Raw genomic sequence first — 114,224 nt, forward strand, 5'->3', positions numbered from 1 at the left:
GTCAGCATAAAATGTATCGTAATTCGCTCTATTTTTTATACAGATCTCTGCACGTTTACGGTCGTCTTCTGTTTGAAAACTAATGCGTAAAATCCCATTAATGTCTTCCCGCGTTTCAATAATACGGATATTCGTAATACTGATGCTCTCATTTGCTAAATGTCCTGTAATCTCCGAAATGACTCCAGGGTGATCTGGAACATCCACATAAAGGTCATAAAAAGCAGGAATGGCACCTTTTTTCCTCAGAGGAAGTCCATCACGATATTCCTTTGCCTCTTGAAAATAAGAGAACAAGCCTTCAGCGTCTTCTTGCTGTACAAAGGTCTCAATGCGATCGATCTCTTTTTTCCATTCATGGAACCGGTCTAAAATCTTGTTTTTGTTGTGCAGAAGGATATCTCGCCACATTGCAGGGTTGCTTGACGCAATACGTGTAATGTCACGAAAGCCTCCAGCAGCAAACCGTTTGACAAGTGGGAATTGTTCTTCAAAATGATGTGCTTGATGCACAAGGCTGGCTGCAACAATATGAGGGAAATGACTAATCACACTTGTTACACCATCATGTTCTTCTGGGGTCATCTCAATAAAATGAGCATTTGTACCTTTTAACAAGTCCTTCAAACGATCAACAGCCTCGCGGTTTGTTTCCTTTGCCGGCGTTAAAATGTAGAACGCATTTTCAAATAAAAAGTCTTTCGCTGCTATAACACCTGACTTGTGAGAGCCTGCCATTGGATGTCCACCAATAAATTGATAGTGCTTAGGAAGCGTTTTTTCAGCAAAATGGACAACCTTTTGCTTTGTGCTGCCAACATCGGTAATTGTGAGCTCTCTCTCAATTCCAGAGTTTGCAATATCACGAAGCATATTGACTGTTTGCTGAACTGGTGTTGCCAAAATAATAGTCGCAGATTCAGCCAAACCTGCCGCAAATGAATCAGCTGCTAAATCAATGATACCCAGCTTTGTTGCTGCAACCATTTGTTCTTTGGACACATCGTATCCAACAATTTTTTTATGAGGATACTCTTTTTTAATCGACAGTGCGATGGAACCTCCAATTAAACCAAGTCCAGCGATTAATATTGTTTCATTTGCATCATTCATGTTCATCACCTGTTTTTTCGCGAAAATTAAAAAAGCCATTTCAACAGCTTATATGTATGAGGTTGGTACAATGAAAGCCATATCCTGTAAAAGGATATGACTTTATGGTTATGCTACGCTCGAATGCCTTGCATTAAATCAGCAAGTGTACTTAGAATTTCTGCATTTTGCTCCATTGTTCCGACCGTAATACGTAAAGACGTTGGAAAACCAAGTGCTTTACCAGAACGAACAATGTAGCCTTTTTTCAATAATGCATTGAATAATTCATCTGCATCTCTTTTAAAATCAATCAGCACGAAGTTTGTTTGAGACGGATAAATAAATAGTCCAAAACGGTCAGCAAATTCTTGATATTGCTTGAGACCTGCTTCATTTTTTTGTCTGCATGATTGAATGAAGTCCTGATCTTTTATCGCTGCACGAGCTGCTGCCTGAGCGATACGACTCGTATTAAACGGCTCTCTCGCTGGTTCAATCGCAGTAATCAACTCTTCTGATGCAATGCCATAGCCTACTCGAAGCGCGGCCAGTCCATACGCTTTAGAAAACGTACGGAGTACGATAACATTTTGATAGTTGTGTAATAAAGATAAGCTGTTCGGAAAGTCTTCCGCACGAACGTATTCGACATATGCTTCATCTAGTACTACAAGCACATGAGCTGGTACTTGATCTAAAAACGCCACAAGCTCAGATTCTGACAAATGATTTCCCGTCGGGTTATTCGGGTTGCATACCCAGACGACCTTCGTGTTCTCATCAATCGCATCCAGCATGCCCTTCAGATCGTGAGCTCCTCCGTCTAAAAGCGGCACCTCTCGAATCTCTGCCCGCTCAATGATCGCATTGTGACGATATTGCGGAAAAGACGGAGCTGGGATGACGGTATTTGTATGTTGGTCAAGGAATGCCCTAGCAATAATTTGCACAAGTTCATCTGAGCCATTCCCGAATATTAATTGTTTTTCATTTACTTGAAGAAACTCAGCGAGCTCTGTTCTTAAACTTGCGCTGTATCCATCTGGATAGATCGCTAAATGTTCAAGCTCAGCTTGTATCGCCTCTCTTGCATGAGCGGAACATCCAAAAGGGTTTTCATTTGAAGCCAATTTCACAATTTTGTCTAATTGATATTCTTTTTTGACCTCTTCAATTGGTTTCCCAGGTTGATACGGTTTTAGTTGTTTTAATTGATCTTTGATTTGCAAAAGTTTCACCTCATTTGAATGAATAGAGGGGACTAAATGTTTTTGCATAGGTTTCAAACTCTCTTAAAGCGTCTTGACGAGTATCACTTGCTAACAATTGATCCTGAAGTTCTTCAATTTTTTTTACAAGTGCACTGCCTACAACGACGCCGTCACTCAGTTTATTCATTGCGTCTACCTGCTCTCTTGTTGAGATACCAAAACCGACCGCAACCGGTATGTGACTCAGCTGTTTCACTTGTTGAATAAAATCAGTAATCGATTCGTCAAAGGTTTGTCTGACACCTGTTACACCAAGAGATGAAACACAATACACAAAACCTTCTGCCTGCTCTACTATATTTACTAATCGTTCCTTACTGGTTGGTGCAACGAGCGAAATATATGAAATGTCATATGTTTGACAGTTCTTTTGCAGCTCACTGCTTTCTTCAAAAGGCAAGTCGGGTGTTAAGAGTCCCGAAATATGATTTTTGCGCAGTAAAGCGAAAAAGTATTCTGTGTCTAATTGTAACACAGGATTATAATACGTAAATAGAATTACAGGAATTTTTACACCGTTTTTTTTCATCTTCCCTGCTAATTCTATCGCTTTTACGATATTCATGCCATGATTTAGAGCTCTTTTGGAGGCTCTTTGAATGACAGGACCGTCTGCTAGCGGATCGGAATAAGGAACACCTAGCTCAATCGCATGTGCACCGGCTGCTTGAAGGGACACAGCTAAATCGATCGTGATTTCTTCTGACGGATCCCCTGCTGTAATAAATGGGATGAATAATTTCTCGTCTTGCTCTAATCGAAATGTGATCATTTGGTTTTGCCCTCACTTTCAAGCACATTCATTAATGTATGCACATCCTTATCTCCTCTTCCTGATAGGCAGACAAGGATGATTTCATCTTCACTCATTGTCCTGCTCATCTCAAACGCCTTGGCTAAAGCGTGTGCTGATTCAATCGCTGGCAGGATTCCTTCCTTTTCTGTCAGCAGCTTTAGTGCATCCAGTGCTTCTTGATCTGTAGCACTCACATATTGAACGCGTCCGCTCGCATGTAAATATGCGTGCTCTGGTCCGATCCCGGGATAATCTAGACCAGCTGAAATGGAATAGGGCTCAATAATCTGGCCAAATTCGTCTTGGATTAAATAGGTCAAAGATCCATGAATGACCCCTTTTGTCCCCTTCGTAATGGTTGCTGCATGAAGCGGCGTATCGATTCCTTTTCCAGCCGCTTCTACACCAATCAAATCAATCTCATCATCCAAAAACGCTCGGTACATTCCAATAGCATTACTTCCGCCGCCGACACAAGCAATGACTTTATGAGGGAGCCTGCCTTCTTTTTTCAGCATCTGCTCTTTTGCTTCATCACCAATCATCCGCTGGAACTCACTGACGATTTGGGGATATGGATGAGGTCCTACAACTGAACCGATCATATAGAAATGATCACTACAGTGCTGGACCCAGTAACGAATCGCTTCGTTCGTTGCATCTTTTAATGTGCCGTTTCCGCTTGTGACAGGTATGACTTCAGCGCCAAGGAGCTTCATTCGGAATACATTGAGAGATTGTCTCTCCACATCCTCTTTTCCCATAAATACCGTGCACGATAATCCAAACTTGGCGGCCACCGTTGCAGCTGCTACTCCGTGCTGTCCAGCGCCTGTTTCTGCGATGATGTTTGATTTCCCCATTTTTTTTGCAAGCAGTGCCTGACCAAGTGCATTGTTGATCTTATGAGCACCTGTATGGTTTAAATCTTCTCTTTTTAAATAGATTTTTGCGCCGCCGAGGTATGCAGATAATTGATCAGCATATGTCAGCGCAGTCGGTCTGCCTGAATAGTTTTGCAGTAGAGAAAGATATTCTTTCTTAAAGGCTGGGTCTTCTTTTAATTCGTTAAATGCTTGTTCGATTTCTTTGAGTGGCTGCATGAGCGTCTCGGGAACAAATTTCCCTCCGAATTCTCCATATCTGCCAAGCTCATTTGGATATGCGTACATCGTTTAACATCCTTTCTTCGAGCGCTTTGATCTTAGCGCTGCTTTTCTTCCCGTTTTCTTCTATGCCGCTTGAAAGATCAATCGCTTTTGGGCTATAGGCAAGAAGCTCTGGCAGTGTTTCTGGTGTTATTCCACCTGCAATGATGCATGTTTTCTCCAGTCGTTTTGCCTGCTGAATGTATACAGGTACCGCTTCCCATGTAAAAGCTGTGCCAGAACCGCCTCTCATCCCTTTTACTTTCGCATCAATGAGAAAACCATCGACAAACGGCGCAAATGCCGTCATCTGATCAAGTGTTTCTTTTATATCGGGATCGTGATGAAAGACTTTCCACACTACCGCCCCTGTTTGTTGTTTTATTTCTTTTGCATCCTCTCTTGTTTCATCTCCATGCAGCTGCACGATATCTAAAGGAATATGCTTTGTGATGTCACACACTTTTTGGATTTTTTCATTTACAAATACACCAGTAATCTTTTTCCTGCACTGCGAATCGGTGAGCCATTGTTTCACTTGATCTGGATCGACTTGCCTTTTACTTGGAGCAAAAATAAATCCGATCGCATCTGCTTGAGATTGCGCAATGCATTCTACATCTTCTAGTGAGACCGCCCCGCAATATTTTAAAAAAGGCTTCATCGTGGTCATTCTCCAAATAACGTCTGAACGGCTTTTTCTTGTGAGGGTTCTCTCATTAATGATTCACCTACAAGGACAGCACTCGCTCCATGTTTTTTGACAAAGGTCAGATCATCAAATGTCTGAATACCGCTTTCACTCACTAGCAAGACATCCTTTGGAACAAGTGGTGCAATCTCTTTTGTTTGCTCAACTGTTGTTTTAAATGTCTTTAAATTTCGGTTATTCACGCCAATGATTTCGGGGGTGAATAGGTTTAAGATATGTTCCAGTGTATCTGCTGCATGAACTTCGACAAGAATATCTAGTCCTTTTTCCTTCGCTTCAGCATAGAATTCATGCAGCTGTTGCGGTTCAAGTACTTCCCCAATTAATAAAATGGCATCTGCACCGATACGTCTTGACTCTTCTATTTGTATGGAATCGATGATAAAGTCTTTTCTTAAAATTGGACGTGCGACGTATTCTTTAATTAAGGAAAGATACTCGTTCTTCCCTTGAAAAAATGGTTCATCTGTTAAGACTGATAAGCAATCAGCATTCGATTTTTCGTAGGCTTTTGCTGTTTGCAGAGGATCAAAATTTGGCTGAATGATTCCTTTGGAAGGAGAAGCCTTTTTCACCTCAGCAATCAGCCCAATCGAGCGGTGAGGGTTCATGAGTGCTTCTTTAAATGATCGTCTTTCAAAGTGTCCATCCACAGGTAACTGCAACGTTTGGATATGTTCTTTTTTACGTGCAATGATTTGATTAAGCATAGATCTCTTCCTCTTTCGTTTTTTGTTTTAAACGAGCCAATTGTTCTTTGGCTGCTCCGTTTTTAATCGTTTCTAATGCTTTTAATGTTCCTGCCATGAGGCTTTCTGACTTGCCCGCGACATATAAAGCCGCCCCGGCATTCAGAGCTGTAATATGAAGCGGCGCCCCTCCTGTTTGATGATTCAATATATTCTGAATCAATTTCGCGCTCTCTTCCGGTGATTGGACCTGAATATCTGATAAGTATCCTTTTTCCAGTCCAAAGTCTTCTGGGTTTAGCGTATATTCTGTCATGGCACCTTTTTTGAGTTCAATCACATATGAATTGGCTGTAATCGTTAGTTCATCCAGCCCGTCTTCCCCGCATACAAACAGGACATGCTCTGGCTCTAATGGGGCAAGGGCTTCCGCCATTAATTTTGCCTTTTCCTTTGCATACACACCGATGATTTGCTTTTTGGCTTGCATCGGGTGGCAAAGCGGTCCTAATAGATTAAATACCGTCCGGAAGCCAAGCTGCTTGCGGACTGCTGCTACTTGTTTCATAGATGAATGGTACAGTGGTGCAAATAAAAAGCCCATGTTTTTCTCTTGTATTTGCCTTCTTGTTTCTTCTGGAGTAGATTGAATGTGAATCCCAAGACACTCTAGCACGTCGGCACTTCCGCTTTTTGAAGAGACTGAACGATTTCCGTGTTTTGCGATTTTAGCACCAGCGGCGGAAGCTACAATAGCAGCTGCAGTTGATATATTAAATGTGGAGAGTCCATCGCCTCCTGTGCCGCATGTGTCAACGACATCAAGCGATCTTTCCGCTGGTTCTGCTTTTTGCCGCATGGCCCTCACGAAGCCTGTCATTTCTTCAGCGGTTTCTCCTCTATGCGCTAAAATCGATAGACTTGCAGCGACTTCAGCATCTGTTAAAGAGCCGCTCATCATATCATGCATTAGTCTATGTGCTTCATTTTCTGATAGGAAGCCTCCGTTAACAAGAGCTGATAGTCGCTGATTCATCCTGCACACTCTCCTTTTCTGAGAAAATATGTTCAGCAAGCTGAATGGCCCTCAGAAGCGCTCCTGCCTTGTTACAAGTCTCTTCCCATTCATTTTCTGGCACAGAATCTGCGACAATGCCAGCGCCTGCTTGTATGGAAGCGATCTGATTTTTGACGCTCATGGTACGAATGGTAATACAAGAATCGATATTACCGTCGAACCCAATATAGGCAATACAGCCGCCATACGTTTCCCTTGGCTCAGGCTCCATTTCATTTAATAATTGCATCGCTCTTATTTTCGGTGCCCCTGTTAATGTGCCTGCTGGAAATGCGGACATGAGTGCATCAACTGGGTGTGTATCCTGCTTTAGCTTCCCTGTCACAATGGAGATGATGTGCATGACATGTGAAAAGTTCACAACTTTTGTAAAGGTCGGTACGGACACGCTGCCGTATTCTGCTACGCGACCGACATCATTTCTGGCTAGATCTACTAACATGTAATGTTCTGCTTTTTCTTTCTCATCTTCTAGCAGCTCTCTTGCCAGTGCGGCGTCCTCTTCTTTTGTTGCTCCTCTTTTTCTAGTGCCTGCAATAGGATGAATTTCTAGGTGCCTATTTTTGGCATGAATTAATCGTTCTGGTGAGCTTCCGACTAAATCACGGTCTTTTAATTTCATAAAATACATGTATGGAGATGGATTCACAATGCGAAGCACACGGTATAATTCAAATGAACTCACTGACACTGGAATATCAAAGCGCTGTGAGAGTACGCCTTGAAAAATATCACCCGCTCGAATGTATTCTTTGATTTTTTCTACGTCCTTTAGAAATTGTGTTTTTTCATAGGTTGATGTCACATGTTCAAAGGACGGTGATTCGTTCATATTCCCTGATAAAATCAGTTCTTTCATATCAATCTTTGTGTGGAGCTTGTGAATCATCTGTTCAAGCCGCTTTTGATTTTCTTTGTAAGCTCGTATTTTTTCGTCTTCTGTTTCATTTCCGGTTAGCTGGGTGTATTGGATAAAATGAACATGATTCGTTTCATGATCAAAGGCAATCATCGTTTGGCAGACAAATAGTGTACAATTGTCTGTCGTTGGTGCGCTTAGATGCGGCCTGACAGATGGTTCAATGCTTGGAATAAGATCGTAACTTAAGTACCCAACTGCCCCGCCTGTAAACGGGATGTCAACGTCTGGTGTCTTGATTTGATATTGCTCTTTCATCCAGTCTAATAAGTCTTTCAGTTCTTGTTTTTTCATGACCTCCTGCCCTGCCGCGTCACGTGCAATATATTCGTTTTGATCATCATGTAAGGTTAAAAAAGGATGTAATCCGATGAAGGAATATCTCGACCAGCTAGAAGACTCATCTTTGCTTTCTAGTAGATACACAATATCTGCCTTGAGTTTTTCGACAATTTGAATCGGTGAGAGCGTATCAACTGTAATGGTTTCAACAATCGGGATCGTTTTGTGGGACTCGCTGTCCCTTAAAAATCGGGTCAAATTTGATTGGGAATTCATAAGCACACTCCTTAAATGGGATTAAGGAGAATGAGGGGACATATAGAGGGTTTGTATGAGTATACGAAATAAGCCTAAAAGAGGGGTGCTCTTTTAGGCAGTATGATGAAATAGACGTATCGTATCTCTGCTCAACTCTACTCATCTCAACTACCCTAGTCTCATTCTCATCTTCTCTAAACTTGCAATGCCGTTTACACCTGTGTGTAAACTTCGGCTGTTCATATCGTATTATAATTCCTTGTTTTTTGTCAACTGTAAATCAGGGCGAAGCGTCACAGCTTCTTCCAAGTACACATGCTGCACATCTTCCTGCTTTGTGTCTGTTTGGACCGTCATTAACACACGAATACAATGTTTTAAACCGCCTTGAATGTCCAGCTCCTGCATACAAGTAACAGGCACATACGTCCACCCTTCAAACTGACGAAGGGCTTTTGCCGGAAAAACGGAGTGAATATCTTGTGTAGCTGAAATTAAGATCTGCACGACACGTTCTGGATCTACTTGATTTCTTGAAATAATCGCTTCTAGCAGCTGTTTCGTTTTGTTTAACACTTCTGTTTCTGTATCTTCTGTCACAGTTGTAGCCCCACGTATCCCGCGAAACATCATAGACATCCCTCCTCCCGTTTCCATTCTTCGAGCCATTGATGCAGATCATCTTTTGTGAAAGACTGCAAGACAGCATCTCCAACCTGTTTTAATAAAACAAATTGAACGGTTCCACCTCTTGCCTTTTTATCACCAATCATCCGGTCAACAAATGTTTTCGTGGAAATATCTTGAGTGACTTGTACCGGAAATCCGAGTTCTTTCATCCACTCTTTTAGTTCCGTCCGATTGAGGCTGAGTCCCAGCTTCTTTTCGCTCACATATAGCGCAAACTGCATGCCGATTGCAATAGCATCTCCGTGTGTAATAACGCCGTATCCATACTCTGCTTCAATGGCATGCCCAAGTGTATGACCTAAATTCAAAAATGCACGCACGCCTTGTTCTCTTTCGTCTTTTTGAACAATCGACGCTTTGACCTCAATCCCTTGATACAGCATATGTGCCAGCTGGCTCTTTGAACATTCCGCCAAAGAACGAATAGACATCAGCTCTGATAAAAAGTCTTCACTTGAAATGAGGGCATGTTTGATGACCTCAGCAAAGCCTGACCTCATTTCAGTTTGAGATAGTGTCTCAAGCATGCTCGTATCATAGATCACGGCTTTCGGCTGATGAAACGCACCGATTAAATTTTTACCGAGCGGGTGGTTAATCCCCGTTTTCCCGCCAACTGCACTGTCATGTGCCAGTAGTGTCGTCGGAACTTGAATAAAATCAATGCCTCTCATATAACTAGCAGCAACAAAGCCAGCCAAATCGCCAATTACGCCGCCTCCAAGCGCAATGATGCACGAGGAGCGATCCAGCTGAAACTGAATGGCCTTCGTATGAATATGCTCAAACTCAGCAAAAGATTTCGACTGCTCTCCGCTTGGCACAACCACTTTATGCACAGACCACTTCTGCTTAAGTAATCGAACCATTTCATCACCGTAAATGGCATCAACCGCTGTATCTGTCACGATTAAGAGCTTCGTATAGGAATGCCCCGTGGAAGTCATCAAGTCGACGATATTGCGTTTAATCCCATCACCGATGTATACAGGATAAGTGGCTGAAGACGTCTTAACTTCCAGTGTTTTCATTAAAATTCCCTCTGAAGCTGGCGCATTTTTTCAACATTTTCTTTAATGCGGTCAATTTGATCAAGGCCAAACTGCTCCACTACAGCATTGGCGATTTCCCAAGCCACGACTGCTTCTGCGACAACACTTGCGGCAGGAACAGCACAGCTGTCAGAACGCTCAATGCTTGCAGAGAAAGGTTCTTTTGTTTCAATGTCAACGCTTTGAAGCGGTTTGTAAAGCGTTGGGATTGGTTTCATGACCCCTCTTACGACAATTGGCATACCAGTTGACATTCCGCCTTCAAGACCACCTAAGCGATTTGTTTTTCTCGTATAGCCCTTTTCTTCATCCCAGATGATTTCATCATGGACCTCACTACCATTTTTAGAAGCCGCCTCGAAGCCGATACCAAATTCGACCCCTTTAAAAGCATTGATACTCAGAACAGCACCTGCAAGCTTGCTGTCTAATTTGCGGTCATAGTGAACATAGCTTCCGACTCCAACCGGCATTCCTTCAACGATGACTTCCACAATTCCGCCAATTGAATCACCGTTTTTCTTCGCTTCATCAATGGCATCCATCATTTTTTGACCTGCTTCACTGTCGTAGCAGCGAACAGGTGACTCTTCCGTTACCTTTTGCAAATCTTCAATTGATTCATATGCCGTTTGAGCTGCTTTCACTCCGCCAATTTCAAGAACGTGGCCAGCTACCTTGATTCCTAAATGAGCCAAGATTTGTTTAGCGACTGCGCCTGCTGCTACGCGCACGGTTGTCTCACGGGCTGATGAACGCTCTAATACATTTCGCATATCACGATGTCCATATTTAATCGCACCATTTAAATCCGCATGTCCTGGTCTAGGGCGTGAAATTTGACGCTTCATTTCACTCTCTTCTTCTTCTGTGATTGGCTCTGCCCCCATCACTTTTGTCCAATGCTTCCAGTCGTTGTTTTCAACGACAAGTGCAATAGGAGAACCTAATGTTTTCCCGTGACGAACACCACTTAACACTTTCGCTTGGTCTTTTTCAATCTGCATTCTTCTGCCGCGGCCGTGACCTTTTTGTCTTCTAGCCAATTCATAGTTGATGTCATCCTGCTCTATGTAAAGTCCCGCTGGAACGCCTTCAATAATTGTGGTCAATTGTGGACCATGTGATTCACCTGCTGTTAAGTATCTCATGACTTGATCTCCCTTCATCGCATTAACGCTTTTAAGTAAAACTATGATAACACACTTACTACTAAAAAGTCAGCTACAACCCCTTCTTTTGATAAAAGAAAGTATCAGCTGATGTGAGTCCAAACTTTTCTGGATGAAAAATTTGTTCAGTTGAACCAACAAATAATACGCCATTTGGTTTTAAACTGCTGCTCATTTTCCTGTAAATCTCTTCTTTTGCCTCTTCTGTAAAGTAGATAAGGACATTTCGGCACACGATAAGATCAAGCTGTTTTTCATAAGGGTCTGCTAAAAGGTTGTGTTTTTTAAATTGAATGTGCTTTCGCACCTCATCCTTCACAGTGTAAAATGATGAATCTTCTTTTGTGAAATATTTTTGCTTGATTTGATCTGGTACCTCTTGCAGTGATCGTTCATGATATTTTCCTTTTTGAGCTGATTGCAGCACTTTATCATCAATATCAGTTGCAATAATTTGGAAGTCCTTCACAAGCGGATGGCTTGATAGCAGCATTGAGAGTGTATACGGCTCCTCTCCTGTCGAACATGCTGCACTCCATATTTTTAGGGTCCCGCTGTTTTTCAAAAGCAGCGGAAGAATTTTTTGATCAAGCACTTCCCAGCGTTGATAGTTTCGGTAAAATTCTGACACATTGATCGTCATTCGATCCATCGTCTCGTCTAATAGTGCTCTATCCTTTTCAAGGGCAGACGCGAACGCTTCAAAATCTCTATATCCTTTTTTATCATATAGTGACGTTAATCTTCGTTTCATTTGTGCTTCTTTATATAAATTCAGATCCACCCCGGTTAGCTTTTTCCATTTTCCGACAAACACTTGATATTGATCCATCAAAGTCCTCTCCTGTCTCATCTATCTTTGTCCTAGTATAGCTGTTTTTATCGAAAATTTGTATCTTCTCATGCGAAATTTCGTGTAGAAATATTCATATAAAAAAGCCAAGGTGCTCATTTGATGAACACCTTGGCTTGAATTTTAATAAATCCAGCTTGAGATGGTTTGATCCCAGTTTGTGAGTTCTTCTTGTTTGAAGAATAAGTTGATTTCTCTTTCAGCACTTTCTGGTGAGTCTGAGCCATGGATAATGTTTTTTCCAACCGTCAATCCATAGTCTCCTCTTATTGTGCCCGGAAGCGCTTCCTTCGGGTTTGTTTTGCCGATAATCTGTCTTGTGACATCTACTACCTGCTCACCTTGCCATACCATTGCAAATACTGGTCCTGACGTAATAAAGTCAACCAATTCCCCGAAGAATGGTTTTTCTTTATGCTCTCCGTAATGTGTTTCTGCTACTTCTTTTGGAATGCTCATTAGTTTTGCACCAACAAGCTGAAGCCCTTTTTTTTCGAATCTTGACACAATTTCACCGATTAATTGTCTTTCCACACCATCAGGTTTGACCATAAGAAATGTTTTGTCCATATACGTTCTCCACCCCGTCGTTTATGTATGTATAGGCTTACATTGTTACAAAGTGATCGTATCATTTTTTTATATAATAATCAATTTTTGACAAAAAATTTCACAAAAAAACCAATCAACAATATGTTGATTAGAATTTTCGTTTTCCAATATATTTGGCAATGGAAGCGAGTGACGTTTTCGCTCGTCCTCGAGGAAGTTTGTCTAGCTGTTCGAATGCCTTTTTCAAATACATTTCACTCACTCGAATCGAGCGGTCGATCGCATCTGTTTGTTTGAGGTGTTCAATCACAGGTTTTAGCTGGGTTTCCGTTGTTTCACTATTAATCAGCTTTAATTGTCCTTCGAGTGTAGGATTCTTCAGTGCATATAAGACCGGGAGTGTGACATTTCCTTGTAAAAGGTCTCCTCCAACAGGCTTACCAAGCTCTTCTTCAGTTGATGTGAAATCAAGCACATCATCAATGATCTGATAGGACATACCGACATAGTAGCCAAACCAGTAAAGGGCTTTATGTGTTTTCTCATCTGTACCTGCTGCTATCGCACCTAACTGACAGCTGCCTGCAATGAGCAAGGCTGTTTTTCGTTTGATTCTTCTTAGATATGTACGTAGGTTTTGATCCATATTGTATTTGTCTTTCACTTGCTCGATTTCACCAAGACAGAGCTCGACGACCATCTTTGACAAAATTTCATGCGCCATTGGGTGATTGATCTTTGTCATATACTCAAGAGATCTTGCAAACATATAATCTCCTGTGTACATGGCAATTCGATTGTCCCATTTTGCCTTAATCGTTGGCTTGCCTCTTCTCAGCTCTGCATCATCAATAACATCATCGTGAACGAGCGATGCCATATGAATGAGCTCAAGCGCAACGGCAACATATTTAATTTTATTAATGTCATAGTCGCCAAACATGCCTGAAAGGAGAACAAAAACGGGGCGGATTCGTTTTCCGCCCGCTTGCAGCAAATGAAGACCCGCTTCACTTAATAATGCATAATCAGAGCGAACTGTTTGTTCAAGCTCTTTTTCAATAATATCGATATCATGATTTAAAAAAGAGATCATTGCTTTTAGTTTCATTATTTTCACCCAAATATCGTTTATTCAAAGCTTCTTTCCGATATGTGTTGCTGCTACACCGCCTGTAAATGGATGATACGAGACATCAGACAGACCCGCCTCTTCGAAAAGAGCCGCCAGTTCTTTCATGCCAGGGAACGCTTTGGCTGATTCTTGAAGCCATGAATACTCCTGATAGCTTTTGGCAAACAGTTTACCAAAGAGCGGCATGATGTATTTGAAATAGACATAGTAGCCTTGTTTAAACCCAATCATTTCAGGTTGCGATGTCTCTAGACAGACAACCATTCCACCAGGCTTCACGACTCTTGTCATTTCTTTTAGCACTGTTAAGTAATCAGGGACGTTCCGTAAGCCAAAACCGATGGTGACATAATCAAATGTGTTGTCCTCAAAAGGAAGCTCCATCGCATTGCCGTGAAGCAATTCAATTTGATTATAGCCCCCAGTCTTCACCTTCGTTTCTCCAACACTCAGCATATTTTTACTAAAATCAAGGCCTTTGACTTCGCCTTTGTCTCCAACAGCATCAGCAAGCGCAATGGTCCAATCGGCTGTTCCGCAGCATACGTCTAATGCTTTGGCTCCTTTTTGAACATTCATCAGTTTCATTGTTTTATCGCGCCACTTTTTATGCTGCTTAAAGCTGATGACGGAGTTCATTTGATCATAGTTTTTATAAATTTTTTCAAATACACCGTGTACTCGCTGTTCTTTTGATTGCTGCATGACTTACCCTTCTTCCACTTTCTGATGATACGCAGGTTCATTTTTCATATGATCCAGGCGATTTAATAGCTCTTTTTGAACGACCGGAGATGAAACAAGATGCTCCTTGATGGATCGTTTGGCCTTTTCATAGCCTTCATTCTCAAAGTTGTCAAAACATGTATAGGCGTCCGTATAGCTATCGTTCAAAAAAAGTTTTAAATGTTTGTCATCTTCTGCTTGTTTCATGAAACGCTTATAAACAAGGAAACGACTTGCAATCTCATTCCAATGCGTTAATTGAAAATGCTCAGAAACCCTTTGGAATAACGCAGACTCAACCGTTGCTACACTTTTGTAAAAGTGCGCCGCATCTTGAATGGATCGATCATACAGTCTAATTTTATGTTCATTGATTTCTTTGATCGCCGTTGCGAGCGTGCGAATCATGTAGATGTCTTTCATGTCAGAGAGAAGAGAATAATAGAGACCGCTGAAATAGTCTCCTGCCAGGATCGTCAGCTGACGATTTTTGAATTCGTCTTGTTTGATCGCTGCAGCAGTTGTGACTTCGTCATGGGTATCAAGGGCAATTTGCACAAGCATCGCCGTTAAAATATAATTTTCTTTTTTCTCTGCATCAATTTGAGCTTCATCAAACATTGCATGAAAAAGAAGGAGCTTATCTTCATCGATGAGTGGCGCACGTAAATGTTTCGCCAAATAAGGATGAGAAAGCTTTTTATTTAATTTTATATTTAGATTAGATAAAATTCCGTAGATGTCTTGCAAAGATATCACCCTTGTCCCAAAAATTACAGTTTCATATGTAGCCCTGCACATTGTATAGAGATTTATTATACCATATCAGCTCTCACTTTTATGCTATCAAGTGCACTCAAGTATTTATTTCTTTGCTTCGCTTTGAATTTCCCCGAAGCTTGTTTGAATGACAGCATCGCCTCTTACTTTGATCGCTGACGTATGCTCAGTAAATTGTGCAATGATGACTTCACCTTTATCGAGCTTTTCGGAATGGTGAAATCTTGTATCAGAGCCTCTAGTTAAGCCGATGACATTTACACCATTTTCATTGGCTTTAATCACTACAAAATCAGATGCTTTATTTTCACTCAATCTGTTCACCTTCCATCTATCTATTGAATTAGTCGTTTTTAATAAAGGAAAGTACTTCTGCTCTTGCCGCTGCATCATTTGCAAATGTACCGCGTACTGCTGAAGTCACTGTTTTTGCGCCTGGCTTTTTCACTCCGCGCATCGTCATACACATATGCTCTGCTTCAACGACAATCATCACGCCATGCGGATTGAGTGTTTCCACCATACTATCTGCAATGGTTGATGTGATGCGTTCCTGAAGCTGCGGGCGTTTGGCAACAGCCTCTACAGCTCTTGCAAGTTTGCTAAGTCCTGTCACTTTTCCGCCGCGCGGAATATAAGCGACATGCGCTTTTCCGTAAAAAGGTACAAGGTGGTGTTCACACATTGAATGGAAAGCAATATCTTTTACAAGAACGAGTTCTTCGTGGTCTTCACCAAAAATGGTTTTAAAATGTTCTTTTGGATCTTCATTTAATCCCGAGAACACTTCTTCATACATTTTTGCTACTCGTTTAGGGGTATCAAGAAGTCCTTCACGATCTGGATTTTCTCCGATGGCTTTTAATATATCGCGTACTGCGTGTTCGATTAGTTCTTTATTTATTTCACTCATGTATTATATCCTCCAAAGGCGATTACATTTCAATCAGATTCTAGCACACTTCAGATCCTAAAAGCAAAGGAGAGCGTTCTAAACGAACCTTTTGATTCAAAAGGAAAAGCCCCTTATGAAAGGGGCTTTTCTAGACCAGTGTGAAACTGTATATGTATAACTCCTGCAATAGGATCATTACACATAACGATTATTTACCTGCCACCGCGTCTTTAAGTGCTTTACCTGGTTTGAAAGCAGGTACTTTGCTTGCAGGGATTTCGATCTCTGCACCAGTTTGTGGGTTACGTCCTTTACGAGCTGAACGCTCACGTACTTCAAAGTTACCAAAACCGATAAGTTGGATTTTGTCACCATTTTTAAGTGCATCTAAAATTGTATCAAAAACAGAATCAACTGCTTTTGTCGCGTCTTTTTTAGATAACTCGCTTGCTTCAGCAACCGCGTTAATAAGTTCTGTCTTGTTCATGCCTTTCACCTCCTCCCAAAAATATGCATTCAGTAGATTGTTATCATTTCTTCACAATTCATCTTCTTTCTATACACTTTTTTCGAAAAAAAGAGCGTCTAGAAAGCGGTATACATGGCTTTTCATTAGAAAACAACTCTTTGAAGGAATGTTTGTCCAGCAAAGTGAAGATTTTCTGTAAGTAGATTAACACATATGAAATACCATATCAAGCATTTTAAAGGGAAGAATCCTTATTCGTCAAGGATTAAGGGCACTTTTACGAACGAATATTCCTAATTTCAGCCTGAATCTGACTAATCTTTATACAATTGTCTTTTTATGACTCATTCCTTACGCAAAAAAAGACCCCTGTCAATGAGAGGTCTCACATGCTATAGAATAATCGCGATCAAACCGCCTGATCCTTCGTTGATGATTCTTTCAAGTGTTTCTTTCAGTTTATATCTTGCATTTTCTGGCATCAGTGACAGCTTTGCTTGAATGCCTTCTCTGACAAGGGAGCTGAGTGAGCGCCCAAATATATCTGAATTCCAAATCGAAAGCGGATCATCTTCAAAGTCTTGCATTAAGTAGCGGACGAGCTCTTCACTTTGTTTCTCTGTTCCGATAATCGGTGCAAATTCACTTTCTACATCTACCTTAATCATATGAATAGATGGCGCAACCGCCTTTAGTCTTACGCCAAATCTCGAGCCCTGCCTAATGATTTCTGGCTCATCTAAACTCATATCTGACAAGGCCGGGGCCGCAATTCCGTATCCCGTCTGCTTCACCATTTTTAAGGCATCTGATACTTGATCATATTCTGTCTTCGCATGCGCAAAATCTTGCATGAGCTCTAGAAGATGGTCTTTCCCTCTAATTTCTACACCAACCACTTCTTTTAGAATATGATCATATAGATCATCTGGGGCGTACAGGTCAATCTCCGCAATCCCTTGACCCATTTCAATCCCTGCTAAGCCCGCTCTTTCAATAAAGTCAAATTCACTGAACTGGCCAACAACACGGTCAACATCTCTTAATCTTTTAATATCCTTTACGGTTTCCTTCACTGAGTCCTGATAGCTTTCTCTCAGCCAATGATCTTCTTTCAACACCATGACCCAGCTTGGCAGGTTCACATTCACCTCTAGGACTGGGAATTCATATAATGCTTCACGAAGCACACTAAGGACGTCTTGCTCTCTCATACTTTCTACACTCATGGAAAGTACTGGAATATCATATTTTTGGCTCAGTTCCTGCCGCAGCGCTTCTGTTTCAGGATGATAGGGTCTCACAGAGTTGATCACCATAATAAACGGCTTTCCTACCTCTTTGAGTTCATCAATCACACGTTCTTCAGATTCAATATAATCATGTCTTGGAATTTCTCCAATAGAACCATCCGTTGTAATCACAACACCGATGGTTGAATGCTCTTGAATGACCTTGCGTGTGCCAATTTCCGCTGCTTCATGGAACGGAATTGGCTCTTCATACCACGGCGTGTTGATCATTCTTGGACCATTTTCATCTTCATACCCGCGCGCACCAGGGACTGTGTATCCTACACAATCGACAAGCCTGATGTTGACATCAAGACCGTCACTCACATGAATCGATGCCGCTTGATTCGGTACAAATTTTGGCTCAGTGGTCATAATGGTTTTTCCTGCTGCGCTTTGCGGCAATTCATCCTGTGCTCTTGCACGATCTGCCTCATTATTGATATTCGGGAGCACCACGAGCTCCATAAACTTTTTAATAAACGTAGATTTCCCTGTACGAACAGCGCCAACGACTCCTAAATATATATCGCCTCCTGTTCGTTCAGCGATATCCTTGAAAATATCGACTTTTTCCAAGTGATCCCCTCCCGGACTTGCTATCCTCGTTTTCAAATAAAATACTCTATTCTTCAATCAAACTTGCTTGAAAGGTGTCTGGACAATATATGTGTATGACGTTGTCCTATTTGAATATGACACCTTTTTTTGTTTTGAGAGTATGTTTAGCCATAAAAAAACCTTTCTCCTCATTTATATGCAGAGGAAAAAGGTTCATTCTTGTTTATGACGTCTTTTTTTCTAAAAAGTCAGGCTCACCTTTTTTGTTGATGGTATATGGGACAGAAAACGCGGGTACAAACGGGGTTTCCTGCCAATAGACATCTTGAATGTTTTCACCTGGTTTCAGCTTTCGTTTCGTATTCTTCAAAATATGAGCAAAATCACTGCGGTAATCCACATAGATTTCGCCATTTGATGAAATCAGTAATGGGAGGGAATTCCCTGTCACCGGGCTCATGACCGTAGGCGGCGATTTTAAGCCTAGCTTTTTTTCATTTAACGTATATAAATTGTTTGATACTACTTTGCCGTATGGCGGATATGTATGTTCATCTTGATATATTTTGATTCTAAGCCGTAATTCACTGATAGTTTGCGTCATTTTGACATCAAGCAGTTTCACAGTTGGGTTTTTTTCGACGTCTGTGAGGACATACATATATTCCCCTCCGCCTTCAAAGGATGTAGACGGTACATCGTGTAAATATCTTGGTGACAAGCGCTTAAAGTCGATGACGTACTTTTGATAAACCGGCGTGTCTGCTTCTTTCGTTTCAATCGGCAAAAGACCATTTGTTGCTTTTTGAAATTCCTCAATCGCTGTCTGAACGCTTTGCAGCTGCTCTTCGTACGGCACACGGTTTTCAGTTTTGCGATTTTCTGGATACAGACATCCTGTTAGTAAAATAAGTGCTAACAACGTGACACTGACTTTTGCTTTGATCATCACATTCTTCCTTTTTCTTTATTCATTGACCGGCCCGCTAAATACAACTAAAAACACAATGATACCTGATATCAGCATCAAGCTGTATGCGACGGTCGAGGCTGTTATTTTAAGAAACCGGCTCTTCAGCTTAAATCGACTGAAATAAATGGTTACTACAGCTAAAAACATGAGCCCCATTGAACCAAGTGCAAACCACATCTTGATTAAAGCAAAACTCATCGTGCCTGTCCCCCTTTAAAACGAACAAATTGTAAGCGTTTATATTTCATTCTAAACCAAAAATAAGGTAAATATCAATCATTTTTCCAATCATTCAGAAAAAAGCGCATAAAAAAACTGAAGCAAAGAGGGGGACTCCGCTTCAGTCATTAGGTCGACTATTTTTCCTCATTCTGTAGAGGCAAAGCTCTATTCAAACTTCATTGCTATGTTATGCAAGTCTTCCCCTTCTTGCATCCTCTACATGCCTAAGTTCAGTCTTCCATTTATTTTGTTTGGTTTTCAAACATGTTCACAAGGTCTTCCATTTCATGTGTTTTCACACGTGCCATCAATGATTCGACCGCATCGTCGACCTTTTTCCCTTCAAACAGGACGTGGTAAAGCGCCTCTGTGATCGGCATGCTGACCTTGTATTCTTTGGAGAGCTGATAAGCGCCTTTTGTTGTACGGACGCCTTCGACGACCATCCCCATTTTTTCAAGCACTTCTTCAAGTTTATACCCTTTACCAAGCAGATTTCCGCAGCGCCAGTTACGTGAATGAACACTTGTACATGTCACGATCAAATCTCCAACGCCCGTTAAACCGGCAAATGTCAGAGGATTCCCTCCCATTTTTGTACCGAGACGTGCGATTTCAGCGAGTCCTCTAGTGATGAGCGCCGCTTTTGCATTGTCACCATATCCAAGCCCATCTGTGATCCCTGCCGCAAGAGCAATGATATTTTTCAGTGCGCCGCCAATTTCTACACCAATCACATCAGGGTTTGTATAAACTCTAAAGTTGTTGTTCATGAACAAATCTTGAACAAATTGAGCCGCTTCAATATTTTCTGATGAGACAGTGACAGTTGTCGGGTGACGCAAGCCTACTTCCTCGGCGTGGCTCGGTCCTGATAAGACGACGACAGCTTCTCTTTTCTCATCCGGGACTTCTTGTTCAATCATTTGAGATATTCTCAGAAGTGTATCTGGTTCAATTCCTTTACTTACATGGACAAACGGCACTTTCGACGTAATCAGCTCATTTGCCTGCTTCAACACTTCACGAATGGCCTTTGTTGGCACAGCGACAATAATAGCGTCTGTCCCCTCTAACGCCTGCTTCATGTCTGTCGTCGCCTGAATAGACACCGGCAGTGCGACATTTGGCAAGTAATCATGATTTTCATGTTTCTCATTGATTTGGTCAATGAGCTCTTGTCTATGTCCCCACATGTGTACATCATGATGATTATCAGCTAATACAAGAGCAAGGGCTGTTCCCCAGCTTCCTGCTCCAAGTACTGAAATTTTCTTCATTCTGCTCACCCTTTTTATTTTCTCGCTCTCGCAAATATTTTAATCGGTGTTCCTTCAAAACCAAACGCATCTCGAATGCGATTTTCTAGGAAACGTTCATAAGAAAAGTGCATAAGCTCTGGATCGTTTACAAATACAACAAAGGACGGAGGCTTAATCGCCACCTGTGTCGCATAGTAAATTTTCAGGCGCTGTCCATTATGAGTCGGCGTTGGATTCATTGCTACTGCATCCATGATGATATCGTTCAAAATATTCGTTTGAACGCGCATCGCATGATTTTCACTAGCTGTAATAATGGACGGCATTAACGTATGAATTCTCTTTTTCGTGAGAGCAGACATAAACAAGACAGGAGCATAATCTAGGAATTGAAAATGCTCACGAATGTTTTGCTCAAATTCCTTCATCGTACGCTCATCTTTTTCAACAGCGTCCCATTTGTTCACAACGATCACAACGGCTTTACCAGCTTCGTGTGCATAGCCCGCAATACGTTTATCCTGCTCAATAATGCCTTCTTCACCGTCTAGAACAACAGCGACAACATCAGAACGATCAATGGCTTTTAATGCACGAAGCACACTGTATTTCTCTGTTGTTTCGTATACTTTTCCTTTTTTTCTCATACCTGCTGTATCAACAATGACAAAATCACGCTGATTATACGTAAACATCGTATCGACAGCATCTCTTGTTGTACCAGCGATGTTGCTGACAATGACGCGGTCTTCTCCGAGCATCGCATTCACTAAAGAAGATTTCCCTACATTCGGGCGACCGATTAAGCAGAACTGGACAACTTGTTCGTCATACTGCGTATCTGGTAAGTTCTTAAAGTGTTCTGCAACAGCATCAAGTAGATCACCAAGACCTAATCCGTGCGTTCCAGAAATCGGATATGGCTCGCCAAACCCTAGTGCATAAAAGTCATACACGTCACTTCTCATTTCAGGGTTGTCCAGTTTATTGACAGCAAGTACAACTGGCTTTTTCGTGCGATATAAAATTTTTGCGACTTCTTCATCCGCTGATGTCACACCATCTCGGCCATTCACCATAAAGATAATGACATCCGCTTCATCCATTGCAATTTCTGCTTGATGGCGAATTTGCGCTAAAAATGGCTCATCTCCAATATCAATTCCACCAGTATCTATTAAGTTAAAGTCATAATTTAACCATTCAGCAGAGCTATAAATACGATCTCTTGTTACACCAGGTGTGTCTTCTACAATCGATATTCTTTCGCCTGCGATTCGATTAAAAATTGTAGATTTTCCAACGTTGGGCCTTCCAACAATGGCTACGACAGGTTTACCCATAGTACCCTTCCTTTCAATCCAGCCGCGATTCAATATGTTCATCATCATGTTTCAACCGGGATTTAAAATTTTCATTCAGTTTTATGAAATAAACCCTTCAAACATGAAGGGTTCAACTTATATATTATATCAATTTTTAATCAGACCACAATGAATAACTTAAAAATGTTTGACAATCAAGTAAAGATCTTCTCCAATTCCGTGTGCAATTCCATCTAAAATGGCCTCTAAATTCATGGCGTACATGTCGAGTTCTTCTTTATTTTCACAGAAAAAAACGGCTGTTCCGCCCATGACCCGCTCTTTATTTGTTGTAGCCACAGCGAGTATAAATTGTTCAATAGTGTTCGCCATGCCCTATTACCTCACTTTCTTTTTTATGAACTCTGTCGGCATTCTGATGGCATTTTCTAAAATGGGTACTTCTTCTAATACACGGACAGCAAGATCTTCACGATACCATTGCGGTAAAATGAACACGCCAAGTGTGCCGTTATTCAAATCACGCTTTGCGAGCGGACAGAGTGATGGTTCACCAGAGTCGCGATACACACCAAGTACATTGGATAAATCAAATAAAATAGCTTGCCGCTGCCCAAGGTTGGCAATCGTTGTGGCTGCGTTGAAATTTTTCGGTGTCAAAATAAAGCCCATCCCATGCTCTAATATGAGCTTTTGCTTTTCGGGCAGTCCGATATTCATGATGTAAATATCGTTCACATAAAGCCCTGCCCCATCAAAGCGAAGCTCTCCTTTTTGTATGTTGACAATATCCTTTAATTGGCTGCCAGACATTAATAGCTTTGCCAAGAAAAAACAAAGAATACCGACCACTGTCCCAATAACGAGCGAGAAGAAAATACAGGCTGTCGTCGTAATCAGTGCCGTGAGAATCGCAATATAATTTCGGCTTTCAAAGGCGATAGCAATGCCTTCTATATATGTACTGCCTCTTGAGACTAGCTCATATGAATCCATTTGAGTTAACGTATTTCTTTCCATATTGCGGACATCTCGGAATTGCGTGGCCGCCAGCGTGAGAAAGGTAATCGCCGTAAATTCCTCCTGAATGAGTGCAGGCATAATGATCGCACCAAGTCCTGAAGCGATAAAACCAAGCGCAATGTGAATCACTTGTCCATGAATATACGTAGGGTATTGCCGGTAATCTGTTCTTAACATATAAAGCCTGGCCGCCATCCCAAAGATGACACCAATAATCACAGGAAACGTATAATCCGTCATGTTGATTTTGCAGCCCCTTTTACTGGTTTTCTTGATGAACGGGCGTTCAAGAGCTTTTCAAGCTGATCGACACCTAATAGGAAGATGGACCCTTGAACAACAAGGGATAGAAAAGAGAGATCTCCTATGACAATCGATGATGTCAGGCGGTGAATTGTGAGCGCATAAAGGGCTTCGCCAAGACATACAGCCATCATCCATAAGGTGACTCGTTCTGTGAAATGATGTCCATATGTCAAAGACATCAAGATCAGCAAGGCAAATACGACCCAATCCACTTTTATTAGCGTGAACCAAACCGGATCATATAATGCAAAAATCATAAAAAAGGCATATGCGCTCACCATAGAACCTAATTGTATGATTCTCATTATTTGATGCCCAGACCGGAATATAACGAAACCCGCACATGCATATAAAAAGGTCATCAAGTACCCCGCATTCAGGCTCATATCAAATATGGATATCATGAAATGACTACATATAATATGGACAAGGACAAAGACGCCTAGCACATTGCGCCATGAGCTTTTTTCCATAATAAATGTCACGATAATCCAAACGAACCATATGGACCAATAATAGTACAAAGCCTCCAACGTCTCATCACCTCAATTACATTATGGGAAAATCACCAATTTTTAAACGTAAGAGATCGCTTTGGGCATTGTATGAAATAAACAAGAGGTGACACCCTAATGGTTGAGGAGGGATGTATGATGGGAAAAGATAGACAGGAAAAACGCTTAAAGGCATCAAAAAGAGTGGAATCTGACCGTGATCAATCCATTCATTATAAAGGGGCAACAGCATTAGAAGGTCCAGATAGTGCGCGAAAAAGAAATCAATAAAAAAAAGCATGTGATGACCACATGCCTTAGATGTTTAAGGGCTAAACTTGCTTTTAGTCCTTTTTCTTATTTGATCTTAAACTATAGTACGTTGTGTCGATGCCTCTTTCTTTGAGCCAATGACTTGTTTCACCTGAAATGACAAGTTGGGTTTGTCTCAGCTCTTCAATGGTCTTCACGCCAAGGACTGTCATCATCATCTTCACATCTTCTTGAAGATCTATGATATTCGCGATGAGACCGCTCTCCCCTCCGTCAGTCAGTGATTTTAATAAAAAGCCAGCTAGACCAGCAGCGGATGCGCCAAGTGCGATTGATTTTGTTACATCAAGGGCGTCTTGTATACCTCCCGAGGCTAAAATCGTTTGATCTGGAAAACTTGTATGTACTTCAGCAAGACTCGCTGCAGTTGGAATCCCCCATTGATCAAAATAATGAAGTGCTTTTTGGCGGCGAAGATTTTCGATCTTAGAAAAGTTCGTACCACCAAATCCGCCTACATCAACGGCCGCAACCCCAGCATGAAATAACTTTTTGGCCGTTTCCTTGCTCATGCCAAATCCAACTTCTTTTACGACAACAGGCACACCAACTGATTCATTGATGGCTGCGATGCGCTCAAGTGCCCCCCTGAAATCACGGTCTCCTTCAGGCATGACAATCTCTTGAATCACATTTAAATGAATCTGGAGAATATTGGCCTCCAGCATCTCAACGGCTTCCTTCGCTTGCTTCATCGTTGCCTCACTGCCTAAGTTCGCAAAGACAATTCCATCTGGATTCACTTTACGAACAACTTCATACGTACGTCTTTCTTCTTTATCTTTCAGTGCAGCCATTTGCGATCCAACTGCCACCGGAATATTGGTTTCCTTCGCTGCGATCGATAAAGAGCGATTAATCTCATAGGTCGATTTTCCGCCTCCGCCAGTCATTGCATTGATAAAAATTGGCGAACCGAAAGTCAGTCCGCCAATTGTTGAATGTGTATCAATTTGTGATGTTGCAAGATCTGGTAAACTGGCGTGAACGAAGGAAACATCTTTTAAACCTGTTGCTGCATGCTGTCCAGTGGACAAGGCATGTTCAATATGCTGCTTCTTTCTTTCTGCTCGCGTCAATTTTGATCACCAAATTATTTTAATTTATTGAGCTTATCTCCGATCAGGTCACCAAGCTGGAATCCACTTGTGTTTTCTTCTTTCGCCTGATATTGACGATAATTCTCTTCGATTTGTTTTTCAGGATTTTCTTCTAAATCACGGATGCTTAGTGAAATGCGTTCTTCATCTTCATTCACATCAAGCACTTTTACTTTCACAGTCTGCCCTTCTTCAAGGACTTCATGCGGCGTACCGATATGTTTATGAGAGATTTGAGAAATATGCACAAGTCCTTCGACGCCTGGCAGAATTTCAACAAATGCACCAAAGCTTACTAGACGTTGGACAGTTCCTTCAAGCACATCACCTTGTTTTACCTTTTCACCAATCTGGCTCCAAGGTCCTGGTAATGTTTCTTTAATAGATAGTGAGATACGTTCGTTATCACGATCAACAGCAAGTACTTTGACCTGGACTTCCTGGCCTTCTTCCACTACGTCAGATGGCTTTTCAACATGCGCATGGGATAGTTGAGAAATGTGAACCAATCCATCAATGCCGCCAATGTCTACAAATGCACCAAAATCAGTAAGGCGTTGCACTTTACCATCAATCACACTGCCTACTTCAAGTTTTTGCAAGAAGTCTTGCTTTTTGTCTAATTGCTCTTGCTCCACTACTGCACGGTGCGAGAGAATCACACGATTTTTTTCGCGGTCAAGTTCGACCACGACAAGTGAGAGTGTTTTACCTTTGTAGTCTGAAAAGTCCTCAACATAGTGCGCTTCTACAAGAGATGCAGGAATAAATCCACGCACACCAATGTCTACGACAAGACCACCTTTTACAACGTCTTTTACTTCAGCTTCAAATACTTCTTTTGTTTCAAACTTTTTCTCTAGGTCTTCCCAAGCGCGGTCTGCATCAACAGCACGTTTCGATAAAATCAAAGCATCGTCTTCGACTTTTGTTACTTTAAGCTCTAATTCGTCGCCATCTTTCACGACATCTGATGCTTTTTCAACGTGAAGACTTGATAATTCACTGATTGGGATGATCCCAGGTTGTTTCACATTGACGATATCTACATTGACATGCTTGTCCTCAACTTTAGAAACAATCCCTTTCACTACATCTCCAACCTCTGGTACCTGAACATCGATTTGATTCATTTCCTCTGTCATTTCGATAACCTCCTTGGTCCAAACCTACACAGCTTAGTTAAAACGACTGGGTGAATATGTGTCTTAAGCATGATGATTGCCAGCCGAGTATGTATTATAGAAACATTCAAATCAACAGAATTGCTTGAATGATCAATAAAAATAGTATTAGTATAAACTTCTAATAAAAGACCTTGTTTGTCAAGAGATAAACCTCTAACTTATAAAAGTTTTCTAAAATTTCTTACAGTTTCTCCACACGGTCTGCTGCATCTAAAATTTTACCTGCTACCTCTTGAATGGTAAGAGAAGTTGTGTCAATCTCAATGGCGTCATCCGCTTTCTTAAGCGGTGAAACTTCGCGCTCAGAGTCAAGCTTGTCACGTCTTGCAATCTCTTCGATCAGCTGATCGTAATTGACATCGTAGCCTTTTTTCTGATTCTCTTCAAAGCGGCGTTTTGCTCTTTCTTCTACAGATGCAAGCAAGAAAATTTTCACTTCGGCATCTGGAAGAACGTGAGTACCTATGTCTCTTCCGTCCATCACGACACCGCCTTTTTTACCAAGCTCTTGCTGCCTGCGGACCATTTCTTCCCGAACAGCTCTGTGCTTTGCGACAACCGATACTTGGTTGCTCACGCGGTCTGTGCGAATCTCTTCTGTCACATCGGTATTGTCTAGATGCACTTTTTGACCCTCGCCTGTTGAGACAAGTTCAATCACCGTTTTCTTTAGTAGTGCATCAAGCGCCTGCTCGTCTTCAAGATCTACACCATGGTGAAGTGCCGCAAGCGTAATCGCGCGGTACATGGCACCTGTATCGATATAAATATATGATTTTTTTGCTGCGACAATTTTTGCCACAGTGCTTTTTCCTGCTGCTGCAGGACCGTCAATTGCGATAGATAATTTCTTTTTCATAATACCTCTCCTTGATTGAATCTCCCTTATGAATTGTAACACGATCACCGGTCAAACGGGGGAATTTTCTATCAATCCTTCTGCTTAAACGTCTCGATCCAATCTTCAATGCTCATGCTATTTACACCCTCGTATTGCACGACTTTTGACAAAAATAGTTCTCCTTTTGTCAAATGAAGTGTGATCTGAACGGCTAATAATAAGACAAGCTGAATGAGCACCGCTTTAAATAACCATCTTTCCATTGTTTTCATACAAAAAGCCTCCACGCTAGATTCTATTACCTCTAGTATGGAAGCTTTTAACATCCTTTATTCTTATGCTTTTTTCACACGTGTTAAAAGCTGCTGCTGGAAGCAGTACTTCATAATGTGCTGCTGCTGATCATTTGTGATCTCAGAAAACTCCATGATCGCTCTTGTTTTGCCAGTCTGCTCATCTTGATAAACTCGGCTCATCTCTGCAACCGCTTTAATTTTAACAGGCTCTTTCAGCGGAAGTTCAAACTCTGTGATCACTTCTCCGTATTCTTTCAATGAGACACCTTCAGGAACAGCAATTGCTAAGCCGCCAGCACTCATATTGACAATAAACGTGTCAAAGGATTCTTCACCCGTTTGCGTGATCGCGGTTTTGACCATTGTATCGACTCTCAGGTATTCTCTACGCTGAAGCCGAATCATTTCTTCTTTTGGCGGAATGGAAATGACGATCATCGGAATATCTTCTTTCCTCTTGCCGATGACTTCGCTTGTGCATTTGTATGGAATTTGATTTTCATCGAAAAAGAAAACGGTGATTTCTGTTTGCTGGTTTAAATAGATCGTGCGTCCCGTTTCTTTATCAGCTGGATAATTAATGCAAATATCATCGTTATTATTTTCCAAAACTTTCGATTTTGCAGTTTTCACTTCTTTGTTCTCATTGACATATTCAATTGTGATTGCATCCCCTATTTGTAACATTCCTCATCACTCTTTTCATCTGTGAAATCATATCCTCTCCTATATTAAACCATGTATAAAACAAAAGGAAAAGGCTTATTCGCCTTTTCCTCGTTTCCTTTTTTATAGGTCTTTATATATAGGTTCTGCGTTTTTTAGTTTATCTACTCGTTCTTCTTTTCCAGTATCCGCATTAATGAACATTCGGTACGTATCATTTTTTATCGTTCCTAGGAACTCATAGCATAAAACTTCCTCTGACATATCGTTTTGAACAATCGCTACATGAGTATCTTCGATTTTCACATGCTGATTGAGCGTTTTCTTCGCTTCTTTTTGCGAGATTTTAGGTGCTTTGATGTCTCTTGTTTTATGATTCGTTAAATAGTCTTTCGCTGAAAATCCAACCACTTCACCATCGTCTAGTGCGACCTTCATGCGTATACTATCTGGATACAGCAGTACATTTTTTTGAAGAGGTACATAGGTAAATACACCGATATTATCAAATTGCGCACTTTCATCTAAATGGAATGACTCAGCATCAAATCCTTGCTTCTTTAAGAAGCTGAGTGCTTTTTCTGATGCTTGGTTTAAACTGATTTTCTGTTTTTTCACGTCTCGATTTTGAAGAAGGTAGACTGGATGTCCTCCTTTTTCAGTCAAGTCTAAATAGAAATTCGCTTTACTATCAGGATCTGACATCGATAAGCTGTACACATCTCGATTGGTTTTGCTTCCGCTTTTTCTCACCTTAAAATGTTGATTATGATCAGGTGCGAATTGCTGGGCAATGCGTATCGCTTCTTTCTTTGAAATCTTTTTACCCTTTAAATGATTGTAGCCGCGTGTTTCTTCTTCTGTGGACACATTTGTCGGTCCGAGATCGACATCTGCAAATGCATCTGCATTTCTCTCGACTGTTTTCAACCCGTCAATGATGGTGTTATCATTTTTTCGGTCACCATCAGCAAGTGCCATTTCAACATCCATCCATTTTAAATTTTTATTGAGGACGAGGTGCTGCACTTGTCTCAGTTCGTTTTGGATATCAGATGCTTGCTGATATAAGGACGTAATGGTTTTGTGCGTATTTTTGTTTAATGGTTCATCTGATAAGGATTTAACTGATGATTTGTAGCTAAAGTCTCCGACATTCGCCAAAAATTCTTCCGTTTTGTTAAAAGGCATTAATGTGAGCGGAAGCTGACTCACATTGTTATGTGCTTCTGATGACATTCTCCATACATCTGCAAGTGCCGGTGAAATCGACGATTGGCTGTTCATCGCAAGCGTTGCCCCAAGTTTGTCGTGCAGCTGATCCACTTGGTACGTTAAATCGTGGAAGGCCCTCTGATAGTTGTTCTCTGCGTGCAGCAGCACTGCGTCTTTTTCTTGATGCTCTTTATAGCCCCAATAACCTGTTGAGATGACAGCAATTCCTAAAATGGCAATCAATATTCCTCTGATCATTTATTTACACCTCTTTCTATTCGCAGAAAATATGTTTCCCAATTCGTTTAATTTGTGGTCTTCCCCAAATCCATGGACTTGTTGCTGTATCAGGGTTAAAGTAATAGACGGCGCTCTCAGACGGGTCCCAGCCGTTAATGGCATCAAACACAGCCTTTTTTGCAGTGTCATTTGGTGACATATAAAATTGACCATCCGCCACAGCTGTAAACGCAAGCGGTTCAAAAATAACTCCTGCGATTGTATTTGGAAAAGTCGGGTTGTTCAAACGGTTTAAGATGACGGCAGCGATCGCCACCTGTCCTTCATACGGCTCGCCCCTTGCTTCACTATAAACCGCTTGTGATAAGAGCTGAATATCATTACTAGAAAAACCACCTGGCATGTTGGCTGCCGTTTGTTTCGGTGTTTGATTTGCTTGCTGATTGCCTGACTGTTTCGCAGACTTTCCAGGTGCTCCGCTTTGACTTTTTTGATTCTCTTTCGCACCTTGAGCAGTCTTTTTTTGTGAGCTTCTTTTCGCAGGAGCTTTTGTTTGCTGATCAAGAGGTTTCCCGCCATAATGGGTAAACTCATTCCCCTTTTGCAGCTGCTGCTGAACAAAGTCTTTATAGTATTTTGTCTTTTGAACTAATAGGCTTTTTGTTTGTTTACCTACAAGTCCGTCGACCTTCTTTACACCATATTGGCTTTGAAAGTTGCGAACGGCCCAGTACGTCCCCCAGCCATATACACCATCAATTTTGCCATTGTAAAAGCCATTGTATTGGAGCCGTGCTTGCAGCTCGACTACATCTTCTCCTGTCGCACCTCGCTGGATGACTTGACTGGTGAAGGCTTCACTTTTTTCAGTTGTCATCAGTGATGTTGCGAGTAGAACGATTGAGAAGATAAGGACGATTTGTTTCATGAAACGAGCTTTGTCCATATTTGATCCTCCTGTACTTTTGATGTTTGAATATATATTTCTTCCAATCCCTATTTTTATACATTCATCACAGGAGAGAAATGGATGAAAAGACAAAAAAACGCCCTATCAACTGATAAGACGTTTTCTACATTAAATTTTGCACCATTTTCACTGAACGAGCTTTTTTTGCTTTTCGCAGGCCAAACCACCATAAAAAAATCATGAATGGCAGCATGATATATCCCCAATTTTTCATTCCTAACAATATGAAATCATATAGGCCGTGAAAAAGCACAGGAAGCGTTAGAGAAAGGATCAGCCATTTGCGCTGCTCCTTTTTATCAGAGAAGCGGGCTTTGCCGATATAAAATCCCATCACAACACCGAATAAAGCATGACTTGAGACGGGTAATAAAGCACGGGTGAATGCATATTCAACCCCGTGACCGACCAAATAAAGAATATTTTCAAGTGTTGCGAAACCAAGTGAGACACTGGTTCCATATACAATTCCATCATAGTGTTCGTCAAATTGGGCATGCGCATAGACGCTGACCATTAAAATAAACCATTTTAAAGATTCCTCTAAGAAGCCCGACGTCACAAATGAAATCAAGATAGGGTTCGTTGCGATATGCTCCTCTTGAAGGACATATTGAATAAACATGGTTGGAAACACAAGTATAACACCTAGCATAAAAGATCTGATGACCATGTGTACCGGCTCATTGTCGTACTGATCTTTCAAATAAAAATAACTTAAAAGTGCGATGCCGGGAGCTAAACCTGCTGAGATGATTGCGATCATAACCAGACCTCTTTCCCTACATTATCCTTCATTATCGTACCATGATTTACCCTTTTTTTATATGACTCGAGCCCATTTTTATGAAAATATTCTTCTATATAATCCCATTTTATATCAAAAAGAACCGAATCCCTTGGAAGGATCCAGTTCTTTTTTTATGCGTTCATTCTTTTGTTAATTTCTTCTGCAATTAGCCCCCCATGAAATCTCCCGTTTTCAATGAAAATTTCATTGGCATTATTTCCAGCTGCAATCACTCCTGCGATGAAAATACCTTCTACGTTTGTCTCCATCGTCTGTTCATCAAATGCTGGGCGGCCTGATTCTTGATCAATTGTCACACCCATTTTTTCTAAGAAAGAATGATCTGGATGATAGCCTGTCATGGCAAAAACATAATCACTTTTCACTCGCTCCGTTTGCTCTTGCTGGTTTGTAAAAATCACTTCTTCTTCTGTAATTTCCTTCACCTGTGCTCCAAACTCCATTCGAATCGTTCCATTTCGCACAAGTGCTTCAAACTCTGGCAAAATCCAAGGTTTGATGCTAGATGAATATTCAGTTCCTCGATAAAGTACAGTGACTCTGCTTCCGCATTTCACAAGTTCTAGCGCAGCATCGACACTTGAGTTTTTCCCGCCGATCACCGTTACATCTTTATCAAAGTATGGGTGTCCTTCTTTAAAATAATGATACACATGTGGAAGGTCTTCCCCTTTGACATTCATATAGTTTGGATGGTCATAGTAGCCAGTAGCAATCACGACATAATCACATGAATAGTCGTCTTTTGATGTGCTCACGGTAAAATGGCCATCTTTTTTCGTCACAGCGGTTACTTTTTCAAAGGCATGCACACGCAGGTTTTTTCGTCTGACTACTTCTCGGTAATAAGAAAGCGCCTGGATACGAACGGGCTTGCGATTTTCAGTAATAAAAGCGACATCACCAATCTCAAGCTTTTCACTTGTACTGAAAAAGGTTTGATGTGTTGGGTAATGATAAATACTGTTAACGACATTCCCCTTTTCAATGACTAGTGCATCAATTCCGATTTGCTGGAATGCGATGGCAGCTGATAATCCGCAAGGGCCGCCTCCTATTATGATCGCTTTTTCTTGTTTCATTTGTTCCACTCCTGTCGTTTCAATGCAATAACAATTGCTAGCTGTTGATGATTTGTTCCCATTCCATAAAAAAATCTCCTATATAAGGATAGGAGATTTTTGGGTGCGATGCAAATAAGCCGCTTAAATCCAGCCTCTGAATCGAGAAGCTTCAGCCATTTTACGTACGCCGACCATATATGCAGCAAGACGCATATCGATGCGGCGGTTTTGCGCCATTTCATAAATATTATTAAATGATTTCACCATCATATCTTCTAAACGAGTTTCGACTTCCTCTTCAGTCCAGTAGAACCCTTGGTTATTCTGCACCCATTCAAAGTAAGAAACCGTTACACCACCCGCACTCGCAAGTACGTCTGGGACAAGCAGTACTCCACGATCTGAAAGAATTTTTGTTCCTTCAAGTGTCGTTGGACCATTCGCTGCTTCTACGACAATTTTAGCTTTAATGTTTGCCGCATTATCTTCAGTGATTTGGTTCTCAATGGCTGCAGGTACTAAGATATCACAATCGAGCTCAAGCAGCTCTTGGTTTGTGATGGTATCGTTAAATAATTTAGTAACGGTTCCAAAGCTGTCACGTCTGTCAAGCAAGTAGTCAATATCAAGACCATCTTCATCGTATAACCCGCCGTAAGCATCTGAAATCCCTACGATTTTCGCTCCGGCATCATACATGAATTTAGCCAAGTAGCTTCCTGCATTTCCGAATCCCTGTACGACAACACGTGCCCCGTTAATGTCAATTCCTTTTTTCTTCGCCGCTTCTTTGATGCAGATCGTCACACCTTTTGCTGTTGCAGTATCACGTCCGTGTGATCCTCCAAGAACAATTGGTTTTCCGGTAATAAATCCTGGCGAGTTAAATTCATCCATTCTAGAATATTCGTCCATCATCCATGCCATAATTTGAGAGTTTGTAAACACATCTGGAGCTGGTACATCTTTTGTTGGACCAACGATTTGACTGATTGCGCGAACATAGCCGCGGCTTAGTTTTTCAAGCTCTCTAAATGACATTTCTCTTGGATCACAGATAATACCGCCTTTTCCTCCGCCATAAGGAAGATCCACAATACCACATTTTAAACTCATCCAAATTGAAAGCGCTTTTACTTCTTTTTCAGTAACGTTCGGGTGGAAACGAATACCGCCTTTTGTCGGTCCAACAGCATCATTGTGCTGCGCGCGGTAACCAGTGAAAATTTTCACTGATCCATCATCCATTCGTACTGGAATTTTCACAGTTAATAGACGAATTGGCTCCTTCAGCAATTCATACACTTCTTGCGGATACCCTAATTTGTCTAGCGCTTTATGTATGACGGTTTGAGTTGACTTTAAAACATCTAGCTTATCTTCTGCGTTATGAGCGGCGTTTTGATCGGCTGCCATTAAAATAAACCCCCTAGAAATCTTTCATGATCTACTGCTCCCTTTCAAGCAATAGTATACACCTTCGTACTGGTAAAGCAAAGGTAAAAAACGTTTTTTATTAAAATAAAATATCAGCGTTTATAAATATAAAAAGGATATAAAAAAATACTGTTGTTTCATCACAACAGTATTAAATATAATAGAAAAAAGTGATTAAAAATACATTTGAATCGTTTTCACTGCATCATCTTGCATGATCACTTTTCCGTATTCTTTTAGCCGATGGATCGTTAATGTCGTTGGTGAACCGAACTCCGCTAAAATGGAAATGACGGTATCAGCTGATAGTTCTTCAAAATCATCTAGGCTGAGAAAATATTGACCTTCATAATGGTAAACTGTACCCCCTAAAAGTCCAATACGACTTAAACTATGGGACAGTTGAATCACATCTTCAAACGAGGCAAATTGATAGAGCACATGATGACTCTCGTCGAGCTTGACTTGCATCTCAATGTAATCTTCATCAAACTCATCATCATCAGCATCATCCTGCTGACTCTTTGTGACAATGACGACCATCCCCTGCGCCTGAAGTGAAAATACTTCAACAGCAATCGGTCCACTCGCTTCAAAACCGAGCTCCTGATTCGCTTCGTTCATCATGTCTTTAAACAGCTGATGGACTTTGAACGAATCTTTCCAAAGGTCTTCTTTCGTAAGACCCCGGTCTGTCAGGTCATCTAGTGTGAGAAAAATTTTGATTTTATTATAATTCAGACGCTCCAGTCGCATAACGTTCCCTCCTGCCTCTTCTAAACACACATCATACTGTAGTATATGAGATGATGAGTCATAGGTTCTTAATTTTGTATTCAGTTTACACTGTGTCAAGACGGAAGACAAGCATGAAGCTATGCTTACGGTGACTTTTATGGAAAATATTGAGGGCGCAGCCAGTCATCGCGTTTTTACAGGCATTAAATAGATCAGATGCGTTTCCGGTTCTGCCCCGAGACGCATTGGAATCTTTGTTGTTCCATAGCCATTACTAATGAGAAAAAATGCGCCTTTGACCTGACCTGTTCTTCCTTTTTCATACGGACCAAATTTCCCAATTCGAATCTGACCTCCATGTGTATGACCGCTCAAAACAAGGTCGATCCCCTCATCTTCACTCATTAAATGATGTACATCTGGGTTGTGTGATAAGAGAATATTTACGTCATCTTTCACAAACTCAGGTCGTATCGCTTCATAATCCGCCTTTTCAAGCCGAATATCATCGATGCCTCCAATTTTGATTGACTGGCCTTCGAAACCCCACACAGCTGTTTCATTTTGCAGGGTCGTCACATCGTAAGCATGAAGAATCTCTTTAAGCTTTTGCTGGTGCAGCTCGTGATCATTATTTCCCCAAACAAAATAAACGGGCGCAATTCTTGATAAACGTTTCACATTTTCTTCAATTCTGGCGTAGGGTACACCTTTTTCTGCTAAGTCCCCGCCTATCATAATGACATCCGGTTTTTCTTGTGTGACCTCAGCTAATAATGAATCACTAATCAGCCGCCGGTGTGTATCAGAAATAAAGAAAATCACTGCTGGTCGATCTGATTGAAGTGCTTCTATTGTAAAGTAATGCTTTTTGATGTTGTTTTGTTTTGCCGTTTTCACCATTTTTGCCGTTACACACACACCTGTTGTAACAGCCGCAATGGCGGCAGTAAATCCGATGGCATATTTCATCATAAATGGCTCCCTTGCATATGTGTCGTTCATAAGACGCTTGAATGAAAAAAGACGTTTCAACTATTAAAACGTCTTTTTACACATTTATTTACTTTCATAATAGAGATTAATGTCATATTGCTGCTGCATATAGCGAAAAACCGCTTCACGCTCTTTCCACTGGTCTGATTGCGGCCATAAGTCTGTGCTTTTTTGTATAATCTCACATCTAAGGCGATGATATTCATCCTCAGCCTTTTCTTCTTTTTTCTTATAATAATAAGATGCATAAAAAGCAAACACCTCAGCCATTATCCAAAATAGAAAGACCTCATGACTGAGCAGCGTTGCAATCATCGCTTCCGGCTGAAGCGAGCCTCCCTTATTTGCCGTTATCACAAAATAAAACAAAAGAATCGCCAGTGACAAAAGGGCTGTCCATTGCCACCTTCTACACTGCTTGGCAAAGCCCTCATATTTGTGCTTTCTTTTGATCAACGTTTCCATCATTTTCTGTGTCGGCTGATCCATATAGCGGCTGATTGCGTGCAAAGTCATCACATACACCCTGTCCCTTTTTTCTACATATGTATGTGCTTTTTCATTCGTTCATGTCAGGTAATTAGTTTTCCAATGGAATATTGAGTACTTGACCACTGTATACACTGTTCCCATTTAAATGATTGTAGGCTTTTATTTTCTCTTCACCTGATCGGCTTTTGTAATATTTCATCGAGATTCGATACAGGTTTTCCTCTGGGCCAACAGTGTGCTGGACGACACGAACTGGCTTTTCTTCCTGCTTCTTTTTCTCTTCGACTTCTTTTCGTTTTTTCTCTTCTTGCTGTTTTTGGAGGGCGAGCTGCTGCTGTTCACGCTTTTTCGCAGCTGCCGCTTTTTCACGCTCTTCTTTCTCTTTAGCAGCTTTTTCTTTTTTCTTTTGCTCTGCTTTTTCTTTTGATCGCTGCTTTTCTTTTTCTTCATCTTTCTTTTTCTTCTCTTCATCAGACGCATCCGCTTTATCAGCTTTTGCGCCATTTTTTGTTTCGGCTAGTGCTGACGGAACTGGGTCTGTGTCAGCACTTGAGGTTTTATCAATGTAGACACCCTGATTGTTATTATCGTTGATTTCCTTTGAAGTGTAGTAGATCAATAGAAAGAAAACAGTGATGACGATGATAGGAAAGATAATAGCCAATGTCGTAAACAAAGGATTGCGCACTTTTTTCGTACGCTGCTTCTTATATTCATGAAAGTCTTCTCGTGTAGGAAAGTGAGAGTCATCAGAAGGATGTACTTTTTCTTCAAGAATTTCCTCTACATTGTCGTCATGGTTGTTTGTGAGCTGCTCCTTCTTTCTCTGCATTCTCGACATTTCTTCCATGTTCATCCCTCCCCTTATATTTCAAACGAATTTGACAAGCAAAGACTAAGTCAATGACAAAATGTGTCATGACAGGAACAAATAAATTCCCCGTCCACTCGTATAAAAGTCCTAAAAAAATACTAATGGAAACCACGAGGATAAACAAGAGTATTTTTGATAAATAGCGAAAATGAAGAAGCGCAAACACGATGCTGGCAATCTCAAGCCCAAATTGCTGTTGAACAATTCCGCGAAATAGTATTTCCTCTGAAAAGGCAATGAGAAGTGCTAACCAAACAATATGCGGGATGCTTCGGTTTTTGAACATCTTTTCATTTAAACCGCCATCATCATACATATGAGCAGGAAACACCTTCATGACAATTGCATCTATAATAATGACGAGCAATGCACCGCCAATTCCATATGTTAGAATGCGCATATCATGAATCTGCCAAAGGGCTGTAAAATCCGTCCATTGATCGAACATAAATATGCCTAGTAAAAAAGAAACGATAAGCATGAGCAGCTGCGTGAAATACAGCTGTTCTACGACTTGTCGATCGGTTAATTTTTCAATGATTCGGCGATGTTGTTCAATCAATGCTGCGCCTCTTTTGTCAGATGAAACATACGATCCAGCACAGTCTTCCAGTGTTTCATTTCATTCAGCTCCAATGATTGTTCTTTTTTTTCATAATCAGACAGGTTCAGTCCGCAAGAAGAGCAGCAATGCTTAGAGGACGCGCGCTCTGTTTGATCAAGCTGTTCGTGAAAATATGATAACAGAGATTGTCTAAAGCAGTCATGATCCATGATCCGCTCTTTAAATTGCCACACTTTTTTTAGCTTTTCTGTTTGTCTGTCCTGCAATATTTCTTTTAGATTCATCAGAATTGCCGGGCGCTGTTCGGACTCATGCATCATGTAATAGTGCGTCAGCATTCTTGCACGCGTCTCCTGAAGCCCTGTTTCCATCAATCGTTCACGTAATTTTTTTTCATCATTTGTCTGCATTTGAGTCAGTTGTGATAAGTAGAAATCAATTTCTGGTTCGTCAAATCCTTCTGCTTGGATCAAGTGTAGCTGAATATCTGCATCCTCTTCTGTATATAAAAGAATGCTCACACTGTTTTTCCCGTCCCTTCCCGCTCTTCCAATCTCTTGCATAAATGCTTCAATCGATTGCGGAGGGCTCATATGAATGACAAACCGGATATTTGCTTTATCGATTCCCATGCCAAAAGCACTCGTACAGCAAATGAGATCAAGCTGACCGCTGATAAATTGCTGCTGAATGAGCATACGATCTCCTGCGTCCATTCCGCCATGATAAAACTCAACACGCTGATTGGTTTTTTGTTTCATACAGAGAGCAAGCTCTTCTGTCATTTGCCGGGTTGGGCAATAAATAATGCCTGGTCCTTGCAAAAAATCCGCAAGCTCAATGGCCCGTTTCTCTTTTGCTTCTTTCGATTCGTGCACTTCTTTGACTAAGGCAATGTTCGGGCGGTTGACGGAATGAATATGAAAGTCTGGATGCTGCAACCTTAGCGTTTGCACAGTATCTTTTAGCGTTTGTTTCGTTGCTGTAGCTGTAAGAGCTAAAGCCACAGGATGACCTAACGCTTCTCTCCATTCTCCGAGCTTCGAATATTCAGGACGGAAATCATGCCCCCATTCTGATATACAATGCGCTTCATCGACGACAAACAGACCAATACGCATCGATTTGAGCTGTTCAAGCAGCACTTCTGACATTAATGCCTCAGGTGCGACGAATAGAAATTTATATGATGGCAAATGCCGAATGATATGTCGCCTCTCCTGAAAAGACAATGTGCTATTAAGCGCCGCCACTCGTTTTTCTCCGCGCATTTTCATTCGTTCGACTTGGTCCTCCATAAGCGATAAAAGCGGCGAAATAATCAGAACCAGCCCGTCTGTCATATAACCGGGAATTTGATAGCAAAGTGACTTTCCTCCACCCGTAGGCAGCATGGCAACCGTATCTTTTTGATGCAGTACACTTCGAATAATGTCCTCTTGACCTGCTTTAAATGTGTCGTGGCCAAAGTATCGCATGAGCGTCTGATGAAGCTTATCCATTTGCTTTCACCATCCTTGTCAGTGCCAATCGTATTTGAAAATAAGTAAATGGATGCTCGAGCTTTTCTTTAATCAGCTTCATTTTATTTGTTTGCAGCTCTCTGGCTACAGCAAGGATCTCCCGCTGCTCTTTTATACTCACATAGGGATCTATTGAAAAGCTTGGCTCATGTATCGACAGCTCCACGATATGATCTTCAATCGTTGCCTTTTTTAATGAACGAATGTGAGCAATTTGTTCAATATCAAATCCTTTTTGGACAAGCTCAAGTGTTTTGTGAGTAGAAGTTGTTAACACGCGTTTAAATTCAAGGTCACCTACGAGCTTCTGCAAAGTCGGCGCCTCACCTTTTTGGGCAGCTTGAATAAAATAATGTAGTACATTCCAAAAAAGCAAGTACACATACCACACATCTTCTTTCATCCACTCCGCCATTTGCTGATACGTACGCCCGATTCGTTCATGTGAGGTCAATGAGTAAACAAAAATCAGTGCCTCTTGATCACTTAGGTTCATTAGGAGTTTTTCTAGTTCATGATGCAGCTCTTCTGAAAGCTTGCTTTTCTGCTGATGCTGTTTCAAAAAAGATTTCGTCCAGCTTTGAACTGAGACATCTCTTTGTATTGGAACATATTGATGTGATCCAGCCATATGGTGAGAAAGCACTTGTACAAGTAAAGAGAGCCTCATCCATAGCATCTTTGCTTTATCGTGGTATTTGGCACCATGAAAATAAGCAGGCATCGGTTTTTCAGAGAAATGCTGGTGTAGCATTTGCTGCCCTGCTTCAGTGATACTCAGTGTCTCATCGTTTTTTCTAAAATAGTGCTTCTCTTCAAGCTTTAAAGCAGAACGATTCAGCTGATCCCTCGTAAACCCCGGGTAACAGCCGAAGTACCTGGAAAGCTCAAACAAGCTGGCATCCTGTATGGTTTGAGATGATTTTTTTCCTTTAAAAAGATGGTAGACAGCACTAATGGAGCGTTCGCCGTTCAATTTATATACGCTGTCCATTAACATGACATCCAAATAATGAAGAGTCATTCATCAAAGCACCTGTCTTCCTGACAAAATTCGAATATTTTCTCCCTTTATTTTAACAGATTTCATACAAGAAGAAATGTTTAAACTCAATTTATGGGGGAAAGTTATGAACAAACCCTTATGTGATAAGCATTCTCAATCACTTTACAGTTGAAATGTGAATTTAAAATCATTACAATAAGGTTTGAGGAAATTGTTTTTTATCGGTGAAACTAAAAAGGTTAAACCATGTGTTCCATCGAACTATTTGGGAGGTATTTTTTTAACATGGCAAAATATACAATTGTAGACAAAGACACATGTATTGCTTGCGGCGCATGCGGTGCAGCTGCTCCAGACATTTATGATTATGATGATGAAGGCATTGCATTTGTTACGCTTGACGACAACCAAGGGACTGTAGAAGTTCCAGAAGTACTTGAAGAAGATATGCTTGATGCATTTGAAGGATGTCCAACTGACTCAATCAAAGTTGCGGACGAATCTTTCGAGGGTGACCCACTTAAGCATGAATAGTATAAAAGCCCCTTATGCAGGGGCTTTTTTTATATTAACTATTTTGAAGTCGGCGTTTATTTTCAAACCATGGACGCATTTTCACAAAAATGAAGCTAAATACGATGGTAATGATGATTCCTTTAATAAAGTTAAAAGGTAAAATCCCTGCTGTAATGGTCGTCTTGAGCGCATGATCTGATAGTTCAGGTGCGTTTAAAAACCATGTGTAAGCTGGCAGGAATAAGAAGTAATTTAAAATGCTCATCATCACAGTCATAAGTAATGTACCCATGATCATTGACCAAGCCATTCCTTTTGCTGATTTAATTTTTTTGAACATAAAGGCGACTGGTAAGATGAATAGTGTGCCTGCAATGAAGTTCGCGACTTGCCCAACTGGAACGCCGGACATACTGCCTTGAATGAGATAATGCAGAACATTTTTTAATGCCTCAACGGCAATTCCTGCACCTGGCCCATAAATTAAAATCGCAATAATCGCTGGGATATCGCTGAAATCAATTTTCAAATACGCTGGAAGCCCTGGGAAAGGGAAATCCAATAAGATTAACACGAACGAAATACTGCTAAGCATACTGGTGACGACTAAACGTTTTACTTTACTTTGATTCAATATTCTCTCTCCTTTTCGATCAAATCTTTCAAAAAGAGGATTGTTCAATTTCAGCCACAAAAAAACCGCTCATGAAAACAGGAGCGGGGAATTTAGGCTAGACAAATAAACGTGTGAAAAACCAAGTTTTCAACGTTTACGAACCTCCATCTTCTCCCATCCAGACTATACTGTCGGCTTCGGAATCACACCGAATCCTGCCAAAAAAGGCTCGCGGGCTTAGAGACTATGCTCATCACCGCCGGTAGGGAATTGCACCCTGCCCCGAAGATTGATCATTATTCAATTCGACATCATTATATATGATATATGAGCATTTGTACAGATAAAAATCCTGAGCAATTTCATCAGTTTTAAGAAATCGCAAAAAACTTAAAAATTATAATGACAAATACGAAAAAATTGGTTATCTTTTGTTTAAAGGTGTCCATTCTTTATAAAGACACCAGGAAATGTTCGTGTTTTCTTTTTCGCTTTACTGCTTTAATTTGATTGACACAGCGAAAAGGAATATGGTAAATTATCAGATATTTATGACGTTTATTTTAGGAGGAAATCTTACGATGTTTCGAGTATTAGTCTCAGATAAGATGAGCAATGATGGTCTTTTACCACTTTTAGAATCAGATTTTGTTGAAATTGTCCAAAAAAATGTAACAGAAGCAGAAGATGAATTACACACATTTGATGCCTTACTTGTCAGAAGTGCGACGAAAGTGACCAAAGAGCTTTATGAAAAAATGACTTCATTAAAAATTGTCGGCCGTGCCGGTGTGGGAGTAGACAATATTGATATTGATGAAGCAACCAAGCATGGCGTCATTGTGATCAATGCACCAAACGGTAATACGATCTCCACAGCTGAGCATACATTTGCGATGATCTCTTCACTCATGCGTCATATTCCACAAGCCAACATTTCTGTGAAATCAAAAGAATGGAACAGAGGTGCCTATGTTGGTGCAGAGCTTTATGGAAAATCTCTTGGGATTGTTGGACTTGGCAGAATCGGAAGCGAAATTGCCCAGCGTGCAAGAGCATTTGGCATGACAGTCAACGTATTTGACCCGTTTCTGACAAAGGAACGCGCAGAAAAAATCGGTGTCAATGCCAAGTCACTTGATGAAGTACTCGAAGTATCAGATATCATCACTGTACATACCCCGTTAACAAAAGAAACAAGAGGACTTCTCAATAAAGAAACAATTGCAAAAACGAAAAAAGGCGTTCGCCTAGTGAACTGTGCACGCGGTGGTATTATTGACGAGCGTGACCTTCTTGAAGCGCTTGAAAGCGGCCATGTTGCAGGAGCTGCACTTGATGTATTTGAGGTAGAACCTCCTACTGATAATCCGCTTGTAGACCATCCGCTCGTCATTGCGACTCCGCATCTTGGCGCATCGACGAAGGAAGCACAATTAAATGTAGCGGCGCAAGTATCTGAAGAAGTACTTCAATTTGCAAAAGGACTCCCTGTTATGTCATCTATTAACCTACCAGCGATGACAAAAGACGAGTTCAAAAAAATTCAGCCTTATCATCAGTTTGCAGGAAAGCTCGGACGTCTTGTCTCTCAATCAATGAGAGAACCTGTAAAAGAAGTAGGCATCTCTTACGAAGGCTCTATTTCAAAACTCGAAACATCCTTTATTACAAAAAGTCTTCTGTCAGGCTTTTTAAAAGAGCGTGTTGATTCGACTGTAAATGAAGTCAATGCTGGAATGGTGGCAAAAGAACGCGGCATTAGCTTCAGTGAAAAGATTTCTTCCAGTGAATCTGGTTACGAAAACAGCATTTCTATTGAAGTCAAAGGCGACCTTTCAACCTTTACTCTAAAAGCAACCTATATCCCGCATTTAGGAGAACGCGTTGTTTCCATTAATGGATTTAATATTGATTTTTATCCAGATGGACACCTTGTCTACATCCAGCATACTGATGCACCTGGTGTAATTGGAAAGGTTGGACAAATTTTAGGCGACCATGATGTCAACATTGCGACAATGCAGGTAGGACGTAAAGAAAAAGGCGGCGAAGCCATCATGATGCTTTCTTTCGATAAGCATCTTGAGGACGAAATTGTCAAAGAATTAACTGAAGTGCACGATATACTTTCTGTCCGTCTGATCGACCTATAAAAAATCATGATAAACCTCATGCACATGCATGAGGTTTATTTTTTTGAAACCATTAAACGATCTCCCGTTCGGATGAGATGAGTGGTCAGCTCATTGATCTGTTTCAATTGTTCCACAGTCATCTCATGCGCCTTTGCAATCGACCAAAGGGTATCTCCTTGTTTAATGAGATATGTATTGTTCTCTTGTCCGTTGACATGTAGGGCCGGCTCTTGGAAGCGATCCATTGCAATGATTGTGAGTGGATCTACCGCATCTTCTTTGCTGACTGACCAATGCCCCCTGTGCACCTCAAAATGCAAATGAGTGCCTCTAGACGCCCCTGTGTTGCCGATAATGCCGATCGGCTGTCCTGCTTCTATATGGTCACCCTTTTTAACAAAACGCTCGTGTAAATGTGCATAGACGGTTTCATATCCATTTGGATGCTGGATAAACACAACCTCACCATATGTAGCAGATACATACGAACGCGAGACCTCACCTTCACTTGCAGCAAAGATGGATTCTCCTTCTGGCGCAGCTATATCTAATCCCATGTGCGAGCCGCCTCTTGTCCCAAACAAATCTGTGACTTCTCCTTTTATCGGCTCCACCCATTCGCTTGTTTCCTGTGCATGAGCAACAGGCGAAAAGATCATCAAAAAACAGCTGGCACATATGAAGCAATACCTTTTCATTAGTGACTCCCCTTCTTTGAGGTTCTTTTTATGACAGCTTAGTATACAGCAAGGAAGCTATTTTCTATACATCAAAAAAGAACGCAATTTCTCGCGTCCTTTAACGGTCTTTTATGACAACTGGATTCGGCAGAGCCGGCACCTCTATCGGTTCTTCTAATTCATACGGACCAACTTGATCTGTTCCCGCCTGTTGAATGGTGACCTCTGTAAAACCAAAATCTTTCGCTGAGAGCAGCAGACCTTCAATGAGTAAAATATGATCATTTGAGTCCGATAATTGCGCGGATGCTCCAAACGTAATGGTCACATGTTTTCCTTTAGACGTCACTTCTTTAATCGGTTCGTCTTTAATTAATGGATCAAGTCCTGCATCGCTTGTACGCTTCATAGCTTCTACCGCATCTTCATACGATGAATAATGCGTTTTTGAAGGCACCAAAAAAGTCCCGCTCTTATTCTCTAAAACATAATAAGCGTGCTTTGTTTGTTTTTCAATCGATATTGTTCCAACGCTTCCATTTGCCCCTAGTTGAAGGTGAGAACCTTTGGCTGTCTTGACTTGCACCTGCTCATATTTGCTCCATTTTAGCGTTTCTTTTACCATATCTTTAAACCTGCTGGCTTCTTTTAACGTATCAAGGGACAAATCACTTTTTAATTGAAAAACAAGTGTATCTCCTTTTTCACGAAGGTCCACCATATCCATATAAGATTGAAGAGGCTTTGTCATTTCAGGCAGCTGCACCTGTTCATATGTGTTCACCATATCCTGCAAATGATCATACTCATCCTCTTTTTCAATGCTAATCGGAACCACTTGAGAGGTCGATTCATCTATGTATGCTATGGTCATAAACTTTTGCTGCTGCTTACGAGACACAACGTGTGAGGGGCCATTAGTCTGTTTGACCGCCTCTAATGTGGCGTTTACCTGACTTTTGTCAGCACTTGAGTCCATTTTCATTTGCTGATGATGATCTTGAGCAGCCGGCTGAAATAAATGAGGAGAAATTAAAAACGCCATAAATAACACCACAACGGTTGCGACCGCTGGACCGATCCATTTGGCACTTTTCTTTTTCTGCCCGCTTGCCATCAGCATCTGCTGGTATATCTGCTTAGATGAACGGTTGTCCTCCACCTTTGGAAGCTGACTTAGTAACACCTTGATTCGTTCTTCGCTCCAATCGGACCTGTTCGTTTTCATTCACTAGCTCCTCCTTCAAAAGCTCCATATGTTTTCGGAGCACTTTCAGGCCTCGGTGCTGCGTTGTTTTGACTTTGCTTTCCGAGAACTTTAGCGCCTTTGCCGTCTCCATGATTGAGTAGCCCTGGATAAATCTTAAAATGATGACAGCTCGTTGATCAATCGTGCACTGATCAAGTGCGGCATAGATTTCTTTCACATTTTCATCCTGTACAGCCAGTTCGTCTGGGAGCAAGTCTGGGTCCTTTACATCCTGCTTATCCCAATCAAACGTGCCGAGTACCCGTTGTCTAATGGTTTGCTGTTTGCGAAACCAATCAATTGCCACATGCCTCGCAATTGAAAACAGCCATGTTTTCTCGCTGCTTCTTCCTTCAAAAGTTTTATATGAGTGAAGTACCCGGATGTAAACCTCCTGAACGAGATCCTCTGCCTGATTTTTATCTTTAACCATATAAAATAAAAACTGGTACAAATCTTGATGGTACGAATCATATATTTTTTGAAAGGTTTCATGCATAGGAAACCCCTCCGTTCACTTATTTTTGTCGAGTGACTCTTACAAAACGTTACATTACAACTTTATGACAAATATATTACAAGTTCGACAATTTGGGAAGGGCTTTTTGTTTAACTTCTCCTTAAAAATATGAAAATAAAAAAACACTTCTTTTTCTTTCGAAAAGAAGTGTTAGATTGTTGACAAAGTGCTAAAATGATGTTTATTTTAGCACTTTGTCTTCTTTTCAGCGTGATAGAAAACCTTTGAAGTCTAGGAAGGGCGAGCACTGGCGCGGAGCGAATTGAACATTCGTGAGCACCAGCGCGCAGACCTGACAACGAATGCGAGGGTTTGTCTACACGCTGACACTTCTTTTTCTTTCGAAAAGAAGTGTTTCTCATGTAACAAGATTCTTCGTCAGGATTAGACGAGTTCCTGCTTTTTTCTCGGAATATAAAATGTAAAGTGTGTACCAGTACCCGCTTTGCTATGTGCATGAATGGAGCCTTGATGTGCTTCTACGATATTCTTCACAATCGCAAGACCAAGTCCAGTACCAGAACGCCCTCTTGTTCTTGCCTTATCCGCTTTATAGAAACGTTCGAAAATAAATGGCAGATCCTCTTCAGGGATTCCGCTTCCTGAATCTTTCACATCCATTTTCAGACCGCTTTCCACCGATTGAACCGAGAAGTGAACCTCTCCGCCTTCTGGTGTATGACGAATGGCGTTATCAATAAGATTCGTAAACACCTGTTCAATCTTATCCGGATCGAGTACAAAGTACGGTTCATCCACTTGAATGTCATATGTGAGATCAACTTGCTTTTCTTTTGCTATACCAAGAAACTTGCGGTAAATCTTCTCGGTCAGCTCTTCTGTATCTGTTGATTCAAGATTCAGTGTAATATGGCCAGCTTCCATTCTCGCTAGGTCTAGAAGATCGTTCACAAGACGCCCCATTCGAAGTGATTCGTCGTAAATAATTTGCGCAATCTCTTTCTTTTCCTCTTCTGAGCCAGCAATATCATCTACAATCGCCTCACTATATCCTTGCAGCATAGCAATTGGAGTACGAAGTTCATGACTGACATTGGCAATGAAGTCTTTTCTCAGCTTATCAAGTCTTCGTTCCTCTGTCATATCACGAAGGACCGCAACTGCTCCCCTAACGTCCTGCTGATTATAAAGCGGAGACATGAGAAGAACCCAAGTACGTCCTTGCAGTGTGACTTCAATCATTTGCTCTTTTTCCGTGCTGACGGCTGTATGAAACAATTCTCGCGCTTCTGGAGGCAGTTCATCTCCATCTTTGATCTTCATATTTTGCTCGTAATACCATGCCTGCAAGAATCGTTCTGCAGGAGGATTCGTCATGAGGATCGTTCCATCAATATTGATGGTGATGACACCATCAGCCATACTGCTTAAAATATTGGACAAATGCTCTTTTTCTTGATTTAAAGCTGTGATATGAAATTTAAGCTGCTTGCCCATTTGGTTAAAGGCGATGGCCAGTTCTCCAATTTCGTCTTGCGTTAATATAGGAATCTTTGTATCAAATTTCCCTTTCGCCAGATCCTGCGCTCCCTCTTTCATCTTTCTAAGAGGATAGGTGACACGTGTTGATAAGAAGAACGCGAAAATAGTGGTCAGAACAATGGCAATTCCTGCTGCTAGGAAGATATAACGCGTCGTATGTTTTGTTGTTTGCTCTACCGCAAGTAATGATTGAGAAAGAAAGACCATGCCTTTTTTTCCGTTTGCCTCAAATGGAACACCGACGACTATTCGTTCATCTTTATGATCGCCTGCATTTGGTTCTGCACGTTTACTGATTTTTTTACGATCTTTTAGTGCTTGATTCAAATCACCGTCTGCTTCAATTTGTTTCTTTGTAATCGCAGGAAGCTTCCCGTCTTTTTCAGACGAATACCACTCTAGCCCGTCCTCTTGGATAATCGCAATACTCGTCAATTTGTCAGCAAGCTCTGATGTAATCGACCTTGCGAGCGATTGATCGTCGTGGCTTTCTAAAATGACCGCCACTTTATTTGCCATTTGCGTTAAATCTGACTTTGCTTCTTCTACATGGTAATTTTCAATGAATTCTAAAAGAAGCACGGTTAAAATAGATAAAACGATGAGGACGAGGAAGAGAATGGTTAACCATAGCTTTCCAACGACACTTTTCCACAGTTTCATTCAGCGCCGACCTCAAATTTGTACCCGACACCCCATACCGTCACGATTTTTTTCGCAGCTTCTGGTGACACTTTATTCAGCTTTTCGCGAAGTCGTTTGACGTGGGTATCGACTGTTCTCAAGTCTCCAAAGAATTCATACTGCCATACTTCTTTTAACAGCTTCTCTCTGTCATAAACCTTATCCGGTGTTTTCGCAAGGAAATATAAAAGCTCATATTCCTTCGGCGTGAGACTGACTTCTTTGCCATCAGCTGTCACTCTATGCGCATCGTGGTCAATTGAAAGATGAGAAAACACAAGTACATCTTTTGTTGTTGTCCCAGTATTGAGATAAGACGTTTGAGAAGATCTTCTGAGCAATGCCTTCACACGTAAAACAACTTCACGCGGGCTAAAAGGTTTGACGATGTAGTCATCCGTACCTGCTTCAAACCCTTGCACGCGGTTGGCTTCTTCTCCTTTTGCCGTCAGCATAATGATTGGAGTCGCTTTTTTGTCTCGAATTTGATTACACACTTCGATCCCATCTGTACCAGGCATCATTAAATCGAGCAAAATGAGGTCATAATCTGTTTGGAGTCCCTTTTGAATGGCCTCATCTCCATTTTCAGCTTCATCGATTTCATAATTTTCACGTTCTAAATACATTTTTAAAAGGCGGCGAATTCTTGCCTCATCATCTACGACTAATATTTTCGTTTGAGTTGTGTGTTCCATTAGACAATCCTCCTGCTTTCTCCGTTGTTACATTCATTTTAACAAAAAGCCGAATCGATTCATAAAAAGTTGGCCTTTTTTATGTGATTACGCGTAAGAATGAAGCCCTGCAATCACAAGATTGACAAAGATGAGATTAAACATAATGATGGCGAATCCGATGACAGCTAACCAAGCGGACTTTTCGCCATGCCAGCCCCTGGATAAGCGAAGATGAAGGTAGGCTGCATAAAAGAGAAACGTAATTAATGCCCATACTTCCTTCGGGTCCCAGCCCCAGAACCGAGTCCATGCAATTTGCGCCCAGATCATTGCAAAAATGAGCCCGCCTAACGCAAATACAGGGAAACCAATGGAAACAGCTCTGTATCCAATTTCATCGACTAAATCTAGGTTCACCTGTTTCACGAGCGGTTGAAGCAGAGCACTCAGTCGTTTGCGAATGATCAAGCGAATCAGTCCATACAAAATCAGCCCCGTGCCGAATGACCATAACACCGTATTGACCTTTCTTCCTGAAAAAACAGGCGGCAAATCAACAAACGGTTCCAAACGATCTTGCGTCACAAGCTCTCCTTTATGAGGTCCAACTAGAGCTGGCAGCTCATAGACCATCACACTTTCCTCTTTATTTTTATCGACCCAATTAAATTTCGCTTCGTATCCTGTCATTCTAAAGATGGACGTGACTGCGATAAATGCAAGTGTCACAACAATCATAAACATGACGAGCTCCAAACCAAATGTCTTCTTCCCTGGCTTTGTTTGATCGACATGCTTTAATAAGAAGATGACACCTGCCACAAAGCTGATCGCTAAAATGGCTTGCCCTAGTGCTGCTGTTGTCACGTGAATATAAAGCCAATTACTTTGTAATGAAGGAATTAGCGGTGATATATCAGATGGGAACATACTTGCATAGGCAATAATCAATAAAGCGATTGGAAGTGTAAATAAACCAAGTACCGACACTTGATACACAAAATATAAAATGATGAATGCGAGCACAAGCATCATGCCAAAAGCCGTTGTGAATTCAAACAAATTACTGACTGGTGCATGACCAGACGCCATCCACCTTGAAATAAAGTAGCCAAATTGACTTAAAAAACCGATGATGGTGAGCGTAATGCCGATAAGTGCCGCCTTATTTCTGCGCGGTCCATCAACTTTCTTTTTTCCTTTAATGGCACCACCAAAAAAAGGAACTGCCGCTAAATACAATAGAAAAGCTGCAAATAACAGGTTTTCACTGACTGCTGCCATCTAATCCTTCCCCCTTGCTTTTGCTGATACTTGTTGTATCAGGCAGTTCTTTTTGATCAATTGGCTGTTTGATGCCACTGTCACTTAGGATCACGCCAAGATCAGACTTTAACCCAAACCAGTTTTTGTTTGTGTGTCCTGCCACAAATACTTTTCCATCCTTTGCAGACAGCCAAATTCTTCTATGCTGCCAATACATCCCCTGCACGACACCAATCATGAAGATGATCCCGCCTACGATGAGCACCCCAAGAGTTAAATCTTTTCTCACCGTCAATCCCGTGACGTTTTTCGTTTCCACTCGATCAAATTTCATTTTATATAGGTTGTTATCAGAACCCTCTACTGTCTCTTGAATCGCCACAAAGCTTTTTTCACCTTTAGGCTTTTCAGGAGAAACCATTTCAAACACGAAAGCAGGATTATTCGGATTCCTTGTTTTCGTACTCGGCGTTCCATCATCGTCAAAATAAAAATCAGGGAGATAGCTCATCACTTTGACTTTGTAACCGCTACCAAGATCATATTCTGACTTAGGCTCCAGCAGATTAATCTTCACTGTTCCGAAAGATTTTTCAGTATCTTTACGAATCAGCTGAAAGACCATTTGATCGAGTTCATTTTGTTTAAAATCCACTTGATATAATGAGTAATGATCAAACTTGAGCGGTTCGTTCACTTTAATATCATGTTCTGATACCTGCTTCAGCTTGGGCTTTTCACCAAACACAACTTCCCCTTCACGTTTGTATAAAGTGGCATCGGTTTTATAACTTTTCACTACTTGACCGTCGCCAGCTCTTTCAATCGCATTCTCAAACACTTCTTTTTCATTTCCAGTTTCATAGCGGTCAATTGAAAACGCATTATTTTTCAAAAAATATTGACCATCTGTGCCTGGAATTGGGGCAGTTTCACCCTCTCTAACCCACAGCGTTTCATCCACATACATGCCTGGGACAAACCGGAGCATCGATCCAATGAGAAAGATGATTAATCCAATGTGATTGACGTAAGGGCCCCAGCGTGAAAAGCGGCCTTTTTCCGCTAAAATATGTCCGTTTTCTTCTCGCACGCGGTAACGCTTTTGTTTCATTGCTTTCTTGATGCCTTCATATGTATGCTGATCTAACGTTTTGTCTGTCTCACTGAACAGACGCTGTCTTCTCATAAAGCCTTCTTTTTTAATAACCCCTTGGTTTTTGAGTGCTCGATAAAGAGGAATAACCCGGTCGAGACTGCAAATGACAAGGGAGATTCCGATGGATGCAACTAAAGCTAAAAACCACCAAGAATTATAAAGATCATGGAATCCAAGTGTGTAATACAGCTTGCCAAACGACCCATATTGCTCTTCATAATAGGTGGAAGCAGATGCACCTGGCGGAATAAATCGCTCCTGCGGAAAAATCGTTCCTAATGAGGAAGCAAGCAGTGTGATGACAATCAGCCACACACCCACCTTAACGGAAGAAAAAAAGTTCCATACTTTATCAACAATCGTTTTGTTGTATGTTTGCGAGCGTCTCGCACTGCCGTCATATCTCATATCAAGCAGCTTTGAAGAGTTTTTCTCTTTAGCCGCAATAGGATTCCCGCAGGATTCACATAAAACAGTACCGATTGGATTAATATGTCCACACTCGCATTTTACCTCTTTCATTCTATGACCCCTTTGGTTTAATCAAATTCATATAATCATAGACATTACGTTCTGTCATGGTTCCCTTTATGACTTTGATTACCTTGCCTTCAGGATTAATTAAAAATGTGGTTGGCAGCGGCGTAATATCATATGCCTCTGTCACTTGACGATCCTTGTCCATGGCAACAGGAAAATTCACGCCATAGGACCCCATAAAATTCTTCACGGCAATATTGGATTCCCCAACATTCACTGCAACAATTTCCACACCACGATCCTTGAACACTTCATATTGATTTGCCATGTAAGGGAATTCTTGTTTACACGGACCACACCAGGTCCCCCAAAAATTAAGAAAGACGCCTTTGCCTTTTAAGTCCTTTAATTCAATCCGTTCCCCATCCACAGATTGAAGGACAAAGTTTGGCGCAATAGATCCTTCTTTGACCCGATCCTGTTTGGCAAATACTGAGTTATACATGGTATAACATAGTGCAGCAAGCATCACGAGGAGAATGCCCGTCCGTATGAAAAACCGTCTTTTTTTCATCTGAAGTACCCCTTCCCCATAGACATTCAGGTAAATTATAGCATTCTCCTTCTTTTGATGCTTCTTCATTTTTTGAAGTTTATGTGAAAATTAAAAAGCGCTTTTCCCGTGATCTGCAATTGCTCTCAGGCGCTTTACTTCATGCGGTGTTAATTCTCTGCGGTCTCCTGGTCTCATGCCTTCAATATGAAGGAACGCATATTGCTCTCTTTTTAGCTTTAACACATCATGACCGATCGCTTCAAACATGCGGCGCACTTGTCTGTTTCTGCCTTCATGAATGGTTAATTGAACGATAGATGTCTGCTTTCGTTTATCGATAGAAAGCATCTTGGCACGAGCACGTGCAGTCTTTTTATGATCTAACATAATCCCTTTTTCTAGCTTTCTAAGCAATTCCTTTGATGGGATGCCTTTTAGCTTCGCTGCATATGTTTTATCAATTTCGTATTTCGGATGCATGAGCTTATGGGCAAATTCCCCGTCATTTGTAATTAAAATCAAACCGCTCGTATCATAATCTAAGCGGCCGATTGGATAAAGGCGCTGCGGGACGTCATCAAAGAAATCTGTGACAACCTTACGTCCTTTATCATCCTCGGCAGCTGAAATGACGCCGCGCGGTTTATAAAGCATAAAGTAAACCGGTTCTTCTCTTTCAAGCTTTAATCCGTTGACTTCAATTTTATCTGAAGAGCCCACTTTTACTCCGAGCTCTGTCACTGTTTGACCATTAACGGTAACTCGTCCTTCTTTAATTAATTCTTCTGCCTTTCGTCTAGAAGCGACGCCGGCATGTGCAATTACTTTCTGTAAACGTTCCATTTTGTCTTTCACCTCATGTACTATCTTACTTGCTTGACTTAAAACAAACAAGCATTCGTGGAAAAATAAGCGATTCGTCTGTTTAATTTCAGCTAAAAAGCAATTTTCCATCCATTGAAAGACAAAAAAGCGCCTCATTAGGCGCCGCTAAATAACAAACTGACGATGATGACAGATGCAATGATGCCAATGAGGTCCGCTAACAGACCTACTTTCAGCGCATCTCCCATTTTTTTTATACCGACTGCCCCAAAATAGACTGTTAAAATGTAGAGAGTGGTATCAGTTGACCCTTGCATGACAGCTGCGAGCTGTCCGATAAAAGAATCTGGTCCATATGTCGCAATGAGGTCTGATGTCATCCCGAGTGCAGCTGTGCCAGATATTGGACGAATAAACGCAAGCGGCACTACTTCTGCCGGGAAGCCGATCGCTGTAAACACGGGTTTTAACAGTCCCATGACAAAATCAAGCGCACCAGACGCGCGGAATATCGTAATGGCCACGAGCATGCCGACTAAATAAGGAATGATTGAAAAGGCAATTTGAATACCTTCTTTCCCGCCCTCGACAAATGTTTCATAGGTCGGTACTTTTTTAATGGTTCCCGCAATTAAAATTCCTGCGATGATCAGTGGGATCAAAGCAAGTGACAGCCAGTTAATAAATGACACGAGATCACCCCCGCCTGCTTCTGCGATAGTGGAAATAGCGATCAATGAGAATGGCACCAATGCCTGAAATGAGTGTCGCCAAAATGGTTGGCCCTACAATGTCTGTTGGCTGATCTGCACCATAGGTCATTCTAATTGCAATGACGGTTGTTGGCACGAGTGTGATAGAGGATGTGTTGACCGCTAAAAATGTAATCATGGACCGGCTTGCTTCATTTTTCCCGCCGTTTAATGCTTTCATCTGCTCCATTGCCTTAATCCCAAGCGGTGTAGCGGCATTCCCGAGACCAAAGAAATTCGCCATCAGATTGGACAAAATATATCCCATCGCAGGATGGTTAGGCGGAATATCCGGAAATAACTTTGAAATAAAGGGACGGCACAATTTACTAAAGAAATGTAACAAGCCTGCCTCTTCTGCAATCTTCATCAGCCCGAGCCAAAAAACGAGGACACTAATCAGACCAATTGAAATGGTCACTGCTTCCTTTGATCCCTTAAATACAGCTTCGTTTACTTCCTCCATCGTTCCGTTGAACATCGCGTACACAAGACCGATGACAGTGAGGAATACCCAAATTAGATTGACCATGAAGATCCGCCTATAGATGTCTGAAAGACAGACTTAAACATTTCTTGGAAGCTTTTTTGAGGCATTCGATTTCGTTTATTTTCATAAAAAATCGGTACTTGCTCGATCACCTGTCCATCTAATAAAAACGTCATTTTCCCTACAACATCAGGGATGGCCTCGGCGTTTTTTTTCCACTTCTTTTGAGGAGTAAGCATTTCCGTTTCAATTTCTACTAGCTTTTTCTCATCTTCATTTAAAAAATAGTCCACATCACGTTTGATAAATGCTTTTTTTTCGTAAAAAGTTCCTTTTAATGAAGCGAGTCTTCCTTTTTCAGCAAGTACGTACGTTTTATAATGATCAAATGCATATTCAAACATAGAGATATGATCCTTCCAATCATCTGGCGCATTAATGGTCACAGCGATCAGTGCCGCATCCCCTTTGGCAGCTGTAGAGACAAGTGTGCGTTTTGCAAGCTTCGTATATCCCGTTTTCCCACCAGTTGAATATTTGTATAATCCGGTGACCAGCTTGTTTTTATTTTTCCAATAGCCTTCCATCGTTTTTGCTTTATAGAAAGTCGTGCCTGCAATTTTTTGATATTGTTTATGCCCCGTGGCGTATTTTGTTAAGATGGCCATGTCATAGGCTGATGAATAATGATGTTTATGATCATCGAGTCCATGCGGATTTTGAAAATTCGTATTCTCCATTCCTAGTTCAGACGCTTTTTGATTCATCATAAAAATAAATCCTTCTAAGCTACCGCCCACATGCTCTGCAATGGCAACAGCTGCATCATTTCCAGAACGCAGCATAAGCCCGTATGTCAAGTCTTCTAGGCTCACCTTCTGCCCTTCTTTTAAATAAATCGATGAGCCCTCTGCTTGTATCGCGCGCTTTGATACTTTGACGGTGTCTTTCATTTTTCCTGATTCAATGGCTAATACTGCCGTCATAATTTTCGTAATACTGGCGATTCTTCTTTTTTCATGCTCGTCCTTTCCAAATAGGACTCTGCCTGACTGTCCATCTATTAAAATGGCGCTTCTTGCACTCACCGATAATGACATATCTGCTTTGGCATGTGAGGAAAAAGGCAGTAAGAGTGTAAATAGAAGAAGGACTGCTGTTCCAATTTTTAAATAGGGCATGTTCATTCACGTCCTTGTCCGTTTTGTACAAGTGTATGCGCGGCTGAAAAAGTTATGATGCCTCGTCCATAAAAAAAAGCGTCTCTATATGTAGAGACGCTCAGATTGTCGACAAAGGGCTAAAATGAACTTTATTTTAGCCCTTTGTCTTCTTTTCAGCGTGATAGAAAACCTTTGCAGTCTAGGAAGGACGAGTACTGGCGCGGAGCGAATTTGCATTCGTGAGCACCAGCACGCAGGACTGACAACGAATGCGAGGGTTTGTCTACACGCTGAGCGTCTCTATATGTAGAGACGCTCCTTCCTCTTGCTTATACCATTTTCATTTGCTGATGAGATGTCGTATATTCTAGCTCTTCTCTCATCGCTAAAAAATCTTTTTCTAATGAAGAAAATAATCGTTTGATCTCAGCGGATACTTCATGGTGGAAAACAATGCTGCTCTTTCCTGTATATGCGGAACGGCTGTCTTCATACCATGTATCCTTTTTCGGCGTGAAAAACTCTTCAATACATTGATGATAAATACGGTGAAGCGTCTGCTGCGCGGCTTGCTGCGGGAATGTCTGCTGCTGGCTGATTTTCCTGCAAACTGCCGCTGCATCCTCGCTGTACACTGCAAGCTTCCGTAATGTATTCAATATGTCACAATAATAGGCTTCCGCTTCAGGGTTTAATCGTTTCATACTTGATAAGGTAGCTTCGTTCAGAAAACCATTCATTTCAGTTGCAACCTTTGATAAAAAGACGCCTGCTTGATCAACTTGAGCCTTTACATTCATATGTGCCATTTGTTTTGTGTTTACCTTCCCCTCATGGCTTTATGACCATTTTATCTGACATCAATAGATGTTAGACGTAAAATCTTTTTTATATTTTATCATACATTTTTCATTCTTTTGAACTATTTTATCTCTTCAAATGTTTGATTGAAGTTTTCAAAAAATAGATCAGCTTCTTCTTGTACACCATCTGCTTCCACATTCTCTGGAAGTGGCGGTAATTCATCCAATGCCTTTAAGCCAAACTGCTCTAAAAAGGTAGGTGTTGTCCCATAAAGAATTGCTCGCCCAGGGCCATCGGCACGTCCAACTTCACAGAGCAGCGCTTTGGCTACTAAACTATGGAGCACCCGCTCTGATTTGACTCCTCTGATTTCTTCTACCTCACTGCGTGTGATCGGCTGTTTATAAGAAACGATTGCGAGTACTTCAAGCGCTGCCTGAGACAAACCTTTGGATGGGGTCTCGACTAATTTTTTCAAATAAATGCTGTATTCCTTTTTCGTCAGCAGCATATATGAATCTGCATATTCAATGAGCTCAATTCCTCGTTCTTGTTTTTGATACTCTTCCTTTACGGCAGACATCATATCGAGTAACGCTGCCTCTTCTACTTCAAGAACAGACATGAGCTGTTTTTTTGTTAAGCCTTCGTCACCTGCTGCATAAAGCAGCGCTTCTATGATGGCTTTCCAATTCACGATATCAAGCGTCATGAATCGTTTCACTCCCTATAATATAAATGTCTTCAAAGTTTCCTTCCTGCTCTAACATGATTTGATGACCTTTCATCAATTCAAGAACAGCAAGAAACGTCACGACAAGGTGCTCCTTTTGATCATGTTGAAATAGAGTCATGAAATTGGTCCGCTTTTTCGTTTTTCTTAAATGGTTCATAATCTCATTCATTTTGTCTTCAATCGGGATTTCTTGTCTTGTAATCCTAGATGGTGCTGGTTTCGTTATTTTCTTTCGGTTCAATACCTTTTGGAACGCACCTAACATATCATACACCGTGACATGCAGGTTTGTGTCCTTCGCTTCCGATTCTTTTGCAAATTCGCTTAAATCACTCGGAGGTTTTGTAAAGGCATTTTGCCTTTCTTCCTCGCGTTCCTTTAGTTCTTGTGCTGCATCTTTATACTTTCGGTATTCAATCAGTTTGCCAATCAGCTCTTCTCGAGGGTCCTCTTCCTCTTCAAGCAGGTCTTCATCAAATAGCTCTTCCTCTTGTTTCGGAAGGAGCATTCTGCTTTTAATACTCAGGAGGGTTGCAGCCATCACCAAATATTCACTTGCCACATCAAGTTCAAGCTCCCTCATGGTATGGACATATAATAAATACTGCTCCGTAATTTTAGCAACGGGAATATCATAAATATCAATTTCCAACCGGTTGATTAAATGTAAAAGTAAGTCCAATGGACCTTCAAACGAATCTATTTTCACCTGATATTCCAGCATTTTTTCTCACCATTTCTACTGTCTTCTAAGTACCGTTTCACCGGCTAACCTTTAGTATAAGACAGGATAAAGCTCTCGTCCAATATAATTTCGACCATGATGTCCTAGGCAAAATAAGAAAAACAGTGGTTTCGCCCATACCACTCAGGGCATTTATACATAGAATACCATTGTAAACAGAACTGATGAAAAAGGAGGCCGTATCATTATGGGAGATGGCTATAACTTTGGCGGAGGTTTCGCGCTTATTGTCGTGCTTTTCATCTTGCTGATCATCGTTGGCGCGGCTTGGGTTTATTAAAGAAACAGAGCGTCCTTTCACGAAGGGCGCTCTTTCTTCTTTTCTTTTCAATATGTTAGACTGAGAGTGGAAAAGGAGATGACCACTGTGTATCCTGAAGCGTACGTGGCTTTTTTACATGAATTTCATACGACAAGAGATTATTTTGAGTGTCATGAAATTCTTGAGGAATATTGGAAGGAAGACCCGCCTGAGCAGCGCAAAGAATATTGGGTTGGCTTCATTCAGCTTGCCGTTGCTTTGTATCATCAAAGACGGGGAAATGGAAAAGGTGCAAAACGGCTCATTTCAAATAGCCTCCACTTGCTGGAAGCAAACCGGCCCGTATTATCGAACCTCGGTCTGGATGATGAGGCGTTTCTCAAACTTCTGAGAACGCTGAAGAAGAAAATGGCTGAAGACATGCCCTACGAAAGTGTGATGCTCCCGATTAAAGATGAAGCGCTCCTGTCTCTATGCCAAGAAATGGCTCAAAAAGACGGACTGATCTTTGGCCAGGAGAGCAACTTATCCCACACATTTTTGATCGAAAAACATAGACTGCGTGACCGGACAGATGTATTGCTTGAACGAAAAAAGCAAATCGAACGTAAAAAAAGCAGAGGACTGTAGCCTCTGCTTTTACATGTGTGATATTTAATTTGTTTCACTGTGACACCTATGAAAGAAGCCTTGCGTTAATTCATTTGGAATGAGTGTTTTGGTTTTGAATACCTCTTCCACGGCTAAAACCATTTCCTTGCCGATTCCTTGATCTCGATGGGATGGATTCACACTAATATGCTCGATTTGTACTTGGTCGTCTGTTTTCAACACACCAATAGCACCTACGATATCCTCGCCATCTTTCCAAAGGAACAGCTGCCGATTTTCATCCATTTCATATGACTTCATCGTCTGCTGAAGCTGTTTGACGTCTTTCTCACCCGGCATGAAGGAGAGTAGCCCCATGGCAATTTTTTCAAAAGACCTCTTATAACGAATTAACATATATACCCCTCAATATTCAAATTATCCTTATGTCCAGCAAATGTCTCACGAATCATTTGCTCATCACACATTATAAACATTTTTATACCGTTTTTAAACTCTTTTTCACTAAATTAACGAAAGGTACGGTTGAGATTCGCCATTTCAATGGCAGCTGCAGCCGATTCGCTGCCTTTATTTCCAGCTTTTGTACCGGCTCTTTCGATAGCTTGTTCAATGGATTCTGTTGTTAGTACACCAAAGATAATCGGTATCCCTGTTGACATGGCACTTTGAGCAATTCCTTTAGCGGCTTCATTACAAACATAATCGTAGTGAGTTGTTGCGCCCCTGATTACAGTTCCAAGTGTAATGACAGCATCATATTTCTCTGTTTCAGCTAGTTTTTTTGCCATGTACGGAATTTCAAAAGCACCCGGTACCCACACGACATCAATATCGTCACCGTTTGCTCCGTGTCTGAGCAATGTATCTTCTGCTCCGTCAAGCAGTTTACTTGTAATAAAGTCATTAAATCTCGCGACGACAATTGCAAATTTTAGTCCTTCTGCTACTACATGCCCTTGTATTGTATTCATATGTTGATCATCCTTTTTTGTGATTTTTTATTTTGTTTCGATAGCTGCTGTTTCTTTATTATTTAAATAGGTTTGCAATGCTTCTATTGTCAGCATCTTTAAACCGTGCTGTTTTTGGATTTCTTTTAGTTCTGGAACACGCGCCATTGAGCCATCTACATTCATGATTTCACAAATGACACCCGCTGGCTCTGAACCTGCCAGTTTCGCAAGATCTACCGCCGCCTCTGTATGACCTGGTCTTTCTAGTACGCCGCCTTCTTTTGCAATGAGCGGAAATACATGACCTGGGCGGGCAAATTCTTCTGGAGTTGCGTCTTTATTTAACATGGCAAGCATGGTCGTAGAGCGCTCAAAAGCACTAATACCAGTCGTCGTTGTCACATGATCGATGCTCACTGTAAAAGCTGTATGGTGTGCATCTGTATTTTGTTCTACCATTGGATGCAGGTTCAGGTGTTTGGCAATCGACGCATGGACCGGTGTACAAATGAGACCTCTTCCATGTAAAGCCATAAAGTTAATCACTTCAGGCGTGGCATGCTCAGCAAGTGCCACAAAATCTCCTTCGTTTTCTCTGTCTTCATCATCCACTACGATAATGATTTCTCCTTCTTTCAGAGCATTTACTGCTTCTTCTACTAAATGATACATACAATCGCCTCCTAGAATCCGTGCTCTTTTAAAAATGATGGGGTCAATCGGGATGGCTGCTTTCCGCCTTGTTCTTTTGTTAAAAAGCGATAGATGTATTTACCGATCATGTCACACTCTATATTCACGATCTCTCCCATAGATTTAGTCGGGAAAATAGTTCCTTCAAGCGTATGAGGAATAATAGAGACTGTGACGTGTGAATCTTGCAAATCGAAAATGGTTAAGCTGACACCATCTATTGCGATCGAACCCTTTTGCGCAAGCATATCTGTGAGGGTCTTGTCCATCTCTAAATCATAGTAAATGGCATTACTTTTCTTTTCTATTCGGGTAATGACTGCCGTCCCGTCAACATGGCCTGAGACAAAATGACCGCCGAATCGTCCATTCGAGGACATGGCCCGCTCTAAATTCACTGGACTGCCTGATGTCAGCTGATCCAGTGATGTCGCTTTGACCGTTTCTGGCATCACATCTGCTGCGAACTGTGCTTTTGTAAAGCTTGTGACTGTAAGACATACACCATTGATCGCAATACTGTCTCCGAGGTGAACATCTTCTAGCACACGGCTGCACTGAATGACAATTTCTATGGCATCTGCTGACTTTTTCCTTAATGACTGAACTGCGCCTACTTCTTCAATTATCCCCGTAAACATGTGATCCTCCCTTTCTTTTCATTTGTATTTCTCACTTTTTAAAAAAGCGATGTTAGGGACATGTGATCGATTGAGCACCTTCGTCGCTTTTTATGGTCCATACAAGGTAGATGAGGGATCACCTAATAAACACTGCATGCCGGTCTATTCACTACATGAACATACAGAAAGCCCCGGAAAAAATTCCGGGGCTGTGGCTTTTTTGCATCAGAAATAAAACTATGATCGATAAATATTTTTCGTTCATAGCTTTCTTTATCCTTCTCCCATCCAGACTTTCACTGTCGGCTTCAGCTTTTCACTGAATCAACCGTTAATAAATTAACGGGTCACGGGCTGTAAAGCATTTGCTTTATTACCGTCGGTCGGGATTTTCACCCTGCCCCGAAGGATACAATCGATATTTAGCTGTCCTTAGGGGCTATTATAGCGATCCTTGTTGTCAAATGCAACAATCAAGATTTCTCACAAAAAAAGCCTCCTTATAGGAAAGGAGACTTGTTAATTAACGACTTTTACTACTTTTATAAGACCATCTATTCTCTTTTCATTACTAAAGTAGGCTTTAATACGATCACCTTTCTTCAAGTCGGCCACATCATCTTCGAATTTCTTTCCACTAAAAATGATTTTTGTGCCGTTTTTTGCTTGACCGTAATATTCATCTCCGTCAATTTTCGTAATGGTATATTCATAGATGGTATAATCTTTATCATTATTTGTTAAGCTTTCACCAATGGCTGTTGGCACATCTTCAATTTTCATGCCATTCATGTATAAATAACCTGCGCCTAAACAAAGCAGTAAAACAAATAAGATGGCCATTTTCAATTTAATTTTCCCCATATTTAGAACCTCCATCATCTGCACTTCGCCTATTTGTATGTTTTATTCCTTCTTTTGATGAAATAAAACCAAAAAGCTGTTTTCCATTAATGGTTACTTATATAACGATTGAGATGGACCCTTGGTTCCACTTTTTCATCATTACATATGATACGAATATGCGTTCTTTATTAAGGGGGTCTCTTTCCTCTTTATCAGTTAGCAAGGCGCACATGATTGATGATCATCTTTTTTCGAGTGCAAATAAATCTTCCTCTAACAATTGCGATCTCTGAACAGCGATGTTCCGGCTGTCACGAACCCCTTGATTATAATAGTAGCTTCCAAGGTTTTTTGTGATAAATTCTAGTATATTGATGGCTGCTAATTCACCAATTTCTTCTTCTCGTTCTTCGGCAAAGTAACGCTGAATGGCAATCATCATTTGATTTTTTTCTTCTTTTGTTAATGGTTTCAAATTATCTCCTGCTTTCTTTCAGCATGACCACGCTTTTTAGATTTGTACTGACAATGTGGCGACACCCACAAATACGAATGTTTGTTCTCTTATCATATCACAAAATCGAATTTTGTCCACCACTGTCCTAAAAGAAAAAGCGTATTTTGATATTTAGTTCAAAATACGCTATCACTCTTATTGAAGGAGGATGCCATAGCATGTTGTCATTATTTTAATATGGAAAGTATCGTCGCTACAGAATGATCTAAAAATGAACGTTCTGGACGAGATTTCATGAGGACGGTCAGTCCTATGAAAGAAACGACCAGTGTTTGTGCTAAAGCTTTCGCATTCAGGCTACTTTTGAGCTCACCCGAGCGAATACCTTGAACAATTCTTTCTTCGAAAATGACGGAAAGATACATCTGATGCTCTCTTGTCAGAATTTCAAATTTCTCTTCGTGTGGCGCAAGTTCCACTATTGTATTGATGCAAAAACACCCTTTACTCGGACCATCTCTATATTCCTCTTCTACTAAATCTGCAAATAATGTATGAAATGCTTCCTTGACAGAAAGTTTGTTTTGAAGTTTTGTTCGAATATGGGCAGCATGCTGCTTTGTGTATTTGCGTAATGCGGCCTCAAATAATTCCTCTTTATCTCCAAACGCTGAGTATAAACTTGGCCGCTGTATTCCCATTTTTTCAGTCAAATCGCTTAATGTAGTGGCCCTATACCCCTTTTCCCAAAAAAGCACCATTGCCTCATCCAACGCTTTTTCCTTGTCAAATTCCCGTTGTCGAACCATCAGCAATTCCTCATTTCAACATTAAAATTTCTTCACAAAGTCAGGTATCTATTTTTTGATATTATTGTCTATTTGATTACCAATCGGTACATTATAATTTTATTTTATCGACGTATGATTGTCAAATTTCCTTCCTCTTTCAAGATGAAAGTGTTGACTTTAAAATGTTTTGTTGGTTATCCTTAACAGGAATCATAATATACCGATCAGTATATTATACTTTTTAGTACAAAAGGAGACGACGACATGCATGGTGAAAGAAAAAATCATTTCCATAGAACATCTTGATTTGGAAACGGCTCATTTACAAAACAAACCGAAGCAAGCGATGACTCGCTATATGGCTCTGCTTTTTGCGTCAGCCTGCGGGATGGCAGTTGCAAACATATACTTTGCACAACCGTTATTAGACTCCCTCGCATCCGAGTTTGGCATCACCTATTCATCCATTGGCATTGTCATTACGATTACTCAGCTTTGTTATGCACTAGGACTGCTACTGATCGTACCACTTGGTGATCTGTTCAATCAAAGGCGGCTCATCATGGCTCAGATGCTAGTATCCGTGTTATCTCTGATTCTAGTCGGCATCGCCCCTACTGCCACCGTCCTGTTTATAGGGCTGGCTTCCGTCGGCATGCTTGCTGTGGTCACTCAGGTACTCGTAGCGTTCGCAGCGACATGGGCTGCTCCTGAAGAACGAGGCCGTATCGTGGGCTTGGTTCAAAGTGGCATTGTGATTGGTATTCTTCTCGCACGAACGTTTGCTGGTGTACTAACCGATCTCGCCGGCTGGAGGTCAGTCTATCTCGTGTCTGCCGTTATGATGCTCATCATAACCGCCGTGTTATACCGGTATCTCCCGCGGGCTGACAGCGAGAGAGCGTCAATATCCTATATGAAGCTGCTTGCTTCAATGTTTACATTGTTCAGACAAGAACAAATTCTGCGCATCCGAGGCATACTGGGTTTTCTGATCTTTATCGTGTTTGGTACGTTGTGGACTTCGCTCGTGCTGCCTCTCAGCAGCTCGCCACACAATCTTTCACATACGGCGATCGGTGCATTTGGTCTTGCTGGAGTTGCCGGAGCATTAGGCGCTACTCGGGCTGGAAGCCTTGCTGATCGAGGCTTAGGACAATTAACAACTTGTATAGCCCTTGTCCTATTATTCGTTTCATGGTTTTTTATTTTTTTCACTGAATATTCACTCATTTTATTAATCATAGGTATTATTATTCTTGACCTATCTGTGCAGGCCGTACATGTGACCAACCAAAGTATGATTTTCACAGTGCTGCCTGAGGCGAGAAGCCGGCTCACTGCTGCTTATATGATTTTTTACTCCATCGGCAGTGCGACTGGTTCCATTGCTTCCACTAGCATATACGCAAACAATGGCTGGAGCGGAGTATGTTTATTTGGCGCCTCTGTTAGCGCTATTGCCCTTTTATATTGGTTCATCACCTACCGCCTCACGGAACAAATAACCGTAAAATCAGATTGATAATAAAAAAACACCGCGTTTAAACGGTGTTTTGGATTAAGCATCGAAAACTTCGACTTTTTCCATTCCTTGGCCTTGTTCCATATCTAGAACAGCCTCGATACCAGATGTTACTTTGCCAAAAACAGTGTGAACACCGTTTAAGTGCGGCTGCGGGTCATGGACGATAAAGAATTGGCTGCCGCCCGTGTCTTTTCCAGCATGCGCCATTGATAATGAACCTCTTTCGTGTTGATGTGGATTCCCTTCTGTTTCACATTTAATTGTGTAACCAGGACCGCCTGTTCCATTACCGTTTGGATCGCCACCTTGGCTTACGAAGCCTGGGATGACGCGGTGGAATTTCAATCCATCGTAGAAGCCTTCATTCGCTAATTTTTCAAAGTTTGCTACTGTACCTGGAGCAGCCTCTGGGTATAGTTCAAACTCAAGTTTCTTACCATTCGTTAGTTTTATGTATCCTTTTTTTGCCATTTTTCACATTCTCCTTTCAGGTTAAACAACGCTCATTATAGCACATTTTCGGTCATGTTAAACATCCCCTGCTCTTTGATTGTGATTTACCTCTTTTCTTAGGATTGATACAATAGAAGAGCTTGATCCTTTTTTCCTATTAAATTGATAACAGAATGAGCAACAGGTCTTTATTTATTGGAAAAGGAAAACATCTTAAAAAGAAAATTGAAACGTCGAATCGATTTGTTACGTCTATATGATGGAGTACATTTCTTTACGTGTACTCAAAAGATGAGTTTCTCTTGAAAGAGGAACCCTTTCGACTTGAAGGAGGTCAACATGTTTAAAAAATCAATGCTTAGTATGATGGCAGCGCTCCTTTTCCTCATTGGTGCGCCAAAAGTCAGCTTAGCGGATGCAGCTGTCGGCGATGTCATCGTCACACTTGGGCAAGACTTAACTCAGGCTGATCGCCAAAAGGTGCTTGACGAGTTGAATCCACCTGAAAATGCGACAAAAATTGAAGTAACCAATAAAGAAGAGCATGAATATTTAGGAAAGTATATCCCCCGTTCTTCTATCGGGACGAGAGCATTATCATCTTCATCTATCACCATTGAAAAATCAGGTACTGGTCTGACTGTGGATACACATAACATCAAGACCATTACAGATGAGATGTATTTAAATGCATTAATGACAGCCGGTGTCAAGGATGCCAAGGTTGTTGTGACTGCACCGTTTGAAGTTTCTGGTACAGCCGCACTGACGGGTTTATTAAAGGCCTATGAAGTGTCTAGCGACAAAGCCATTCCAGAAGATGTGAAGCAGGTAGCAAACGAAGAGCTTGTGACAACGTCTAAATTGGGTGACTCCATCGGGAAAGACAATGCTTCTGCCCTTATTGCAAAAATCAAGGATGACATTGCGAAAAATGGTGTCCCTAAAACAACAAAAGAAGTAGAAGAAAAAGTGGATCAGGCTGCTTCTGATTTAAACTTAAATCTAACGCAAGATCAAAAGGATCAGCTTATTTCTCTATTCGATAAAATGAAGAACATCAATATCGATTGGAACCAGGTAGGATCTCAAATCGATAAAGCAAAAGACAAGATTACGAAATTCATAGAATCAGATGAAGGGAAAAACCTACTTCAAAAGATTTGGGATTTCTTTGTCTCCATTTGGAACGCGATCGTCTCTGTATTTACTGGAGGTAAATAAGTCATTATAAAAAGCTGCCTGATGTACAGGCAGCTTTTTTACGTAGATGATTTCACTTTTGATTGATAAGGTAAATCAAGTTTGACAATGTCCGCATATGTTTCACGTTCAACCACAAGCTGCGCTTCCCCGTCTTCTACAAATACAACAGCCGGGCGCGGGATGCGGTTATAGTTATTTGACATACTGTAGCCGTAAGCTCCGGTACAAAAGACAGCTAATAAATCTCCTTGTGATAACTCTGGCAGATCGATATCCCAAATAAGCATATCTCCGCTTTCACAGCATTTCCCTGCAATAGAAACTGTTTGATTGTGCGATTGGCTCATTTTGTTGGCACTTGCTGCTTCATATTTCGCTTGATATAATGCTGGACGAATGTTGTCACTCATTCCCCCATCTACCGCAACATAATCGCGAATGCCAGGTACGTGTTTTGATGAGCCGATCGTATAAAGCGTTGTCCCAGCATCTCCAACAAGAGAGCGGCCTGGCTCAATCCAAATCTCCGGCATATCAAACTCATAGCGTGTCACGTTCTCTTTTACAGCTTGGATAATTTTCTCGACGTATTCTGTCGCAGGAAGTGGTTCATCTTCTTCTGTATAACGGATGCCAAAGCCGCCGCCTAAGTTTAACACGGCCGAAATAAAACCAAATGATTCTCTCCATTCATCCAGCTTCAAAAAGATCTTGTCTGCTGCAAGGACAAAACCAGCTGTATCAAATATTTGTGATCCGATATGGCAATGAACGCCTAACAGCTCGATCACTTCTGATCCAAGCACTTGTTTCACCGCTTCATCTGCTTGTCCATTGTGAAGGTCAAAGCCAAATTTGGAATCCTCTTGGCCTGTTGTAATGTAATCATGCGTATGCGCTTCGACACCTGGTGTGATACGGAGCAGCACTTTCACCTGTTTTGACAGCTCTTGACCAAGCTCTTCAATGAGCTTCATTTCGTAGAAATTATCTACAACGATACAGCCGATCTCGTGCTCTAACGCCATTTTTAATTCATCTCTACTTTTATTGTTGCCATGGAAATGAATTTTTTCTACCGGAAACCCAGCGCAAATGGCTGTGTGAAGCTCCCCGCCTGATACGACATCAAGAGATAATCCTTCTTCCTTGGCAAGCTGAAACATCGCGATGGAGGAAAATGCTTTACTCGCATATGCTACCTGCGCTTTTAACTCTTCTTCTATAAATGCTTTTTGAAAGCTTTTTGCACGCTCCCGTATTAAAGCCACATCATATACATAAAGTGGTGTCCCATACGTTTCAGCTAAAGAAACGGCATCAACACCACCAATTTCTAAATGACCGAGTTCATTTTGTCTGCAAGTGCCGTGTAAATACAATGTCATTCCCTCTTTCTCCGCCTCGGCTGAAAAAAGACAGCTGCGTGAGCTGCCTTTTTGCCGTTTCTCAAAGTTAAAAATACAATATCACAATCTTCAGCCACTTTCAATGAGCGTTAAGAATTTGGCGGAATTTTTGATCTGTTTTGAGGGTGAACAATGCTTGGCCTTACTTTTGAGCCAGGAACAGACGTCCGAATCAGCACTTGCCACAAAGCCTTCCCGTTAAAAGGAAGAAATGGCCACATATAAGGCGTCTGCAATGAACGAATGGATGTTAAGTAGATGAGTAACAACGTAAAACCAATGATGAGTCCATTCAGCTTAAAGATCGCCACGAGCGCTAATATGATGAGTCGTACAATCTTATTGGCAACACTCAGCTCATAGCTTGGGGTTGTAAATGTACCGATTGCCGCTAGTGAGACGTATAAAATGACCTCTGGTGTAAATAAACCGACATCAATGGCAATTTGCCCAATTAAAACAGCCGCAATCAGCCCCATGGCGGTCGACAATGCAGTTGGCGTATGAATCGCAGCCATCCTTAAAAATTCCACCCCAAAATCAGCTAGAAATACTTGTAAAATCACTGGGATATGGGACGGTTTGTTAAAGCCAATATAGCTTAAATTATCTGGCAGAAGACTTGGTTCAAGGATAAACAGAAACCAAATTGGTAAAAGAAACGTTGAACATAAAATGCCTAAAAAGCGTACCCATCTTAGGAACGTACCAACTGCAGGTGCTTGGCGGTATTCTTCTGCATGTTGAACGTGGTGAAAAATGGTGGTTGGCGTAATGATGACACTAGGAGATGTATCCGTAATAATGATGACATGCCCTTCTAGTATATGGTTAGCGGCGACATCTGGACGCTCGGTGTAACGTACAAGGGGAAAGGGATTGTATCCTTGTTTAATAATGAATTCTTCAATCGTTTTATCAGACATCGTCAGCCCATCGACTTTGATTCCTGACACTTCTTTCTCTATGATATCGACAAGATCTGGGTCCGCAATATCTTCAATGTAGCAAACACATACATCCGCTTTCGAACGTTCGCCTACTTTGAGCATTTTGTATCTCAGTTTTTCATCTCGCACCCGTCTTCGTATAAGTGCTGTATTGACAATAATGTTTTCAACAAAACCGTCTCTTGCGCCCCGGACAACCTTTTCTGTATCCGGCTCCTCTGGCATTCTGCCAGGATAGCTTCTGACATCAATGATAAATGCGTAGTTTTCACCTTCAACTACAACTGCCACAAGGCCCGACAGCACTTGGTCTACCGCTTCATCAAGTGTTTCAACCTTTGAGACCTGCTGATTGACAAGACGATTCTCAATCACACGGGCCATGTCATCTGATTCAGGTTCGTTGTCATTGATTTCAACTAGCTCTTTTAATAAGTAGATGACATACTGTGTATCACACAGTCCATTTACATAGTAAAGTTGGATTTCCTGATCGTGTATATAAATTTTCCGCACGCCAAGGTCAAAGCTGAGACCCATTCCGACATTTTCTTTAAAGTAATCTTCATTTTTCTTCGGATCTCGGTACACGTTTACCTTGTCTTTCTTCATGGAAACCACTCCTTTCTAAAATTAATTCAACTGCTTTCATTGTGATCGGAGATCCTTTGCTCAGATCATCTTTCCGTCCCATTTTGCCAATATCTCCAATTCCAACAACAAACGGCAGATCGAGCGAGTCAAGACAATACACGGTATCTCCGCTCATTTTATGAGGCTCCATTTCGGGAAGACCATGCTTGTCGACACCGTATTCTGTCAGTTCACCCTCCCGGTCAATGGAAACATGAACCTTTGTCCATTCAGCTTGATGCGTTTTGGATGCAACGGCGATCGCCCCAATGACTTCAATTTCAGGATGACGCGCCACATGCTTCATCGCTATCTCCCCTGTTCCTTCACCTGTCAGGCCAGAATCATCAAACATGACAAACACTGGATCATTCGGCGTTTTTAAAATCATCTGCACAAGTTCAGGTCCTGTTCGTTTGCTTGGATTTCCTTTTGAGCTGGAAATACATCGCCCACCGACATTTTTAGCAGCAAGCTCAATGGTTTTGGCAGCATATATATCTCCGTCTGTCACTAAAATGACTTTTCGTCTTTGCCCCATATTAGGTTATCCTTTCGGTTTAAAGATAAGAGCGATAATAAATGAGAATAAAATCGCAGCTGAAATTCCAGCAGAAGTTAATTCAAAAATACCGATCCCGATTCCGATGAACCCGTGTACATCTGCCTGATGCATCGCTCCATGAAGCAAGCTATGACCAAAGCTGACGATTGGTACGGTTGCGCCCGCACCCGCAAATTCAATAAATTTATCATAAATACCGAATCCGTCTAAGATGGTGCCCGCCACAACAAAGGTGGTCATGACATGTGCAGGCGTAAGTTTGAGTATGTCTAGTAAAAGCTGACCAATGACGCAAATAAGTCCGCCTGCAACAAAAGCGATAAGATAATCCATTAGCTCTCTCCTCCTGCACGCTCAAATACGACACCGTGCGCAATGGTTGGAATGGTCTCTTTTTGCTGGACCATCATTGGACTTAGAAGCGCTCCGGTTGCCACAACGAGTACTCTTTGCAGATTTCCTGCTTTCATTTCTTGAAAAATGTGACTAAATGTCACAACAGCTGAACAAGCACAGCCGCTCCCACCAGCGAATACATTTTGATCGGGTGTATAGATGATTAAACCGCAATCATCATGCTTTCTCCCAAGCTGAATGCCTTCTTCCTTCAGAAGATCCTTTAAGATTGGTGAACCAATACCAGATAAATCCCCTGTTAAAATCAGATCGTAATCGTCCACCGTTCTTCCGAGGTCTTCTAAATGCTGCTTGATGGTATCTGCCGCTGCCGGAGCCATAGCCGATCCCATGTCAAATGGATCTGTAATTCCAAGATCCATCACCCTGCCTACTGTAGCGCTTGTAATTTGAATTGGAGAGGTCTCCTGGCTAATAATAACGGCTCCGCTCCCAGTGACGGTACTTGTGGCTGTATCTGGCTTTTGTCCGCCGTATTCTGTTGGATTACGAAATTGGCGTTCTGCCGTTGCATTATGACTGCTTGTCGCTGCAATGGCTCTATTGGCAAAACCGCCATCAATGAGTGCTGACGCAATGGCGACCGATTCCATTGAGGTTGAGCATGCCCCAAACAAACATAGAAACGGGATTTTTAGTTCTCTCGCCACATAGTTTGCTGTGACGTTTTGATTAAGTAAATCTCCTGCCAGCAATAGATCAATATCGCTTTTTTGCAAATTTGCTTTTGATAAAGCACTGGATATCGCATCTTCCATCAGTTTTCTTTCAGCCATTTCCCAGTTCTTTTGATCACAATGCATTTCGTCATACGTTTTATCAATTAAATGACCAATCGGTCCTTCTTTTTCTTTCGGCCCTGCAGCTGTTCCCTCTGCATTGACGTAAAGCTTATGCTCAAAAACCCAAGATTGTTTACCTGTTAGTTTCACGTTTCATTCCTCCTACGAAAACATCTTTTCCAAGACGTATCGAATGATCCCTACGACATATGCCGAGACGACACCAAATACAATGACGTTCCCAGCGAGCTTAAACATATTTGTGGCAACCCCTAAAACAAGCCCTTCACTTCTATGCTCAAGGGCAGCACTTGTCATACTGTTTGCAAATCCTGTCACCGGAACAGCCGATCCCGCTCCGGCAAACTGGCCGATTCTATCGTAAATACCGATACCAGTTAATATAGAAGAAATTAAAATGAGGGTCGCCACTGTTGGGTTCCCTGCTGTTTTTTCATTAAAATCAAAAAAGTGAATATAGAAATGTTGCAGCCCCTCGCCTATGGCACAGATCAATCCACCAACAAGAAAAGCCTTGATGCAGTTGAGGACATAAGGAGGTTTAGGCTGATACGTTTTCACCTTAGATGGATAGTTCTCTTTTAAACTCGACACGGTTGTTCCCTCCAAATTTTTAAATATAAATCAGCCAATGGAATAGTGAACCAAATACTTTGCCTAAGACAATGGCCATGAGAAGCAAAACAATTTTCCCGTCCATTCCAATTCTTTTCGTTAATATAGGAAGTACATTTAATACTTCAGTCAGCGCAGCTGCAAGCATGCCGACGAAAATGCCTGCTAAAAGACCGATCGGGAGCGCCAGCCATTTGGATAAATGCAAATGCACCTCGCTCAAGGTTGCCCAGCCGCCAACGACCGCCCCGGTGATGACAGCTGCCTCGTATCCTTGTATGAAGCGCTGCGTTTTCGTTAATTGCATTAAACGAGGGATGATGCCAAGCACTGTGAGAAATGCCACAAACCCTGCTCCTACCGTTAAACCGCCGCCAAGTCCAACTAACGCGACAAAAAGCCACTTACCGATCATGGATATCTTTCATTGTCTCTTTATTTTCTTTAAGGGCGACATAATGATCGAGATCGAGCTGATATTTAAACATCTCCACTTCGAGCGGGCTTGGTTCTTCATTTAAACGCTTTTTAAATACATGATTGAAAAATAAAATCATGCCAAAGCCTAGTCCGAAGCTATATGGAATTTGCAATAAATAAGGATGCTCAACCGTTTTTCCTGTGATCATTTCATATAGGCGGATATGAACGAGCCGCATACTGACATCCTCGTGGAAATTCATAATGGCAAGCGCCGCTCCGACAAATAATAGGAGCCACACGAACACAAATAAAATCGGAGAAAGCTGGCGTTTGCCTGTATCAATTTCAACAATGGCTTCAGCGCCTCCGACGGTTTGAATGTCGATGTCTGGCCATGTTTTTTTGATCGTTTTGACCACATGCATGATATCAAGAACGGCGATGTGACGATCCTTTTTACTGACATGATATATCGGCATCTTGCTAAGCTTTTGTACAGCAAACTCATCACCAGTGATTTGGGCGATATCTTCTAAATAAATGAGCTGATCATTACCGGTCTTAATGCGATGGCGCAGCCGAAGAAAGATTTGTCCGTCCATCCAAGTCACTTCCTATACGATGGGTTAAAAATAGTATGTGGTGAAAAATGGTTCTCATACCGAGAGAACTTGATTTACCGGTAATTACCACACGAAAAAAGCCAGCCGAATTGGCTAGCTCTCTTTTTGATCCATTTGCATTTGGATTTGTTTTAAAATTTTCTTTTCGAGCCGCGAGACTTGTACTTGTGAAATGCCGAGTCTCTCCGCTACCTCAGATTGTGTTTGGTCTTTATAATATCTTAAGTACACAATGAGTTTTTCTCGTTCTTCTAATTCCTTGATCGCTTCTTTCAGCGCGATTTTATCAAACCATCTTTCTTCTGAATGATCGGCAATTTGATCAAGTAATGTAATCGGATCCCCGTCATTTTCATACACCGTTTCATGAATCGACGACGGCGTTCGGACCGCTTCTTGGGCGAGGACGACATCCTCTGGTGTGATATCAAGATATTCGGCTATTTCCTGGACGGTCGGCATTCTTCCGTGAGACTTAGACAATTCATCTCTTGCCCGCCGGATTTTATTACCAAGTTCCTTTAGTGACCGGCTGACTTTGACTGTTCCATCATCTCGAATGAATCGCTGGATTTCACCAATGATCATTGGGACAGCATAGGTCGAAAACTTCACATCATATGACAAATCAAATTTATCAACAGATTTTAGCAGTCCAATACAGCCAATTTGAAACAAATCATCTGGTTCATATCCTCTATTTAAAAAGCGCTGAACAACGGACCAAACAAGACGCATGTTTTTTTCTACGAGGAGGTCTCTTGCTTGCTGATCACCGTCTTGGCTTTTTTTGATGAGCTCTTTGACTTCATCATTTGACAGCTGGGCTTTTTTTGCTTGCTTTTTTACCTCCACATCCATATGAGCAGCTCCTTTAATTACAAAGCGCTTTGCTTTTTGATAGATGCTTTGTTAAACGGATGGTTGTGCCCATTTCTGGAGATGAGTCTATCATGACATCATCCATAAAATTCTCCATAATGGTAAAGCCCATTCCAGAGCGTTCTAAGTCTGGTTTTGTCGTGAAAAGCGGCTGTCTTGCTTCCTCAAGATCTGTAATGCCCATCCCTTCGTCACGGATGGTGAGGTACACAACATGGTCATCAAGTGTGACTTCGATATGCACCTTGCCATCTGGATTCCCATCATAGCCATGGATAATGGAGTTTGTCACCGCCTCTGACACAACGGTTTTGATTTCTGTTAATTCATCTAATGTCGGATCAAGCTGGGCGATAAACGCCGCGACTGTTACCCTCGCAAAGGATTCATTTTGACTTAAAGCAGAGAAGGTCAGGTTCATTTCATTCCTCATGATGCCACCCCCAATGTTTGCAATGCCGTTTGCTCTGAAGGCTCCATACGGATGATTTTAAATAAGCCAGACATATCAAATAACCGGTTCACTGCTGGCGAAATAGCACAGACGACCATTTCTCCGCCAAGCTGTTTAATTTCTTTATATCTTCCTAAAATCACTCCGAGACCTGAGCTGTCCATAAACGTTAAATCAGCCAAATTCAGCACAATGTGGCGAATGTCCTCTGTTTCCAAATAATTCGTCACCTTTTGTCTCAATGTTTCTGCGGAGTGATGATCGAGCTCTCCTGTTAATCGAATGCAAAGTACGCTCTCTTTTACTTGAAAATGAATATCAAGGCTCATCTTTTTATTCCTCCTTGCTCTAATTTTCGGATAAAGATTGTTTCTCTTTTTTATCAAGTAAATCCTTCACCATGACAAAACTAGTGACCATTCGTCACATTTAGATGTTCTTTTCTTCTTCCTCATAGCAAAAAGACTGCCTGTTTCAGCAGTCTTTCACATTTTATTTCCATTTCACAAATTCAGCCATCGCTCGTTTGAAGAATGTCCAAACGCCCGCTTTTTCCATTCCTTCTTTGGCTTGTACAGGGCTTTCATGCAGCACTTTTCCGTCTTTTTTCAAGACAATGGTTCCAAGTTCCTTTCCTTTTGAGAATGGAGCCGTAACATCCTGAGACAATTTGATTTCTTTTTTAATCTGATCCACATTTTCGCCTTTTTTCGTTAAAAGGGAGATTGGTTCAGAGGTGACAAGCTGAATTTTTTTCTTTGTCCCTTTGCTTACCTTGATTTCAGCTACATCTTGTCCTCGTTTGTAAAGTGGGTGTGTGGTGTATTGACTAAATGCATAGTCTAACATTTTGACCACTTGAGCGTTTCTGTCTTTCGGTGTACTTGCGCCGAAGACAACTGCAATGACGCGCATGTTTCCTTTTTTAGCGGTTGCGGTCAAACAGTATTTGGCTTCGCCTGTAAAACCTGTTTTCAACCCATCGACACCTGGATAAAATTTAATCAATCGGTTCGTATTCACAAGCCAGAATTTTTTATCGGTGTTTTGACGGAGATAGTCTTCGTAGACCCCTGTGAATTTGGTGATTTGTTCATATTTCAACAGCTCTTTTGCCATTTTTGCCATATCATGAGCTGAACTGTAATGGTCTTTTTCAGGAAGTCCTGTTGGGTTTTGAAAGACCGTAGAGGTGAGGCCGAGTTCTTTTGCCTTTTTGTTCATTTGCTCCACAAACTGTTCTTCAGATCCTGCAATATGCTCTGCCATGGCAACTGAAGCATCATTTCCAGACGCAATCGCAATGCCTTTCAGCATTTCTTTCACGGTCATTTCTTCTCCAGGTTCAAGGAAGATTTGTGACCCTCCCATTGAAGCTGCATAGTCGCTTGTTCTTACCTTGTCAGTCATTTTCAGCTTTCCTTGATCAATGGCTTCCATGATGAGAAGCATCGTCATGATTTTGGTCATACTTGCGGGTGCCAGCTTTTCATCGCTGTTTTTGTTGTAAAGCACTTTTCCCGTGTCACGTTCTATTAAGATGGCTGATTTGGCTTCGTGCACCAATTCTGATGTTTGTTTTTCTTCTGGTTTTTCAATCTTTTCTTTTGCTATCGCTGATGGTGAAACCATTGAGATAAGGATCATTAAAATAAACAATGCACATATATGACGTTTCAAGTGGCAGACCTCCATTATCGTAATCCTTTCTATTTTTTCCTCATCGAGGCTGTTTTATTCAGAGATCGTATGATTGCCATAAAAAAAGCCTTCTGTCGATAAACAGAAGGCTTCTTAAAACATGCTATGAGAGTTGTTTGACAATGTCTTTTACTAAATCAAGGAAACTCGCTTTCACTTTTTCCGTTACTTCAATGACTTCATCATGAGACAGCGGCTGATCTAAAATACCTGATGCCGCATTAGAAATGCATGAAATACCTAGCACTTTAATTCCTGCATGACGCGCAACAATCACCTCTGGGACCGTCGACATGCCTACAGCATCTGCGCCAAGTGTTCTGAGGAAACGAACTTCAGCCGGTGTTTCATATGAAGGACCTGTCATCCCTGCATAAACACCTTGCTGTACAGATATGCCTAACCGCTGAGCTGTTTCTTCTGCAAGTGCCAGCAAATCTTTATCGTATGGGGCAGACATATCAGGGAAACGAACGCCTTGACTGTCATTTGGTCCAATTAATGGATTGGTCCCCATCATATTGATATGATCTGTAATCAGCATGAGATCGCCTGGATGGAATGAAGTATTCACACCGCCGGCTGCATTTGTCACGATGCATGTCTCAATGCCAATTTCTTTCATCACACGGACTGGAAACGTCACTTGCTTCATATCATATCCTTCATAGAAGTGAAAACGTCCTTGCATCGCACATACGACAGTGCCTTTCAGCGTCCCGATGACGAGCTGTCCTGCATGACCCTCTACTGTTGACACAGGGAATCCAGGAATATCTTCATATTTCAATTTGATTGGATTTTCAATCTCATCTGCTAAAATGCCAAGCCCTGAACCTAAGATCAATCCAACTGTTGGTACGTATGTCGATGCTTGTTTAATGTATGCCGCCGCTTCTGAAAACTGTGCTCCCACGAGATTTCCCCCCCTATTTGAGTTTAGATAAAAAGCTTGTGCCGTATTTTGGCATCGTTGTCTTGAAATTGTCTGCGACCGTTGCTCCAAGATCAGCAAAGGTTTTTGGAGTTGGCAGTTCATTTGCTCCTTGATGCTTTTTGCTGTAAGCAATGAGCGGAACGTATTCTCTTGTATGATCTGTTCCGTGATGAACCGGGTCATTTCCATGATCTGCTGTAATGACAAGAAGATCATCCTCTTTTAACAGGTCAAACACTTCAGGAAGACGGGCGTCAAATTCCTCTAGTGCTTTTCCGTAACCCTCTGGATCTCTTCTATGTCCGTAAAGGGCGTCAAAATCAACAAGGTTTAAAAAGCTGAGTCCCGTAAAGTCTGTTTTAAGTGTATCAACCAGCTTGTCCATTCCGTCCATGTTCGATTTTGTTCTGAGAGAAGAGGTGATTCCTTCTCCATCATAAATATCAGAGATTTTGCCAATCGCAATCACATCAAGCCCATCATCTTTCAGCTCATTCATCACTGTTCGGTCAAATGGTTTTAAAGCATAGTCATGACGGTTCGGTGTTCTGACAAACGCACCAGGCTCCCCGACAAATGGACGAGCGATAATGCGTCCAACCATATATTTTTCATCTAATGTGAGCTCACGTGCAATTTCACAAATGCGATAAAGTTCATCTAATGGCACCACTTCTTCGTGCGCAGCAATTTGCAGCACAGAATCCGCAGATGTATAAACGATTAGATCGCCTGTTTTCATGTGCTCTTCGCCAAGCTCGTCTAAAATTTCAGTACCAGACGCAGGTTTATTTCCAATAATGCCTCTGCCTGTTTTTTCTTTTAGTTCATTTAGTAGTTCATCTGGGAATCCGTCTGGAAAAACTCTAAACGGTGTGTCTATGTAAAGACCCATGATTTCCCAGTGTCCAGTCATTGTATCTTTCCCATTTGATGCCTCTTGCATTTTTCCATAATACGCAAGTGGTTTCTCATCCGCTGGAATTCCTTTGATTTCTTTAATATGACTCAGCCCAAGCTTCGCCATATTTGGCATATGAAGCCCGTTCATTTTTTCAGCAATATGTCCTAGTGTATCTGCACCTACATCATTAAATTCAGCAGCATCAGGTGCTTCCCCAATTCCTACTGAATCCATTACGACGAGGAAAATGCGTTTATACTGATAATCAGGCATTAAAAAGCGCCTCCTTCAATATTCTTGTCTTTTAACCTTTCAAAAAGAGAGGTCTGACATCTCAAGTATAAACCGTTTACAAGCCGGTTGACAACCATAAACGGTGCAAACATGAAAAAGCATGACACACGTTCACCGTGTCATGCTTTACTTATGCCCTTGGATGGAATTTGTGATACACATCTTTCAGTCTTGTTTTCGTCACATGTGTATAAATTTGTGTTGTCGAGATATCGGCATGTCCGAGCATCTCCTGCACAGCTCTTAGGTCTGCACCGTTTTCAAGCAGATGCGTGGCAAATGAATGCCTGAGTGTATGGGGTGTGAGTTCCTTTTGAATCCCTGCTTCGAGAGCTCTTTTTTTCAGATTCTTCCAGAAACCTTGCCGCGACATTTTTTTCCCGTGATGATTGAGAAATAAGGCATCTGCCGGCTGTTTTTTTAACAGCTTGCTTCTTCCCTTTTCGAGATATTCTTCAATCGCACTTGCAGCTGCTTCACCAATTGGCACAATCCGCTCTTTTCTTCCTTTACCGAAACAACGGATAAAGCCCATTGTGAGGTGAACATCGGCAAGGGTCAGATCCAGCATTTCACTGACGCGAATGCCTGTCGCATATAAGAGCTCGAGCATCGCTTTGTCACGGTAGTCAAATGGAGTGTGCTGATTTGGTGTATCAAGCAGCTTTTCAACTTCCCCTAGCGAGAGAACTTTCGGTAATTTCCGCTCTGTTTTTTGCGTTTCAATGTTCCATGACGGATCATCTGTTGTCACTTTTTCCCGGAGCAGAAATTGGTGGAAGGACCGGATCGAGGAGAGATGCCGCACTGACGTTTTGCTCGATTTCCCTTCCTCTTTTAGCTTTTTTAAATAATGAATGATATGCAGGCGTGTGACATCTTTTATATCCGTCAGCTGCTCATGTGTCATTAAAAAAGACAAGTAGTTCTGTAAATCTCGTTTATAAGAAACAATGGTATTTTCAGAGAGTCCTCTCTCTACTGTCATAAAATGAATAAAGTCGGATAATTGATCGTTCAATGATTTCTACTCCCCGTTTTGATAAAAATAAATCAATCGGTCTTGCCAGTTGTCTTGATTCGGCTGATCCATTTCCATCACTTTAATTGCTGCACCCTCTGGTTTATCATAACGATGGTAGCTTTCATATTCTGAATTTATCCATATCATAGCATAATAGAACAGGACGGTAAAACCAGTGAACAAGATAAATACCTTCATCACTTCACCTGTTGTTTTGAGCCATTTTCGCATGATTCTCATGTCCTTTCTCGAGCTTCTCATTACTTCAGCATATGCCAGGTGGGACAAGGAATATACAGCGAAAATGCAAAAAACCTCTTCATCTTAAATGAAAAGGTTCCAATTCGGATTATTTGCCGGATTCATCATCATGACACCGGTGGCAAATACCATGGAATGTCAATCTATGATCCTTAATTTTAAATTTCCAGTCACGTTCAATAATCTCTTCAACATCTTCTAATAAATCATCTTCTATCTCATCGACTGTCCCGCATTCCATGCAGACAAGATGATGATGGAAGTGAGCGGCTCCTTCTTTGCGAAGATCATATCGCGAAACGCCGTCTCCAAAGTTAATTTTATCAACAACTTTCAGTTCAGTTAGCAATTCTAACGTTCGATAAACAGTAGCAAGACCAATTTCAGGAGACTTCTCTTTTACGAGGAGGTATACATCTTCTGCACTTAAATGGTCTTCTTCATTCTCAAGCAGTACTCTTACTGTTGCTTCACGCTGTGGCGTGAGCTTATAGCTGGAAGAATGAAGCTGTTTCTTAATTCGATCAATCCGATTTTCCATTGACTTTCCCTCCTACGCCACATTACTTGATCATTATATCAAATGATGTGCTGGGAGCCAACTATAATCATTTTAAATTGATAAATAAATTGATTATTATTTAATAACAATTATAAAATCATGAGAAAAGAACACCTGCCAGCTTTTTCATGAGCATGAAGGAGACGTACGATTCAAAAAAGGACGAAAGTGCAGCAAGTGCTAAAATCATCAGTAGAACAGATGCATACCGGGCGAACCACTGCACAGGTGCTTGACTGATGGTTTTTTTCATGAACAGCTGCCCAATGAGACGGATGGAAAACGCAATCGCACATGTCCCAATCACTAAATAGGCTGGAATAAGTAATATGTTTTGCGGAAGAACCGATACGAACGAAAGGAAAAAACCACTCAGCCCCATTTGATTTACTAGAAAACCAACTGTAAACCCAACGACAATTCCCTTTAAAAAGATCATGAGAAAGATGAGCGGCAGGCCAATGATAGATATCCCTAGTATCCACATAAGACCTAAATATTTCATATGATGCAAAAAGCTTTGCAAAAACATTTCTTTTGACTCTGCTGCTTTCTCATTTGTCAGCTGACCAAAAAATTGATTTAAATAATAGAATAAATCCTCTTTCTGACTAATTGTCATACTATTGACGATGATGGCCCCAAAAATCACGCCCATTAAAAAGAGTACAGAGACAAACAAATAAATCGATAGATGGTCTTTTACGTGCTGAAGAAGATGTTCCTTCCAAGACTTTTTCCGCATGCGTCTTCCTCCCAAATAGTAAAGGTTACTAGATTCTATGAGAGAGATTACGAAACATGACAGTTTTATTGAAAGAAAAAAGAGAAAGCAGCCTAAACACTGCTCTCTCTTCTCATTTATCGTGCCGCTTTTTGTACGTTCACAAGCCCGGCACCATAGTAAAAAGGATCTCCAAGCTGTGTAGCCGTTTTTGAAAGTCTCTCGCGCACTTCATCGTTTGTCAGATTCGGATGTTTTGATAGAATGACAGCCGCAGCTCCTGCTACATGCGGTGATGCCATGGATGTCCCGCTCTTGTAGCCATATTCATTATGGGGAATGGTACTGAGCGTTGAAACGCCTGGTGCTGAAACTTCCACTTCTTCGCCTACAGATGAATCAAAAGCTCTTTGTTTTCTTTGGTCAACAGAAGCAACCGCTATCACTGAGCTGTATTTAGCTGGATAGTCAACTGTGTTGAGAGAGCCATAACTTCCTTCATTCCCAGCAGAAGCCACAATGAGAATACCCTTGTCATATGCTCGATCTACCGCTTCTTTCAGCGCTTCAGATTCACTTGCTCCTCCCATACTAATATTGATGACATCTATGTCATTCTCAATGGCCCATTCAATTCCTTTAATGATCCAGCTATAGTAGCCATCACCATTTTCATCTGCCACCTTGACCGCATAGATTGAAGCTTTTGGCGCAACACCAACGACACCTACCTTATTATCTAACGCTGCAATTGTGCCCGCCACATGCGTCCCGTGTTCATGCGGGTCAACAAGCGGATCTGACTCTGTTGGAACAAAGCTGAATCCCCCGGTGACATGTAGATCTTCATGTTTGCCATCAATGCCGCTGTCAAGAACGGCTACTTTGACATTTTGTCCAGCGTATCCCCGTTTATGTACCTTTTGTGCTTTGATGCTTTTGATGCCATATGGGATCGTTTGACCGCTTGTTTTTGCCTTTTGGTCCTCCTCAATGAAGGTCACTTCTTTTGCCTGATTTAGTTTCTTTTTCGATGCCTCATTCAAGGAAACTTTCATCATATCTATCTGCTCTATGGATTCTTTTACATGCCCACCAGCTTCTTCAACAAGCTGTTTTTGTGTATGATCTTGAACGGAAGAAGAAAAGCCGATCATGTACTCTTTTTTCGCTTGCTCCTTTGCAGAAATATGTGAGGCGCCGAACGTGACCGATGCCAGCATCATACTTGCCATACAAAGCCCTGCTCCAATTGACTTGATGTTCACAATACTCACTCTCCCTTTCATCTTTTTGTCATTTAACTACATTTTTAGACAAAAAGAAACGACCGTTTGTCCTATTTTTTAAAATTTTTCCATTTATTTGAATTAGTTGTCACAAAAAAGCAAAATAAAAATGCTTATGATCCTCTTGATAGTGATCATAAGCATTCCTTCTTTTATGTTTTTTCATCATGTGCTGCAAGGCTTCTTGTTTTGTTTTTGTTTTTCTTTCATGTGTACTAAAGTGCGGCATGTTTCCTCTCGACAGTTCCGGGTTTCGACTGTGCTGCCTTTCAATATGTTCTCGTTTTTTCTTTGCATTGCTTTTTCCCATTTGGCAAAACCCCTTTCGTTGACGTTATGATACACGATGTGACATAAAAAAGATAGACGTATACACGCCTATCTTTCTGTTTTCACCATATCAAGATGGGGAATTCCATCTTCATCATAACAATCTGAAACGGCCTTAAAACCAAAGGATTCGTAAAACGACTTCAGGTAGGCCTGCGCCTGAATTTTGACACTTGCTTCACCTAATTCACTCAGCTTTTCCAAAGCCTTGCTAAGTAGCATTTTTCCATAGCCTTTTTTTCGACCTGCCTCTGTCACAAGAACGCGGCCAATGGACGCCTCTTCGTACATGATTCCGCTTTGAAAAATTCGGCAATAAGCCACAATCGTGCCGTTCTCTTTTGCCATCAGATGAAGCGCTTCTTGGTCCCGGTGATCAATTTCAGGGTAAGGGCATGTTTGTTCAACAACAAACACATTGACTCTTTCCATTAAAATCAGGTAAAGATCCTCTTTTGTCAATTGTTCAAACGTTTCACATGTCCAGTTAACTTGATTCATGATTGATATCCACCTTACCGTATACTCCGCCCCCGCCAGCGATCAGTTCGACTTCACCTTTTCTTGCTTTGATGATGTAATTGGCTGTTTTTTCTGGCAGGACAGCTTTTAGTTCTTGTTCTGTTGCTTGATGAAGGATATTCATCTCTGTGTGAAACACGGCTTTTAGCTTCTCCAGCGTTTTGGCTCCAACACCCGGAATAAATTGAAGTGGAAGCTGATGAACATAAGGAGGTCTTGTTCCATTGTCACTTTCTTGGTCAGCAAGCTCCTTTAAACGCTCGCTCACTCCTTTTGTCATCCGGGTATGTCCGCATGCTTGGCACTTTTCTTGATCTAGCGCGCGAGGTCTTACTCCGCACTTCTCGCAGGTTGTATGATAGTACTTCCCAAGACGCGGGGCGAGCCCATAATTTCCTGTGATGGCTCTCCCTTCTTTCCCTTCAAGGGCTAGTTTGAATTCGGCAAAAGAGGCATGGTCCATGCGGATTTTTGTATATTCTCGCGCGATTTTCCCTAAAGAATGAGCGTCTGAATTCGTTAAAAAGGGATAACGGTTCAGTTCGCTTAACTGGGATGCCATTGACGTATCGCAGCTAAGTCCTAGTTCAACAGCATCAATGAGGTCCGGATCGAATACTTCCGTTAAAGACGTGCTGACTCCTTTGCCAAATAAGCTTTTATGAGGAGTGAAAATATGAGCAGGAATAAATAAGCCTCCTAGCTCCTTGACCTTATGCTGAAGTGTTTTCCCATCCACATAGAGGCGCTGTGAACTTAAATGCACATTTTTCATATGAAGCGCGAGCCATGCGGAGAACTCAGTCATTTTGCGCAGTGTGGGCATAAATGCAAGCACGTGAATCGGACCTTTTGATTGGTTATCGTTAATTTCTAATTCACTGCCTAAAAGCAGCACGGTCTGTTCAAATGATAGACCGCCATCACTTAGTTCAGTGTACTTGCCTTCTTCTACACCCTCTATTAATTCTTCTAGGACTTCTGGAGATTGTGCATCAATCACACCAATCATCCCCATCCCTTTACTTTGCGTTGCTTCAATGAAAATTTGGTCAATTGTCAGTGACCTTGCACCTGTAATTTTAACAGCTCTGCCTGTTCTTGTTCTGCCGATATGAATATGGATGTCTGCAAAAAACTCCCTCATTTTGTTGACTTAAGTACCTCTTGCAGTTGTAAGTACTGTATGGCATAGGCTGTTTTTGCATCATAAATATGCTGCTTTTCAATGAGGTGCAAGGCTTCTTCTAATGAAACTTCCATCACTTCAACAAATTCATCTTCATCCAGCTCTCTTTTTTCTTCAAGCTGAACTAGCTGATCTGCAAGATACATGTGGACGATTTCATCTGCAAAACCTGGTGATGTATAAAAGGCTGTCAGCTTTTGAAGCTTCTGAGTGGTGTATCCTGTTTCTTCTTCTAATTCTCGTAGTGCTGTATGTGCCGGCTCTTCCCCTGGCTCTAATTTACCAGCCGGAATTTCAACGATGGCTCTCTCTAGTGCTTTACGGTATTGCTTGACCAAGATGATTTTATTTTCGTCTGTCCGAGCAATGACGGCTACTGCACCAGGATGTTTGATGATTTCGCGTTTGCCTTGTTTTCCATTTGGCAATTGTACATCTTCAAGAACCAAATCAATGATTTTTCCGTTGTATAATTCTTTAGTCGATAATGTTTTTTCTTCAAAGTCCTTCAATTTTGTCAGCTCCTCGTTCTACTTTCACTTTTTACTTCATTCATTTTAACATAGATGATTTAAGAGAAGCGAAATGCGGACGCTTGCTTCAATGCGCCACTTGAAGTCACCTAGCTTGAATTCCAGATTTTTTTCACTTAATGTGAAGGAATAGGAGTGTGATGGAATTGAAAAAAAGACGAATTGGTACAACGGATCTTTTGGTGAGCGAAGCGGCTCTAGGATGTATGTCCCTAGGAACAGAAAAAGGAAAAGCGCTCTCTTTATTAGATGAAGCCATTGATCTTGGAATTAATTATTTGGATACAGCCGATTTATATGATTTTGGGAAAAATGAGGAAATTGTCGGGGAAGCGATTAAAAACAGGCGGCAAGATTTAATTTTGGCCACAAAAGGCGGCAACCGCTTTGAAAAAGGCAAATCTGGCTGGGACTGGGACCCTTCAAAGGCATACATAAAAGAAGCCGTAAAACAAAGCCTCAAGCGGCTGCAAACAGATTATATTGATTTATACCAACTGCACGGAGGCACGATCGATGACCCTATCGATGAGACGATTGAGGCTTTTGAAGAATTAGTGGAAGAAGGCGTTATTCGCTATTATGGCATCTCTTCTATCCGTCCAAACGTCATTAAAGAATACGCCAAAAAATCAAACATCGTCAGCGTCATGATGCAATATAGTTTACTCGACCGCCGTCCAGAGGAATGGTTCTCTCTTCTTGAAGAACAAGGCATTAGTGTTGTGGCAAGAGGACCTTTAGCAAAAGGGCTTTTAACCGAAAAACCACTTTCACAAGCAAGTGCAGCGATTCAAAAAAACGGCTATCTTCAATATTCATTTGACGAGCTACAGCAGATCATTCCTTCTTTAAAGAAAGTCGCTTATGACCTATCACTCACAGAGCTCTCCATTCAATATTTGCTTCAGCATTCTGCGGTCAGTTCCGTTGTATTTGGCGCAAGCTCGGTGGAACAATTAAAAGAAAATGCGGCAGCGGCCAATGCACGTTCTTTAAGTGACCAAGAAGTAAAAGCATTGACTTACTATACAAAATCATCTATGTACGACGCGCACCGGTTTAAATGAGATAAAAAGAGATCATCTGATGTGATCTCTTTTTCATATTCGACAGACAAAAGCAAAGAGGGGCTAAAGGCCCCGTTGTCTTATCTTGCACTTTCGTAATATGCATAATTTCCAGATTTGCCTTTAAGATAAAATGTCGTACCAAAACGACTGAAACTATTTGCAAAAGAACCATTATCCGAATACATACATAATCGATTACTTGCGCCTTTAAAAGGAGTTACAGAACAATCTACAATTGAAGTAGCCTTTGTACGCAAATCCGCATTCGTTAATTCATTTGTAGCAAGAGCTTGTCCAGAAACAGGTAAAAGCAATCCTAAAGATAAAGCGACTCCAGCCATTGTTTTTCTCATTTTCATGTAAATCATCTCCGTTCCCAAATATTGTAATACACCTTCATTATAAGTAGTACGACCTTCTATCAAAAGGGTCTTAAATACTATATTTGTTATAAAAAGGGATTTAAATGAAGGAGGAATCGAAGGAACCGGAAGCACTTGCGTGTTGATCAACCTCAATGATGACATAAAAAAAGAAGCATCAGTGCTCCCTTTTTTAGCTTTTATATTTTCTCCAGTCCAAATGACTTTCATCTAGCAGCTCGGAGAAGCTTTTGTTTTTTTCTTTTTCTTTCTGCTGCCGAAGGAGGTCTTGTCGTTTTTGTTCTTCTCTTTTTTCTGTCTCGGCGGCCAGATTCTGCTTCATTTGAAGAAGCTGCTGTTTGAGATTTTCGTTTATGCCGTCCTTTAATTTCGCTTGATCATTGTTCTTTTTCATTGTGCCTCTCTCCTTTTGCCTCTAAGTGTATCATCCGTTTTATTTCCTGAGCAAGAGTCACGCCAATCTCCCAACATGTGGTATGATCGTCATAGGAAAAACCTCGGAAAGGAAGAATCAGCTAGATGAAAAAATGGATCGCTATACTTGCCTTCATATTATGTCCGCTCGTTGCAATCGGCATTTTTTTCACCAACAAAATGATGTATATTCGAAAATTAACAGATGAAGAGCTCATCAAACGAGAATCAGATGAAGGGCATTATCATCATGAAGAGTTTCAACATCTTAACAAAGAGAAAGTGTGTATTCCTTCAGCATTTGGTTATGATCTTCATGGCTATTTTGTGCCGCATCCGCATACAACACGCACCATTGTACTTTGTCATGGCGTCACAGTCAGTTTAATAAATTCCGTTAAGTATATGAAATTATTCCAAAAGCTTGGATGGAATGTGATGCTTTATGATCATAGACGACATGGAATGAGTGGCGGGAAAACCACGAGTTATGGATACTACGAAAAAGAAGATTTAGCGAAGGTCGTGAAGTGGCTTAGACAAAAACTTGGGGAAAATGCCATTATCGGAATACATGGAGAATCTATGGGGGCAGTCACGACTTTGTTATATGCCGCAAAGCCGGAAGCAAGCGCCAATTTTTACATAGCTGACTGTCCTTTTGCTTCTTTTGAGGATCAGCTTCTCTATCGATTAAAAACAGATTTTCGTCTTTCAGGTCAATGGATTCTTCCACTAAGTGATCGAGTGTTAAAATGGCGGGATGGATACAGCATTCGGCAAGTGTCACCGCTGGATGTGATCGATCAGGTGAGAGAACCTGTGCTTTTTATCCATAGTCTTCATGATGACTATATTCCATGCGAGCAGAGTCAGCAGCTATATGCTCGAAAAAAAGGTGATAAACAACTATTTATAGCGCCGCACGGGGCACACGCGATGTCTTTTAGTGAAAATAAAGAAGCTTACGAACAAGAAGTTCAACTATTCCTTCAACCATTTGAATCAAATGAAGATAAAAGAGGAGAATGAACAGTGGTTCGTCTCCTCTTTTTGAGCTAACTTATGCGATAGTCACTACTGTTGTATGGTGTCTGCCCGCCAGTTCCATATGACTCTCTTCCGATTGCTGCTGACTCATGACCGATAATCCTGCAGTTGCTGCCAATAAAAGAACTATCAAACTCGTTTTCATATAAATGACCCCCATTTTGAATTTTTGATATGGCTTGAATCTTCCGTTCGTAAAACCGTGTCGATGCTTCATACAGTCCAAGCTCATTGTAATAATGAGCCGCATCAAGTGCCAATTCCTCAATGTCTGGGTATAAGCGCTTGTCCTCGAGCAGGTCTAATGTATCGTCTATGATCGTTATTTCTGCATCAACGTATAATGCTTTTAAGAACTGAAATTTGCAGATGTAAATTTCATCTTCTAATTCACAGGCTTTCATAATACCTTTTTGATAGAGGGTTAACGACTCTTCTATTTGTTTTTGTTTAAACAGGATTTGGGTGAGCATAAATAGTGGGTCTAGAGAGCGATTAAGATGGGTTAAATTCTCCTTTTCAAACACTTCAAGAGAGTCTTTCAGATAACGGCTTGCTTCCGCAAGATCGTTCATTTGGTAATAACAGTTACCTAAGTTGAAAAGGGCCGAACCTATGACTCGAGGGTTTCCAATCGATCGTGCTCGATTTAGAGCATTTTTAAAGTAGGGCAATGCATGTTCATAGCATTTCAAATCATCATAGTTTGCACCGATGACAAATTCACAGTGGATGATTCTCAGCGTGTACGTTCTGTAGGCAGAGTACGTATTTAACGCTTGCAAGGCATAGTGCATCGAAAAGTGGGTTTGTTTCATGTGGTAGTATATTTCAGCTAATTTAAAGTAAAATTCTGCTCTTTCTATATCATCTGATATGAGATTGAGCTTTTTTTCTGCTGAACGGTAATAGGCAATGGCACTTAAATAGTTTTGCTGTTCAAACTCAAACATTCCTGTGAAAAAATGAACATAGTATTCAAGCATGTCCGTTAATTTCGTTTGCGAATGTTCGATCGTTTCTAGCAGGTTTTTAATTTCTTCATCATTTGAGGCTTTCTTTGCCGGTTCAAAATATTCAAGCATCACCTTATGGCGAAAATCCATCAGCTGGTAAAACAGCAACAAGTTTTGATCTTGCTCCATCTCCAGAATTTCCTGCTCGATCTCGGCCTTCAGCTTCTCTGCTTTCATGACATGAAATCCGCAAATCTGCCTATACCATTCGTTTATTTTGATTCCAACCTGAGGCGATGACAGCTTGAGCTTCAATTCACTTTAGCACCTCCCTTCTCATATACGATACATGTTGTATTCTATCATATTTCCTCGAATGGAAGAAATATGAAATGTCATTTTTCGCAAAGTTTTCGGTATCCCGCAATAACCGCTTCCATTGCCTATTTTTCGGCATTTATATCCACGATTTTTTCATGTCTATTTTTCTCGTTTTGTCGAATTGGTTGTTATAAAACAGTTTTTTTGCGTTGCAAAAGATCATTTTTCAGATTAGACGTTCCCAGTTGTTTAATGAGATGATGAAGACACGAAAAAAACCCTTTTGTCAAAAAGGGCTTTTATAATACATCTGTTACCTGTTCCATATTCTCTTTGATCCAATTGACAGCTAATTCGAGCGTTGGGAATTCTTCCGTTTCAAATGTGACTTCATCCTGAAGAAGCCAAACATCCTTTTTCACCGAATCCATTCCACCTATTGACCAGTGCAAAAGGGTATAGGGATGATTGTTATTTAAAAACGACACCCATGTTTTATTTTGTGCCGTGTTTTGTATCACTCTAAGCTTCTGATCCACTACGTTTCCACCTTACTTTACAAGTATGCCCATTCTTGGACTGAGTATTTGCTGAGGACTTTTCAGCATCAATGTATTGGCTTTTTCATTAAAATCGATGGTCATTTCCTCATCAAAGAATACCTTCTGTGCAATGTGTATATATAGTTTTAAATGTTGGCTATTTTTAAGTTGTTCCCATTCACCTGTTCTTTCACTTGTTAACCAAAGCATTGGTACGCCACTCACTGCACAGCCACAACCTTCTGAATCGTAGCGAAGCAGTAATTCCTTAGTTTCGTTTCCTGTTTGCTGTTTTTCTATATATGTTTTAGCCTGTTCTGTGATGTGAATATACATGGCGAACATCCTTTTTAAATTGATGCTTACATTGTAACACATAAAACACCATAAAACATGACACACGACTAAATCCGAAAGTCATATTCTTTGAAATACACGCTCTTCTCACTATGATTATATCTATCTATTGGCTCTTTTTGCTTCTTGTTTTTTAGAATTATACTTATGACGCTACCAATTTTAAAAGAATAAACAGGAGGTTTTAGATCGTGAAAAAAAGATTATCTCTCTGCTTCATCGGGGCACTGATATTGATGTTGAGTTTCGCTGTGCCAAACATGAAAGCGGCATCTGTCCTTGATGAAGTACGAGAAAGCTATGCAACTTATACGGGATCTGGTTACTCAGGGGGCGCCGCATTATTAGATCCTATTCCATCTGACATGAAAATTACGGCTTTAAATCCCCATGACTATAACTATAAAGGGATAAATGCGGCACTTGCAGGGGCTTACCTTGAAGTAAAGGGTCCAAAAGGAAAAACCGTTGTGTATGTAACCGATAAATATCCAGAAGGAGCGAAAGGAGCTCTTGATCTTTCTCATAATGCCTTTGCCAAAATCGGCAATATGGCAGATGGGAAAATCCCAATTAGTTGGAAAATTGTAAAAGCACCGATTAGCGGAAATGTAGTTTACAGAATAAAAGAAGGTAGCAGTAAGTGGTGGGCTGCGATTCAAGTGCGCAATCATAAATATCCGATTATGAAAATGGAATATTACAAAGATGGACAATGGGTGAACATGGAAAAGACAGACTACAACCATTTCCTTGGATTTAATATGGGGTCTAAATCTCTTCCTGTTCGAATCACAGATATCCGCGGGGTCATCGTAAAGGATAAATTACCCGCTCTTCCATCTACTGCTGCTTCACAGGCCTATACTGTAAAAGGCAATGTTCAGCTTCCTAATTAACGAGGAAAAGAGGTAGCTTATTTAAGAGCTTCCTCTCCTCCTTTTCTATCCCAGCGATATGCCTCATTTTCTATTACTTTTATGATTTCATTCTTTCCTGCCATATAGCTTTGTATATCTTCCCGATACTGATTTGCTAATTGTTCCTTGACAGACGCATACGCTACAGCTCGTTCTGGATGGGCCCTTAAGTAATCTCGAAACAATAAATGCCTTTTCACATCAGGATGATTTCTCTCATAAATATGGACATGATGCGTACGATTCAAGCCACCCTTTTGAAAAAAACGTCTCCCTTTTATGCCATTTTCACCGAGCGCTTGATATCCAAGATGTTCAAATCTCTCTCTTTTTCTATCGATCTCTTTTATATGACTTACTTCTATTAAGATATCAATAATGGGTTTGGCAACAAGTCCTTCAACTGACGTACTACCAATATGATGTCCTTCTATCCAGCTCTTTTGAATGATTTGCTTGAGTCGCTGCTTTTCTTGATGGAATTCTTCATGCCATTCTTTTTTGAATTCGACAACCTCAACCTTTCGCCTCGGTGTCCATTTCATTTTTGATAAGGTGAGCTCTTTTGCAACATGAATCACATTTGTTTCAACAAATCCTAACTTTTCGTATAGCCTTTTTGCAGGGGTGTTTTTTTGCCCAGTGGTCAGTTCTATAGGGACATTTTTCTCCATAATTGTAGACATAAGTCTTGTTCCAATACCCTGCTTTAGCGCTTTGGGATGCACAGCCAATCGACTAATGATCAAATAATCTTTCTGCTCTTCATAAGAGGCAACACCTAGTAAGATTCCCTTTTGCTCAAAACCAATAAATTGCTCTTTTGCTTTCATTACATCTTGAATGGTCTCTTTTAATGGCGGAAGATCGGCATAGCCAATTTGTTCAGCTTCTTGTTGGTATGCAGCTAGTTGAATATGTAAGATCTGCTTTGCTACATCTCCTATTGTTTGATCTAAATTGACAATCATGACATCGCCTCTAACTTTTTCACAAATAAAACACGGTCTTCATTTATTCCTTCATATTCTGAAAACACGGAGATTCCTTCTACAGTTTTATCCCCTTTTTCAATTTGAAAGCCCAATTTTGCATGATAGGCAATTGATACTTTATTTACAGGTGCTGTTACCACTTTAATGGTTGTTCTTCCTTCCTGTTTTGCCACATCATAAAAGGCTTGATACAGCATTTTTCCGATCTTTAATTTCCGGTGATCTGGATGTACCCCAACAAAGTGAATATACGCTTCATCTGAACGAGATTGCGATAAAAAACCGACTAAAAAGCCAATCAGTTCACCTTTTTCAACGACGACAAAACTTGTTTGCTGAAAATGTTCAAAAAATAGCTTCGGCAATGTTGCGCGCAAATCTTTACCTCCCCACCAGCTTTGGATGACGGATGTGACGGCGTAAAAATCTGACGGCTTCACTTGACGTATCATGATGACCTCGCCCCTTTTCATTTTTGGCTTACCGCTCTCTTTTTTTACAAAAAACTGTTGTTTCAATAGTCTACCTGTCCGATTTATTGTTTGTAAAGATTACGTGGCAGCCTTTTTTCCTTTCAGCTTTGTTGATTTCGTTCTTTCGCCGTCATCTCCTTGTAAATCTTCACACTTATTTCAAAAAGTTCACTTTTTGTGCGAAAGTTTCATTCTTTTGGTATGTTAAGATGGTTCATATAGGAAATGTAACAAATGTTTATTGGAGATGATGATATTGGTTTGGATTGTTACTTCACTTGTTGTGTTTAGTCTTTTAAAGCTTCTTGTCACTTCGCTGCCTTCTGGTGTTGTGGAACGCCTTTTTAGTCGTTATGCAGTGCATGCAAAAGTAACAAGTGATCAAACAACGATCATGTTTGAAGATCGTCCGCTCAATGATCAACAAACATCTGAAATTATTCAACATTTTAATGATGCGATCTTTATTGAACGCTATTATATTTATCCTGGTGATGAAGAGCGCTTTCTTCATCCGCAGGAAGGGCCGGCGCCTCTTACCATGCAAACAAAGCTTGGCAAGCATGATGTGACCCTTTATCTGTATCATTACGATGACCACGTGGATGTGGTGCGGCAGTTTACACATAAGCCTAAGAAAAAACTGATGGCCTATCGTTTGCGTTCTGAGCCGCTCCAAACATCCCACAACTTGGCACATGCTTAAAATATGTTGCATCAAATGAGACGAAGTGTCTTCCACTTCGTCTTTTTTTGTATGGATTTATACTCTTTTCTTTGAATGATTTACCAGTATCAATTTCGCCTCCTGACGGTTAAAATAGAAACAGAACATACGTTCTAAGAGGTGAAAATAATGAATGAACGAGCCATTCTGCTTGTGGATATGCAATCGTTTTATGCGTCAGTCGAAAAAGTGGAGGCTCCCCACTTGAAGGATGTGCCGCTCATCGTCTCTGGAGATCCTGAGCGGCGGAGCGGAGTCGTACTTGCCGCCTGCCCGCTCGCTAAAAAACGGGGCGTCCAAAATGCATCCAGATTATGGGAAGCACAGGAGAAATGCCCTGAAGCTGTCGTCGTACGCCCTCGTATGCAGCGCTATCTTGATATCTCTGTCATGATCACAGAGCTGCTTGAACAATACACAGATCTTGTCGAACCATATTCAATTGATGAACAATTTCTCGATATTACAGGCAGCCTGACACTACTCGGTTCTCCCCGTGAGATCGCTCAAAATATACAAACAACCATTATGAATCAGACGGGTATTTACGCACGTGTTGGCATCGGTCCTAATAAAGTGCTCGCTAAAATGGCCTGTGACCATTTTGCTAAAAAAAACACATCTGGCATTTATGAACTTCGCGCAGACAGTGTTGCGGCTGATTTATGGCCGCTTCCGATTGGAAAATTATTTGGCGTTGGTAAACGAATGGAGCACCATTTAAAACGAATGGGCATCAGTACCATTGGGACGCTTGCTGCTTATCCGTTAGACCGGCTTAAAAAACGCTGGGGAATCAACGGAGAGCTTTTGCAGCGAACAGCTTTAGGGCATGATCCCTCTCCGGTCACCGTTCACACACATAATGAGCAAAAAGCGGTGGGACATCATATGACTCTCCCACATGATTATGCGTCTTTTGAGGATATCAAAGTCGCTCTTCTTGAATTGAGCGAAGAGGTGGCAAGACGTGCACGCTTTAAGCATTATCTTGGGCAAACAGTGTCTGTTGGCGTGAGAGGCGCTGATTTTTCTCACCCGACCGGATTTCATAGACAAATCAAGCTTCATTCACCTACACAGTACGGGACAGATATTGCAGAGGCAGCCATTCAGCTATGCCAGCAGCACTGGGATGGTCAGCCCATTCGCAGTGTCGGTATTACTCTCTCACAGCTGCAGTCTGACAGCCAGTATCAGCTAACTTTATTTGATCATCATGTTCAAAAAGACAAACTCAGCAAAGTATTTGATGCGATCCACATAAAGTATGGACCTGCTGCCCTGCTGCACGCTTCGTCACTGACAAGCGCAGGGCAGGCGTATCACCGCGCCGAAAAAATTGGCGGACATTACAAATAACGGAGGCGAACAGCCATGAATCCCAATAAATTAACACCTGGATACAACCTCATGTGGGAATCAAGCCGAATGATGCTTCCAGAGCACCGGGAGCAGCTGCTTGCTCAAAAACGGCAGAAAAAAAAATACACCCCTCCCCCGCTGAGCACCGATCAACTGGAAGAAATGAATTTTTTGATCACACAGTCGATTACTGAGGATCAAGCGATTTGCGTGACATATGCCGCAGCAGGTAGAAAAGAGCAGTTTTGGGGCTGGGTCAAAGCCATTCATTATGAAACGCAGCGCATAAAAATCGTCAATGATGAAGATGTTCTCAACCTGTCCTTGCAGCAAATCGTCGCGATCGACCTTGATTAAATGGGGTCAAATGACCGCGCGAATCAGTGGCATAAAAGCACCAGCAGAAAAAAGCACGCGTCTCCAAATACGAGCCAATCAAACTTCTCTGCCATATGGCGGATGTCCCCTCCATCAAATTGTGTATTTAATTTGCACAATTTTTCATGTATGATTGGAACATCTTACAAACTCAGGGGAGAAACAGCATGAAAAATAACTTACGTACGCTACATCCGCTTAGTTGGACGATCATCATCGGCACCATATTTGGCCGAATGGCGACGTCCATGAGCATTCCTTTTTTGGCCGTTTATTTAACACAAGTCAAAGGCGCCTCAGCTTCTTCTGCTGGATTAATCATTGCCGTTAGCTCTCTGATTGGGATCGTTGCGAGTTTTTACGGTGGATATATTTCTGATCGTATCGGAAGAAAAAAGGTCATGCTTCTATCAATCTTCGGTTGGACACTTGTCTTTGTTGGTTTTGCATTTGCAGACGCCATTTGGGTCTTCTTTATCATGAACGCTTTAAACGGACTGTGCCGGGCACTGTTTGAACCAACATCTAAGGCGCTCTTATCTGATGTCACCCCGTCAAGTATTCGGTTGTTTGTGTTTAATTTACGATATACAGCCATTAACATAGGGGTCATCTTCGGTCCGCTGCTTGGCTTATATCTCGGGTCATCGAAAACAACCTTTCCATTTCTCGTCGCTGCCTTCATTTATTTGTTATACGGATTAACGCTGGCCTGGCAATTTCAGAAACATCCAGTTGCTGCTCCAGAAAACACGAAACAAATTGGGGTCAAAAAAGCCCTTTCCATTATCCAAAAAGATACGGTCTTTAGCATTATCCTCATCGGCGTTACCTTATGTTCGTTCGGGTATTCGCATTTGAGCTCAACGCTGCCTCAATATTTATCCGCTTCGCCTATGATTGAGGATGGTCCGAAACTGTTTGGATACCTTTTATCTTTAAATGCAGTTGTTGTCATTGTCGTACAATATCCGCTCATCATGATCGCCAAACGCTACTCCACCATTTTGTCGCTCACCACTGGGAATATTCTTCTTGCGGGCAGTTTGTTTGCCATTGCTTTTTCACAGAGTCTCGGCATGCTTGCTTTCATCATTGTCGTGTTTACAATTGGGGAGGTTCTGCTGTTTGCGATGATGGATCTATTTGTAGACAATGTGGCAAAGCCAGAAGTCAAGGGGTCGTACTTTGGCGCGATGGGATTTTCTCAGCTCGGCAGCGTCATCGGACCATTTGTCGGCGGACTGTGCATTGACTATTTTGGCGCAGCCCATCCCTTCTCCATTTTTTCAGTCTTGTCGATCATCACCATCGCAGGTGTTCCGTTCCTACTCATTGGATACTACCGCCTGAAAAAGCGATCCGCAGCTGCCATCGCTGTGAAAGTCAGTGGAGATCATTAAAAAAACCGCTCACGTTTGAGCGGTTTTTCTTTATACTCGGCGGATAGCAATCTCTTCCACCTTATGCTGATCACCTTTTTTCAAAATGAGATCAGCTCGATATTTTGTCGGTAAAATATTTTGATATAAATTAGGGCGATTGACGGTATTCCAAATTGTGCTTGCCATGTGATCTGCCTCTTCATCCGTCAAATCTTTGTATTGATGAAAGAAGGATTCAGGATCTTGGAAAGCTGTTTCCCTCAGCAAACGGAACCGTTCTTTATACCATGATTGAATTTGCGTTTCAGCAGCATCTACATAAATCGAAAAATCAAAGAAATCTGATACAAACACACGCGGTTCATCCTTCAGATCATCCAGCGCTGGGGATTGCAGCACATTGATTCCTTCAATAATAACAATATCGGCATCCTCCACCGTTTCATACACACCATCAAGCCGGTCATAGGTCAGATGCGAATATACCGGGGCATGCACAGTTTGTTTCCCTGATTTTAATTCGTTTAAAAAAGACAACAAGGCTTTGACATCATAGCTTTCTGGGAAGCCTTTCTTTTCCATGAGTCCTCGATCCTTTAATTCTTTTTGAGGATACAAAAAGCCATCTGTTGTCACAAGACTCACTTTCAGTCCATCTCCAAGCCTCGATAAAAGCGTTTCGATGATACGGGCCGTTGTGCTTTTCCCGACAGCCACACTTCCAGCAATCCCAATTAAAAAAGGAATTTTCGCATGGTGTGGGTAGTTTAAAAAGGCATTCACATGCTGATTTTTTTGTTTTTCTGCAAAGACATGCAATGTCAGAAAACGAATAAGTGGTATGTAAATATCCTGAACTTCTTCAAGCGATAAATAGTCATTTAATCCTTGAAGTGCTCTTGCTTCCTCTTCTGAAACAGATACCGGCATATATTCTCCAAGAGCAGACCAAGCCTCTCTTGTATGACGTGTATATAAAGTATTAAAATCTAGTCGCGTGTCACTCAAAGTCTTTCCCACCAATCTTCACTAAACTCGTAACCAAAAAGACGATAATCCGATTGTAGCTTAAAATGAAGGCGCTGTCTTTATTTTTCCACTAAAGTTTGCTTCTTTTGCGAAAAAAAGCATTAAAAAAAGGAAAATGAGGGTAAATAAGAGTATTCAGTTCGATAGATAGAAGGGAGCACACCAAATGAAATATGTGATCATTGGCGGAGATGCAGCAGGAATGAGCTGTGCTATGCAAATATATCGAGAGGATCCAGATGCACATATTGTCGCTTTTGAAAAAGGAGAGATTTTCTCATATGGACAGTGCGGCCTCCCCTACTTGATCGGCGGTCTCATTGATCACCACAGCAAGCTGATTGCACGCAGCGCTGAAACATTTCGCGACAAATACGGAATTGATGCTCGATGCTTACACGAAGTGACCTCCATTGACCCAAAGCAAAAAACGGTGTCAGGTCATCATACGAAAACAAAAGAACCCTTTACCGAAAGCTATGACCGCCTCTTAATTGCGACAGGAGCAAGTCCCGTCACACTGAATTTAAATAATCAGCCGCTAGAAGGCGTACACGTATTAAAAACCATTCCGCATGCGCTGTCCATTTTAGACCACTTAAAACAAGATATCACACATGTCACGATCATTGGCGGTGGATATATCGGCTTAGAGATGGCTGAAAATTTAAAGGAACTAGGAAAAAATGTACATATTATTCAGCGGGGTTCAACACTTGGTCCGGGCTTTGACCCCGATATGGCAAAGAACCTGAAAGAAGAGGCGGATGCCCAAGGCATTCACGTAACTCTCGGGGAAACCGTGCAGACATTAGAGGGCGAGTCACGTGTCACAGCTGTTCAAACAGACAAACAAACCATAAAAACAGATATGGTTATCATGGCCATCGGCGTCACCCCGCAAACCTCTTTTTTAGACAAAACAGGAATCAAACGACTTTCAAATGGTGCCATTGTTGTAAACGAATACATGCAAACCAATGTAAAAGACATCTATGCTGCCGGGGATTGCGCAGCCACTTATCACCGCATCAAACAATCACTCGATTATATTCCGCTCGGTACAACGGCGAATAAACAAGGAAGAATCGCTGGTTTTCATATGACGGGAACAAACCGGGCGTTTCAAGGCGTGACTGGAACTGCCGTCATGAAATTTATGAGCATGACAGCGGGACGAACGGGCTTATCTGAAAAGGAGGCACAAGCAGCTGACATTCCTTTTTCCTCCATCACCATTGACAGTACGGATCACGCTGGATATTATCCAGATGCGCAGAAAATGAAAATCAAACTGATTTACAGAAGTGATGACTACACCTTGCTCGGTGCCCAAATCATCGGAAGAAACGGTGTAGATAAACGGATCGATGTGATGGCAACTGCTCTTTACCAACAGCTAACCATAACAGATCTTGAAGATTTAGATATTAGCTATGCACCGCCTTTTAACAGTGTGTGGGACCCGCTTCAGCAAGCAGCAAGGCGGAGATAAAAAAACGGTCACAATGGCAGCTTACTTCAAAAAAAGAAACCAGTTCACAACTGGTTTCTTTTTTGTTATTTTTTCATCATCGCTTTTCGTGCTACTTTTTCAAATAAAAATGGGAATAATTGATACAATTTACTGCCAGCGTTCATCCATCCAGGCAGATTAATCTCTCTTTTTTTCGTCATCATAGCGGATACGACCTTCCCAGCCACCTTGTCCGCACTAAGCATCATGAATTCAACATTCTTCACATATTCACCGCTGCGATCGGCGATGGTAAAGAAGTCAGTGGCAATCGGTCCTGGATTCACTGTGGTGACGTGAATGCCGATGTCTGACAGCTCCATTCTGAGGCTGTTTGAAAAACCAAGGACGGCATGCTTGGATGCAGAATAAATGGCTGATTTCGGGGTGGCAATCTTTCCTGCCTGAGAGGCAATATTGATAATATGTCCGTGTCCTCTTTGTTTCATCTCTGGAATGACCTTTTTCGTGCAGGCGATTAAACCAAACACGTTTACTTCAAACATCGACACCATTTCCTCAATGGACGCATCTTCAACGAGATCGAACGCACCGAAACCGGCATTGTTAACCAAAATATCAACAGCCCCCACTTCTTCATATGCGCGATCAATGTCCTCAAGGTGACTGACATCTAGCTCCACGATGTGACACACTCCGCCAGCACTCATAATCTTTTCTTTTACACCCGTCAGCTTTTCAATTCGTCTTGCTGAAATCATGATCTCTGCGCCTTCTTCTGCTGCCAAATACGCCATTTTTTCACCAATGCCACCAGATGCGCCAGTAATCCATATTCTCTTTCCTGTTAATCGCCCCATGCGTTTCACTCCTTAGTTTGCCCTGTAATAGAGAATTCCATCTTTTTGCACTTCTTCAATTTGTCCAGCTTCTAAGAGGACATCCAGCTGCCCTACTGTCTCTGACATCGTTAAAAATAAGGCCTCTTCGTACAGCACTGGAAATAGCTTGCGGCAAAGATGAAAGGCAGTCATTTCTTTTCGTTTGAGTAGCTGATACATCGTATTTGCCCGTTTTTCTTGTTTCTTAAATCTTTCTTTGATTAATTCATGATGAGACGTGATGAGCAGCCCGTGTCCTGGATAAATCGTCTTGATCGGCAGATGAAGTAATCGATTGAGTGATGCTTTATATTGAAGCAGCGATTTTTGGCGTTCCTCCCCTTCATACGGCGCTTCCATTAACGGGTTTGAGGAAATAGTCGTTAAAAGAAGGTCTCCACCAATGAAGTGGCCCGTTGTTTCATCTAGAAAGGAAAGATGAGATTGTGCATGTCCCGGTGTTTCCATCACAAAGAAGTGTTCATGTCCTTTCAATCGATCGCCTTCTTTGATGACGTCATCTACATGTGCAGTACAGGAATATGTATAAGATTGCTTCACGATTCTTTCACATTCACCTCGGCGAAGCGGCACACCTAACTGCTGAAAAAATCGTTCCATAAAAGCAATTTGACGCTCTTTAAACACAGGGTCCTGGCTAATATACGGCTCATTTAACTCATGTCCGATCACACGGACATGAGGTTTCATCAGATTTAAAAGACCGACATGATCTGCATGATGATGGGTCAACACCACTTGATCAATATCGTCTATTGATAAACGATGCTCCTGTAATTGCGTGACAAAGGCGTGCTCCGCCTCTTCTGTCATCGGCCCGCAGTCTACTAAGGTCACAGCTTCTCCTTTTAAAATATATGCATGTACATCTCCAACAGCAAATGGTGTCGGGATGGATAATTGAATGATGTCTTCTTTCACTTTTTTATGTCATCTCCTGCTTTTTGACTCATGGTTCATTGTAACTCCGTCTTCTTTATTCATTGTATCCTGCAAAGGGCAGACTGTCATGCGGTTTAGGCGGTCAATTTTTTTATCTGTCCCTATTGACACAAACTTGTCCATCGTTGCATAATGAACAACAAATATAAAATGCGTGATGACAAGGATTAGTAAGCAAAATAATGATGCAAGAGAGTGAGGTCCGCCGGCTGTAAGACCTCACCATCCTCTTATTTGCTGAACCTGCCCTTTGAGCTGTTAGGCAAACCTAAACGTTTCCCGCGTTAAGGGACTAGAGCTGAGTATGCATATTTGCATGCTAATTGAGGGTGGTACCGCGAAAAACCTTTCGTCCTTTTCAGGCGAGAGGTTTTTTTATTTTCTACAAGGAGGAGCGGCTTATGAGTAAAATTGGATTTATTGGTGCAGGCTCAATGGCAGAGTCGATGATGAAAGGTTTATTAAAAAGCGGCATCATGTCAAACGAAGATATTATTGTCACAAACAAAACGAATGAAAAACGTCTAGAAGAATTAAAGGTGCGTTATGGGGTCAAAACGGATTTCTCTCGTTCTTTTATTTATGAAGAAGCGGATATTCTCGTATTTGCTTTAAAACCGAAAGATGCTGAAAGCGGGATATCTGAAGTTCGGCCTCATTTACAAGGGCAGCTGATCATTTCGATTTTAGCGGGCATCTCTATTGAAACGATCCAACACTATGCTGGCGAGAAGACTGCGGTGGTTCGCGCGATGCCAAATACATCAGCCGCCATTCAGCAATCAGCAACAGGCATTTCTGTCAGTCAAGAAGTGACAGAGGATCAAAAGAATAAAGCAATCGAGCTGTTTGAAACGATCGGTCATGTGACGGTATTAGATGAATCACAGCTAAATGCTGTTACAGCTATTGCAGGAAGCGGTCCAGCCTTCATTTATCATTTGATTGAAGGAATGGAGCGAGGCGCTTCGGAACTTGGGATGGACCAAGCAACAGCGAAGCTGCTCATCTGCCAAATGATTGCGGGCGCCGCAAACATGCTTCAAAGCAGCGGTAAAGAACCTGCTGAACTGCGCAAAGAAATCACAAGTGAAGGCGGAACGACAGAAGCCGGCCTGAACACACTTGCTGCCTATCAATTTGAAGAAGCCGTTGTCGATTGTGTCAAAACCGCAACAAAACGTGCAGCAGAATTAAACGAAATGTTTTCAGCAAGCACGTATAAATGATAGAGAAAAGTACCTGTTTTGATGACAGGTGCTTTTTATTTTTATCTAATGAGTGATTTTTCACAAATAATTAACAAATATTAACAAAGAATATATTACCTTATGTAGAATTACTTATATGTACCACAAAATGAGGAAGAGGAGTGTTTTAAATGAAATTAGTTAAGGTTCTTACTGGATCCGCATTGTCACTCGCTTTACTTTTTTCCGCAGCACCTGCATTTGCTACAAGTGCACATTCTAACGCAGAGGATGTCCACGTTACAAGTGATTTTAAAGCTCAACTTTACACATGGGATATTACCAACAATACTGGTATTTTTGCCAATTCGTTCGAACAAGATGGGATTAAATGGTATCTAAAAGGCATCACTAAAAATTCTGATGGAACTTGGACAGCTCATTATGAGGGTAGACGAGTATAATCCTAATTGGGAGCCTATGGCTCCCTTTATCTATTTTAAAGTAATGAAACATTCTCTCCACTTCTTCTTTCCTCATTAACCTTCATTTACTCTACATCCTCGACTCAAAAGCACATAAGCTTTCAAAGGCTCTAGAGATCTCATACATAAACAAGACTTACTTTTTCTCTAACAAAGCATGAATCGCTGATTCTAGTAATTCTGGCAAAATGCCGAATGAGAACGGGATGTGCAGCCGCTCTGTCCATTTGTGCGGGTCCTTTCCTAATGGACCCACGTTAATAACTGGAACGTAAAGTGCTCCCTTTTCTCCTTCTGGTAAAGAATAGCCTTTTTGATAAAGCGGCATATTGGTCGTGTAATGACCTACTTCCTGTTTTTCGAGCTGTAAGTAACTTAAATCAGATAATCCCGGGAAATATTTCACTTCTTCTATTTCAAGTCCATAACTCTTCTTTGCCTCTATTTGAATCCTCTTTAAGGTTGCTTGGATATGCGGATCTTCCGTTGAGGAAACCGCTGGATAAAATGGTGGACTATAAAATAGAACAATGAGCGGCCCATCTTCCTTACAAAGCGTCGTCAGCTCAGAGACGATTTTGGTTGAAAAATCACGATCTCCAAGCTCACCTCGATTGGCGAACGCATAGTTTACAATGCGTTCAACCTCCTGTTTACCTGAGCGTTCAGCAGCTTTTTGATACAGCTCATGATACGTGAGAACGGTAATCCTCGTATCAATCGGTGTAAAAGGTTTAAAGCGCTGAAATTCTGCTGTTTTTTGTTTAATATCAGCTTCGATTTGGTCTGCTGCTTGTTTCGCCGTGTCATAAAGAAGCCCATGCAGTTCTTCACTTGAACGATTCATCATCAGCACATTAAATAAAGAAACAGCTGTGTGAGGTGTTTGAACGGAATAGGCTTCTTTTAAATCCTTTTGCATTAAGTTGGTTGGGGGCGGCGTGACTTCACCATCTACTTCCTCACAATAATCACTATTCAGCTCTAACAGCCGATTTAATGCAGATACCATAAAATTCGCATTTAAGCCTGAGAACGGCTCTCCTACATGTGTTTCAATTCCTTTGCAGAAAAATCCGGCCAGCACCTTCCCTATACTGCCTGTATACATATAATAATGTTCATCACCTGGATACTTTTCAAACATAGGCTCACTGTTTAAGCACGCGGTATAGTCAAGGTCATGCCTTTCCTTAAGCTCCTTTAGTTTTGGAACAGCTTCAAGCATTCCTTGAGAATTCACTTCTTCATCCGGGACTGTGACGAGTAGGACATTTCCATCAAATGTCTCTGTCATCGCTCTTTCAAGCATAGACAGCTGTACAGTAAGACCTGCCTTCATATCCATGGCACCTCTTCCAAATAACCAGTCACCTGAAGCTAGATCTTCTCTTGCTCTTTTTGGGAGAAGCGCACTTTTTTGAGAAAATGACGCCATTAACTCCTCTGGCTTGCATGCCATGTTTTGAAATTCACCGTAATCTTCTGTATCGACGACATCGAAATGACTAAGCAGCAAAACGGTACGAGAAAGCGAACTGCGCTTTACAAGCGCCGTTAAATAATACCGGCCATCTTTCATCGGATGCAAAGCCAAATGATCAGGGTTCTGCTTGTAATAAGGCCGCTCCCTCAGTAAATAATATAAATATTCAGCTAACGCCACTTCCCCAGTTGTACCCGATATGCTTTCATACTGCATAAGAGCTGTGAGCAGTTCCTTTCGTTCACTCTCTGTTTGCCATTTCATTCGTTCTCCCCCTTTGCTTTCTCTATTTCTCCATTATACAAAAACGTGCATAAAAGCTATATTCTTTGAGCACCTTTTATGACGAAAGTTTGAATGGCTGTTATAATCGGCTATACAATTCTATGAGGAGGCGAAGGTATTTGGAAACAAAGCTCTTTTCACCTTGGACATTAAAAGGTGTTACGCTGAAAAACCGCATCGTAATGTCCCCGATGTGTATGTATTCATCCTATGATCGTGATGGGAAATTACAGCCTTTCCACTTTACACATTATATTTCCCGTGCCCAAGGTCAAGCTGGCCTGATCATGGTGGAGGCAAGTGCCGTTTCCCCCGAGGGAAGAATTAGTGATCAAGACCTCGGGATTTGGAGTGATGAGCACATTGAAGGCTTCGCTTCATTAAACGAACAAATCAAAGCATACGGAACCAAGACAGCCATCCAGCTGGCTCATGCAGGACGTAAAGCTGAACTAGATGGTGACATCCTGGCACCATCTAGCCTTCCATTTGATGAACAGTCTAAAATCCCTGCCCAGATGTCCGTCGATCAAATCAAAGATACCGTTCAGGCGTTTCAGGATGCAGCTGTCCGGGCAAAAAAAGCCGGCTTTGACATCATTGAAATTCATGGGGCGCATGGCTATTTGATTAATGAATTTCTTTCACCGCTGGCAAATCACCGAACAGATGATTATGGCGGTTCACCAGAGAACCGTTATCGTTTCTTAAGAGAAGTCGTCGATGCAGTCAATGAAGTATGGAACGGACCATTATTTGTCCGTGTGTCTGCCTCTGACTACACGACAAAAGGACTTGATATTGCCGATTACATTGGCATTGCTACATGGCTGAAGGAACAAGGTGTCGACTTAATCGATGTCAGCTCAGGCGCTGTCGTACAGGCAAAAATCAGCACATTCCCTGGCTACCAAGTCACCTTCGCAGAAAAAATCAAAGCAGGTGCCGGTATCCAAACAGGTGCTGTCGGTCTGATCACATCTGGTGTACAGGCAGAGGAGATTTTACGAAATCAGCGTGCAGACTTAATTTTTATAGGCAGAGAATTTTTACGGGATCCATACTTTCCAAAAACAGCTGCCCAAGAGCTTCGTACATCCATCGAAGGCCCGCGTCAATATGACCGCGCTTGGTAAAAATGCATAGGAAAAAGGTGTCTATTTTTTGAAATAGGCATCTTTTTTGTTTTTAAGAGAAACATATCTGCCTTTTGTGCCGTCTTTTAGCTAAAGAACCACTTAGAGGAGATGGAAGAATGAACTCGGCAATGATTGAAAGAATGTATCATATAGATGGACATCATTTTTATACAAAACATCGTCAGGGCAAAAGGCAAGCCACCATTATCTTTGAAGCAGGCTACGGCATTTCGGGTGATACGTGGTCGAATATGGCCCGTGATATTGATCCTGAGCTTGGGGTTTTCTTATATGATCGATTAGGAAATGGAAAAAGCAGTGACAGTAGTGAAGGAAGAACATTGCATGATCTTGCAGATGATTTAGATGCACTGCTAGAAGAAGCCAATATTCAGCCGCCCTTTCTCATTGTGGCTCACTCATTTGGCTCTCTTGTCAGCCGGTTATGGGCAAGCCGCAGAGGAGATGAGGTCATTGGCATGGTGCTGTTAGACCCGGCAAGTGAGGAGCAAGAACAGGTCATCCTCCCTCTTTTATCAAAAGAAGAACGCACCTCATATATGGCGCAATTTACAGCAGAATGTACGCATGAGGACTTTCAGCAAATGCTCAGCACAATAAAAGAGGAACAAACCCATTATGGGATGATGCCGCTTCTTGTCATTTCATCAGGTAAGAGCCGATTGTTTCATCCAGCGCACGAGGCTTGGCTCAGACTTCATAAACGGATGCTGTCGTTGTCATCCCAAAGCGGATGGATTCAAGCGCAGAACAGCTCGCACTATATTCATCATGATGAACCGCATATTGTGCAGCTTGCAATCTATGATGTATGGTGCGCAGCGAAGCAACCTGTTTCCTATTATCAAACAGCCAATTAAAAACAAAAACTCCTTGACTAGTTTTGCGTCAAGGAGTTTTTTCTTTATGCCGTTGGAGCTGACTGGCTTTTTTTAGACAGCAGCTTTTCAATGCTGACAAGCTGAACACATAATGTAAAGATGTCAATCGCTTGCTCTAGTTCTTCAAGTGATGGGAACGTTGGCGCAATGCGAATGTTACGATCAAGCGGGTCTTTTCCATAAGGATAAGTCGCGCCTGCACCTGTCATGGTCACACCAGCTTCTTTTGCCTTTTGCACAACAGCTTTTGCACAATGATCAAGCGTATTTAAACTAATAAAATATCCGCCATTTGGCTTGTGCCATTCTGCAATGTCCTTCCCGCCAAGTGTTTCATCAAGAATGGAAAGAACGAGGTCAAACTTTGGCTTAATGATCGCAGCATGTTTTCTCATATGTTCCTTCAAGCCTTCTGGATTCTTGAAGAAACGAAGGTGTCTTAATTGATTGATTTTGTCTGGTCCAATCGTTTGAATCGATAATTGTTTTTGAGTAAAGCTCACATTATCCGGGCTAGATGCCATGAGTGCAATACCTGAGCCTGGGAATGTAATTTTAGAAGTAGACGCAAACATAAACACACGATTTGGGTGCCCTGCTTCCTCTACTGCTTGAAAAATATCTTTTAACGTATCAGGCGTATCAGTTAGGTGATGAACTGCGTATGCATCATCCCAAAAAATGCGGAAGTCGTCTGCTTTTGTTTTCATCGAAGCAAGGCGGTCAACCACCTCATCTGAATACGTAATGCCATCTGGGTTGCTATATTTTGGTACACACCAAATGCCTTTAATCGCTTCATCCTCTGCGACCAATTTTTCGACCTGATCCATATCAGGTCCATCAGCTTTCATATCTACCGTGATCATCTCTATGTTAAATAGCTCACAAATGGAAAAGTGACGATCATATCCTGGGCTTGGTGCAAGGAATTTTACCTTTGGCAGCTTTCCCCAAGGTGTTTTGCTTTCATATACGCCGTGGGTCATGGCACGGGCAATGGTATCATGCATCATATTAAGGCTGGAATTACCGCCGATGATGATTTGTTCTGGTTTCAGATTGAGCACATCTGCAAAAAATGTCTTCGTTTCAGGAAGACCTGTCAAACCGCCATAGTTACGCACATCTGTGCCATCTTCAGCCGTCATCGCATCCTTTGATGTCACAACATCGAGCATGCCCATAGACAAATCGAGCTGTTTTGGTGAAGGTTTTCCTCTAGACATGTCTAAGTGTAAGTTTTTACTTTTATACGTTTCGTACTCATTTTGTAGTGCTGCATATAGGTCATTTAATTCTGCTTCACTTAACGCTGTAAAACCGCTCATCTTTGATTGTGCCTCCCGTATTCTTCATAGTTTCATTCGTCATTTGTTTTTTCTTCACCATTTTACCACTACCTGAAAAAGAGAGTCATTATAAATATCAAAAAAATCACACAACTTTTTTTGACGATTCATCCAATTTTTACAGGGTGCGGTCAATGGAATAAGAAGAGAAATCCTGCGCAGCTTCTGTCAGCGGGAATATATCGCGGGCCTCTTTCAATAGTTGTTTTAGTGCCTCTTCTCCTTGGTAACGTGCACTAATATGGGTCAAAATTAATCTTTTTGCGCTTGCTTCCTGCGCTGTTTTCGCTGCTTGTTCTGTTGTGCTGTGATAATAATTGTAGGCTAGATCAGCATCTTCTTTACCGAATGTTGCTTCATGGACTAACACATCCGCATCCTTGGCAAGCCTTGTTATATTCTCGCATAAACGGGTATCTCCTGAAAATGCAACGATTCTCCCTTTTTTAGGGGGTTCCAAATAATCGGTTCCATCAATGATTCTTCCATCTTCGAGTGTCACGGTTTCCCCATTTTTTAACTTCTGATACAAAGGTCCAGGTTTTACACCGATTTCTTTTAGGTCTTCGGCTTTTAATGCACCTGGTACATCTTTTTCCACTACCCGATAGCCGTAAGCTGGAATACCGTGAGATACTCGTCTTGCTTCTACTTGAAAGGTATCATCTTCAAATACGATCCCTTCATCTATCTCTATAATATGCAGCGGATATGTCAAATGCGTTTGTGTAGCTGAAAGTGTTGCGCTCACAAACGCTTTGATGCCCTTAGGTCCATAGATCGTTAGTTCATCCTCTCCGCCTTGGAAGGATCTGCTGCCGAGCAGTCCTGGGAGACCGTATACATGATCACCATGCATATGAGTGATAAATATTTTCTCAATTTTTCTCGGTTTAATCGTTGTATGTAATATTTGATGCTGCGTCGCTTCTCCGCAATCAAAAAGCCACACTGCTTTTCTTTCTTCTAAAAGCTTTAGCGCAGTGCAAGTGACGTTTCTAGTTTTCGCAGGAATGCCTGCACCAGTTCCTAAAAAGAGCAGTTCCATTACTTTTCCTCCTAAAGCCGGTATACAATATCTTTATTCATATAGAATACATGAAGACAAGGTAAATGTGAATTCAGCGGAATTTTCGAAAAAAGTCAAACGAGAGCAGAAAAAGTCGAATCAAATGTTTGCTTTACGAACAATGAACCTTTAAAATAAAGAAAATGTACATACATTCTCGGTTATTACAACAATGCTACGAATAAAGTGAGGTACTTTTCGTGAATACAGAAACTAACAATCCAAAAGCAGTCATTGTCATTTTTGGCGCAACAGGAGATCTTGCCAAACGCAAGCTCTACCCTTCTATACATAGACTTTATCATAGCGGAAAACTTGGCGATCAATTCGCCGTGGTCGGTGTTGGACGCCGTCCGTGGTCTCATGAGGATCTAAGAGCTGTGGTGAAAGAATCTGTTTCTTCTGATGATGCAGAAGCGAAAATAGAGGAATTCAGTTCACATTTTTATTATCACGACTTTGACGTATCAAGCCCTGCTTCCTATCAATCGCTTAACACACTTCTAGCAGGCCTTGAAGATACGTACAGTATCCCAAACAACCGGATGTTCTATTTAGCGATGGCACCGGAATTCTTCGGAACGATTGCAAAGTTCCTAAAAAGTGAAGGTGTATCAAAAACAACTGGCTGGTCAAGACTTGTCATCGAAAAACCATTTGGCCATGACTTGCCAAGTGCGAAAAAGTTAAATGAAGAAATTCGAGATGCATTCTCTGAAGATCAAATTTATCGTATTGACCACTATCTCGGTAAACAAATGGTTCAAAACATTGAGGTCATCCGTTTTGCAAATGCCATCTTTGAACCACTTTGGACAAACCGATATATCTCAAACATTCAAATTACATCTAGTGAATCATTAGGGGTTGAAGACCGGGCCCGCTATTACGAAAGTTCAGGTGCACTAAGAGACATGGTCCAAAACCATATGCTTCAAATGGTTGCACTTTTAGCAATGGAGCCGCCAATTAAGCTGAATACCGAGGAAATCCGTAGTGAAAAACGGAAAGCATTACGCGCTCTTCGTCCTTTCTCTAAAGATGAGGTCGATCAATTCTTTGTCCGCGGACAGTATGATGCTGGTACGGTTGATGGCGGCATGGTTCCTTCGTATCTTGAAGAGCAAAATGTTGACCCGAACTCAAACACGGAAACATTCGTTGCAGGGAAACTGCTCATTGATAACTTTAGATGGGCCGGCGTGCCATTTTACATTCGTACTGGAAAACGTTTAGAAAAGAAATCTACTCAAATTGTTGTTCAATTTAAAGACATTCCAATGAACCTGTACTATGGTAACGGAAATTCCATGCATCCAAACTTACTCGTCATTCACATTCAGCCAGATGAAGGCATTACCCTTCACCTGAACGCTCGCAAGCTTGATGGCGGTACATTTGCAAAGCCGATTAAGCTCGACTACCAAACAAACTATAACGACATCATGAACACACCAGAAGCCTATGAAAAGCTGATTCACGACTGCTTGCTAGGCGATGCTACGAACTTTGCTCACTGGGATGAAGTGGCGCTTTCTTGGAACTTTGTGGATCCGATTTCTGAGAAATGGGCAGAAAACAAAACATTAAAACCAAATTATCCTGCTGGTTCTATGGGACCGAAAGAAGCCGATCAGCTTCTAGAAAAAGATGGGTATCATTGGTGGAATATATAAAATAATATAAAAAAGAGCAGTCTCCCTTGGGGGTTCTGCTCTTTTTTTAACGTCCTGTTTTCGTAAGTTCAACTGTTGAAAAGTCGAACTTATCATAGCGGTGATGACTAAAGGAGTACTCAAACGGCCGGCCTGTGTTTAAATAAGCAACCTGTTCGACCTCTAGCACAGGATCCGTTGGGTCACAGCCTAAATATTGCTGGTCAAGCTCATCTGATTTAGCCGCTCTAATTTTCTTATGCGCTCCTGCCACTTTTAAATTCAAATCATTTGATATGTAGCCATAGATTGATCCCAATAGAACCTCTTCATCTATTCCCTTAATAAGATTGACGGGCATAAACGTTTTTTCTAATACGTATGGCTCCTCGTCCACAAGACGGAGACGGATGATGTCATAAATGGGTGTGGTGGAGTCTATGGATAGGTGGGCTGCCACCTCTTTGCTTGGAAAATGGACATCAAAGTGAATGATTTGAGTCGTGACGTTTTTATCCGCCATGACTTTTGTGAACCCTTTATTTTCATGGCCAGATACATTAATAGCCCCTTGATTGAGCGCTGCCTTCACAATAAATGTACCGTGACCTCTTTTTCTAAAGAGCAGACCTTCTGCTACGAGAAGATCGAGCGCACGCTTCATCGTCATTCGGCTGCATTGAAATTCAGCGGCAAGCGAGTTTTCATCTGGAATGGGTTGATCTTCTGGATAATATGCTGTTCCTATTCGTTTTCTGATTTCTTCTGAAATGAGTTCGTACTTTTTCATCTCACACCACCAACTGACTTGTTTTTTCATAGCTTCCTCTCATTCTACACTAAGCCTAGTTAGCTTAAAAGGTACCAGCCATTTTTGTTTCATCCACTTACCGTCACATAAGAAAAATACTTGCCCTTTTCAAGGAAAGAGCAAGTATCTTGATTAAAAACCGTTATTCTCTGATACCGATTGAAACCAGTATCCGCTTTTCTTAATTGTACGTTTTCCGTCTTCTTGAAGATCAACTGAGACAAATCCATAGCGATTCTTATAGGCATTCGACCATGACCAGTTATCCATAAACGTCCACAGATGATAGCCTTTTACATGACTTCCTTCTTGAATGGCTTGATGCACCCATTTAAGATGCTCAGAGATAAAGTCAATGCGGTAATCGTCATGAATCATTCCTTCTTCATCCTTAAACCGCTCTTCTCCTTCGACACCCATTCCATTTTCAGAAATAAAGCATTCAATATTATCATAGTCTGTTTGGACTTTTTTCAATATATCATAAATGCCTTTTTCATAGATTTCCCACCCGCGATACACATTCATTTTTCTTCCCGGCATGTCAAACGCATCAAAATAATGATTTGGCATAAATGGTGCATTTGGATGCGGCATATGCTCTTTCGCCTTCACTCTTCTTGGCTGATAATAGTTGATTCCAAGGAGGTCGACGGTATTCTCTCGAATGAGCTCAAGGTCTCCTTCTTCCATACTCGGCATAAAGCCTTCTTTCTTTAAGACCTCTACTAGTTTCTCTGGGAAATGTCCCTTCACCGCAGGATCTAGGAATGACCGGTTAAAGAAGGCATCCGCCATCTCAGCTGCTTCTACATCGCGCGGATTCTGGCTTCTCGGATAAGATGGGGTAAGATTGAGGATGATGCCAATCTTACCGCCTTGCTGCAGGCTTTTATAAGCCGCAATCGCCTTCGCATTTGATAAAAGTTCATGATAACCGACCTGCACAGCCTTTTGGAAATCGACTTCGTTTGGATAATGGAAGCTATACATATACCCGCCCTCTACAGGCACGATCGGTTCATTATGGGTAAACCATTTTTTCACCCGGTCGCCAAATAATTGAAAGCACAATTCTGCATAGCTCACATAATCATCTACTACCTGTCTGTTGACCCAGCCGCCTTTTTCCTGCAGCGCCATTGGCATATCGAAATGGTACAGGTTCACAAACGGCTCAATATCATGTGCAATCAGTTCATTGATCACATCATTGTAAAAAGATACTGCTTCTTCATTGACCGCACCTGTCCCTTCAGGCAAAAGACGTGACCATGAAATGGACAACCGGAATGAATTGTGCCCAATTTCTTTCATCAGACGAATATCCTCTTTATATTTTCGGTAAAATTGAGATGTCACGTTCGGTCCTACGCCATCAAAAAAACGAGTCGGCTCTTGCTCAAACCAATGATCCCAAATATTCGGTCCTTTTCCATCACCAGGGACGCTGCCTTCTGTTTGCGTGGCAGAGGCAGAAGATCCCCACCAGAAACCTTCTGGGAATGTATATGATTGCTTGTTATTTTCCATCGACATGTATTGAGTCTCCTTCACCTTTGATGTTGGTTGTCTTCGTTTTTTCCGTTGTGGTTATTTTTTCATTTTTCACATTCATACGGTCAATAAACTTCAGGAACGGGAACCAAATGACAAACACGATCATCAGATTAAACAGCTGAAGCAGACCACCCGCCAGTGAATTGGTTGCCATTATTCCGCTTATAAAGATCGGCACGGTCCAGGGAATATTCACGCCAGTCGGCGGTGGTACAATGCCTGATGCCATCGCAAAATAAGAAATACACGTAATAACCATTGGCGCCAAAATCCATGGAATGAGAATAAGCGGGTTCATGACAATCGGTAAACCGAAGATAATCGGTTCATTGACGTTAAATAATCCTGGTCCTAGGCCGAGCTTTGCTACCTGTTTTAATTGCTTACTTTTCAGGAAAATTAAAATCGTAAACACAACTGCTAGCGTCATACCGGTTCCGCCCATGCCAACCGTATAAATTTCGATAAACTGCTTGCTGATGATATTTGGAACCTCACCAGTTTTTGTATAGCTCTCTAGGTTTTGAATGGACAACGTATTCCAAATGGGGTCCATGACAGAGTTGATAATAATTTGGCCGTGAAGCCCAAAGAACCAAAGAATTTGTATAAAGAAAACAGCGATCAAGGTCGGAATGATACCGCTTCCAAGTCCGACAAGCGGTGCCTGAATCGCATGATAAATCAGGTCATGCATATTTGTTTTGAAGCCTTGTGTAATGATGATATTGATCAGTAAAAAGGTTGTGAGTGTCAAAGTAGCCGGGATCAGTGCAGCAAAAGACTTAGCAACAGCTGGCGGAACCCCCTGCGGCATATTGATGACAAATTTCTTTTGGACAAAATAACGATAAATTTCAGCAGACAAAAAGCCTGTGATCATGCCAAGGAACATCCCCTTTGCTCCTAAACGATCGACTGGAATCACGCCTGCAATAGATGCACCGCCTTCTTGTTCTAGTAAAAATGGTGTCAGAAGTAGGAAAGAGGCTAATGCAATCACTCCGCCAAATACTGCTTCCACATCATAGCTTTTCGATAAATAGTAGCCAATCCCAAATACAACAAACACACTCATAATGCTGATGGTCGCACTTGGCGCGATATTCAGTGCAGACTGGACGCCTTCCAGTGCGGTTTGACTCATGATTTTATCTAAAAATGGCAAATTCATTAGCACAACCATAATGGAACCAAAAATAGTAAGCGGGAACGCAAGCATAAAGGCATCCCGTAATACACCTAAATAGCGGTTGTTGTTCAGTCTCCCAGCAATTGGAACCAAAATAGCACTTATTTTATCAAACATTGGTTTCCCCCCTTGTTTACACCCTTTATTGTTTAAGTGATTGGAAAATCGGCAGGAGCTCTCCCACAAGCTCCTTGATCGTCATAGTCGACATTAAGTGGTCTTCGGCATGCATGAGCAATAAGGAGAAAGGCGTTTTCTCCCCGCCTGCCTCTTGCTGCACGAGTTGAAAATGGATGCCATGTGCATGACGTAAATCTTCTTCTGCTTCTTTCATAAGACCAAATGCCTCATCTTCTTGACCTTCTCGAAATTGTTTAAGAGATTGAAGCAATTTGCTGCGTGCATTACCGCTGTGTAAGATCAATTGAAAACTGACTTGTTCCTCCGTGAGCCCTTCAAGTGTTTTCTTTTCCATTCTTTACGATTCCTCCATCAATGTAACGGCTTGTTCATACGCTTTTTGTCCATCGGCAAGCCCGTACGCCTGCATATCGATGACCTCTACTGCAATCCCGTATTTTGTTGCTTCTTTTTGAAGATCCCCTTTTAAAAAGCTCATTTGCGGTCCAATTAACACAACATCCGCATTCGCCATTTCTTTTTTCGCTTGATCTTGCCCAACTGCCCAAATTTCTGCCTCGTCCCCTATTGAGTCGGCATGAGCCTTCATCTTTGTAACTAGTAAACTTGTAGACATTCCTGAACTGCATGCTAATAAAATACGTTTCATTTCTCTCACCCCATTGTTGTAATAAAAGCGCTTCCAGTTAATATTATATATTTTTATTTTTAAATGTCTAGACATTTAGATCTATTTGTCTGTATTTTATAAAAAAAAAGAGCGTATGTGTGTGTACGCTCTTTTTGTTTCTTCTTATCCTTTTCCTGCTTGGAAGCCAGGATATTTTGTCATGCCGCCGTCCACATAGAGT

129 protein-coding genes, 1 pseudogene, 2 riboswitches and 1 other annotated feature (2 of these 133 running past the window's edge) are annotated in these 114,224 nt (G+C 41.5%); of the genes and pseudogenes, 20 read left to right on the forward strand and 110 right to left on the reverse strand.

The window, feature by feature from the left end; all coding sequences use genetic code 11:
• The 27 genes from MKZ05_RS10280 to MKZ05_RS10410 all read right to left on the reverse strand — a co-directional run.
• Window positions 1-1,113: the 5' portion of a prephenate dehydrogenase gene (locus tag MKZ05_RS10280; RefSeq protein ID WP_137055041.1), read on the reverse strand. Its footprint begins 3 nt before the window's first position; 1,113 of the gene's 1,116 nt are visible here — the first part of the coding sequence; it begins with the start codon at window positions 1,111-1,113; the stop codon falls past the left edge of the window.
• Between the two features lie 113 nt (window positions 1,114-1,226).
• On the reverse strand, window positions 1,227-2,324 hold the full coding sequence (hisC, locus tag MKZ05_RS10285; protein WP_003215818.1) for a histidinol-phosphate transaminase: 1,098 nt from the start codon (window positions 2,322-2,324) through the stop codon (window positions 1,227-1,229).
• Between the two features lie 10 nt (window positions 2,325-2,334).
• A complete protein-coding gene (gene trpA, locus MKZ05_RS10290) occupies window positions 2,335-3,138 on the reverse strand; it encodes a tryptophan synthase subunit alpha (RefSeq protein WP_050943849.1) in 804 nt (267 codons plus the stop codon).
• Complete coding sequence (trpB, locus tag MKZ05_RS10295) at window positions 3,135-4,334, reverse strand: tryptophan synthase subunit beta (RefSeq protein WP_335365607.1); 1,200 nt, start codon at window positions 4,332-4,334, stop codon at window positions 3,135-3,137. The genes trpA and trpB overlap by 4 nt, the downstream gene beginning before the upstream one ends.
• Window positions 4,315-4,974, reverse strand: a complete 660-nt coding sequence (locus MKZ05_RS10300) for a phosphoribosylanthranilate isomerase (protein WP_339160012.1) — start codon at window positions 4,972-4,974, stop codon at window positions 4,315-4,317. Before MKZ05_RS10300 ends, trpB begins: the two co-directional genes overlap by 20 nt.
• Window positions 4,975-4,979: 5 nt before the next feature.
• A complete protein-coding gene (gene trpC, locus MKZ05_RS10305; RefSeq protein ID WP_339160015.1) occupies window positions 4,980-5,732 on the reverse strand; it encodes an indole-3-glycerol phosphate synthase TrpC in 753 nt (250 codons plus the stop codon).
• Window positions 5,725-6,747 (reverse strand): anthranilate phosphoribosyltransferase, encoded by a 1,023-nt coding sequence (trpD, locus tag MKZ05_RS10310; RefSeq protein ID WP_003215742.1) that lies wholly within the window; start codon window positions 6,745-6,747, stop codon window positions 5,725-5,727. Before trpD ends, trpC begins: the two co-directional genes overlap by 8 nt.
• Window positions 6,719-8,266, reverse strand: a complete 1,548-nt coding sequence (gene trpE, locus MKZ05_RS10315; protein ID WP_050943844.1) for an anthranilate synthase component I — start codon at window positions 8,264-8,266, stop codon at window positions 6,719-6,721. The genes trpD and trpE overlap by 29 nt, the downstream gene beginning before the upstream one ends.
• Before the next feature lie 231 nt (window positions 8,267-8,497).
• Complete coding sequence (gene aroH, locus MKZ05_RS10320) at window positions 8,498-8,881, reverse strand: chorismate mutase (protein ID WP_034661065.1); 384 nt, start codon at window positions 8,879-8,881, stop codon at window positions 8,498-8,500.
• Window positions 8,878-9,969, reverse strand: coding sequence for a 3-dehydroquinate synthase (gene aroB / locus MKZ05_RS10325; protein ID WP_251190373.1), 1,092 nt, complete (start codon window positions 9,967-9,969; stop codon window positions 8,878-8,880). The genes aroH and aroB overlap by 4 nt, the downstream gene beginning before the upstream one ends.
• Window positions 9,969-11,141, reverse strand: coding sequence for a chorismate synthase (gene aroC, locus MKZ05_RS10330; RefSeq protein WP_088000992.1), 1,173 nt, complete (start codon window positions 11,139-11,141; stop codon window positions 9,969-9,971). Before aroC ends, aroB begins: the two co-directional genes overlap by 1 nt.
• A 73-nt stretch (window positions 11,142-11,214) precedes the next feature.
• Window positions 11,215-11,994 carry a protein-glutamate O-methyltransferase CheR gene (locus MKZ05_RS10335; RefSeq protein ID WP_050943841.1) on the reverse strand — a complete coding sequence of 260 codons (780 nt, stop codon included), beginning with the start codon at window positions 11,992-11,994 and terminating at the stop codon, window positions 11,215-11,217.
• 144 nt (window positions 11,995-12,138) lie between these two features.
• The gene (gene ndk / locus MKZ05_RS10340; protein WP_003216015.1) at window positions 12,139-12,585 is read right to left on the reverse strand and encodes a nucleoside-diphosphate kinase; all 447 of its coding nucleotides are present in this window, start codon (window positions 12,583-12,585) and stop codon (window positions 12,139-12,141) included.
• 130 nt (window positions 12,586-12,715) lie between these two features.
• Window positions 12,716-13,678 carry a heptaprenyl diphosphate synthase component II gene (hepT, locus tag MKZ05_RS10345; RefSeq protein ID WP_003215649.1) on the reverse strand — a complete coding sequence of 321 codons (963 nt, stop codon included), beginning with the start codon at window positions 13,676-13,678 and terminating at the stop codon, window positions 12,716-12,718.
• 24 nt (window positions 13,679-13,702) lie between these two features.
• Complete coding sequence (locus MKZ05_RS10350) at window positions 13,703-14,407, reverse strand: demethylmenaquinone methyltransferase (protein ID WP_003215527.1); 705 nt, start codon at window positions 14,405-14,407, stop codon at window positions 13,703-13,705.
• 3 nt (window positions 14,408-14,410) lie between these two features.
• Window positions 14,411-15,178 carry a heptaprenyl diphosphate synthase component 1 gene (locus MKZ05_RS10355; RefSeq protein WP_003215666.1) on the reverse strand — a complete coding sequence of 256 codons (768 nt, stop codon included), beginning with the start codon at window positions 15,176-15,178 and terminating at the stop codon, window positions 14,411-14,413.
• Between the two features lie 114 nt (window positions 15,179-15,292).
• Entirely contained in the window at window positions 15,293-15,523 is a 231-nt protein-coding gene (mtrB, locus tag MKZ05_RS10360; protein WP_003216082.1) for a trp RNA-binding attenuation protein MtrB, read from the reverse strand.
• A 28-nt stretch (window positions 15,524-15,551) separates the two neighbouring features.
• The gene (gene folE / locus MKZ05_RS10365) at window positions 15,552-16,121 is read right to left on the reverse strand and encodes a GTP cyclohydrolase I FolE (RefSeq protein ID WP_281236225.1); all 570 of its coding nucleotides are present in this window, start codon (window positions 16,119-16,121) and stop codon (window positions 15,552-15,554) included.
• Window positions 16,122-16,311: 190 nt separating this feature from the next.
• Window positions 16,312-16,590, reverse strand: coding sequence for a non-specific DNA-binding protein Hbs (gene hbs, locus MKZ05_RS10370; protein ID WP_003215863.1), 279 nt, complete (start codon window positions 16,588-16,590; stop codon window positions 16,312-16,314).
• 374 nt (window positions 16,591-16,964) lie between these two features.
• On the reverse strand, window positions 16,965-18,443 hold the full coding sequence (gene spoIVA / locus MKZ05_RS10375; protein ID WP_003215616.1) for a stage IV sporulation protein A: 1,479 nt from the start codon (window positions 18,441-18,443) through the stop codon (window positions 16,965-16,967).
• Between the two features lie 205 nt (window positions 18,444-18,648).
• A complete protein-coding gene (locus MKZ05_RS10380) occupies window positions 18,649-19,374 on the reverse strand; it encodes a hypothetical protein (protein ID WP_003215852.1) in 726 nt (241 codons plus the stop codon).
• A gap of 18 nt (window positions 19,375-19,392) precedes the next feature.
• Complete coding sequence (locus tag MKZ05_RS10385; protein ID WP_034318888.1) at window positions 19,393-19,596, reverse strand: DUF2768 domain-containing protein; 204 nt, start codon at window positions 19,594-19,596, stop codon at window positions 19,393-19,395.
• A 266-nt stretch (window positions 19,597-19,862) separates the two neighbouring features.
• Window positions 19,863-20,900, reverse strand: a complete 1,038-nt coding sequence (locus tag MKZ05_RS10390; protein ID WP_044141099.1) for an NAD(P)H-dependent glycerol-3-phosphate dehydrogenase — start codon at window positions 20,898-20,900, stop codon at window positions 19,863-19,865.
• A 14-nt stretch (window positions 20,901-20,914) separates the two neighbouring features.
• A complete protein-coding gene (gene der / locus MKZ05_RS10395; RefSeq protein WP_003215663.1) occupies window positions 20,915-22,225 on the reverse strand; it encodes a ribosome biogenesis GTPase Der in 1,311 nt (436 codons plus the stop codon).
• Window positions 22,226-22,384: 159 nt separating this feature from the next.
• Window positions 22,385-22,579 (reverse strand): hypothetical protein, encoded by a 195-nt coding sequence (locus MKZ05_RS10400; RefSeq protein WP_003215794.1) that lies wholly within the window; start codon window positions 22,577-22,579, stop codon window positions 22,385-22,387.
• Between the two features lie 6 nt (window positions 22,580-22,585).
• A complete protein-coding gene (locus MKZ05_RS10405; RefSeq protein WP_003215905.1) occupies window positions 22,586-23,470 on the reverse strand; it encodes a YIEGIA family protein in 885 nt (294 codons plus the stop codon).
• Window positions 23,467-23,841, reverse strand: coding sequence for a hypothetical protein (locus tag MKZ05_RS10410; protein ID WP_223251245.1), 375 nt, complete (start codon window positions 23,839-23,841; stop codon window positions 23,467-23,469). Before MKZ05_RS10410 ends, MKZ05_RS10405 begins: the two co-directional genes overlap by 4 nt.
• 348 nt (window positions 23,842-24,189) lie before the next feature.
• Here MKZ05_RS10410 and MKZ05_RS10415 point away from each other — a divergent pair, with 348 nt between their 5' ends.
• Window positions 24,190-24,321: a YpzI family protein gene (locus MKZ05_RS10415; RefSeq protein ID WP_003215762.1), complete on the forward strand. Its 132-nt coding sequence runs from the start codon at window positions 24,190-24,192 to the stop codon at window positions 24,319-24,321.
• A gap of 53 nt (window positions 24,322-24,374) precedes the next feature.
• On the opposite strand, the gene fni is transcribed toward MKZ05_RS10415, so the two are convergent.
• The 17 genes from fni to MKZ05_RS10500 form a co-directional block, all read right to left on the reverse strand.
• Window positions 24,375-25,442: a type 2 isopentenyl-diphosphate Delta-isomerase gene (fni, locus tag MKZ05_RS10420; RefSeq protein WP_339160025.1), complete on the reverse strand. Its 1,068-nt coding sequence runs from the start codon at window positions 25,440-25,442 to the stop codon at window positions 24,375-24,377.
• Between the two features lie 14 nt (window positions 25,443-25,456).
• Window positions 25,457-26,608, reverse strand: coding sequence for a 30S ribosomal protein S1 (gene rpsA / locus MKZ05_RS10425; protein ID WP_003215529.1), 1,152 nt, complete (start codon window positions 26,606-26,608; stop codon window positions 25,457-25,459).
• A 223-nt stretch (window positions 26,609-26,831) separates the two neighbouring features.
• Window positions 26,832-27,509 (reverse strand): (d)CMP kinase, encoded by a 678-nt coding sequence (gene cmk / locus MKZ05_RS10430; RefSeq protein ID WP_003216003.1) that lies wholly within the window; start codon window positions 27,507-27,509, stop codon window positions 26,832-26,834.
• Between the two features lie 71 nt (window positions 27,510-27,580).
• Window positions 27,581-27,763: a DUF5359 family protein gene (locus MKZ05_RS10435; RefSeq protein ID WP_339160028.1), complete on the reverse strand. Its 183-nt coding sequence runs from the start codon at window positions 27,761-27,763 to the stop codon at window positions 27,581-27,583.
• Between the two features lie 63 nt (window positions 27,764-27,826).
• Window positions 27,827-28,474: a flagellar brake domain-containing protein gene (locus tag MKZ05_RS10440; RefSeq protein WP_268458326.1), complete on the reverse strand. Its 648-nt coding sequence runs from the start codon at window positions 28,472-28,474 to the stop codon at window positions 27,827-27,829.
• A gap of 102 nt (window positions 28,475-28,576) precedes the next feature.
• On the reverse strand, window positions 28,577-29,926 hold the full coding sequence (gene ypeB / locus MKZ05_RS10445) for a germination protein YpeB (protein ID WP_339160032.1): 1,350 nt from the start codon (window positions 29,924-29,926) through the stop codon (window positions 28,577-28,579).
• Window positions 29,927-29,942: 16 nt separating this feature from the next.
• Window positions 29,943-30,854: a spore cortex-lytic enzyme gene (sleB, locus tag MKZ05_RS10450; protein ID WP_106028756.1), complete on the reverse strand. Its 912-nt coding sequence runs from the start codon at window positions 30,852-30,854 to the stop codon at window positions 29,943-29,945.
• Between the two features lie 127 nt (window positions 30,855-30,981).
• A complete protein-coding gene (prsW, locus tag MKZ05_RS10455; RefSeq protein ID WP_003215795.1) occupies window positions 30,982-31,644 on the reverse strand; it encodes a glutamic-type intramembrane protease PrsW in 663 nt (220 codons plus the stop codon).
• A 155-nt stretch (window positions 31,645-31,799) separates the two neighbouring features.
• On the reverse strand, window positions 31,800-32,771 hold the full coding sequence (locus MKZ05_RS10460) for a YpdA family putative bacillithiol disulfide reductase (protein WP_003215846.1): 972 nt from the start codon (window positions 32,769-32,771) through the stop codon (window positions 31,800-31,802).
• A gap of 123 nt (window positions 32,772-32,894) precedes the next feature.
• Complete coding sequence (locus tag MKZ05_RS10465) at window positions 32,895-34,169, reverse strand: Glu/Leu/Phe/Val dehydrogenase (RefSeq protein ID WP_003215501.1); 1,275 nt, start codon at window positions 34,167-34,169, stop codon at window positions 32,895-32,897.
• 195 nt (window positions 34,170-34,364) lie between these two features.
• On the reverse strand, window positions 34,365-34,946 hold the full coding sequence (locus MKZ05_RS10470) for a genetic competence negative regulator (protein ID WP_003215601.1): 582 nt from the start codon (window positions 34,944-34,946) through the stop codon (window positions 34,365-34,367).
• Window positions 34,947-35,111: 165 nt separating this feature from the next.
• Entirely contained in the window at window positions 35,112-35,900 is a 789-nt protein-coding gene (locus tag MKZ05_RS10475) for a metallophosphoesterase (protein ID WP_212045952.1), read from the reverse strand.
• 87 nt (window positions 35,901-35,987) lie between these two features.
• Window positions 35,988-36,440: a DUF2663 family protein gene (locus MKZ05_RS10480; RefSeq protein ID WP_050943835.1), complete on the reverse strand. Its 453-nt coding sequence runs from the start codon at window positions 36,438-36,440 to the stop codon at window positions 35,988-35,990.
• 64 nt (window positions 36,441-36,504) lie between these two features.
• On the reverse strand, window positions 36,505-37,266 hold the full coding sequence (locus tag MKZ05_RS10485) for a LysM peptidoglycan-binding domain-containing protein (protein WP_339160039.1): 762 nt from the start codon (window positions 37,264-37,266) through the stop codon (window positions 36,505-36,507).
• Window positions 37,211-37,852 carry a CPBP family intramembrane glutamic endopeptidase gene (locus tag MKZ05_RS10490; RefSeq protein WP_137055032.1) on the reverse strand — a complete coding sequence of 214 codons (642 nt, stop codon included), beginning with the start codon at window positions 37,850-37,852 and terminating at the stop codon, window positions 37,211-37,213. Before MKZ05_RS10490 ends, MKZ05_RS10485 begins: the two co-directional genes overlap by 56 nt.
• Window positions 37,849-39,357: an ATP-dependent DNA helicase RecQ gene (locus MKZ05_RS10495; protein ID WP_339160042.1), complete on the reverse strand. Its 1,509-nt coding sequence runs from the start codon at window positions 39,355-39,357 to the stop codon at window positions 37,849-37,851. The genes MKZ05_RS10490 and MKZ05_RS10495 overlap by 4 nt, the downstream gene beginning before the upstream one ends.
• Complete coding sequence (locus MKZ05_RS10500; RefSeq protein WP_339160045.1) at window positions 39,350-40,402, reverse strand: helix-turn-helix domain-containing protein; 1,053 nt, start codon at window positions 40,400-40,402, stop codon at window positions 39,350-39,352. The genes MKZ05_RS10495 and MKZ05_RS10500 overlap by 8 nt, the downstream gene beginning before the upstream one ends.
• A 267-nt stretch (window positions 40,403-40,669) precedes the next feature.
• On the opposite strand from MKZ05_RS10500, the gene MKZ05_RS10505 reads away from it, so the two are divergent.
• Entirely contained in the window at window positions 40,670-40,918 is a 249-nt protein-coding gene (locus MKZ05_RS10505; protein ID WP_003215700.1) for a ferredoxin, read from the forward strand.
• A 34-nt stretch (window positions 40,919-40,952) separates the two neighbouring features.
• Here MKZ05_RS10505 and MKZ05_RS10510 read toward each other — a convergent pair whose 3' ends face one another.
• Entirely contained in the window at window positions 40,953-41,534 is a 582-nt protein-coding gene (locus MKZ05_RS10510) for an ECF transporter S component (protein WP_012010414.1), read from the reverse strand.
• 144 nt (window positions 41,535-41,678) lie between these two features.
• Window positions 41,679-41,810, reverse strand: a riboswitch (FMN riboswitch).
• Window positions 41,811-42,097: 287 nt separating this feature from the next.
• Here MKZ05_RS10510 and serA point away from each other — a divergent pair.
• Entirely contained in the window at window positions 42,098-43,672 is a 1,575-nt protein-coding gene (gene serA, locus MKZ05_RS10515) for a phosphoglycerate dehydrogenase (RefSeq protein WP_012010415.1), read from the forward strand.
• Between the two features lie 35 nt (window positions 43,673-43,707).
• Here serA and MKZ05_RS10520 read toward each other — a convergent pair whose 3' ends face one another.
• The 15 genes from MKZ05_RS10520 to MKZ05_RS10590 all read right to left on the reverse strand — a co-directional run bounded on the left by MKZ05_RS10520 (window position 43,708) and on the right by MKZ05_RS10590 (window position 57,925).
• Window positions 43,708-44,352 (reverse strand): M23 family metallopeptidase, encoded by a 645-nt coding sequence (locus MKZ05_RS10520; protein ID WP_226803640.1) that lies wholly within the window; start codon window positions 44,350-44,352, stop codon window positions 43,708-43,710.
• 100 nt (window positions 44,353-44,452) lie between these two features.
• Window positions 44,453-45,562 carry a sigma X negative regulator gene (locus MKZ05_RS10525; RefSeq protein WP_212045946.1) on the reverse strand — a complete coding sequence of 370 codons (1,110 nt, stop codon included), beginning with the start codon at window positions 45,560-45,562 and terminating at the stop codon, window positions 44,453-44,455.
• On the reverse strand, window positions 45,474-46,082 hold the full coding sequence (gene sigX, locus MKZ05_RS10530) for an RNA polymerase sigma factor SigX (RefSeq protein WP_003215976.1): 609 nt from the start codon (window positions 46,080-46,082) through the stop codon (window positions 45,474-45,476). The genes MKZ05_RS10525 and sigX overlap by 89 nt, the downstream gene beginning before the upstream one ends.
• Window positions 46,083-46,487: 405 nt before the next feature.
• The gene (locus tag MKZ05_RS10535) at window positions 46,488-48,269 is read right to left on the reverse strand and encodes an ATP-binding protein (RefSeq protein ID WP_339160050.1); all 1,782 of its coding nucleotides are present in this window, start codon (window positions 48,267-48,269) and stop codon (window positions 46,488-46,490) included.
• Window positions 48,266-48,988: a response regulator transcription factor gene (locus MKZ05_RS10540; RefSeq protein WP_003215596.1), complete on the reverse strand. Its 723-nt coding sequence runs from the start codon at window positions 48,986-48,988 to the stop codon at window positions 48,266-48,268. Before MKZ05_RS10540 ends, MKZ05_RS10535 begins: the two co-directional genes overlap by 4 nt.
• Before the next feature lie 87 nt (window positions 48,989-49,075).
• Entirely contained in the window at window positions 49,076-50,254 is a 1,179-nt protein-coding gene (gene ccsB, locus MKZ05_RS10545; RefSeq protein WP_050943828.1) for a c-type cytochrome biogenesis protein CcsB, read from the reverse strand.
• Entirely contained in the window at window positions 50,238-51,917 is a 1,680-nt protein-coding gene (locus tag MKZ05_RS10550) for a cytochrome c biogenesis protein ResB (protein ID WP_339160053.1), read from the reverse strand. Before MKZ05_RS10550 ends, ccsB begins: the two co-directional genes overlap by 17 nt.
• Before the next feature lies 1 nt (window position 51,918).
• On the reverse strand, window positions 51,919-52,449 hold the full coding sequence (locus MKZ05_RS10555) for a thiol-disulfide oxidoreductase ResA (RefSeq protein ID WP_253622460.1): 531 nt from the start codon (window positions 52,447-52,449) through the stop codon (window positions 51,919-51,921).
• 90 nt (window positions 52,450-52,539) lie between these two features.
• Window positions 52,540-53,274, reverse strand: coding sequence for a 23S rRNA pseudouridine(2605) synthase RluB (gene rluB, locus MKZ05_RS10560; protein ID WP_034620508.1), 735 nt, complete (start codon window positions 53,272-53,274; stop codon window positions 52,540-52,542).
• Between the two features lie 137 nt (window positions 53,275-53,411).
• Complete coding sequence (locus MKZ05_RS10565) at window positions 53,412-53,948, reverse strand: spore maturation protein (RefSeq protein ID WP_003216139.1); 537 nt, start codon at window positions 53,946-53,948, stop codon at window positions 53,412-53,414.
• A 4-nt stretch (window positions 53,949-53,952) separates the two neighbouring features.
• On the reverse strand, window positions 53,953-54,540 hold the full coding sequence (locus tag MKZ05_RS10570; RefSeq protein WP_003215919.1) for a nucleoside recognition domain-containing protein: 588 nt from the start codon (window positions 54,538-54,540) through the stop codon (window positions 53,953-53,955).
• Window positions 54,528-55,679 (reverse strand): D-alanyl-D-alanine carboxypeptidase family protein, encoded by a 1,152-nt coding sequence (locus tag MKZ05_RS10575; protein WP_321999313.1) that lies wholly within the window; start codon window positions 55,677-55,679, stop codon window positions 54,528-54,530. Before MKZ05_RS10575 ends, MKZ05_RS10570 begins: the two co-directional genes overlap by 13 nt.
• Window positions 55,680-55,990: 311 nt before the next feature.
• Window positions 55,991-56,470 carry a YpuI family protein gene (locus MKZ05_RS10580; RefSeq protein ID WP_003215803.1) on the reverse strand — a complete coding sequence of 160 codons (480 nt, stop codon included), beginning with the start codon at window positions 56,468-56,470 and terminating at the stop codon, window positions 55,991-55,993.
• A gap of 113 nt (window positions 56,471-56,583) precedes the next feature.
• On the reverse strand, window positions 56,584-57,177 hold the full coding sequence (scpB, locus tag MKZ05_RS10585) for an SMC-Scp complex subunit ScpB (RefSeq protein WP_034661126.1): 594 nt from the start codon (window positions 57,175-57,177) through the stop codon (window positions 56,584-56,586).
• Complete coding sequence (locus tag MKZ05_RS10590; protein WP_050943826.1) at window positions 57,167-57,925, reverse strand: segregation/condensation protein A; 759 nt, start codon at window positions 57,923-57,925, stop codon at window positions 57,167-57,169. Before MKZ05_RS10590 ends, scpB begins: the two co-directional genes overlap by 11 nt.
• Before the next feature lie 208 nt (window positions 57,926-58,133).
• Here MKZ05_RS10590 and MKZ05_RS10595 point away from each other — a divergent pair, with 208 nt between their 5' ends.
• Window positions 58,134-58,226 carry a YjcZ family sporulation protein gene (locus tag MKZ05_RS10595; RefSeq protein ID WP_012010430.1) on the forward strand — a complete coding sequence of 31 codons (93 nt, stop codon included), beginning with the start codon at window positions 58,134-58,136 and terminating at the stop codon, window positions 58,224-58,226.
• A gap of 87 nt (window positions 58,227-58,313) precedes the next feature.
• Window positions 58,314-58,838, forward strand: coding sequence for a DUF309 domain-containing protein (locus MKZ05_RS10600; RefSeq protein WP_212045943.1), 525 nt, complete (start codon window positions 58,314-58,316; stop codon window positions 58,836-58,838).
• Between the two features lie 24 nt (window positions 58,839-58,862).
• Here the strand turns inward: MKZ05_RS10600 and MKZ05_RS10605 are convergent, their stop codons facing one another.
• The 7 genes and pseudogenes from MKZ05_RS10605 to MKZ05_RS10635 all read right to left on the reverse strand — a co-directional run bounded on the left by MKZ05_RS10605 (window position 58,863) and on the right by MKZ05_RS10635 (window position 63,204).
• Window positions 58,863-59,216 (reverse strand): GNAT family N-acetyltransferase, encoded by a 354-nt coding sequence (locus MKZ05_RS10605; protein WP_106028745.1) that lies wholly within the window; start codon window positions 59,214-59,216, stop codon window positions 58,863-58,865.
• Between the two features lie 113 nt (window positions 59,217-59,329).
• Complete coding sequence (ribE, locus tag MKZ05_RS10610) at window positions 59,330-59,794, reverse strand: 6,7-dimethyl-8-ribityllumazine synthase (RefSeq protein ID WP_106028744.1); 465 nt, start codon at window positions 59,792-59,794, stop codon at window positions 59,330-59,332.
• Between the two features lie 75 nt (window positions 59,795-59,869).
• A pseudogene (gene ribB, locus MKZ05_RS10615) lies at window positions 59,870-60,448 on the reverse strand (3,4-dihydroxy-2-butanone-4-phosphate synthase); the annotation flags it as partial.
• 11 nt (window positions 60,449-60,459) lie between these two features.
• Window positions 60,460-61,110 (reverse strand): riboflavin synthase, encoded by a 651-nt coding sequence (gene ribE, locus MKZ05_RS10620; protein ID WP_339160058.1) that lies wholly within the window; start codon window positions 61,108-61,110, stop codon window positions 60,460-60,462.
• Window positions 61,111-61,364: 254 nt separating this feature from the next.
• A riboswitch (FMN riboswitch) is annotated at window positions 61,365-61,506 on the reverse strand.
• Window positions 61,507-61,611: 105 nt separating this feature from the next.
• Window positions 61,612-61,956, reverse strand: coding sequence for a hypothetical protein (locus MKZ05_RS10625; protein ID WP_003215701.1), 345 nt, complete (start codon window positions 61,954-61,956; stop codon window positions 61,612-61,614).
• A 223-nt stretch (window positions 61,957-62,179) separates the two neighbouring features.
• Window positions 62,180-62,413 carry a DUF2164 domain-containing protein gene (locus MKZ05_RS10630; RefSeq protein ID WP_003215556.1) on the reverse strand — a complete coding sequence of 78 codons (234 nt, stop codon included), beginning with the start codon at window positions 62,411-62,413 and terminating at the stop codon, window positions 62,180-62,182.
• A 209-nt stretch (window positions 62,414-62,622) separates the two neighbouring features.
• Window positions 62,623-63,204 (reverse strand): TetR/AcrR family transcriptional regulator, encoded by a 582-nt coding sequence (locus MKZ05_RS10635; RefSeq protein WP_339160059.1) that lies wholly within the window; start codon window positions 63,202-63,204, stop codon window positions 62,623-62,625.
• Between the two features lie 250 nt (window positions 63,205-63,454).
• On the opposite strand from MKZ05_RS10635, the gene MKZ05_RS10640 reads away from it, so the two are divergent.
• Window positions 63,455-64,711: an MFS transporter gene (locus MKZ05_RS10640; protein WP_339160062.1), complete on the forward strand. Its 1,257-nt coding sequence runs from the start codon at window positions 63,455-63,457 to the stop codon at window positions 64,709-64,711.
• A gap of 36 nt (window positions 64,712-64,747) precedes the next feature.
• On the opposite strand, the gene MKZ05_RS10645 is transcribed toward MKZ05_RS10640, so the two are convergent.
• Window positions 64,748-65,185: a peptidylprolyl isomerase gene (locus MKZ05_RS10645; RefSeq protein ID WP_339160064.1), complete on the reverse strand. Its 438-nt coding sequence runs from the start codon at window positions 65,183-65,185 to the stop codon at window positions 64,748-64,750.
• A gap of 321 nt (window positions 65,186-65,506) precedes the next feature.
• Here MKZ05_RS10645 and MKZ05_RS10650 point away from each other — a divergent pair, with 321 nt between their 5' ends.
• The gene (locus MKZ05_RS10650; RefSeq protein WP_339160066.1) at window positions 65,507-66,391 is read left to right on the forward strand and encodes a DUF1002 domain-containing protein; all 885 of its coding nucleotides are present in this window, start codon (window positions 65,507-65,509) and stop codon (window positions 66,389-66,391) included.
• A 38-nt stretch (window positions 66,392-66,429) separates the two neighbouring features.
• Here MKZ05_RS10650 and lysA read toward each other — a convergent pair whose 3' ends face one another.
• From lysA to MKZ05_RS10765, 23 genes are all read right to left on the reverse strand, one after another.
• A complete protein-coding gene (gene lysA / locus MKZ05_RS10655) occupies window positions 66,430-67,755 on the reverse strand; it encodes a diaminopimelate decarboxylase (protein WP_339162405.1) in 1,326 nt (441 codons plus the stop codon).
• Window positions 67,756-67,871: 116 nt separating this feature from the next.
• Window positions 67,872-69,353 carry a spore germination protein gene (locus tag MKZ05_RS10660; protein ID WP_106918382.1) on the reverse strand — a complete coding sequence of 494 codons (1,482 nt, stop codon included), beginning with the start codon at window positions 69,351-69,353 and terminating at the stop codon, window positions 67,872-67,874.
• Window positions 69,298-69,906: a stage V sporulation protein AE gene (locus tag MKZ05_RS10665; RefSeq protein WP_003216039.1), complete on the reverse strand. Its 609-nt coding sequence runs from the start codon at window positions 69,904-69,906 to the stop codon at window positions 69,298-69,300. The genes MKZ05_RS10660 and MKZ05_RS10665 overlap by 56 nt, the downstream gene beginning before the upstream one ends.
• Window positions 69,907-69,912: 6 nt before the next feature.
• Complete coding sequence (gene spoVAE, locus MKZ05_RS10670) at window positions 69,913-70,263, reverse strand: stage V sporulation protein AE (protein WP_003215479.1); 351 nt, start codon at window positions 70,261-70,263, stop codon at window positions 69,913-69,915.
• The gene (gene spoVAD, locus MKZ05_RS10675; protein WP_003215736.1) at window positions 70,263-71,279 is read right to left on the reverse strand and encodes a stage V sporulation protein AD; all 1,017 of its coding nucleotides are present in this window, start codon (window positions 71,277-71,279) and stop codon (window positions 70,263-70,265) included. The genes spoVAE and spoVAD overlap by 1 nt, the downstream gene beginning before the upstream one ends.
• Before the next feature lie 12 nt (window positions 71,280-71,291).
• The gene (gene spoVAC, locus MKZ05_RS10680) at window positions 71,292-71,744 is read right to left on the reverse strand and encodes a stage V sporulation protein AC (RefSeq protein WP_003215687.1); all 453 of its coding nucleotides are present in this window, start codon (window positions 71,742-71,744) and stop codon (window positions 71,292-71,294) included.
• Between the two features lie 19 nt (window positions 71,745-71,763).
• Complete coding sequence (locus MKZ05_RS10685) at window positions 71,764-72,180, reverse strand: stage V sporulation protein AB (protein ID WP_044141069.1); 417 nt, start codon at window positions 72,178-72,180, stop codon at window positions 71,764-71,766.
• Window positions 72,170-72,790, reverse strand: a complete 621-nt coding sequence (locus MKZ05_RS10690) for a stage V sporulation protein AA (protein WP_003215534.1) — start codon at window positions 72,788-72,790, stop codon at window positions 72,170-72,172. The genes MKZ05_RS10685 and MKZ05_RS10690 overlap by 11 nt, the downstream gene beginning before the upstream one ends.
• A gap of 114 nt (window positions 72,791-72,904) precedes the next feature.
• Window positions 72,905-73,672 carry an RNA polymerase sporulation sigma factor SigF gene (gene sigF, locus MKZ05_RS10695; protein ID WP_003215778.1) on the reverse strand — a complete coding sequence of 256 codons (768 nt, stop codon included), beginning with the start codon at window positions 73,670-73,672 and terminating at the stop codon, window positions 72,905-72,907.
• A gap of 13 nt (window positions 73,673-73,685) precedes the next feature.
• Window positions 73,686-74,126, reverse strand: coding sequence for an anti-sigma F factor (gene spoIIAB / locus MKZ05_RS10700; protein ID WP_012010447.1), 441 nt, complete (start codon window positions 74,124-74,126; stop codon window positions 73,686-73,688).
• Window positions 74,123-74,476 (reverse strand): anti-sigma F factor antagonist, encoded by a 354-nt coding sequence (gene spoIIAA / locus MKZ05_RS10705; RefSeq protein ID WP_044141066.1) that lies wholly within the window; start codon window positions 74,474-74,476, stop codon window positions 74,123-74,125. The genes spoIIAB and spoIIAA overlap by 4 nt, the downstream gene beginning before the upstream one ends.
• 163 nt (window positions 74,477-74,639) lie before the next feature.
• The gene (locus tag MKZ05_RS10710; RefSeq protein WP_339160070.1) at window positions 74,640-75,827 is read right to left on the reverse strand and encodes a D-alanyl-D-alanine carboxypeptidase family protein; all 1,188 of its coding nucleotides are present in this window, start codon (window positions 75,825-75,827) and stop codon (window positions 74,640-74,642) included.
• Between the two features lie 124 nt (window positions 75,828-75,951).
• Window positions 75,952-76,764 carry a purine-nucleoside phosphorylase gene (locus MKZ05_RS10715; protein ID WP_050943816.1) on the reverse strand — a complete coding sequence of 271 codons (813 nt, stop codon included), beginning with the start codon at window positions 76,762-76,764 and terminating at the stop codon, window positions 75,952-75,954.
• Between the two features lie 13 nt (window positions 76,765-76,777).
• Window positions 76,778-77,962, reverse strand: coding sequence for a phosphopentomutase (gene deoB / locus MKZ05_RS10720; RefSeq protein ID WP_003215717.1), 1,185 nt, complete (start codon window positions 77,960-77,962; stop codon window positions 76,778-76,780).
• Between the two features lie 151 nt (window positions 77,963-78,113).
• The gene (gene xerD, locus MKZ05_RS10725) at window positions 78,114-79,004 is read right to left on the reverse strand and encodes a site-specific tyrosine recombinase XerD (protein ID WP_003215982.1); all 891 of its coding nucleotides are present in this window, start codon (window positions 79,002-79,004) and stop codon (window positions 78,114-78,116) included.
• A gap of 6 nt (window positions 79,005-79,010) precedes the next feature.
• Window positions 79,011-79,238 carry a YqzK family protein gene (locus MKZ05_RS10730; RefSeq protein WP_003215798.1) on the reverse strand — a complete coding sequence of 76 codons (228 nt, stop codon included), beginning with the start codon at window positions 79,236-79,238 and terminating at the stop codon, window positions 79,011-79,013.
• 118 nt (window positions 79,239-79,356) lie between these two features.
• Window positions 79,357-79,809 carry a ferric iron uptake transcriptional regulator gene (fur, locus tag MKZ05_RS10735; RefSeq protein WP_003215577.1) on the reverse strand — a complete coding sequence of 151 codons (453 nt, stop codon included), beginning with the start codon at window positions 79,807-79,809 and terminating at the stop codon, window positions 79,357-79,359.
• A 118-nt stretch (window positions 79,810-79,927) separates the two neighbouring features.
• Window positions 79,928-80,575: a stage II sporulation protein M gene (spoIIM, locus tag MKZ05_RS10740; protein ID WP_034661156.1), complete on the reverse strand. Its 648-nt coding sequence runs from the start codon at window positions 80,573-80,575 to the stop codon at window positions 79,928-79,930.
• A gap of 116 nt (window positions 80,576-80,691) precedes the next feature.
• Window positions 80,692-81,822: a S8 family peptidase gene (locus MKZ05_RS10745; RefSeq protein ID WP_339160076.1), complete on the reverse strand. Its 1,131-nt coding sequence runs from the start codon at window positions 81,820-81,822 to the stop codon at window positions 80,692-80,694.
• A gap of 109 nt (window positions 81,823-81,931) precedes the next feature.
• On the reverse strand, window positions 81,932-82,153 hold the full coding sequence (locus MKZ05_RS10750; protein WP_003215884.1) for a hypothetical protein: 222 nt from the start codon (window positions 82,151-82,153) through the stop codon (window positions 81,932-81,934).
• 68 nt (window positions 82,154-82,221) lie between these two features.
• Window positions 82,222-82,674 (reverse strand): GNAT family N-acetyltransferase, encoded by a 453-nt coding sequence (locus MKZ05_RS10755; RefSeq protein WP_137055019.1) that lies wholly within the window; start codon window positions 82,672-82,674, stop codon window positions 82,222-82,224.
• Complete coding sequence (locus tag MKZ05_RS10760; protein WP_339160080.1) at window positions 82,661-83,842, reverse strand: TIGR00375 family protein; 1,182 nt, start codon at window positions 83,840-83,842, stop codon at window positions 82,661-82,663. The genes MKZ05_RS10755 and MKZ05_RS10760 overlap by 14 nt, the downstream gene beginning before the upstream one ends.
• Complete coding sequence (locus MKZ05_RS10765; RefSeq protein ID WP_003215785.1) at window positions 83,839-84,396, reverse strand: NUDIX hydrolase; 558 nt, start codon at window positions 84,394-84,396, stop codon at window positions 83,839-83,841. The genes MKZ05_RS10760 and MKZ05_RS10765 overlap by 4 nt, the downstream gene beginning before the upstream one ends.
• 167 nt (window positions 84,397-84,563) lie before the next feature.
• Here MKZ05_RS10765 and MKZ05_RS10770 point away from each other — a divergent pair, with 167 nt between their 5' ends.
• Window positions 84,564-85,487: an aldo/keto reductase gene (locus MKZ05_RS10770; RefSeq protein ID WP_339160082.1), complete on the forward strand. Its 924-nt coding sequence runs from the start codon at window positions 84,564-84,566 to the stop codon at window positions 85,485-85,487.
• Between the two features lie 80 nt (window positions 85,488-85,567).
• Here MKZ05_RS10770 and MKZ05_RS10775 read toward each other — a convergent pair whose 3' ends face one another.
• The gene (locus MKZ05_RS10775) at window positions 85,568-86,083 is read right to left on the reverse strand and encodes an antimicrobial peptide LCI (RefSeq protein WP_249118256.1); all 516 of its coding nucleotides are present in this window, start codon (window positions 86,081-86,083) and stop codon (window positions 85,568-85,570) included.
• On the reverse strand, window positions 86,046-86,267 hold the full coding sequence (locus MKZ05_RS10780) for a YqkE family protein (protein ID WP_003215614.1): 222 nt from the start codon (window positions 86,265-86,267) through the stop codon (window positions 86,046-86,048). The genes MKZ05_RS10775 and MKZ05_RS10780 overlap by 38 nt, the downstream gene beginning before the upstream one ends.
• 125 nt (window positions 86,268-86,392) lie before the next feature.
• Here MKZ05_RS10780 and MKZ05_RS10785 point away from each other — a divergent pair, with 125 nt between their 5' ends.
• Window positions 86,393-87,319, forward strand: coding sequence for an alpha/beta fold hydrolase (locus tag MKZ05_RS10785; RefSeq protein ID WP_339160087.1), 927 nt, complete (start codon window positions 86,393-86,395; stop codon window positions 87,317-87,319).
• Between the two features lie 26 nt (window positions 87,320-87,345).
• Here MKZ05_RS10785 and MKZ05_RS10790 read toward each other — a convergent pair whose 3' ends face one another.
• The 3 genes from MKZ05_RS10790 to MKZ05_RS10800 all read right to left on the reverse strand — a co-directional run bounded on the left by MKZ05_RS10790 (window position 87,346) and on the right by MKZ05_RS10800 (window position 89,492).
• Window positions 87,346-88,608 carry a tetratricopeptide repeat protein gene (locus MKZ05_RS10790; protein ID WP_003215654.1) on the reverse strand — a complete coding sequence of 421 codons (1,263 nt, stop codon included), beginning with the start codon at window positions 88,606-88,608 and terminating at the stop codon, window positions 87,346-87,348.
• 305 nt (window positions 88,609-88,913) lie between these two features.
• Window positions 88,914-89,153 (reverse strand): YqkC family protein, encoded by a 240-nt coding sequence (locus MKZ05_RS10795; RefSeq protein WP_003215790.1) that lies wholly within the window; start codon window positions 89,151-89,153, stop codon window positions 88,914-88,916.
• Between the two features lie 12 nt (window positions 89,154-89,165).
• Window positions 89,166-89,492, reverse strand: a complete 327-nt coding sequence (locus MKZ05_RS10800; RefSeq protein WP_003215572.1) for an iron-sulfur cluster biosynthesis family protein — start codon at window positions 89,490-89,492, stop codon at window positions 89,166-89,168.
• A gap of 212 nt (window positions 89,493-89,704) precedes the next feature.
• On the opposite strand from MKZ05_RS10800, the gene MKZ05_RS10805 reads away from it, so the two are divergent.
• Window positions 89,705-90,412, forward strand: a complete 708-nt coding sequence (locus tag MKZ05_RS10805) for an expansin EXLX1 family cellulose-binding protein (RefSeq protein ID WP_044141052.1) — start codon at window positions 89,705-89,707, stop codon at window positions 90,410-90,412.
• 17 nt (window positions 90,413-90,429) lie between these two features.
• Here MKZ05_RS10805 and MKZ05_RS10810 read toward each other — a convergent pair whose 3' ends face one another.
• On the reverse strand, window positions 90,430-91,404 hold the full coding sequence (locus MKZ05_RS10810) for a GNAT family N-acetyltransferase (protein WP_268458365.1): 975 nt from the start codon (window positions 91,402-91,404) through the stop codon (window positions 90,430-90,432).
• A complete protein-coding gene (locus MKZ05_RS10815) occupies window positions 91,401-91,880 on the reverse strand; it encodes a GNAT family N-acetyltransferase (protein ID WP_034620502.1) in 480 nt (159 codons plus the stop codon). Before MKZ05_RS10815 ends, MKZ05_RS10810 begins: the two co-directional genes overlap by 4 nt.
• A 277-nt stretch (window positions 91,881-92,157) precedes the next feature.
• Here MKZ05_RS10815 and MKZ05_RS10820 point away from each other — a divergent pair, with 277 nt between their 5' ends.
• The 4 genes from MKZ05_RS10820 (at window position 92,158) to MKZ05_RS10835 (ending at window position 95,774) form a co-directional block, all read left to right on the forward strand.
• Window positions 92,158-92,607, forward strand: a complete 450-nt coding sequence (locus MKZ05_RS10820; RefSeq protein ID WP_050943810.1) for a YfmQ family protein — start codon at window positions 92,158-92,160, stop codon at window positions 92,605-92,607.
• A gap of 150 nt (window positions 92,608-92,757) precedes the next feature.
• Entirely contained in the window at window positions 92,758-93,990 is a 1,233-nt protein-coding gene (locus tag MKZ05_RS10825; RefSeq protein WP_339160091.1) for a DNA polymerase IV, read from the forward strand.
• 15 nt (window positions 93,991-94,005) lie between these two features.
• Window positions 94,006-94,350, forward strand: a complete 345-nt coding sequence (locus MKZ05_RS10830; protein ID WP_003215746.1) for a YolD-like family protein — start codon at window positions 94,006-94,008, stop codon at window positions 94,348-94,350.
• Window positions 94,351-94,538: 188 nt separating this feature from the next.
• Window positions 94,539-95,774, forward strand: coding sequence for an MFS transporter (locus MKZ05_RS10835; protein WP_003215590.1), 1,236 nt, complete (start codon window positions 94,539-94,541; stop codon window positions 95,772-95,774).
• Window positions 95,775-95,804: 30 nt separating this feature from the next.
• Here MKZ05_RS10835 and coaA read toward each other — a convergent pair whose 3' ends face one another.
• Window positions 95,805-96,764 carry a type I pantothenate kinase gene (coaA, locus tag MKZ05_RS10840; protein ID WP_034620396.1) on the reverse strand — a complete coding sequence of 320 codons (960 nt, stop codon included), beginning with the start codon at window positions 96,762-96,764 and terminating at the stop codon, window positions 95,805-95,807.
• A 187-nt stretch (window positions 96,765-96,951) separates the two neighbouring features.
• Here coaA and MKZ05_RS10845 point away from each other — a divergent pair, with 187 nt between their 5' ends.
• Entirely contained in the window at window positions 96,952-98,280 is a 1,329-nt protein-coding gene (locus tag MKZ05_RS10845; protein ID WP_339160094.1) for a CoA-disulfide reductase, read from the forward strand.
• A 65-nt stretch (window positions 98,281-98,345) separates the two neighbouring features.
• Here MKZ05_RS10845 and MKZ05_RS10850 read toward each other — a convergent pair whose 3' ends face one another.
• Window positions 98,346-99,122 (reverse strand): SDR family oxidoreductase, encoded by a 777-nt coding sequence (locus tag MKZ05_RS10850; RefSeq protein WP_137055009.1) that lies wholly within the window; start codon window positions 99,120-99,122, stop codon window positions 98,346-98,348.
• Window positions 99,123-99,134: 12 nt separating this feature from the next.
• A complete protein-coding gene (locus MKZ05_RS10855) occupies window positions 99,135-100,085 on the reverse strand; it encodes an MBL fold metallo-hydrolase (protein WP_339160097.1) in 951 nt (316 codons plus the stop codon).
• 169 nt (window positions 100,086-100,254) lie between these two features.
• Window positions 100,255-100,466 (forward strand) — a binding site (T-box leader).
• Window positions 100,467-100,507: 41 nt separating this feature from the next.
• On the opposite strand from MKZ05_RS10855, the gene proC reads away from it, so the two are divergent.
• Both proC and MKZ05_RS10865 read left to right on the forward strand, forming a co-directional pair.
• A complete protein-coding gene (gene proC, locus MKZ05_RS10860; protein ID WP_058014745.1) occupies window positions 100,508-101,335 on the forward strand; it encodes a pyrroline-5-carboxylate reductase in 828 nt (275 codons plus the stop codon).
• A 152-nt stretch (window positions 101,336-101,487) separates the two neighbouring features.
• Window positions 101,488-101,760 (forward strand): antimicrobial peptide LCI, encoded by a 273-nt coding sequence (locus MKZ05_RS10865; protein WP_137055006.1) that lies wholly within the window; start codon window positions 101,488-101,490, stop codon window positions 101,758-101,760.
• 157 nt (window positions 101,761-101,917) lie between these two features.
• On the opposite strand, the gene MKZ05_RS10870 is transcribed toward MKZ05_RS10865, so the two are convergent.
• The gene (locus MKZ05_RS10870) at window positions 101,918-103,531 is read right to left on the reverse strand and encodes a M20/M25/M40 family metallo-hydrolase (RefSeq protein WP_339160101.1); all 1,614 of its coding nucleotides are present in this window, start codon (window positions 103,529-103,531) and stop codon (window positions 101,918-101,920) included.
• 140 nt (window positions 103,532-103,671) lie between these two features.
• Between MKZ05_RS10870 and namA the strand changes: the two genes are divergently transcribed.
• Window positions 103,672-104,688 (forward strand): NADPH dehydrogenase NamA, encoded by a 1,017-nt coding sequence (gene namA, locus MKZ05_RS10875; RefSeq protein ID WP_339160104.1) that lies wholly within the window; start codon window positions 103,672-103,674, stop codon window positions 104,686-104,688.
• A gap of 119 nt (window positions 104,689-104,807) precedes the next feature.
• Window positions 104,808-105,572, forward strand: a complete 765-nt coding sequence (locus MKZ05_RS10880; RefSeq protein WP_003216052.1) for an alpha/beta hydrolase — start codon at window positions 104,808-104,810, stop codon at window positions 105,570-105,572.
• A 44-nt stretch (window positions 105,573-105,616) separates the two neighbouring features.
• Here the strand turns inward: MKZ05_RS10880 and MKZ05_RS10885 are convergent, their stop codons facing one another.
• Window positions 105,617-106,924 (reverse strand): aminotransferase class I/II-fold pyridoxal phosphate-dependent enzyme, encoded by a 1,308-nt coding sequence (locus MKZ05_RS10885; protein WP_339160107.1) that lies wholly within the window; start codon window positions 106,922-106,924, stop codon window positions 105,617-105,619.
• 139 nt (window positions 106,925-107,063) lie between these two features.
• Window positions 107,064-107,993 (reverse strand): ribonuclease Z, encoded by a 930-nt coding sequence (gene rnz / locus MKZ05_RS10890; RefSeq protein WP_137055003.1) that lies wholly within the window; start codon window positions 107,991-107,993, stop codon window positions 107,064-107,066.
• Window positions 107,994-108,214: 221 nt separating this feature from the next.
• On the opposite strand from rnz, the gene zwf reads away from it, so the two are divergent.
• Window positions 108,215-109,690 (forward strand): glucose-6-phosphate dehydrogenase, encoded by a 1,476-nt coding sequence (zwf, locus tag MKZ05_RS10895; protein ID WP_003216112.1) that lies wholly within the window; start codon window positions 108,215-108,217, stop codon window positions 109,688-109,690.
• Window positions 109,691-109,736: 46 nt separating this feature from the next.
• On the opposite strand, the gene MKZ05_RS10900 is transcribed toward zwf, so the two are convergent.
• From MKZ05_RS10900 to MKZ05_RS10925, 6 genes are all read right to left on the reverse strand, one after another.
• Window positions 109,737-110,459, reverse strand: a complete 723-nt coding sequence (locus MKZ05_RS10900; RefSeq protein WP_137055001.1) for a GntR family transcriptional regulator — start codon at window positions 110,457-110,459, stop codon at window positions 109,737-109,739.
• Window positions 110,460-110,612: 153 nt separating this feature from the next.
• Window positions 110,613-112,019 (reverse strand): glycoside hydrolase family 1 protein, encoded by a 1,407-nt coding sequence (locus tag MKZ05_RS10905; protein WP_137055000.1) that lies wholly within the window; start codon window positions 112,017-112,019, stop codon window positions 110,613-110,615.
• A complete protein-coding gene (celB, locus tag MKZ05_RS10910) occupies window positions 112,003-113,349 on the reverse strand; it encodes a PTS cellobiose transporter subunit IIC (RefSeq protein ID WP_050943798.1) in 1,347 nt (448 codons plus the stop codon). Before celB ends, MKZ05_RS10905 begins: the two co-directional genes overlap by 17 nt.
• 25 nt (window positions 113,350-113,374) lie before the next feature.
• The gene (locus tag MKZ05_RS10915; RefSeq protein ID WP_012010488.1) at window positions 113,375-113,707 is read right to left on the reverse strand and encodes a PTS lactose/cellobiose transporter subunit IIA; all 333 of its coding nucleotides are present in this window, start codon (window positions 113,705-113,707) and stop codon (window positions 113,375-113,377) included.
• Window positions 113,708-113,710: 3 nt separating this feature from the next.
• Window positions 113,711-114,022, reverse strand: a complete 312-nt coding sequence (locus tag MKZ05_RS10920) for a PTS sugar transporter subunit IIB (RefSeq protein ID WP_044141029.1) — start codon at window positions 114,020-114,022, stop codon at window positions 113,711-113,713.
• A gap of 144 nt (window positions 114,023-114,166) precedes the next feature.
• On the reverse strand, window positions 114,167-114,224 hold the end of the coding sequence (locus tag MKZ05_RS10925; RefSeq protein WP_003215568.1) for an SDR family oxidoreductase. Its footprint extends 728 nt past the window's final position; the window shows 58 of its 786 coding nt (coding positions 729-786); the start codon falls outside the window, past its right edge; its stop codon occupies window positions 114,167-114,169.

The sequence above is a fragment of the Bacillus sp. FSL M8-0277 genome, from assembly GCF_037975305.1.
In the GTDB taxonomy this organism is placed as follows: Bacteria; Bacillota; Bacilli; order Bacillales; family Bacillaceae; genus Bacillus; species Bacillus pumilus.

Bases quoted from the DNA above. Each gene is read 5' to 3' on its own strand.
- trpA (WP_050943849.1), bottom strand. From the start codon at position 3,138: ATGATCACATTTCGATTAGAGCAAGACGAGAAATTATTCATCCCATTT.
- trpB (WP_335365607.1), bottom strand. From the start codon at position 4,334: ATGTACGCATATCCAAATGAGCTTGGCAGATATGGAGAATTCGGAGGG.
- MKZ05_RS10300 (WP_339160012.1), bottom strand. From the start codon at position 4,974: ATGAAGCCTTTTTTAAAATATTGCGGGGCGGTCTCACTAGAAGATGTA.
- trpC (WP_339160015.1), bottom strand. From the start codon at position 5,732: ATGCTTAATCAAATCATTGCACGTAAAAAAGAACATATCCAAACGTTG.
- trpD (WP_003215742.1), bottom strand. From the start codon at position 6,747: ATGAATCAGCGACTATCAGCTCTTGTTAACGGAGGCTTCCTATCAGAA.
- trpE (WP_050943844.1), bottom strand. From the start codon at position 8,266: ATGAATTCCCAATCAAATTTGACCCGATTTTTAAGGGACAGCGAGTCC.
- aroH (WP_034661065.1), bottom strand. From the start codon at position 8,881: ATGATGTTTCGCGGGATACGTGGGGCTACAACTGTGACAGAAGATACA.
- aroB (WP_251190373.1), bottom strand. From the start codon at position 9,969: ATGAAAACACTGGAAGTTAAGACGTCTTCAGCCACTTATCCTGTATAC.
- aroC (WP_088000992.1), bottom strand. From the start codon at position 11,141: ATGAGATACTTAACAGCAGGTGAATCACATGGTCCACAATTGACCACA.
- MKZ05_RS10335 (WP_050943841.1), bottom strand. From the start codon at position 11,994: ATGGATCAATATCAAGTGTTTGTCGGAAAATGGAAAAAGCTAACCGGG.
- ndk (WP_003216015.1), bottom strand. From the start codon at position 12,585: ATGGACAAAACATTTCTTATGGTCAAACCTGATGGTGTGGAAAGACAA.
- hepT (WP_003215649.1), bottom strand. From the start codon at position 13,678: ATGAAACTAAAAGCAATGATCTCTTTTTTAAATCATGATATCGATATT.
- MKZ05_RS10350 (WP_003215527.1), bottom strand. From the start codon at position 14,407: ATGCAGCAATCAAAAGAACAGCGAGTACACGGTGTATTTGAAAAAATT.
- folE (WP_281236225.1), bottom strand. From the start codon at position 16,121: ATGAGTGAAATAAATAAAGAACTAATCGAACACGCAGTACGCGATATA.
- hbs (WP_003215863.1), bottom strand. From the start codon at position 16,590: ATGAACAAGACAGAACTTATTAACGCGGTTGCTGAAGCAAGCGAGTTA.
- MKZ05_RS10380 (WP_003215852.1), bottom strand. From the start codon at position 19,374: ATGATCAAAGCAAAAGTCAGTGTCACGTTGTTAGCACTTATTTTACTA.
- MKZ05_RS10385 (WP_034318888.1), bottom strand. From the start codon at position 19,596: ATGAGTTTTGCTTTAATCAAGATGTGGTTTGCACTTGGTTCAATGGGG.
- MKZ05_RS10390 (WP_044141099.1), bottom strand. From the start codon at position 20,900: ATGAAGAAAATTTCAGTACTTGGAGCAGGAAGCTGGGGAACAGCCCTT.
- der (WP_003215663.1), bottom strand. From the start codon at position 22,225: ATGGGTAAACCTGTCGTAGCCATTGTTGGAAGGCCCAACGTTGGAAAA.
- MKZ05_RS10400 (WP_003215794.1), bottom strand. From the start codon at position 22,579: ATGGCGAACACTATTGAACAATTTATACTCGCTGTGGCTACAACAAAT.
- MKZ05_RS10405 (WP_003215905.1), bottom strand. From the start codon at position 23,470: ATGACGGATTATACGTTTCCTGTGATTATTGGTGTCATCTTTGGGATG.
- MKZ05_RS10410 (WP_223251245.1), bottom strand. From the start codon at position 23,841: ATGAGAATCATACAATTAGGTTCTATGGTGAGCGCATATGCCTTTTTT.
- MKZ05_RS10415 (WP_003215762.1), top strand. From the start codon at position 24,190: ATGGGAAAAGATAGACAGGAAAAACGCTTAAAGGCATCAAAAAGAGTG.
- rpsA (WP_003215529.1), bottom strand. From the start codon at position 26,608: ATGACAGAGGAAATGAATCAAATCGATGTTCAGGTACCAGAGGTTGGA.
- cmk (WP_003216003.1), bottom strand. From the start codon at position 27,509: ATGAAAAAGAAATTATCTATCGCAATTGACGGTCCTGCAGCAGCAGGA.
- MKZ05_RS10435 (WP_339160028.1), bottom strand. From the start codon at position 27,763: ATGAAAACAATGGAAAGATGGTTATTTAAAGCGGTGCTCATTCAGCTT.
- MKZ05_RS10440 (WP_268458326.1), bottom strand. From the start codon at position 28,474: ATGTTACAAATAGGGGATGCAATCACAATTGAATATGTCAATGAGAAC.
- ypeB (WP_339160032.1), bottom strand. From the start codon at position 29,926: ATGATCAGAGGAATATTGATTGCCATTTTAGGAATTGCTGTCATCTCA.
- sleB (WP_106028756.1), bottom strand. From the start codon at position 30,854: ATGGACAAAGCTCGTTTCATGAAACAAATCGTCCTTATCTTCTCAATC.
- prsW (WP_003215795.1), bottom strand. From the start codon at position 31,644: ATGATCGCAATCATCTCAGCAGGTTTAGCTCCCGGCATCGCACTTTTA.
- MKZ05_RS10460 (WP_003215846.1), bottom strand. From the start codon at position 32,771: ATGAAACAAGAAAAAGCGATCATAATAGGAGGCGGCCCTTGCGGATTA.
- MKZ05_RS10465 (WP_003215501.1), bottom strand. From the start codon at position 34,169: ATGGCAGCCGATCAAAACGCCGCTCATAACGCAGAAGATAAGCTAGAT.
- MKZ05_RS10470 (WP_003215601.1), bottom strand. From the start codon at position 34,946: ATGCGACTGGAGCGTCTGAATTATAATAAAATCAAAATTTTTCTCACA.
- MKZ05_RS10475 (WP_212045952.1), bottom strand. From the start codon at position 35,900: ATGAAATATGCCATCGGATTTACTGCCGCCATTGCGGCTGTTACAACA.
- MKZ05_RS10480 (WP_050943835.1), bottom strand. From the start codon at position 36,440: ATGACTTTGCACGCAATCAGCCGCTATATGGATCAGCCGACACAGAAA.
- MKZ05_RS10485 (WP_339160039.1), bottom strand. From the start codon at position 37,266: ATGGAAGAAATGTCGAGAATGCAGAGAAAGAAGGAGCAGCTCACAAAC.
- MKZ05_RS10495 (WP_339160042.1), bottom strand. From the start codon at position 39,357: ATGGATAAGCTTCATCAGACGCTCATGCGATACTTTGGCCACGACACA.
- MKZ05_RS10500 (WP_339160045.1), bottom strand. From the start codon at position 40,402: ATGACTCTTCATTATTTGGATGTCATGTTAATGGACAGCGTATATAAA.
- MKZ05_RS10505 (WP_003215700.1), top strand. From the start codon at position 40,670: ATGGCAAAATATACAATTGTAGACAAAGACACATGTATTGCTTGCGGC.
- serA (WP_012010415.1), top strand. From the start codon at position 42,098: ATGTTTCGAGTATTAGTCTCAGATAAGATGAGCAATGATGGTCTTTTA.
- MKZ05_RS10520 (WP_226803640.1), bottom strand. From the start codon at position 44,352: ATGAAAAGGTATTGCTTCATATGTGCCAGCTGTTTTTTGATGATCTTT.
- MKZ05_RS10525 (WP_212045946.1), bottom strand. From the start codon at position 45,562: ATGAAAACGAACAGGTCCGATTGGAGCGAAGAACGAATCAAGGTGTTA.
- sigX (WP_003215976.1), bottom strand. From the start codon at position 46,082: ATGCATGAAACCTTTCAAAAAATATATGATTCGTACCATCAAGATTTG.
- MKZ05_RS10535 (WP_339160050.1), bottom strand. From the start codon at position 48,269: ATGAAACTGTGGAAAAGTGTCGTTGGAAAGCTATGGTTAACCATTCTC.
- MKZ05_RS10540 (WP_003215596.1), bottom strand. From the start codon at position 48,988: ATGGAACACACAACTCAAACGAAAATATTAGTCGTAGATGATGAGGCA.
- ccsB (WP_050943828.1), bottom strand. From the start codon at position 50,254: ATGGCAGCAGTCAGTGAAAACCTGTTATTTGCAGCTTTTCTATTGTAT.
- MKZ05_RS10550 (WP_339160053.1), bottom strand. From the start codon at position 51,917: ATGAAAGAGGTAAAATGCGAGTGTGGACATATTAATCCAATCGGTACT.
- MKZ05_RS10555 (WP_253622460.1), bottom strand. From the start codon at position 52,449: ATGAAAAAAAGACGGTTTTTCATACGGACGGGCATTCTCCTCGTGATG.
- rluB (WP_034620508.1), bottom strand. From the start codon at position 53,274: ATGGAACGTTTACAGAAAGTAATTGCACATGCCGGCGTCGCTTCTAGA.
- MKZ05_RS10570 (WP_003215919.1), bottom strand. From the start codon at position 54,540: ATGGTCAATCTAATTTGGGTATTCCTCACTGTCATCGGTCTTGTGTAC.
- MKZ05_RS10575 (WP_321999313.1), bottom strand. From the start codon at position 55,679: ATGCCCTATTTAAAAATTGGAACAGCAGTCCTTCTTCTATTTACACTC.
- MKZ05_RS10580 (WP_003215803.1), bottom strand. From the start codon at position 56,470: ATGGCACATATGAATGTAAAGGCTCAAGTTGATCAAGCAGGCGTCTTT.
- scpB (WP_034661126.1), bottom strand. From the start codon at position 57,177: ATGACGCTTGATATCGTGAATTGGAAAGCCATCATAGAAGCGCTGCTT.
- MKZ05_RS10590 (WP_050943826.1), bottom strand. From the start codon at position 57,925: ATGCTGGAATATCAGGTGAAAATAGATTCGTTTGAAGGTCCATTGGAC.
- MKZ05_RS10595 (WP_012010430.1), top strand. From the start codon at position 58,134: ATGGGAGATGGCTATAACTTTGGCGGAGGTTTCGCGCTTATTGTCGTG.
- MKZ05_RS10605 (WP_106028745.1), bottom strand. From the start codon at position 59,216: ATGTTAATTCGTTATAAGAGGTCTTTTGAAAAAATTGCCATGGGGCTA.
- ribE (WP_106028744.1), bottom strand. From the start codon at position 59,794: ATGAATACAATACAAGGGCATGTAGTAGCAGAAGGACTAAAATTTGCA.
- ribE (WP_339160058.1), bottom strand. From the start codon at position 61,110: ATGTTTACGGGGATAATTGAAGAAGTAGGCGCAGTTCAGTCATTAAGG.
- MKZ05_RS10625 (WP_003215701.1), bottom strand. From the start codon at position 61,956: ATGGGGAAAATTAAATTGAAAATGGCCATCTTATTTGTTTTACTGCTT.
- MKZ05_RS10635 (WP_339160059.1), bottom strand. From the start codon at position 63,204: ATGGTTCGACAACGGGAATTTGACAAGGAAAAAGCGTTGGATGAGGCA.
- MKZ05_RS10640 (WP_339160062.1), top strand. From the start codon at position 63,455: ATGGTGAAAGAAAAAATCATTTCCATAGAACATCTTGATTTGGAAACG.
- MKZ05_RS10645 (WP_339160064.1), bottom strand. From the start codon at position 65,185: ATGGCAAAAAAAGGATACATAAAACTAACGAATGGTAAGAAACTTGAG.
- MKZ05_RS10650 (WP_339160066.1), top strand. From the start codon at position 65,507: ATGTTTAAAAAATCAATGCTTAGTATGATGGCAGCGCTCCTTTTCCTC.
- MKZ05_RS10665 (WP_003216039.1), bottom strand. From the start codon at position 69,906: ATGGGGCAAAGACGAAAAGTCATTTTAGTGACAGACGGAGATATATAT.
- spoVAE (WP_003215479.1), bottom strand. From the start codon at position 70,263: ATGGATTATCTTATCGCTTTTGTTGCAGGCGGACTTATTTGCGTCATT.
- MKZ05_RS10685 (WP_044141069.1), bottom strand. From the start codon at position 72,180: ATGATCGGTAAGTGGCTTTTTGTCGCGTTAGTTGGACTTGGCGGCGGT.
- MKZ05_RS10690 (WP_003215534.1), bottom strand. From the start codon at position 72,790: ATGGACGGACAAATCTTTCTTCGGCTGCGCCATCGCATTAAGACCGGT.
- sigF (WP_003215778.1), bottom strand. From the start codon at position 73,672: ATGGATGTGGAGGTAAAAAAGCAAGCAAAAAAAGCCCAGCTGTCAAAT.
- spoIIAB (WP_012010447.1), bottom strand. From the start codon at position 74,126: ATGAGGAATGAAATGAACCTGACCTTCTCTGCTTTAAGTCAAAATGAA.
- spoIIAA (WP_044141066.1), bottom strand. From the start codon at position 74,476: ATGAGCCTTGATATTCATTTTCAAGTAAAAGAGAGCGTACTTTGCATT.
- deoB (WP_003215717.1), bottom strand. From the start codon at position 77,962: ATGCCTGATTATCAGTATAAACGCATTTTCCTCGTCGTAATGGATTCA.
- MKZ05_RS10730 (WP_003215798.1), bottom strand. From the start codon at position 79,238: ATGCGAAAATGGCTCAAAACAACAGGTGAAGTGATGAAGGTATTTATC.
- fur (WP_003215577.1), bottom strand. From the start codon at position 79,809: ATGGAAAATCGGATTGATCGAATTAAGAAACAGCTTCATTCTTCCAGC.
- spoIIM (WP_034661156.1), bottom strand. From the start codon at position 80,575: ATGCGGAAAAAGTCTTGGAAGGAACATCTTCTTCAGCACGTAAAAGAC.
- MKZ05_RS10750 (WP_003215884.1), bottom strand. From the start codon at position 82,153: ATGGGAAAAAGCAATGCAAAGAAAAAACGAGAACATATTGAAAGGCAG.
- MKZ05_RS10755 (WP_137055019.1), bottom strand. From the start codon at position 82,674: ATGAATCAAGTTAACTGGACATGTGAAACGTTTGAACAATTGACAAAA.
- MKZ05_RS10760 (WP_339160080.1), bottom strand. From the start codon at position 83,842: ATGAGGGAGTTTTTTGCAGACATCCATATTCATATCGGCAGAACAAGA.
- MKZ05_RS10775 (WP_249118256.1), bottom strand. From the start codon at position 86,083: ATGAAAGTCATTTGGACTGGAGAAAATATAAAAGCTAAAAAAGGGAGC.
- MKZ05_RS10780 (WP_003215614.1), bottom strand. From the start codon at position 86,267: ATGAAAAAGAACAATGATCAAGCGAAATTAAAGGACGGCATAAACGAA.
- MKZ05_RS10785 (WP_339160087.1), top strand. From the start codon at position 86,393: ATGAAAAAATGGATCGCTATACTTGCCTTCATATTATGTCCGCTCGTT.
- MKZ05_RS10800 (WP_003215572.1), bottom strand. From the start codon at position 89,492: ATGTATATTCACATCACAGAACAGGCTAAAACATATATAGAAAAACAG.
- MKZ05_RS10810 (WP_268458365.1), bottom strand. From the start codon at position 91,404: ATGATTGTCAATTTAGATCAAACAATAGGAGATGTAGCAAAGCAGATC.
- MKZ05_RS10815 (WP_034620502.1), bottom strand. From the start codon at position 91,880: ATGATACGTCAAGTGAAGCCGTCAGATTTTTACGCCGTCACATCCGTC.
- MKZ05_RS10825 (WP_339160091.1), top strand. From the start codon at position 92,758: ATGAATGAACGAGCCATTCTGCTTGTGGATATGCAATCGTTTTATGCG.
- MKZ05_RS10830 (WP_003215746.1), top strand. From the start codon at position 94,006: ATGAATCCCAATAAATTAACACCTGGATACAACCTCATGTGGGAATCA.
- MKZ05_RS10835 (WP_003215590.1), top strand. From the start codon at position 94,539: ATGAAAAATAACTTACGTACGCTACATCCGCTTAGTTGGACGATCATC.
- MKZ05_RS10845 (WP_339160094.1), top strand. From the start codon at position 96,952: ATGAAATATGTGATCATTGGCGGAGATGCAGCAGGAATGAGCTGTGCT.
- MKZ05_RS10850 (WP_137055009.1), bottom strand. From the start codon at position 99,122: ATGGGGCGATTAACAGGAAAGAGAATATGGATTACTGGCGCATCTGGT.
- proC (WP_058014745.1), top strand. From the start codon at position 100,508: ATGAGTAAAATTGGATTTATTGGTGCAGGCTCAATGGCAGAGTCGATG.
- MKZ05_RS10865 (WP_137055006.1), top strand. From the start codon at position 101,488: ATGAAATTAGTTAAGGTTCTTACTGGATCCGCATTGTCACTCGCTTTA.
- MKZ05_RS10870 (WP_339160101.1), bottom strand. From the start codon at position 103,531: ATGAAATGGCAAACAGAGAGTGAACGAAAGGAACTGCTCACAGCTCTT.
- MKZ05_RS10880 (WP_003216052.1), top strand. From the start codon at position 104,808: ATGAACTCGGCAATGATTGAAAGAATGTATCATATAGATGGACATCAT.
- MKZ05_RS10885 (WP_339160107.1), bottom strand. From the start codon at position 106,924: ATGAGCGGTTTTACAGCGTTAAGTGAAGCAGAATTAAATGACCTATAT.
- rnz (WP_137055003.1), bottom strand. From the start codon at position 107,993: ATGGAACTGCTCTTTTTAGGAACTGGTGCAGGCATTCCTGCGAAAACT.
- MKZ05_RS10900 (WP_137055001.1), bottom strand. From the start codon at position 110,459: ATGAAAAAGTACGAACTCATTTCAGAAGAAATCAGAAAACGAATAGGA.
- MKZ05_RS10905 (WP_137055000.1), bottom strand. From the start codon at position 112,019: ATGTCGATGGAAAATAACAAGCAATCATATACATTCCCAGAAGGTTTC.
- celB (WP_050943798.1), bottom strand. From the start codon at position 113,349: ATGTTTGATAAAATAAGTGCTATTTTGGTTCCAATTGCTGGGAGACTG.
- MKZ05_RS10915 (WP_012010488.1), bottom strand. From the start codon at position 113,707: ATGGAAAAGAAAACACTTGAAGGGCTCACGGAGGAACAAGTCAGTTTT.
- MKZ05_RS10920 (WP_044141029.1), bottom strand. From the start codon at position 114,022: ATGAAACGTATTTTATTAGCATGCAGTTCAGGAATGTCTACAAGTTTA.